At 42.8% G+C, this 83,666-nt stretch carries 87 protein-coding genes, 1 other RNA gene and 2 pseudogenes; 47 read left to right on the top strand and 43 right to left on the bottom strand.

The genetic code is table 11. The features are described 5' to 3' along the window. Window positions 1-290: 290 nt before the first annotated feature. Window positions 291-1,184 (bottom strand): LysR family transcriptional regulator, encoded by an 894-nt coding sequence (locus tag AC4IFO_RS08240; RefSeq protein WP_219244544.1) that lies wholly within the window; start codon window positions 1,182-1,184, stop codon window positions 291-293. A gap of 121 nt (window positions 1,185-1,305) precedes the next feature. Here AC4IFO_RS08240 and AC4IFO_RS08245 point away from each other — a divergent pair, with 121 nt between their 5' ends. From AC4IFO_RS08245 to dagF, 10 genes are all read left to right on the top strand, one after another. Continuing rightward, complete coding sequence (locus tag AC4IFO_RS08245) at window positions 1,306-2,013, top strand: pirin family protein (protein WP_490733401.1); 708 nt, start codon at window positions 1,306-1,308, stop codon at window positions 2,011-2,013. A 166-nt stretch (window positions 2,014-2,179) separates the two neighbouring features. After that, entirely contained in the window at window positions 2,180-4,159 is a 1,980-nt protein-coding gene (locus tag AC4IFO_RS08250; protein ID WP_490733523.1) for a BglG family transcription antiterminator, read from the top strand. A 483-nt stretch (window positions 4,160-4,642) separates the two neighbouring features. Then, window positions 4,643-4,981 (top strand): transcriptional antiterminator, encoded by a 339-nt coding sequence (locus AC4IFO_RS08255; protein ID WP_206083581.1) that lies wholly within the window; start codon window positions 4,643-4,645, stop codon window positions 4,979-4,981. Window positions 4,982-5,012: 31 nt separating this feature from the next. After that, a complete protein-coding gene (locus AC4IFO_RS08260) occupies window positions 5,013-5,378 on the top strand; it encodes an SFCGS family glycine-rich protein (protein WP_206083580.1) in 366 nt (121 codons plus the stop codon). Next, window positions 5,378-5,674 carry a DUF4312 family protein gene (locus AC4IFO_RS08265; protein WP_047756106.1) on the top strand — a complete coding sequence of 99 codons (297 nt, stop codon included), beginning with the start codon at window positions 5,378-5,380 and terminating at the stop codon, window positions 5,672-5,674. The genes AC4IFO_RS08260 and AC4IFO_RS08265 overlap by 1 nt, the downstream gene beginning before the upstream one ends. Window positions 5,675-5,700: 26 nt before the next feature. After that, window positions 5,701-6,492: a DUF4311 domain-containing protein gene (locus tag AC4IFO_RS08270; protein WP_206083579.1), complete on the top strand. Its 792-nt coding sequence runs from the start codon at window positions 5,701-5,703 to the stop codon at window positions 6,490-6,492. A gap of 2 nt (window positions 6,493-6,494) precedes the next feature. Next, window positions 6,495-7,145: a DUF4310 family protein gene (locus AC4IFO_RS08275; protein ID WP_219244547.1), complete on the top strand. Its 651-nt coding sequence runs from the start codon at window positions 6,495-6,497 to the stop codon at window positions 7,143-7,145. A gap of 375 nt (window positions 7,146-7,520) precedes the next feature. Then, a complete protein-coding gene (locus tag AC4IFO_RS08280; RefSeq protein ID WP_490733403.1) occupies window positions 7,521-8,660 on the top strand; it encodes an amidohydrolase/deacetylase family metallohydrolase in 1,140 nt (379 codons plus the stop codon). Further along, a complete protein-coding gene (locus AC4IFO_RS08285) occupies window positions 8,644-9,756 on the top strand; it encodes a DgaE family pyridoxal phosphate-dependent ammonia lyase (protein ID WP_490733405.1) in 1,113 nt (370 codons plus the stop codon). Before AC4IFO_RS08280 ends, AC4IFO_RS08285 begins: the two co-directional genes overlap by 17 nt. 1 nt (window position 9,757) lies before the next feature. After that, entirely contained in the window at window positions 9,758-10,498 is a 741-nt protein-coding gene (gene dagF / locus AC4IFO_RS08290) for a 2-dehydro-3-deoxy-phosphogluconate aldolase (protein WP_490733407.1), read from the top strand. A gap of 134 nt (window positions 10,499-10,632) precedes the next feature. Here dagF and AC4IFO_RS08295 read toward each other — a convergent pair whose 3' ends face one another. From AC4IFO_RS08295 to rsmI, 3 genes are all read right to left on the bottom strand, one after another. Next, window positions 10,633-11,703: a 4Fe-4S binding protein gene (locus AC4IFO_RS08295; RefSeq protein ID WP_490733409.1), complete on the bottom strand. Its 1,071-nt coding sequence runs from the start codon at window positions 11,701-11,703 to the stop codon at window positions 10,633-10,635. A 610-nt stretch (window positions 11,704-12,313) separates the two neighbouring features. Further along, an RNA gene (gene rnpB / locus AC4IFO_RS08300) (RNase P RNA component class A) lies at window positions 12,314-12,687 on the bottom strand. 93 nt (window positions 12,688-12,780) lie between these two features. After that, a complete protein-coding gene (gene rsmI, locus AC4IFO_RS08305; protein ID WP_490733411.1) occupies window positions 12,781-13,653 on the bottom strand; it encodes a 16S rRNA (cytidine(1402)-2'-O)-methyltransferase in 873 nt (290 codons plus the stop codon). A gap of 61 nt (window positions 13,654-13,714) precedes the next feature. Between rsmI and AC4IFO_RS08310 the strand changes: the two genes are divergently transcribed. From AC4IFO_RS08310 to dolP, 4 genes are all read left to right on the top strand, one after another. Next, entirely contained in the window at window positions 13,715-15,391 is a 1,677-nt protein-coding gene (locus AC4IFO_RS08310; RefSeq protein WP_490733413.1) for a penicillin-binding protein activator, read from the top strand. Window positions 15,392-15,439: 48 nt separating this feature from the next. Then, window positions 15,440-15,814, top strand: coding sequence for a YraN family protein (locus AC4IFO_RS08315; protein WP_490733414.1), 375 nt, complete (start codon window positions 15,440-15,442; stop codon window positions 15,812-15,814). A 223-nt stretch (window positions 15,815-16,037) separates the two neighbouring features. Further along, entirely contained in the window at window positions 16,038-16,628 is a 591-nt protein-coding gene (diaA, locus tag AC4IFO_RS08320; RefSeq protein WP_004908326.1) for a DnaA initiator-associating protein DiaA, read from the top strand. A gap of 9 nt (window positions 16,629-16,637) precedes the next feature. Next, window positions 16,638-17,213 carry a division/outer membrane stress-associated lipid-binding lipoprotein gene (gene dolP, locus AC4IFO_RS08325; RefSeq protein WP_047756668.1) on the top strand — a complete coding sequence of 192 codons (576 nt, stop codon included), beginning with the start codon at window positions 16,638-16,640 and terminating at the stop codon, window positions 17,211-17,213. Window positions 17,214-17,276: 63 nt separating this feature from the next. Here the strand turns inward: dolP and mtgA are convergent, their stop codons facing one another. From mtgA to arcB, 3 genes are all read right to left on the bottom strand, one after another. Then, entirely contained in the window at window positions 17,277-17,999 is a 723-nt protein-coding gene (mtgA, locus tag AC4IFO_RS08330) for a monofunctional biosynthetic peptidoglycan transglycosylase (RefSeq protein ID WP_490733417.1), read from the bottom strand. Window positions 18,000-18,007: 8 nt separating this feature from the next. Then, window positions 18,008-18,658 (bottom strand): isoprenoid biosynthesis glyoxalase ElbB, encoded by a 651-nt coding sequence (gene elbB, locus AC4IFO_RS08335; protein WP_490733419.1) that lies wholly within the window; start codon window positions 18,656-18,658, stop codon window positions 18,008-18,010. A gap of 232 nt (window positions 18,659-18,890) precedes the next feature. After that, window positions 18,891-21,236, bottom strand: coding sequence for an aerobic respiration two-component sensor histidine kinase ArcB (arcB, locus tag AC4IFO_RS08340; RefSeq protein WP_490733421.1), 2,346 nt, complete (start codon window positions 21,234-21,236; stop codon window positions 18,891-18,893). A gap of 300 nt (window positions 21,237-21,536) precedes the next feature. Between arcB and AC4IFO_RS08345 the strand changes: the two genes are divergently transcribed. Further along, window positions 21,537-22,943 (top strand): FAD-dependent oxidoreductase, encoded by a 1,407-nt coding sequence (locus tag AC4IFO_RS08345; RefSeq protein WP_490733423.1) that lies wholly within the window; start codon window positions 21,537-21,539, stop codon window positions 22,941-22,943. Window positions 22,944-23,015: 72 nt separating this feature from the next. Here AC4IFO_RS08345 and sspB read toward each other — a convergent pair whose 3' ends face one another. From sspB to zapE, 5 genes are all read right to left on the bottom strand, one after another. Further along, on the bottom strand, window positions 23,016-23,510 hold the full coding sequence (gene sspB / locus AC4IFO_RS08350; protein ID WP_490733525.1) for a ClpXP protease specificity-enhancing factor: 495 nt from the start codon (window positions 23,508-23,510) through the stop codon (window positions 23,016-23,018). A gap of 6 nt (window positions 23,511-23,516) precedes the next feature. After that, complete coding sequence (sspA, locus tag AC4IFO_RS08355; RefSeq protein WP_490733425.1) at window positions 23,517-24,158, bottom strand: stringent starvation protein SspA; 642 nt, start codon at window positions 24,156-24,158, stop codon at window positions 23,517-23,519. A gap of 524 nt (window positions 24,159-24,682) precedes the next feature. Next, a complete protein-coding gene (gene rpsI, locus AC4IFO_RS08360) occupies window positions 24,683-25,075 on the bottom strand; it encodes a 30S ribosomal protein S9 (protein ID WP_004258235.1) in 393 nt (130 codons plus the stop codon). A 14-nt stretch (window positions 25,076-25,089) separates the two neighbouring features. Next, window positions 25,090-25,518 (bottom strand): 50S ribosomal protein L13, encoded by a 429-nt coding sequence (rplM, locus tag AC4IFO_RS08365; RefSeq protein WP_006814213.1) that lies wholly within the window; start codon window positions 25,516-25,518, stop codon window positions 25,090-25,092. A gap of 306 nt (window positions 25,519-25,824) precedes the next feature. Further along, window positions 25,825-26,949 carry a cell division protein ZapE gene (gene zapE, locus AC4IFO_RS08370; protein ID WP_490733428.1) on the bottom strand — a complete coding sequence of 375 codons (1,125 nt, stop codon included), beginning with the start codon at window positions 26,947-26,949 and terminating at the stop codon, window positions 25,825-25,827. A gap of 329 nt (window positions 26,950-27,278) precedes the next feature. On the opposite strand from zapE, the gene zapG reads away from it, so the two are divergent. From zapG to degS, 3 genes are all read left to right on the top strand, one after another. Continuing rightward, the gene (gene zapG / locus AC4IFO_RS08375) at window positions 27,279-27,683 is read left to right on the top strand and encodes a Z-ring associated protein ZapG (protein WP_004908297.1); all 405 of its coding nucleotides are present in this window, start codon (window positions 27,279-27,281) and stop codon (window positions 27,681-27,683) included. Between the two features lie 373 nt (window positions 27,684-28,056). Next, window positions 28,057-29,451, top strand: a complete 1,395-nt coding sequence (locus AC4IFO_RS08380; protein WP_490733430.1) for a Do family serine endopeptidase — start codon at window positions 28,057-28,059, stop codon at window positions 29,449-29,451. A gap of 114 nt (window positions 29,452-29,565) precedes the next feature. Beyond that, window positions 29,566-30,630 carry an outer membrane-stress sensor serine endopeptidase DegS gene (gene degS, locus AC4IFO_RS08385; RefSeq protein ID WP_490733432.1) on the top strand — a complete coding sequence of 355 codons (1,065 nt, stop codon included), beginning with the start codon at window positions 29,566-29,568 and terminating at the stop codon, window positions 30,628-30,630. A 79-nt stretch (window positions 30,631-30,709) separates the two neighbouring features. Here the strand turns inward: degS and murA are convergent, their stop codons facing one another. The 7 genes from murA to mlaF all read right to left on the bottom strand — a co-directional run bounded on the left by murA (window position 30,710) and on the right by mlaF (window position 35,547). Beyond that, window positions 30,710-31,972 (bottom strand): UDP-N-acetylglucosamine 1-carboxyvinyltransferase, encoded by a 1,263-nt coding sequence (gene murA / locus AC4IFO_RS08390; RefSeq protein WP_490733434.1) that lies wholly within the window; start codon window positions 31,970-31,972, stop codon window positions 30,710-30,712. 52 nt (window positions 31,973-32,024) lie between these two features. Next, complete coding sequence (gene ibaG, locus AC4IFO_RS08395) at window positions 32,025-32,279, bottom strand: BolA family iron metabolism protein IbaG (RefSeq protein ID WP_490733436.1); 255 nt, start codon at window positions 32,277-32,279, stop codon at window positions 32,025-32,027. Window positions 32,280-32,495: 216 nt separating this feature from the next. Further along, window positions 32,496-32,786 carry a lipid asymmetry maintenance protein MlaB gene (mlaB, locus tag AC4IFO_RS08400; RefSeq protein ID WP_490733438.1) on the bottom strand — a complete coding sequence of 97 codons (291 nt, stop codon included), beginning with the start codon at window positions 32,784-32,786 and terminating at the stop codon, window positions 32,496-32,498. Between the two features lies 1 nt (window position 32,787). Further along, window positions 32,788-33,417 (bottom strand): phospholipid-binding protein MlaC, encoded by a 630-nt coding sequence (gene mlaC / locus AC4IFO_RS08405; RefSeq protein ID WP_219244565.1) that lies wholly within the window; start codon window positions 33,415-33,417, stop codon window positions 32,788-32,790. 36 nt (window positions 33,418-33,453) lie between these two features. Next, on the bottom strand, window positions 33,454-33,951 hold the full coding sequence (mlaD, locus tag AC4IFO_RS08410; protein WP_273826740.1) for an outer membrane lipid asymmetry maintenance protein MlaD: 498 nt from the start codon (window positions 33,949-33,951) through the stop codon (window positions 33,454-33,456). A gap of 3 nt (window positions 33,952-33,954) precedes the next feature. Beyond that, on the bottom strand, window positions 33,955-34,737 hold the full coding sequence (mlaE, locus tag AC4IFO_RS08415; protein ID WP_047756206.1) for a lipid asymmetry maintenance ABC transporter permease subunit MlaE: 783 nt from the start codon (window positions 34,735-34,737) through the stop codon (window positions 33,955-33,957). A 6-nt stretch (window positions 34,738-34,743) separates the two neighbouring features. Then, window positions 34,744-35,547: a phospholipid ABC transporter ATP-binding protein MlaF gene (mlaF, locus tag AC4IFO_RS08420; RefSeq protein ID WP_490733441.1), complete on the bottom strand. Its 804-nt coding sequence runs from the start codon at window positions 35,545-35,547 to the stop codon at window positions 34,744-34,746. A gap of 481 nt (window positions 35,548-36,028) precedes the next feature. Between mlaF and kdsD the strand changes: the two genes are divergently transcribed. From kdsD to rnk, 11 genes are all read left to right on the top strand, one after another. After that, the gene (gene kdsD, locus AC4IFO_RS08425) at window positions 36,029-36,997 is read left to right on the top strand and encodes an arabinose-5-phosphate isomerase KdsD (RefSeq protein ID WP_490733443.1); all 969 of its coding nucleotides are present in this window, start codon (window positions 36,029-36,031) and stop codon (window positions 36,995-36,997) included. A 14-nt stretch (window positions 36,998-37,011) separates the two neighbouring features. Beyond that, a complete protein-coding gene (gene kdsC, locus AC4IFO_RS08430) occupies window positions 37,012-37,572 on the top strand; it encodes a 3-deoxy-manno-octulosonate-8-phosphatase KdsC (RefSeq protein WP_219244569.1) in 561 nt (186 codons plus the stop codon). Window positions 37,573-37,588: 16 nt separating this feature from the next. Continuing rightward, the gene (gene lptC / locus AC4IFO_RS08435; RefSeq protein WP_219244570.1) at window positions 37,589-38,182 is read left to right on the top strand and encodes an LPS export ABC transporter periplasmic protein LptC; all 594 of its coding nucleotides are present in this window, start codon (window positions 37,589-37,591) and stop codon (window positions 38,180-38,182) included. Continuing rightward, complete coding sequence (lptA, locus tag AC4IFO_RS08440) at window positions 38,166-38,729, top strand: lipopolysaccharide ABC transporter substrate-binding protein LptA (RefSeq protein WP_219244571.1); 564 nt, start codon at window positions 38,166-38,168, stop codon at window positions 38,727-38,729. Before lptC ends, lptA begins: the two co-directional genes overlap by 17 nt. Window positions 38,730-38,734: 5 nt before the next feature. Further along, window positions 38,735-39,460: an LPS export ABC transporter ATP-binding protein gene (lptB, locus tag AC4IFO_RS08445; protein ID WP_219244572.1), complete on the top strand. Its 726-nt coding sequence runs from the start codon at window positions 38,735-38,737 to the stop codon at window positions 39,458-39,460. Between the two features lie 44 nt (window positions 39,461-39,504). Next, window positions 39,505-40,947 carry an RNA polymerase factor sigma-54 gene (gene rpoN / locus AC4IFO_RS08450; protein WP_490733446.1) on the top strand — a complete coding sequence of 481 codons (1,443 nt, stop codon included), beginning with the start codon at window positions 39,505-39,507 and terminating at the stop codon, window positions 40,945-40,947. A gap of 22 nt (window positions 40,948-40,969) precedes the next feature. Next, window positions 40,970-41,257 carry a ribosome hibernation promoting factor gene (gene hpf, locus AC4IFO_RS08455; protein ID WP_219244574.1) on the top strand — a complete coding sequence of 96 codons (288 nt, stop codon included), beginning with the start codon at window positions 40,970-40,972 and terminating at the stop codon, window positions 41,255-41,257. Window positions 41,258-41,351: 94 nt separating this feature from the next. Beyond that, entirely contained in the window at window positions 41,352-41,819 is a 468-nt protein-coding gene (ptsN, locus tag AC4IFO_RS08460) for a PTS IIA-like nitrogen regulatory protein PtsN (RefSeq protein ID WP_353243663.1), read from the top strand. Between the two features lie 118 nt (window positions 41,820-41,937). Next, a complete protein-coding gene (rapZ, locus tag AC4IFO_RS08465; protein WP_206083546.1) occupies window positions 41,938-42,789 on the top strand; it encodes an RNase adapter RapZ in 852 nt (283 codons plus the stop codon). Between the two features lie 5 nt (window positions 42,790-42,794). Further along, on the top strand, window positions 42,795-43,085 hold the full coding sequence (gene npr / locus AC4IFO_RS08470) for a PTS phosphocarrier protein NPr (RefSeq protein WP_490733449.1): 291 nt from the start codon (window positions 42,795-42,797) through the stop codon (window positions 43,083-43,085). A gap of 190 nt (window positions 43,086-43,275) precedes the next feature. Continuing rightward, on the top strand, window positions 43,276-43,686 hold the full coding sequence (rnk, locus tag AC4IFO_RS08475; protein WP_219244577.1) for a nucleoside diphosphate kinase regulator: 411 nt from the start codon (window positions 43,276-43,278) through the stop codon (window positions 43,684-43,686). A gap of 128 nt (window positions 43,687-43,814) precedes the next feature. On the opposite strand, the gene AC4IFO_RS08480 is transcribed toward rnk, so the two are convergent. Together AC4IFO_RS08480 and pmbA are read right to left on the bottom strand one after the other, a co-directional pair. Then, complete coding sequence (locus tag AC4IFO_RS08480; RefSeq protein ID WP_490733451.1) at window positions 43,815-44,282, bottom strand: helix-turn-helix domain-containing protein; 468 nt, start codon at window positions 44,280-44,282, stop codon at window positions 43,815-43,817. Between the two features lie 200 nt (window positions 44,283-44,482). Next, the gene (gene pmbA / locus AC4IFO_RS08485; protein WP_206083542.1) at window positions 44,483-45,823 is read right to left on the bottom strand and encodes a metalloprotease PmbA; all 1,341 of its coding nucleotides are present in this window, start codon (window positions 45,821-45,823) and stop codon (window positions 44,483-44,485) included. A 179-nt stretch (window positions 45,824-46,002) separates the two neighbouring features. Here pmbA and yjgA point away from each other — a divergent pair, with 179 nt between their 5' ends. From yjgA to AC4IFO_RS08505, 4 genes are all read left to right on the top strand, one after another. After that, window positions 46,003-46,548, top strand: a complete 546-nt coding sequence (gene yjgA, locus AC4IFO_RS08490; RefSeq protein WP_219244580.1) for a ribosome biogenesis factor YjgA — start codon at window positions 46,003-46,005, stop codon at window positions 46,546-46,548. Window positions 46,549-46,706: 158 nt separating this feature from the next. Beyond that, a complete protein-coding gene (locus AC4IFO_RS08495; RefSeq protein ID WP_353243667.1) occupies window positions 46,707-46,940 on the top strand; it encodes a hypothetical protein in 234 nt (77 codons plus the stop codon). Further along, a complete protein-coding gene (locus AC4IFO_RS08500; protein ID WP_490733454.1) occupies window positions 46,937-47,260 on the top strand; it encodes a low molecular weight protein tyrosine phosphatase family protein in 324 nt (107 codons plus the stop codon). The genes AC4IFO_RS08495 and AC4IFO_RS08500 overlap by 4 nt, the downstream gene beginning before the upstream one ends. Before the next feature lie 91 nt (window positions 47,261-47,351). Then, window positions 47,352-48,938, top strand: coding sequence for a hypothetical protein (locus tag AC4IFO_RS08505; protein ID WP_490733456.1), 1,587 nt, complete (start codon window positions 47,352-47,354; stop codon window positions 48,936-48,938). A gap of 41 nt (window positions 48,939-48,979) precedes the next feature. On the opposite strand, the gene AC4IFO_RS08510 is transcribed toward AC4IFO_RS08505, so the two are convergent. The 11 genes from AC4IFO_RS08510 to AC4IFO_RS08560 all read right to left on the bottom strand — a co-directional run bounded on the left by AC4IFO_RS08510 (window position 48,980) and on the right by AC4IFO_RS08560 (window position 61,324). Next, the gene (locus AC4IFO_RS08510) at window positions 48,980-49,567 is read right to left on the bottom strand and encodes an RBBP9/YdeN family alpha/beta hydrolase (RefSeq protein WP_490733458.1); all 588 of its coding nucleotides are present in this window, start codon (window positions 49,565-49,567) and stop codon (window positions 48,980-48,982) included. A gap of 59 nt (window positions 49,568-49,626) precedes the next feature. After that, window positions 49,627-49,914 (bottom strand): barstar family protein, encoded by a 288-nt coding sequence (locus AC4IFO_RS08515; protein ID WP_490733460.1) that lies wholly within the window; start codon window positions 49,912-49,914, stop codon window positions 49,627-49,629. Between the two features lie 13 nt (window positions 49,915-49,927). After that, entirely contained in the window at window positions 49,928-50,413 is a 486-nt protein-coding gene (locus tag AC4IFO_RS08520; RefSeq protein ID WP_490733462.1) for a ribonuclease domain-containing protein, read from the bottom strand. An 86-nt stretch (window positions 50,414-50,499) separates the two neighbouring features. After that, entirely contained in the window at window positions 50,500-51,945 is a 1,446-nt protein-coding gene (tldD, locus tag AC4IFO_RS08525; RefSeq protein WP_490733464.1) for a metalloprotease TldD, read from the bottom strand. Between the two features lie 5 nt (window positions 51,946-51,950). Then, entirely contained in the window at window positions 51,951-52,805 is an 855-nt protein-coding gene (nit1, locus tag AC4IFO_RS08530; RefSeq protein ID WP_490733466.1) for a deaminated glutathione amidase, read from the bottom strand. Continuing rightward, window positions 52,805-56,587 carry an AsmA2 domain-containing protein YhdP gene (yhdP, locus tag AC4IFO_RS08535; protein ID WP_490733468.1) on the bottom strand — a complete coding sequence of 1,261 codons (3,783 nt, stop codon included), beginning with the start codon at window positions 56,585-56,587 and terminating at the stop codon, window positions 52,805-52,807. Before yhdP ends, nit1 begins: the two co-directional genes overlap by 1 nt. A gap of 23 nt (window positions 56,588-56,610) precedes the next feature. Next, window positions 56,611-58,080 carry a ribonuclease G gene (rng, locus tag AC4IFO_RS08540; RefSeq protein WP_353243674.1) on the bottom strand — a complete coding sequence of 490 codons (1,470 nt, stop codon included), beginning with the start codon at window positions 58,078-58,080 and terminating at the stop codon, window positions 56,611-56,613. After that, window positions 58,077-58,664, bottom strand: a complete 588-nt coding sequence (locus AC4IFO_RS08545) for a Maf family protein (RefSeq protein WP_490733470.1) — start codon at window positions 58,662-58,664, stop codon at window positions 58,077-58,079. The genes rng and AC4IFO_RS08545 overlap by 4 nt, the downstream gene beginning before the upstream one ends. A 36-nt stretch (window positions 58,665-58,700) precedes the next feature. Continuing rightward, the gene (mreD, locus tag AC4IFO_RS08550) at window positions 58,701-59,189 is read right to left on the bottom strand and encodes a rod shape-determining protein MreD (RefSeq protein ID WP_219244591.1); all 489 of its coding nucleotides are present in this window, start codon (window positions 59,187-59,189) and stop codon (window positions 58,701-58,703) included. Between the two features lie 45 nt (window positions 59,190-59,234). After that, window positions 59,235-60,197 carry a rod shape-determining protein MreC gene (gene mreC, locus AC4IFO_RS08555; protein ID WP_490733473.1) on the bottom strand — a complete coding sequence of 321 codons (963 nt, stop codon included), beginning with the start codon at window positions 60,195-60,197 and terminating at the stop codon, window positions 59,235-59,237. An 83-nt stretch (window positions 60,198-60,280) separates the two neighbouring features. Next, a complete protein-coding gene (locus tag AC4IFO_RS08560; RefSeq protein ID WP_047756254.1) occupies window positions 60,281-61,324 on the bottom strand; it encodes a rod shape-determining protein in 1,044 nt (347 codons plus the stop codon). Between the two features lie 607 nt (window positions 61,325-61,931). Between AC4IFO_RS08560 and acuI the strand changes: the two genes are divergently transcribed. The 9 genes from acuI (at window position 61,932) to fis (ending at window position 69,911) form a co-directional block, all read left to right on the top strand. Then, window positions 61,932-62,915, top strand: a complete 984-nt coding sequence (acuI, locus tag AC4IFO_RS08565; RefSeq protein ID WP_490733475.1) for an acrylyl-CoA reductase (NADPH) — start codon at window positions 61,932-61,934, stop codon at window positions 62,913-62,915. 231 nt (window positions 62,916-63,146) lie between these two features. After that, window positions 63,147-63,611: a type II 3-dehydroquinate dehydratase gene (gene aroQ / locus AC4IFO_RS08570; protein ID WP_219244594.1), complete on the top strand. Its 465-nt coding sequence runs from the start codon at window positions 63,147-63,149 to the stop codon at window positions 63,609-63,611. Window positions 63,612-63,629: 18 nt separating this feature from the next. Next, window positions 63,630-64,100 (top strand): acetyl-CoA carboxylase biotin carboxyl carrier protein, encoded by a 471-nt coding sequence (gene accB, locus AC4IFO_RS08575; RefSeq protein ID WP_273802911.1) that lies wholly within the window; start codon window positions 63,630-63,632, stop codon window positions 64,098-64,100. 12 nt (window positions 64,101-64,112) lie between these two features. Continuing rightward, complete coding sequence (gene accC, locus AC4IFO_RS08580; protein ID WP_490733478.1) at window positions 64,113-65,459, top strand: acetyl-CoA carboxylase biotin carboxylase subunit; 1,347 nt, start codon at window positions 64,113-64,115, stop codon at window positions 65,457-65,459. Between the two features lie 175 nt (window positions 65,460-65,634). Next, window positions 65,635-65,877, top strand: coding sequence for a YhdT family protein (locus tag AC4IFO_RS08585; protein ID WP_225818540.1), 243 nt, complete (start codon window positions 65,635-65,637; stop codon window positions 65,875-65,877). Further along, a complete protein-coding gene (panF, locus tag AC4IFO_RS08590) occupies window positions 65,867-67,306 on the top strand; it encodes a sodium/pantothenate symporter (RefSeq protein WP_490733480.1) in 1,440 nt (479 codons plus the stop codon). Before AC4IFO_RS08585 ends, panF begins: the two co-directional genes overlap by 11 nt. 116 nt (window positions 67,307-67,422) lie before the next feature. Then, complete coding sequence (gene prmA, locus AC4IFO_RS08595) at window positions 67,423-68,307, top strand: 50S ribosomal protein L11 methyltransferase (RefSeq protein ID WP_490733482.1); 885 nt, start codon at window positions 67,423-67,425, stop codon at window positions 68,305-68,307. 316 nt (window positions 68,308-68,623) lie between these two features. Then, a complete protein-coding gene (gene dusB, locus AC4IFO_RS08600) occupies window positions 68,624-69,607 on the top strand; it encodes a tRNA dihydrouridine synthase DusB (RefSeq protein ID WP_490733484.1) in 984 nt (327 codons plus the stop codon). 7 nt (window positions 69,608-69,614) lie between these two features. After that, window positions 69,615-69,911: a DNA-binding transcriptional regulator Fis gene (fis, locus tag AC4IFO_RS08605; protein WP_004258438.1), complete on the top strand. Its 297-nt coding sequence runs from the start codon at window positions 69,615-69,617 to the stop codon at window positions 69,909-69,911. Between the two features lie 242 nt (window positions 69,912-70,153). Here the strand turns inward: fis and AC4IFO_RS08610 are convergent, their stop codons facing one another. Both AC4IFO_RS08610 and AC4IFO_RS08615 read right to left on the bottom strand, forming a co-directional pair. Then, window positions 70,154-70,435 (bottom strand): hypothetical protein, encoded by a 282-nt coding sequence (locus tag AC4IFO_RS08610; RefSeq protein ID WP_490733486.1) that lies wholly within the window; start codon window positions 70,433-70,435, stop codon window positions 70,154-70,156. Window positions 70,436-71,055: 620 nt separating this feature from the next. Then, the gene (locus tag AC4IFO_RS08615; protein WP_490733488.1) at window positions 71,056-71,469 is read right to left on the bottom strand and encodes a hypothetical protein; all 414 of its coding nucleotides are present in this window, start codon (window positions 71,467-71,469) and stop codon (window positions 71,056-71,058) included. Window positions 71,470-72,450: 981 nt separating this feature from the next. On the opposite strand from AC4IFO_RS08615, the gene AC4IFO_RS08620 reads away from it, so the two are divergent. The 5 genes and pseudogenes from AC4IFO_RS08620 (at window position 72,451) to AC4IFO_RS08640 (ending at window position 76,637) form a co-directional block, all read left to right on the top strand. Next, window positions 72,451-72,930, top strand: coding sequence for an Hcp family type VI secretion system effector (locus AC4IFO_RS08620; protein ID WP_490733490.1), 480 nt, complete (start codon window positions 72,451-72,453; stop codon window positions 72,928-72,930). A gap of 2 nt (window positions 72,931-72,932) precedes the next feature. Beyond that, the gene (locus tag AC4IFO_RS08625; protein ID WP_490733492.1) at window positions 72,933-73,490 is read left to right on the top strand and encodes a hypothetical protein; all 558 of its coding nucleotides are present in this window, start codon (window positions 72,933-72,935) and stop codon (window positions 73,488-73,490) included. Continuing rightward, on the top strand, window positions 73,477-73,968 hold the full coding sequence (locus AC4IFO_RS08630) for a hypothetical protein (RefSeq protein ID WP_490733494.1): 492 nt from the start codon (window positions 73,477-73,479) through the stop codon (window positions 73,966-73,968). The genes AC4IFO_RS08625 and AC4IFO_RS08630 overlap by 14 nt, the downstream gene beginning before the upstream one ends. A gap of 150 nt (window positions 73,969-74,118) precedes the next feature. Beyond that, window positions 74,119-75,151, top strand: a pseudogene (locus AC4IFO_RS08635) (IS110 family RNA-guided transposase). A 305-nt stretch (window positions 75,152-75,456) separates the two neighbouring features. After that, a protein-coding gene (locus AC4IFO_RS08640) for an IS3 family transposase (protein ID WP_490733496.1) occupies window positions 75,457-76,637 on the top strand; the annotation gives its coding sequence in 2 pieces (ribosomal slippage) (window positions 75,457-75,712 and window positions 75,712-76,637; 1,182 coding nt in all). Window positions 76,638-76,777: 140 nt separating this feature from the next. Here the strand turns inward: AC4IFO_RS08640 and AC4IFO_RS08645 are convergent. The 9 genes and pseudogenes from AC4IFO_RS08645 to AC4IFO_RS08685 all read right to left on the bottom strand — a co-directional run bounded on the left by AC4IFO_RS08645 (window position 76,778) and on the right by AC4IFO_RS08685 (window position 83,644). After that, entirely contained in the window at window positions 76,778-77,134 is a 357-nt protein-coding gene (locus AC4IFO_RS08645) for a hypothetical protein (RefSeq protein ID WP_490733498.1), read from the bottom strand. A gap of 67 nt (window positions 77,135-77,201) precedes the next feature. After that, window positions 77,202-77,780 carry a YcxB family protein gene (locus AC4IFO_RS08650; RefSeq protein WP_490733500.1) on the bottom strand — a complete coding sequence of 193 codons (579 nt, stop codon included), beginning with the start codon at window positions 77,778-77,780 and terminating at the stop codon, window positions 77,202-77,204. 77 nt (window positions 77,781-77,857) lie between these two features. Continuing rightward, window positions 77,858-78,310, bottom strand: a complete 453-nt coding sequence (locus AC4IFO_RS08655) for a ProQ/FINO family protein (protein WP_490733502.1) — start codon at window positions 78,308-78,310, stop codon at window positions 77,858-77,860. Window positions 78,311-78,736: 426 nt separating this feature from the next. After that, window positions 78,737-80,062 (bottom strand): annotated as a pseudogene (locus AC4IFO_RS08660) (DUF927 domain-containing protein); the annotation flags it as partial. Beyond that, on the bottom strand, window positions 79,954-80,721 hold the full coding sequence (locus tag AC4IFO_RS08665) for an antA/AntB antirepressor family protein (RefSeq protein WP_490733504.1): 768 nt from the start codon (window positions 80,719-80,721) through the stop codon (window positions 79,954-79,956). The gene AC4IFO_RS08665 and the pseudogene AC4IFO_RS08660, both read right to left, overlap by 109 nt. Before the next feature lie 128 nt (window positions 80,722-80,849). Then, entirely contained in the window at window positions 80,850-81,128 is a 279-nt protein-coding gene (locus AC4IFO_RS08670) for a helix-turn-helix transcriptional regulator (RefSeq protein WP_490733506.1), read from the bottom strand. 682 nt (window positions 81,129-81,810) lie between these two features. Then, window positions 81,811-82,056, bottom strand: a complete 246-nt coding sequence (locus tag AC4IFO_RS08675; RefSeq protein WP_490733508.1) for a hypothetical protein — start codon at window positions 82,054-82,056, stop codon at window positions 81,811-81,813. A 52-nt stretch (window positions 82,057-82,108) separates the two neighbouring features. Beyond that, window positions 82,109-82,357 (bottom strand): hypothetical protein, encoded by a 249-nt coding sequence (locus AC4IFO_RS08680; RefSeq protein ID WP_490733510.1) that lies wholly within the window; start codon window positions 82,355-82,357, stop codon window positions 82,109-82,111. Between the two features lie 111 nt (window positions 82,358-82,468). Continuing rightward, window positions 82,469-83,644 (bottom strand): tyrosine-type recombinase/integrase, encoded by a 1,176-nt coding sequence (locus AC4IFO_RS08685; protein ID WP_490733527.1) that lies wholly within the window; start codon window positions 83,642-83,644, stop codon window positions 82,469-82,471. Between the last annotated feature and the right edge of the window lie 22 nt (window positions 83,645-83,666).

Raw genomic sequence — 83,666 nt, forward strand, 5'->3', positions numbered from 1 at the left:
AGGTAAAAATCATGTAGGAAAGCCTTATTTATTCTTTTAGTTTATGAGCCAAGTCTAAATATCAGGCTGAGATTGTTTTACTTTTTTGAATCATAGCTAGTTAACTGCACTCGTAGACTCTAAATAGTTTGAATTGTCGGCAATAATGGGGTTCTAAAACTGCTATTAACGTCTAAATAATTCGTGCTGTAGCAAGGCGGCAAGCTTGCTAATCCCTAGGGGCATACTTGAGTATGTGACTAGGGTTAGGGAACGATGCCAACAAAGCTACAGTGCGAAGTATGACGACGTTATGAACGAAATAATTTGGGGATCTCACGCAAACACCACGACTTCGCCTCCCCCATACTATCCCTCCGCCACGCCATAATAATCGTCGTCTCATGGCTAAATTCCGCGCCAACAACTTTCAAACGCCCTTCACGAATATCTTGCTCCACCAGCGGATACGGCATCGTCGCCACGCCAAGCCCTGCCAACAGTGCATTACGCTTATCTTCGATACTTGATACCGTTAAACGCTGCTGCTTATCCAGCAACTGTACGGTGATCACCGGGCGTTCACGGGCAGTATCCGCAACCGCTATCCCACGGTATTTCACTCGTGTTGCATCAGAAAGTGGCTCTGGTTCTTGGTGAATCGGATGATCAGGGCTTGCTACATAAATATGGTTAATGGTGTATAACGGTTTTGAGTTAATCTCTGATGACGAACGAAAATGCATATCGGGTGCAATCACAATGTCCGCCTTACCACTTTCGAGGCGCTCCCATGCCCCTGCCAGCACTTCCGTAATCAATGATAGCTGCGTTTCTGACTTTTCAGCCAAACGTTCCACCAGCGGAAATAATGACTGTGCGGGTACCAATGCCTCACAAATAATCGTTAAATGTGTTTCCCAACCTTTAGCAAGCGCTTCCGCATCTGACGTCAGCTTATCCGCCGCCTCGAGTAAAATACGGCCTCTATCCAACAACATTCTACCGACATTGGTAAATTTGGTTCTATGTCCTGAACGGTCAAACAAAATTACATCGAGCTCTTCTTCTAACTTTTGCATGGTATAGCTTAGCGCGGATGGCACTCGACCTAACTCCTCTGCTGCCGCTGCAAAACTGCCACGTCGGTCGATTGCATCCATCACCCTTAATGATTCAAGCGTTAATGCTCTCTCTTTACTCATGATGTATCTCTTTCAGGAAATTTGAACAAGGGAAACAGATTAACTGGCTAACAATTCAACGTCCAGCTATTTATTATAACAATAGATTATTAACTTATTATTTGGATGAGGGTTAACCATTATGATGACATTGAGACCCGTTAACCATTGCGGAAAAGCAGACTATGGTTGGCTACAAGCTCGCTATGCTTTTTCTTTCGGCCACTATTTTGACCCTGATTTTATGGGATTCAAAACACTAAGAGTGCTGAATCAAGAGGTTATAGCGCCGCAAAACTCATTACAGCCAAGAATGTATCCCCATGTCGATATCTTAAATATCGTCCTAAAAGGACATGCACAATACCGCGATAGTTTAGGGAATACCGTTGATGCAAATGAAGGTGATTGCGTACGCTTTTCACCTCGCCCAGACTTGAGTTATAGCGAGCAAAATGTCTGCCCACAAACGCCATTAACACGTTTGCAGCTCTGGCTAAATGCTTGCCCACAGCAAGAGTCATTACCGTTGCAAAAAGTGACAATTTCTGAAGATGAAAATTGCCTTGTGGCATCGCCAGATGGCGAAAAAAACAGCATTCAGCTACGTCAACAAATTTGGATAAACCAAATTCACTTAGCGCCAAAGTCATCATCAACGATGTCTATAAAAGGCCGAAATGCCTTTTTGCAGTCAATACATGGCGGCGCGACTTTGCGTAATAAACACGGTGAAACGTTAACCATGAGCTGTAATGATGGGGTCTTTTTGCAAAACGAAGACGAGTTTGAAATTACCGCTAATAAAGATTTTCGCGGTTTATTGATTGACCTCGGCGAACAAAACTAAGTTTACTGCCAATTTTCTACCGCCTAAAATCAAAATCCCTCGTATTTTATCGAGTACGAGGGAAAATTTGCGAACCGATTCGCAAATTTAATCATTTACATATCCTATATATTGACAAGCCTGTGATAGAGTCCAGCCATTAGTGAGTGAAAGATTTAACCATTTTTTGCTCAATGGCTTTTTTCGTTTTGATTTTAAAGGTGTTTTCGTGGCGCTATTCACTCAACAACGGCACAACCAAATTTTTGCCCAAATTCTCAATGAGGTCGTTCCTCAAGATGAACTTGCCAAGCGTTTTTCCGTTTCAACGCGGACAATCCGTTCTGATATCAATGAAATCAATGAGTTGATTGAAGAATATCACGCGCACATCGTGTATGAACGAGGGCGAGGCTATCGTTTAAAAGTTGAAGATGAAACCCTGTTTGCTACTTTTACACAACGCAGCGAAGAAGACAGCGCCATCCCCCGCACCAGCAAAGAGCGTATTGATGCGTTGCTATTGAAATTATTAATGTTATCCCTGCCGGTCAAGCTTGATGACATCGCAGAAGAGTGGTTTGTGAGCCGCGGTACCCTGCAACAAGATATGGGCGCAGTCAGGGAACAACTGCAAAAATACCAAATCGCACTGGAAAGTATTCCCCACCAAGGCATTCGCCTCAATGGCAGTGAATGGGCAATTCGCGCTTGTATGACGGAAACCTTATGGCGCCGTTATTCAGAGCAAATCACCCCTGATTTAACCACCTTCCACCCAGATAGCTTAGATAATTTGGATTTGACCTATATTGATAAAGTGCTTCATAACAGTATGAATCGCTTTGATATTCGTATCAGTAATGAAGGGCATCTCTACCTCGTTTTTAACTGTGCTGTGACCATTTTACGCATCACTCGAGGCCATGAACTCACCACTTCCGTCAAAAATGATGAAACGGAAGAGGTGATCCGCAAAGCTTGTGATGAAATCTCAAAAGGGCTAATTTACTTTTTAGGCAATGACCTTTCTAATGCAGAACTGAGTTACTTGCATGATCAAATTATTGCTCAGCGCATTAGCCACCAAGACTCTTCCACACAAAAAAGTGGCAGTCACAATGCGCTTTCAGAGCATATATTGAACTATATTAATGAGTTATATAATTATGACTTACGAAATGATGAAAAACTCAAAAAAGATCTCAACACGCATCTTGCTGCATTGATCACCCGCTTGCAGTACCATATTTCCACGCCAAACCCACTATTATCGGATATAAAACAATACTATCCGTTCGCCTATGATGTCACGCTCAGTGCGTTAACCAGTGCGAGTAAGCAATTACTTCCTCACCCCATCAGTGAAGATGAACTGGGCTACCTTGCGGTTCATATTGGTGTGAGCCTTGAGCGTAACTATGGTGCTGGCTCAGTACGCCAAACTGAGGTGCTGGTTGTTACCGATGCGGGGAACTCAACGTTCCGTGTGGTTGAGTCCAAAATTATGCGCGAATTTCCACAATTGAAATTTAGCCGCGGGCTCACCTTGCAAGAATATGAATCGCTGAGTGAAGTGAGTGAGGATTTTGTGATCACAACGGTACGAATTTCTGAGAAAAATAAACCGGTTATCAAAATTGCGCCCTTCCCAACACCTTACCAGTTAGAACAAGTTGGGCGGCTCGCGATGGTGGATCAAACTCGCCCTTACATTATCGAACGCTTTTTTGACGAGCGATTTTTTATGGTGATTAACGAAAAAATCAGCCAAGAAGAGCTATTCCAAACCGTTTGCCATAAATTACAGCAAGAAGGCTACGTCACGCCTGAATTTTACCCGTCTTTGCAAGAGCGCGAGTCCATTGTTTCCACCCTATTGGGTGAAGGTATCGCCCTCCCCCATTCGTTAGGTTTATTGGCAAACAAGACAGTTGTTGCTACGGTTGTTGCCCCCAAAGGCATTGAATGGAATAAAGAAACCAAAGAGAATGCCTATGTCATTTTCCTGCTCGCCATCAGTAAAACTGACTATGAAGAAGCGATGGCAATTTACGACTTATTCGTCACCTTTGTGAAGGAAAAAACCACCCGACGTCTGGTCAGCGTAAAAAACTTCAATGAATTCCAAATGATCGCCAAAGACAGCTTAGCAAGGGTGCTATAGCCCTCATGCAACTTCCACTTCAAGGTGGAAAAGTGGGAGTTGCTGCCTTTTACGTGATCCTAACCACAACTCTACGAAATCTTTTTCCCTTTATACTCGCTTGTTTTACGTGCTAAATGGCTAAGTGGAAACCATAATCGTCAGAAGTCACCTACGCTAATTTTTCATTTCCACTTTAATTTCCAATTATATTTTCCATTTCCAGTTATCACCCATAAAATATACTCGATTGATTTTATTAAAATTAATTCAAACCCCTCACCAATCCAATCATTTACCGATGATTGATTCATGTCAATTTTTCCACTTAACTTCCAAATAGGTTAAATAACAAACCAATTTCACTTAATTTAATTTCCAAATTATTTCCACTTCTAAGTGGAAATTCACTGCCTGCAAAAATTGCCAATAAGCGTCTAATGTATAAGACATGAAGGAACAGAGTAGTTTAACTAGCAATATTACTTTGGATTTTAAATAGTTATGAGTGAATCAGTTGTCGTTTTTCAAATGTTAGAGCACGACCTTGATATTGATGAGGTCACACAAAAACTGCTGGCAGTGATTACTGACTGGCTCAAGCAAGAGGACTGCTACACCACCGATGTACAACAACAAATGTTGGAGTCTCATCTGCGTGCCATGGTAGCGAGAGCGAAAACTGGCGAGGCATTACCGGAGGTTGATATCAGTCTATTCGATGAGATTTCTCAACATTCGATTGCATTAGCTCAGCGGGTTGTCGATACGCTCCCCGGCTTAGCACCAGAAGAGACATATTTGCTTTCTGTTCACTTTGAAGTCGTTCGTTCAAATGATTAATTTTTAAGTTGTAGGATTGGAGAATATTTATATGAAACAGATCGTTATTGTGATCGGAGACCGTTTAGGTAAAGGGCAAAAAGTTGCTGCAGGCGTTGAAGCAGCTGGTGGTAAAGCGATTGTTGTACCGGGTGTGGCAGCCGATATGAAACTCGGTGATGTCATGAACGCAGAGCAAGCCGACCTTGGGATTTCATTTTGTGGCAGTGGCGGCGCAGGTGCTATCACCGCTCAAACCAAATATGGCTATAAAGCTCGTTATGGGATGCGCTCTATCGAAGAGGGAGAAACCGCCATTGCGGAAGGTTGCAATGTATTAGGTTTCGGTTTTATGGACAAGGAAGAGTTAGGCGAGCGCTTAGTTAAAGCATTTAATAAAAAATACGGCAACGCTTAATGAAAAAATCGATCGAAACGACGGTACGGGTGACAGGGCAAGGCGACACCAAGCAAAAAGCCATTGCGGACGCCTTAAATTCGATTCAAAAAACCGTACTGAAAAACAGCACAGACATCATCCTGCGGATAGAACCAAAGGATGTTGAGGTTGTTAGTGCTCACTCGCACTCGCGGACAGAAAAATTTCTATTCATCTTTTTGCCACGCAAACGTGAACATTTCCGTGTTGTACTCGACGTTTCGCTGGATGTTACCTTACTTTCTGTCAACGAAATACCATTTACAGAACAATAATAGCAATCAGGTCTGGAGTTAATTCCATGAGTGAAACTGCATCTTTTTTAGAAATATTGGGCATGTCCCTCATTATCGGTGGGCTCTGCGGCTTCGGTTTAGGCGCAGGCGCGGCACGTATGTTCCACGCACCAACCGTGCAAGGGATGGGGGCATTTCGTACATTGGGCGAACTTAACGCATGTGAAGGCGACCCAGCATCTCACTTCTCTTTCGGCTTAGGGTTCTTCTTTAACGCATGGGCATCGTCTGTTGCAGCGGGTGCGTTCACCCAAGACGTTGACCACCGTATCATTCCAAACTGGGGTGCCGCGGCACTGCTAACCAAAAACCGTAACGTAGCAGAAACCCTGCATAACCCGAAAAAAATGGCGATTGCCTGTGCCATCATCGGGGCATTCGTAGTGGCATTCTTAAATACTACCGCATCTGCGGTTCCTGCGGCACTGCAAACCACGGCAATTAACGTTCTTGTTCCTGCGGCAAACCTGCTGGTAAATACCGTGATGCCAGTTATTTTCTGGTTAGCGGCAATGGATGCAGGCCGTCGTTCTGGTTTCTGGGCAACACTGTTCGGTGGTTGTGCTCAGTTAATCATGGGTAACGCTATCCCAGGTTTAGTATTAGGTATCTTGATTGGTAAAGGCGTTGATGACAACGGCTGGAACCGCATCACACGCACCATGATGATCACTGTCGTTCTGTTGTTCGTTCTGAGTGGCTTCTTCCGTGAATTTGACCTGAAGATGATCACCTCTTTCAACCTAGACAAACCATTGTGGCTTGAATACGTCCACGGACTGCTGAGCGGGAAATAATCATGACAACTGAAATTAATAAAGACGATTTTTGGTACGCAGAATGGTCATTCCCCATCTTTGTTGGGCTGCTATCAGCAGGGATCTTCGCGGGTACCCATATGTACGTGGTTTACGGGTTCGGCGCATTTAACGAAGTGGCGTTTGTCGCCATGTTACGTGCAGGGCTCGACACTGGGGTTTATGGTGCCGTCGCGGCATTCGGTGCGAGTTTCTTATTCGCTCGAATTATCGAAGGCTCACTGGTGGGGATTTTGGATATCGGTGGCGCACTACAAACCGGTATTGGCCTAGGTGTCCCTGCGCTGTTCCTCGCAGCAGGTTGGGATATATTAGTCACTAACTTCTGGATTTCATTACTGACAGGGTTATTCCTTGGCGTGCTAATCGGCTTACTGATTGTGTTTGCGCGTAAGTTCACCATTGCTCAAGCCAACTCAACCTTTGGTGCTGACGTCATGATGGGTGCGGGTAATACTTCAGGTCGATTCTTAGGCCCGTTAATTATCTTAGCCGCAATGGCCGCTTCCATTCCAATCGGGATAGGTTCACTGATTGGCGCCCTGATCTTTTACGTCTGGCAAAAACCGGTTGCCGGTGGGGCAATTTTAGGCGCGATGTTATTCGGTTATTTCTTCCCTATCGCTGCTTAACACGTATTTTCCCGGGGCATATGCCCCGGGTCACAAAATAGCATGACGTAAAAACGGGGTCAGATACAACAGCACTGCGGTTTGCATCATTTAGAACACACTTTTAAGCATGGTCTAAATAATTCAAATTGCGACTAGGCGGCAAATGAACACATACATCAGTATGTGATTAGGACTCTAAAAACTGCAATTCGCATCATTTAGAACACGCATTTAAGCATACTCTAAATAATTCAAATTGCGGCTAGGCGGCAAACGACGATATCCCTATGAGCATACACCAGTATGTGACTAGGGTAGCGCAAGAGCAGCCAACAACGCTGCGGTTTGAAGTATGACGAGTATGACGAGCACCGAAAATAAAGAAGGCAACTTATGTACACACTCATCATCAAACACGGTAAACGTATCGATGGCACGATTATCGATATTCTGATTAAAGACGGAAAAATCGAGGCGGCAGGTCCTGAGTTAGCCTGTAACCAACAAGCTGACAAAGTCATTGACCTGAAAGGGAAAACCTATGTCAGCGCGGGATGGATTGATTCTCATGCACACTGTTTTGCCGAGTCACCTATCTACTTTGATGACCCCGATTTAGCAGGCGCTGCGGGCGGTGTGACCTCACTGGTTGATGCTGGGAGTGTCGGTGCTGACGATATTGATAAATTTCACCAATTAACCAAAAAGTCCAAAACCAACGTCTTTTCTTTGTTGAATATTTCACGCATTGGCATCATCGCACAAAATGAATTGTCCGATATGAACAACATCAACGAAGCGTGTTTCCAAGAAGCTATCGAACGCCACCAAGGCTTTGTGGTGGGAATGAAAGCGCGTATGAGTAAAAGCGTTGTGGGTGAGAATGGCATTGCGCCGCTCGTTAAAGCCAAAGAGATGCAGAAAAAACACCATCTTCCATTGATGGTGCATATCGGCAATAACCCACCAGATATTGATGAAGTGGCTGACTTACTAACACGAGGCGACATCATCACTCACTGCTTTAATGGCAAACCAAACAAAATTTTAGGCGATGATGGCTACCTTAAACCCTCCATTGCCCGGGCACTGGCACGAGGCGTCATTTTAGATGTTGGTCATGGCGGTGAAAGCTTTAGCTTTAAAGTGGCCGAGCAAGCCATGCGCATCGGTACATACCCAGACATTATCAGCTCCGATATTTACCATCGTAATCGCGTGAATGGCCCCGTTTACAGCCTTGCATTTGTGATGACTAAATTCCTGTGCATGGGCTTTAGCGCTGAGCAAATTTTACGTTGTGTGACTGAAAAAGCCGCTAGCTTCTTATCGCTCCCAGCTAAAGGGTATTTAAGACCCGGTTTCGATGCAGACATTACGTTGTTTGATCTGAAAGAAGAACAAACTGAACTCACTGACGCAGAAGGCGAACACCGTGTAGGTACACACCGCTTTGTACCTATTGCCGCTATCGTTGGTGGTAAACATATTATTCATGCACAAGGCGAATCTGAACATGCAATCGATTTATGAGAAGTATCAGTTAAAACACGTTATCAACGCATCTGGCCGCATGACCATACTCGGCGTATCAACACCGACGCCTGAAGTTGTTGAGCGTGTTGCTTACGGGCTTAATAATTACTTTGAAATTAAAGACTTAGTTAATAAAACAGGTGAATACATCGCCAATTTGCTGAACGTCGAAGCCGCTGTCGTGGTGTCTTGCGCCTCCGCAGGTATTGCCCAAGCGGTTGCGGGTGTGATTGTGCAGGACGATGATGATTTATTGCTGAACCTGCATTCCTCGGAAAAAGTTGTTCCACGTGAAATTATTTTACCCAAAGGGCATAACGTCAACTTTGGTGCACCTGTCGACACAATGGTGTCTTTAGGGGGCGGAAAGGTGATTGAAGCTGGCTTTGCAAACGAATGCAGCGCCGCGCAATTAGCCGCAAAAATCACCCCAAATACGGCTGCGATTCTGTATATCAAATCCCATCATACTGTACAAAAAAGCATGTTAACCGTCGAACAAGCGGCCAAAGTGGCACATGACCACCAGCTGCCATTGATTGTTGATGCAGCCGCAGAAGAAGAGTTAACCGCGTATTACCAAGCGGGTGGCGATATTGTGATTTACAGTGGCGCAAAAGCCATTGAAGGGCCAACCAGTGGCTTAGTTGTTGGTAAAAAACAGTATGTTGAGTGGGTAAAACGCCAAAGCCAAGGTATTGGCCGTGCGATGAAAGTCGGCAAAGAAGGCATTTTGGGCTTAACCCTTGCTATCGAACAATACTTAACTGCGCAAAAAGAAACGGGTGCGGAAATGGTCACGCGAATGACGAAGTTTATCAGTGACCTCAATGCCATTAAGGGCATTTCAGCCCAAGTCGTCTGGGACGCCGCAGGCCGTGACATCGCCCGTACCGAAATCAGCTTCGATGAGAAAGTGATTGGCAAAACAACCTACCAAATTATGGCTGACTTAAAACAAGGCGATACCGCTATTTACTTCCGTGAATATAAAGCCAACGAAGGGAAAGTTGAAGCGGATATCCGCAGTGTCAGTACTGAACAACTTGATGTTATTGCAAAGAATATTCGTTTGTTAGTAGAAGGAATTTAAGATGAAATTGTCACCGAATTTTTACCGTGACCGCGTTTGTTTAAATGTGTTGGCAGGTAGCCACCAAAATGCCAAAGATATCTATGCCGCCGCAGAAACCTTTGTTGTTGTCGGTGTGTTATCGAAAAACTACCCTGACTTAGACAGTGCTATCGCCGATATGCGCATTTATGCCAAAGAAACCGATAATGCATTATCTGTGGGCTTAGGTGCAGGTGACCCGAACCAATCCACAATGGTCTCCTTGATTTCAAAAGAAATTCAACCGCAACACGTCAACCAAGTGTTTACAGGAGCACCAATCAGCCGTGCTTTACTCGGCCAAAATGAAACGTTTGTAAATGCGCTGATTTCCCCAACAGGCACAATTGGAATGGTCAAAATTTCCACAGGCCCGCTTAGCTCTAAAGCCCCTGATGGCATCGTTCCTATTGAAACTGCAATTATGATGCTAAAAGATATGGGCGCAGATTCTGTTAAATTCTTCAATATGAAAGGGTTAACCTATATTGAAGAATATAAAGCCATCGCCAAAGCCTGTGCAAAATTTGATTTTTCTTTAGAGCCGACTGGGGGGATTGATTTAGATAATTTTGCCGAAATTTTGCAAATCGCCCTCGATGCAGGCGTGAAGAAAATCATTCCTCATATTTATAGTTCTATTATTGATAAAGATACGGGTGATACGCGCCCAGAAGATGTGCGTCAATTATTGCAGATGGTTAAGCAAGCGGTTAATTGATGTGTTAAAAGCAGTAAAAAGCAGTCAGAAAATAAATATAAGCGAGACGTTACAAACAGAGTCATTGTGACAAAATGACCAAAACAACAAATGCCCCACTCATCCAGTATGTGTGGGGCTTTTTTCATTCTCTATTAATGACCTATGCTTCGTGCATTCGGTATAATATGAAACCAATAATTATCTGGCACAGGGCTATCCCATACCCCAAAGAAAGCAGCAATACCAATCATGATAAATAAGATTGCCAAGGTCAAAGCCGCCATGACAATCCCCGATAACGGAAATTGGCGTTTTTGCGTGGGTATTTGCAGCGAAAAATCCAGCGTAGACGCAACAGGGCAAGACTCCACACAGGTCATACACCCCGTGCACTCTACCGTTCTTACCTTGATAAGCTTATCCACCGGAATGCGCGATGGGCAGTTTTTCGCACATTTTCCACAATCAATGCAACTTTCTACATTACGGCGAATTTTAACGGGTGAAAGTAGTGAAAATAGCCCCAACAGCGCGCCATAAGGGCAGAGATAACGGCACCAAGCATTACGAATAAATAAGCTTAGCACCACCAAAACTACCACGCTAATCAATGCAAAGTCGCTAATATGGCGAAAAAAATCCAACATTTTGACGTCAATAATGATCCCATAAGGCGACATCATAAAGTATTGGATCATCTGTGCTGACATAGAAAATGCAATATAAAGAAAAAAGCTTAACAGCACATACTTTAGGCCTCGTAGGGGAATATCGAGCCATTTAGGGAGATTGATTTGATAACGAAACAGCTTCTGTCCTAATTTCCCTGTATATTCCGATATCGTTCCTATTGGGCACATCCATGAACAAAAGGATTTTTTCAACAGTAAACTAATAAGAATAAACGCCACTAACAGAAACATCGACGCCCCATGAATCGACGGAAAGCTTCCTGTTTCTAATGTGTATTTGACATTCATTAACCCTGCGATAGGCAGCCAGCCTTCAATCCCTCCCGGGCGTGGCAGATACAGCGTTTCGCCCCCAGTTTCAAAATAACGTACCCAGTAATAGAAGGTAATACCGATATAAAGGTTTATCGCCAACAGGATAATTTGGACTATTTTTCGCCACATCGAGGCATTTCGCCAGTCATTCCAAGGGAGCTTACCGCCCACTGTACCGGGACGTCGCATGTAGCGAATATGAGGTTTCTTTGCCATCTAGCCTATCTCTTTAACATGCATTTTAAATACCATTATTGTATTTACATATTTAAAGAGCGTATTGATTTGCATCAGGGGCTGATGACGTTAATAGTTTGACTCAACAAAATAATGAAGGCAGACCAAAAAAGAAAAAGAAAAAGAAAAATATTACAGTTTTTTCTAAATAATTCGAGTTGTGCCAAGGCGGCAAAATGAGGAAATCCCTAGGAGCATACACCAGTATGTGACTAGGGTTAACGAATGAAGCTAACACAGGCACAGCTTGAAGTATGAAGAAAAAAGGAGCATACACCAGTATGTGACTAGGGTTGACGAATGAAGCCAACACAGGCACAGCTTGAAGTATGAAGAAAAAAAGGAGCATACACCAGTATGTGACTAGCGTTGCTGAATGAAGCTAACGCCGTAACAGCACTAAATATGACGAAAAATTCAAAACGCACTTTTCTTTTAAGCTCGGATTTTTTCTAAATAGTTAGTGCTGTAACAAGGCAGCAAAATGAAGACATCACGGGGAGCATACAAAAGTATGTGACCCGTGTGGCTGAATGAAGCTAACGCTGTGACAGCGCTAAATATGACGAAAAAAGAAGTATGACGAAAAAATGGGAGTTGGCCGATAAGCCGGGTTCTGTCGTGGACAACCATTCATCTAGGCCAGCACTTGCGCACTGGCTCCAGCAACCTACCCGAGTTCAATGCGGGCCGCACCATATGAACCCCTATTTGGTCTTGCTCCGGGTGGAGTTTACCGTGCCACGAACTGTTGCCAGTCGCGCGGTGCGCTCTTACCGCACCCTTTCACCCTTACCTGATCCTGTAAACAGGCCATCGGCGGTTTGCTCTCTGTTGCACTAGTCGTAGGCTTGCGCCTCCCAGACGTTATCTGGCACCCTGCCCTATGGAGCCCGGACTTTCCTCCCCTCTACCCGTCTCCCGAAGGGACTACGATAAAGCAGCGGTTGTCTGGCCAACTCCGCGGCGAATTATAGGCACTTTGCTACGGCTTGTACAGACTTTCAGGCAGGCAATTGACGACTTAAGCCCTTGATAGCGCTATTTGCTTAAAAATCATTCATCACCTTGATTATCTAACATCAATTTATACAGCATATTTTTCTTTAAGCCGTAAATTTCTGCGGTGATCGCCGCGGCTTTTTTCGGTGGCAGCTCTTTTTGCAGCAAATTAAGTGTGCGGATAGCATCTGGTGAAATCGCTGAATCATCTTCAGGCTTCTTATAACCCTCAACAATTAATACCATTTCCCCGCGATGACGGTTTTCATCTTCTTTCACCCAAGCCAATAACTCACCCACAGGGCGCCCTTCAATAGACTCCCATGTTTTGGTGATTTCACGGGCTAAAACAACATGGCGATCTGGCCCCCAGACTTCCACCATATCTGCTAAACTGTCTAGTAGACGGTGGGTTGATTCATAAAAAATCAGCGTGCGTGGTTCTTGTTCAAGTGATTGCAAGACATCTTTCCGACCTTTTGTTTTTGCAGGCAAAAAGCCTTCATAACAAAAACGGTCTGATGGTAAACCCGCGGCTGATAGTGCAGTAATTGCCGCGCAAGCTCCGGGTAAAGGTACGACTCGAATACCAGCTTCACGGCAACGATTGACCAAATGATAACCCGGATCATTAATTAAAGGTGTACCTGCATCTGAGACTAATGCGATACTATCACCTTGATGAAGTCTGCTAATTAATTGATCTGCCTTTTGCTGTTCATTATGATCATGCAGAGCAAACAGTCGTGCATTTATCGCGAAATTTTGCAATAAAATGCCTGAGTGCCGAGTGTCCTCTGCCGCAATTAGGTCAACATGTTTAAGAACATCCAACGCGCGCTGCGTGATGTCGCCCATATTCCCAATCGGTGTTGGGACGATATACAGCGTGGATGCCATAACCACAGCTTGATTAGGTTGGTTCATTGTTTCATCCGAATAGCCGGTTTAAAATTAAGCAATTGAAAAATACACCATTGGATACAGTATGCGTCCTTCAATTTTTTTGCATTTGAAAAAAGGGTTAATCTGCACAGCAATGCTGTCCACATTTGCACTCTCTGGGTGCCAAATTGTCTCAGATTATTTCCCTTCCACCCAAAAAACACCTGAGCAAAGTACGTCCGATGCCAACAGCTACCAAGCTATCATTGATGCGGCTCAAGGCAAACCTTCTCTGGAAGCACTTCGTGCTTACATTAACCAAGAACCATTATTAACGACAGCAGCTGAGCGCCAAGCTAACATCGATGGATTATGGAAGATGTTAACACAATTGATGCCAGATCAGATTCACGGAATTGGCGCAGAGGAAAATAATCTTCAAGGCTGGGTTGATCTTCTCGATATTTATCAAAATAACCAAGATGACCCTGATGCCCTTCGTGCTGGCTTTAATGACTGGAAAATGCGTTACTCAAGCAACCCAGGGGCGACTTTAGCTCCGACTCAGCTTATCCAAGCGATGCTACCTCGCGTTGGTGGCAGCCCGAAAATTGCCTTATTCCTGCCAATGAGTGGTCAAGGCAAAGTGTTTGGTCAAGCCATCATGCAAGGGTTTATGGATGCACAAAAAGGTATCCCCCAAGGTGCAGCGACACCAGCAAGAACAGCGCCACAACCAAGTAGTGGCAACGATGTCCTAGACCAAATTTACGCAGAAGTTGCGAATACGGCTGGTGGCACATCGACTGATACAGATATCGTCACATCCAGCCTACGCATTGATGCTACCCCTGTTAACACCCAAACCATCAAAGTGTTTGATACAACAGGCAAACAAATGCCTCAATTACTCGAACAAGCGAAGAACGAAGGTTTCAACCTTGTTGTCGGCCCATTATTGAAAAACGACGTGCAAACTATTGCACAAATGGGTGCTCCCGTTAGCGTATTGGCATTGAACGAATTAGATACCAATCAATTGCAACCACGTCCAAATCTTTGCTACTTCTCGCTTTCCCCTGAAGATGAAGCGCAAAATGCGGCGGCGTATATGAAAGCACAAGGCAAACAAATGCCATTGGTTTTAGTGCCTGCTAATGCGTTTGGGGATAGGGTAGCCAAAGCCTTCGCTCAAGGGTGGCAGTCAAAAGGTGGAGGAGCCGTATTAATGCAAACCTTCGGTTCAGTACCTTCTTTAAAAGAATCCATTAATCGTGGTGCTGGGATCCGCATGGCGGGAACCCCCGTTAATACAGGCAACCAGTTAGACGGTGCGAATGGCGCAATTGATTCTGTTTATATCGTTGCAACACGCGATGAACTCACGCTGATTAAACCAATGATAGAAATGGCAATCAGCTCTCGTTCTCGCCCTGCACTATACACGAGCTCTCGCAGCAACCAAGCAGGTTCAGGCGCAGACTACCGTTTTGAAATGGATGGCGTAAAATTCAGTGAGATCCCGCTGCTTGCAGGTGCAAATAATAACCTACGTAAGCAAGCGCAACAAAAACTGAGCAATGATTATTCATTATTCCGTTTATATGCGATGGGGATTGATGCATGGTCATTAGCGAATAATTACGACAAACTGCAACAAGCAGGGCAAGTGAGGATCAACGGCGCCTCGGGAACATTGAGTACACAGGCTAACTGCGTGGTATTTCGTGAATTGCCATGGCTACAGTTTAAACAAGGGCAAGTTGTCCCTGCTCAGTAAAATTAAAGATAAGCCATCAGGATGATGGCTTTTTCAGACAAGGACGTCATGAAAGCAATTCAAAAACCCTTAAGATGGCTAACAGGCCGATATTACGAAAATCAGGCTCTCTCCTTCCTGAAAAAACAGGGGCTAACTTTTATTGAACGCAATGCCAGAAATCGAGGTGGGGAAATTGACCTCATTATGCGTGATAAAACAGGTTGGGTATTTGTTGAAGTGCGATTTCGCAAAAATTGTGATTACGGTGATGCACTTTTATCAGTAAACTGGCATAAACGTAGAAAATTATTAGCCGCAGCCAAGGTTTGGCTCGCACAACGGCAAGAGAGTTTCGAAACCAGTGCCTGTCGATTTGATATTTGTGCCATTACGGGCAATCAATTCGAATGGATACAAAACGCCTTTAATGAAGAGAGTTAATATTCGTCAGCGAGCTATTGTATCCTTTACCAATAGCGATTGCAGTCAACACCGCGACAGTACGGACATGACGGGTTTACCCTAAATAATTCGTGCTGTCGCAAGGCGACAAATGAGCTAATCCTATGAGCATACAAAAAAAAGTATGTGATTAGGATGAGCGTTGCAGTCAACACAGCGACAGTGCGAAGAATGACGGGTAAATTTTTACAGGAAAAAACCAGTGCTAGATAGAATAAAAGTCTGCTTCACCGAAAGCATTCAAACTCAAATTGCAGCCGCCGAGGCGCTGCCCGATGCGATTTCAAGAGCCGCAATGATGATGGTTCAGTCTTTACTTAATGGCAACAAAATTTTATGTTGTGGTAATGGTGCATCAGCGGCTACTGCACAACGTTTTGCTGCTAGCATGATCCATCGGTTTGAAACCGAACGCCCCAGCCTTCCTGCTCTTGCGCTCAATACGGATAATGCCGTGCTTACTGCTATTTCTGGAAGTAAACAGCCTTCTGAAATTTACGCGAAGCAAGTTAGAGCACTAGGGCAACATGGTGATGTTTTAATGGCTATTTCTACCCATGGTAATAGTAGCGATATTATTAAAGCGGTTGAAGCAGCTGTCACTCGAGATATGACCATTGTCGCCCTTACTGGCTACGATGGTGGAGAGCTTGCGGGGCTACTTGGCCCACAAGATGTTGAAATTCGTATTCCTTCTCAGCGCAGTGTTCGAATTCAAGAAGTTCATCTTCTTACTGTAAATTGTCTATGTGATCTTATAGATAATACTCTTTTCCCCCATCAGGATGATTAAGGAGACAAAATGCGATTAATACCCATTTTTGCCATAGTAATCAGTACGATCCTTTTACAAGGCTGTATTGGTGCCGCTGTTGTTGGTTCCGCAGCGGTTGCCACTAAGAGTGCTTCTGACCCACGAACTGTTGGTCAACAGGTTGATGATGGCACACTCGAAGCTCGTGTCAGTGGGCAGCTTAATAAAGACAAAGAAATCACAGGTAAGGCTCGTATTATTGCCACTGCTTATAAAGGTAATGTGCTATTAACTGGACAGAGCCCTGATATGTCATGGGCTGAACGTGCTAAGCAAATTGCCTCTAATGTTGATGGCACTGTATCAGTTTATAATGAGGTACGTAGCGGTGAGCCTGTCGATTTAGGCACTGCCTCAAAAGATACGTGGCTAACAACTAAAGTAAAATCCAAAATTTTGGCCAGTGACAGTGTCAAATCAGGCAGTGTAAAAGTCATCACTGAAAATGGAGAGGTTTTTTTACTTGGCGTATTAACAAGACAAGAAGGTGATGCTGCGGCTAAAATCGCCAGCGAGACAGATGGCGTCCGTCGAGTAACGACTGCTTTCACTTATCTTAATTAATCATAAACAATAATATATCCGAATAAGAATAAGAGCCATCAGTGAAAAACTATGGCTTTTTTCTTATTCAGACAAAACATCGTTTACTTTCAGAAAATTCTTACCACCCAAAAGGTGCATCTGGTTCAGTATCCACGCCTGCCGCTTCAAGACATAAGAAGATGGTGTTTTTACACTATAGCGATGTGGATTTGGAAGAACTGCCGCTAAAAGTGCAGCTTCACTCATCGAAAGCTTACTAGCAGGTTTATTGAAGAATTTATTTGAAGCTTCTTCAACACCAAAAACCCCCTCACCAAACTCCGCAATATTTAGATAAACAGTCAATATCCTCTGTTTAGACCACATAAGTTCCATTACTGGTGTTATTAATGTCTCTAAGCCTTTTCTAATCCAGCTTCTTCCATCCCATAACCATAAGTTTTTAACGGTCTGCTGAGAGATTGTTGAAGCCCCTCTAATTGATTGTTTATTGTTCGCATTATGCTTGTAAGCGCGTTCAATTGCATCAAGATCAAAACCCCAATGATGTGGAAAATTTTGATCTTCTGATGCGATAACCGCTAAATAAATATACGGAGAGATCTGATTTTCATTTGCCCAAGTAGAGTTTGAAACATAAGAAAAGTTTAAGCTTAACCACGCACTTATTTGCCGTTCGGCCATGACCGCAGAGAATGGCACGGGTACATATTTAAAAATGATGACAGTACAAAACCACACCACAAGTAATGAAAATGTGATCTTCTTTAACCCATGCCACAACCTAGAAACAATAGTTAGCATTCAAATAATCACGCCATTTCCAATACTTTCTCAACAAGCTTATTAATCCCTATATTTGCTTCAGAAATTGATTGTGCCAGCATATAAGCAGGGGTTGTGACAACTCGGTTAACTTCATCAACAACAATGTCATCAACAGGACATTTGATGTGTTTTCCCCCCATACTTTCTATTTGGGCAATCGTTTCACTATCATCACCAATAGTTAATTCTACTGATGTATTTAACATTTTTGGCAGCATTACAGGTGCAATACACATCAGTCCTAGCGGCTTTTTCTGTTGGTGCATTTGGCGAACTAAACTTAATAGTTCTTTATTAATTTCACAGTCACTGCCTTTGACAGCAAAATTACATAAATTTTTTGCAGCGCCAAAACCACCAGGAATGATGAGCGCATCAAGCTTAGAGGCATCAGCAGAGGATAAAGGGGATATTTTTCCACGTGTAATACGCGCAGACTCTTCTAATTGATTGCGTTTTTCTGTTTTTTCATTTCCATTTACATGATTTATAACAGTAGGTTGCAATTCATCAGGTGCAAAAAAATGAACCTCAGCATTATTTTGATTCAAAGCTAACATAGTCAATACTGACTCATGAACCTCGCTTCCATCAAATACACCACAGCCACTTAAAATAACCGCAATTGATTTCATATCTTGCTCCATTTGTAGTAAATTATCTCTCAAGCGATAAAGCAGGCAAACATCAATCTTCATCACAGATTTTAATGAATCTTGTAACAGATTCGCTAAATTTTGGTATCTTGATGTTATTGTTTACCGCGATCTACCTAATTTAATGATTTGCCTAGAATGAAAACCACATGCAAATCAACGATTTCCCTGGTGTTGGCGCAGTATTCGCGCACCCCAACTTCGGTTGGGGTTATTTTTTTGTGCGCTCATTAACCCAGTTTCTTAAAGTTTCTATATCGCCTTTCCAATCCTGTTTTAGTTCATCCACCCACTCTTGGACATTATCCCACCAAGCAGGTAAATCAGGGGATTGGATTTGCTGAGCAATTTTCTGTAAGTTCCTTAAGCCAACAGAACCCGCTGCGCCTTTAATCTTATGAGCCTCTTCTACGATGCCCTTTTGATCCTTTGCAACCATATTTGAGTCGAGAATAGCTAAGTAACCTGGTAGCATTTTTTCAAATACTTCTAACCCGTCATAAATTAATTTAGGGCCAACCAATTCAATATATTGCTCCAACATTTCACAATCTAATCTTGACTCATCGACTGGTGACTCCTGAGATTCACGTTGAGCTCCTTCAGAATATGAAGCCTGTTCACCCCAGAATTGCTCAATAATTTGGGTCAGTGCCGGCACAGATAATGGTTTACTTAAAACACCATCCATCCCCGCATCAAAGTATTCTTTTTTATCTTTAAGCACATTTGCTGTCAGTGCGATAAGTGGTGGTAAGTCCTCTTTACCATATTGCTGTTTCAGTTGCCTTGAAATATCCAGCCCTGTCATATCTGGTAACTGAATATCTAATAGAACTAAATCATATTCACCAGGTGAGAACATGGATAATGCCTCTTTACCTGTCATTGCGACATCAACCGTATTCCCCAAGTTTTCTAATACAGAGCGCGCCACAACGACGTTTAGCTCGATATCTTCCACTAAAAGAATATGTAACGCGGGTAGCGGGTAGTCATCTTCACTTTCTTCAAATTCAATGACATCTTCTTCAACGACTGGAGCGATAATTGACAAGGTAAATGTTGAACCTTCACCAATTTGGCTTTCAACTTGAATATCACCCCCCATATTTTGTGCTAGTCGTCGGGATACAGAAAGTCCAATCCCCGTTCCTGTTGCAGGTTTACCACCAGCAGAATCTGTTACTTGGTAGTACATCGCAAAAATTTTATCTAGCTCATCTTGAGGGATCCCAATTCCACTATCTTGGACTCTAAAAAACAATTTATTTTCAGATTCTTGCCAGATACTTAGTTTCACTTCACCTTTTTGGGTGAATTTGACCGCATTACCAATTAAATTCCACAATATTTGACGTAGACGCGTTCCATCCGTAAGCACTTTTTTAGGCAACGCAGGGGCAACATCCATGACAAATTTTAAGCCTTTAGGCTGGACTAATAAGCCACTTAAATTTTCAAGATCATTCACAAACTCAGATAATGCGATTGGCTGGTTATCCAACTGAACTTTACGGCGTTCAATTTTATCCATCTCAATGACATCATTAAAAATATTTCCTAAAGTCACAGCACTGACATGAATTGTTTTTAAATAGCTAGATTGTTCCGAAGTGAGATCGGTGTCTAATAGAATTCGGCTTAAACCTACAATGCCGTTAAGGGGAGTACGAAGCTCATGGCTGATCGTTGAAATAAATGTGGTCTTCTCCCTGCTTGCGTTCTCTAACGCTTCCTGGTAGCGCTTACGCTCGGTTATATCACGCCCAAAGCCCATAAGGCCGTGTCTTTTACCCACGCGATCATAAAATGGCACTTTTCGTAGTTCAAAACAGGCTTTTCGCCCATCGGGATAAACCAGCCATTGTTCGTAAGTCAGTGAAACATTGTGGCGGAATACTTTTTCATCGGTTTCCATCACTTTGGAGGCAATTTCCACATCATAAATATCTAGCGGAGTCAGCCCAACTAAGTGTTTTTCACTTTTCCCCGTTAGCAGTTCCATTGCCCTATTACAGCCCGAAAATTCGTTATTTTCATTGCGGTAATAAACCAAGTCAGGGGAGGCATCAAGGAATGAGCGTAACAACACAGATTGTTGCTCAAGTTCAATTTGAGTGAGTTCACGGTATTTCATTTCTTGCTTGAGTTGCTCAAGTAGCTCTAAATGTGCGCGTTCCGCTTTTTCACGTTCAAGTATTTCAAGGTTGAGTTGCTCTATATTCCCTTGTAACTGCGTATTTAATTCAGCATCACGCTTACGCATGACCTCGAGTTTATCGACCATACGTGATAATCGTTGTCGCGACTCTTCAAGTTGTTCGACCACAACGGAAAGAAAATAGACCGCAAGCGGGGTGATAATAAGCCCAAAGAAAATAGAACCTACCATATCCAAGCTATCGACGTGCCCACGCAAGAATATTGTGACTGCCATTTGCATGATCATGGCCAAGACAACAAGTGCAGAAGCCAGTAACAGCGAAAACCGTACCAACCCGAGTTTCATCATCAAATCGACATAGTATTGCGCAAGGCCGCGAAGTACTTTCATAACCACCCCTTAGTAAAATTCTCTTTGAATCATATATCAAACAGGGCAGATTCGGATGTTTATTAATGCAAAATGTCGATCCTGCTCATTCAATAGCCATTTTTTATCATTAATGATAAATAACAATCAGGTATTTTCTTTGTTTTAGCTCGGATAAAAATATGCCTTGGCTACTTTTTCGTCATAATTAATTGAAAAACAAATCAATAATGTGACTTATACTTATTTAGCAGTGCTAAACTTCAAGTTTGAAAGATCGCTATACGCCCCAAATTCAGACTAAGTTCAGTAAGGAATACCATGAACTCAAAAATTATTGGTCTCCCGCGAAATGAACCACAAAAAAAAGCGGAAGGGATTCGAAAAATAAATTTCGTTGAAATTTATGAGCCCGATGATGCCAAACAAATTCAGCAACAAGCGAGTCGTTGCCTTTCCTGTGGAAGCCCATTTTGTGAATGGAAATGCCCTTTGCATAATGCCATCCCTAAATGGCTAAAATTAGCAGAGGAAGGACGTATTATAGAAGCGGCTGAATTATCGCATCATACCAATAGCTTGCCAGAAATTTGCGGTCGAATTTGTCCTCAAGATAAACTGTGTGAAATGGCTTGTGTCCTGAACGACACCTTCGGCGCTGTCACCATCGGTCACATAGAACGTTATATCAATGACACAGCTTTTTCGCTTGGATGGCGCCCTGATCTCTCTCGCGTCTCACCAGTCGATCGCCATGTTGCAATTGTTGGGGCAGGTCCTGCGGGGCTTGCTTGCGCTGATGTTTTAGCCCGCAATGGCGTGCAAGTTACTGTCTTTGATAAACACCCAGAAATCGGCGGTTTATTAACCTTCGGAATACCTGCATTTAAATTAGAAAAGCAGGTCATGGTACAACGGCGCGAAATCTTTACCGAAATGGGGATTCAATTTCAACTTAACATCGATATTGGTCAGGATATACACCTAAATACGCTTGAGACGGATTATGACGCGATTTTCCTCGCTACAGGTGCTTACAGTGCAATTAAAGGTGAACTGCGCAGAAATGGCGCTCATGGCTGTTATGATGCCCTTCCTTATTTAATCGCAAATACACGCCATTTACTGCAACTTCCCCAATCACTAGTTGAACCTTATATCAATTTACGCGGAAAAAATGTGGTGGTGTTAGGTGGTGGCGATACCGCGATGGATTGCGTACGTAGCGCTATTCGGCAAGGGGCGGCCCATGTCAGCTGTGTTTATCGACGTGACAAGCAAAGTATGCCTGCTTCATTAAAAGAGATAAATCATGCAATTGAAGAAGGGGCAGAATTTCATTTTAATTTACAAGCCACTGAGATCCTGTTGGATGCCTGTCAACAAGCCAACGGAATTTCTGTCGTTCGCACGCAAAATGGCGAATTCAAAGAGGGTCGCTACGCTGTAGAAACTATCAAAAATTCAGATTTTACGATTAAAGCAGATGCCGTCATTGTTGCTTTTGGTTTTCGCCCACACAAACAACCTTGGATAGAAGACAGCTCGGTACAACTTGACTCTCAGGGGCATATTTGTGCAAGTCGCAACAGCTCGTTTCCTTTCCAAACCTCCTATAAAAAAATATTTGCAGGGGGTGATGCTGTCCGAGGTTCAGATCTTGTCGTCAATGCGATTGCCGATGGACGCAGTGCCGCTGAGGGTATTTTGCTTTTTTTAGCGGTTTAGTGAATTGTAAAAAATAGACATAAAAAAACAGAGGGGAACCCCTCTGTTCATTAATCTAAATAAAATGAATTGTTACTTAACGACTCTTAACGCAGGTCTGCCTTTCGGCGGTCTTGGTGGCTCGTCATCTGAAGGTTCATCGTTGTTGTTCTCAACTGACTCACTTTCTTGAACCAATGAGATGTTCTCTTCATGTAGCTCATCGACTTCAGCAAAATCAGATGACAACTCTGCATCATATGCAGCTTCAGGTTCGAACATCATCCCTGCACCGTTTTCACGTGCATACACCGCCATAATTGCAGCCATTGGGACATACACTTGACGTGGAACCCCACCAAAACGCGCATTGAAACGCACTTCTTCGTTTGTAATTTCGAAATTACCCACGGCGCGAGGCGCAACATTCAATACAATTTGCCCATCCCGAGCAAACTCCATTGGAACATTCACGGCAGGAATGGTGACATCAACCACCAAATGCGGGGTCATATCGTTATCGAGCAACCATTCATAATGAGCACGTAACAGATAAGGGCGGCGTGGAGACATTGCTGCCATTTCCATCATAGCTTAGCCTCTTGCTGACAAACGCATTTCGCGTTCTAATTCAGTCAACGATGCTAAGAATGCATCACGCTCAAACACGCGTTGCATGTACATTTGCAAATGTTTGCTGTTATTCAGTTTTAATTCAATACCAAGGACAGGTAAACGCCATAACAGTGGGGCTAAATAGCAATCCACTAAGCTAAACTCGTCACTCATAAAGAATGGCATTTCAGCAAATACAGGAGAAACGGCAATTAGTTCTTCCGCTAATTGGCGACGAGCACTATCTGCTTCTTGTGCGTTGCCTTTCTCAACTTTATGCATTAATGAGTACCAGTCTTTTTCAATTCGGTGCATTAATTGACGGCTAGTTCCGCGCGCAACTGGGTACACTGGCATTAATGGTGGATGAGGAAAACGCTCATCAAGGTATTCCATGATAATCAGTGGATCATATAACGTCAGTTCACGGTCAACCAGTGTCGGGACGCTTTGGTACGGGTTGAGATCAATGAGATCTTGAGGTGGATGACCGGGTTCAACATGTTCAATTTCGACGCTAACCCCTTTTTCTGCCAGTACGATACGTACCTGATGGCTAAAAATGTCAGTTGGGCCTGAGAACAATGTCATTACCGAACGTTTGTTAGGAGCGACAGCCATTAAAACCTCCAAATTACAAAAATGGACGAAATGTAATTAATTTTTTAATTACCCATTACCCATTTTAAAATCCCCTGTGTTCCGCTTTTATTTATCCATACTAAAAGCCAACACAACCCTCCCGCACAGAAAGGCGAGAAATGATGAAATAAAAAAACAGGCGCATATTCTAACAGATTTTGTACAGCTTAGGGGGGTGCAGTAGGGAAAATCATAGATTTATTTTCTTAATAGCCAATAAGCAAAGAAGAAACAGGGGAATACGTCGATTAAATCAAAATTAACAGGCAATAAACCTTGGAGTTAACTTCATGGCTATTACATTAATATGCTTAAAAAATGTCATTTATATTCGCATGAGTTGATAATTTTAAATTCTAGACTAATTAATTATCTTTTTCTGCTTATTATATTTACTTCTTTTTTATATTATCTTTTTTTGCCTGCTTACAGATTTTTAGGCAATAAAAAACCCGCCATAAAGACGGGTTTTTTCATCAATTTTATGCCTAAAAGGCAATAAATTAACGTTTGGAGAACTGTGGACGACGACGTGCTTTACGCAGACCCACTTTCTTACGTTCAACAGAACGCGCATCACGGGTAACGAAACCAGCTTTACGCAGATCAGAACGAAGAGTCTCATCATAAGCCATCAGTGCACGAGTAATACCGTGACGGATTGCGCCTGCTTGACCTGAAATACCACCACCTTTAACAGTGATGTACAGATCCAGTTTTTCCAACATTTCAACCAATTCTAACGGCTGACGAACGACCATGCGCGCAGTTTCGCGACCAAAGTACTGTTCCAGCGTACGCTGATTGATTGTGATGTTACCGCTACCCGGCTTAATAAAGACACGAGCAGATGAGCTTTTGCGGCGACCAGTGCCGTAGTATTGATTTTCAGCCATTGCTATAATCCCGATTAAATGTCAAGAACTTGCGGTTGTTGAGCCGCGTGGTTGTGCTCATTACCTGCGTAAACTTTCAGTTTACGGTACATTGCACGACCCAGAGGTCCTTTTGGCAACATGCCTTTAACCGCGATTTCAAGCACACGCTCAGGACTGCGAGCAATCATTTCTTCGAAAGTTGCTTGCTTGATTCCACCTACATGGCCAGTGTGGCGATAGTAGATTTTGTCTTCGCGTTTTTTGCCGGTAACAGCAATTTTTTCTGCATTCAGAACGATGATGTAATCACCAGTATCCACGTGCGGAGTGTATTCCGCTTTATGCTTACCGCGCAGACGGCTAGCAATTTCTGTTGCAAGACGGCCTAAAGTTTTGCCATCTGCATCAACAACGTACCAGTCGCGTTTTACGGTCTCTGGTTTAGCTGTAAAAGTTTTCATTAAAACTTACCCAATATTGAAGTTACACGTTGGTGAACACTCATGTTCATAAGCTTTCTGAGGTTCACACGACTCTTTGTCCAGTAAACCTACCCCTTCGAGCAGCCTAACTGGCATTATGCGTTATTTTTTGGGAAATAAAAAATAGCGCTGTAACGTGGGGTCGCAAGATTATAGAGAAGTCGGAAACAAAAATCGACCCCAAATGCATTTTTTTTACGTTTGTGTGAATATCCAACGCCATTTGTACTTAATTTGAACGTTTTGGCTTATTTCAGCGCTAAAACTCACATGCGCTCGAAAAACTTAAGCCAAATGCGGGATTTTTAAATACTCTTCGCTTTGCATTTCTTGTAAGCGTGATAAGCAACGTTGGTATTCAAAAGCTAAAAGCTGCCCCTGATAAAGGGATTCCATCGGGACTTCCGCATTAATCACGAGTTTCACTTTACGCTCGTAAAACTCATCCACCAGCGCAAGAAAACGCCGTGCAGGGTTTTCGTCTTTTGTCCCCATCACAGGTACATCGTACAATAAAACTGTGTGATAACAGTTTGATAAATAAATATAGTCATTTTGACTTCGCGGCTCTTCACACAGCACTTTAAACTCAACGGCTAAAACACCTTCAGACGAACGAAGTACCTGCATTTTCCGGTGATTGACTTCTAAAACTGGGTTTATCGCCCCCTGTTTCCCCGCCAATTTGACAAAAACATCATCCAAGTGCTGGCGATTTTGTGCATTTATCGGAGATAAAAAGAGGTGGGCTTGCGTCAATGTGCGCAAGCGATAATCAATCCCTGCATCAACATTCATAACATCGCAATATTTTTTGATTTGCTCAATGGCTGGCAAAAAGCGCGCGCGCTGTAACCCATTACGATATAAGTTATCGGGGATAATATTGGACGTGGCGACCAGTGTGATCCCGCGAGCAAACAAGCCTTCCAGCAAGGTACCTAAAATCATTGCATCCGTAATATCAGAGACAAAAAACTCATCGAAACACAATACATCCGTTTGTTTTTTAAACTCATCAGCAATGATATCCAGCGGATTTTCTTGCCCCTGTAATGCCATCAAATCTTCCTGCACTTTCTTCATAAAACGATGAAAATGCAGCCGCAGTTTACGATCACCCGGCAAACTCTCATAAAACATGTCCATTAGCCATGTTTTCCCGCGCCCCACGCCGCCCCACATATATAAGCCTTGGACAGGCTCTATTGATTTATTGGACGCGTTTTTTCCTAATAAACGGCTAAAAAAACCGCTTGGTTTTTCATTCGGTGTGACTAATGTGGAATTAGTAAGCTGATGATAAATTTTATCTAAACGTTCTACGGCAAGCTTCTGTACGTCATCAGGCTGATAATTGCCATCCGCGAGCGCTTGTTGATAACGCATTGTAGGGGTCATCGGTGACATTAACTGAGTAATCCTTAAAAAATTTTCGGTTTTTTTACCGTTATTTGATATACACTGCCTTTATTATAACCAGATTCAGTTATCATTTAACTTTCGGTTAACGAATCATCATAGAGTAAGGAAATTCACCTTAAGATTCCACTCTTAAAGTTGTTAACTGTTTATAATAACTCGATTCAAGCGTTGTGGGTTTTCTCATCACTTAACCGCTAAATTACAATATGTTGAGATGCTTTACTTGACGCCTACATGCAACTTGAATTATTTAAGGTATAGTAACGGTAACGACGCTTAATTTCTGCGAACATTGAAGTAATGAAGGAGTCAGCATGACCTGGGAGTATGCATTAATCGGATTGATTGTCGGTTTTATCATCGGTGCATTAGTTGTCCGCTATGGTAATCCAAAACTTCGCCAACAAAAAACAGCGCAAGCTGAGCTAGACAAAAAAAGTACTGAGCTAGAAGAGTACCGTAAAGAATTAGTCAGCCACTTTGCTCGTAGCGCAGAATTATTGGATAAAATGGCGCGTGACTACCGTCAGCTTTATCAACATATGGCACAAAGTTCATCTGAATTAATGCCAGATATGCCAGCACAAGATAACCCATTTAACTATCGCTTGACCGAATCCGAAGCGGATAACGATCAAGCGCCAGTGAAAATGCCACCAAGAGATTACTCTGACGGTGCATCGGGCTTATTCCGCCCGATTGAAGAGAAAGAAAAATAGTTTCTGATTGTATATCACCAGTAAGTCCCGCTTACTGGTGATTTCTTATTGTATTCGCTTTAATCCCCAACTCTATTCGCATCATCTACTGCAAAGTATTCATTTAATAATCCTGAACAACATTTCCATCTAAATTAAATTTAATGATTTATTTAGCAACCGTATAGAAGTTAAAGTTTTACTTAAGTTGCATGTAAATAGATGTAAAAGAGTGGTTAATTGCTATCTGTAAGTGGAACTTTTGCGCATAATCTGTGGTCATAGTCATCAGTAAAATTGAATCTTATACCAACCAAATAGAAGCTCATTGTGTTTGCCAAACGAAAGGCTCACAGTGAATTAAACCTTTATTCTTGAGAGAATTGACTGAATTATGAAAAGAAAAAACTTTTTTCTTACCGCTGTAGCAATGAGTTTAGGCTTATCTTTGGCCACTATTCCCACTGTAAGTAGTGCTGCACTCCCTGCGACACTGCCAGCAACGGCGCAAAGCCAAAACATGCCGAGCCTTGCACCAATGCTGGAAAAAGTATTGCCAGCGGTGGTGAATATTCACGTATCGGGAACTCGCGTACAAAACCAACAAATCCCTGAAGAATTAAAATTCTTCTTTGGCCCTAATGCACCTTCACAACAACAAAGCGTGCGCCCATTTGAAGGCCTTGGTTCAGGGGTTATTATCGATGCCCAGCAAGGTTATATTTTAACCAACAACCATGTTATTGATGGCGCAGATAAAATTCAAATTCAATTAAATGATGGCCGTGAAATTGCCGTCAAATTGATTGGTAAAGACCCGCAAACCGATATCGCGTTACTGAAAATCTCAAATGATAAAGATATCAAAAATTTAACCGCCGTCAGTATTGCTGATTCCGATAAATTGCGTGTGGGTGATTTTGCTGTCGCGGTTGGTAACCCATTCGGATTAGGCCAAACAGCTACTTCGGGGATTATTTCTGCATTAGGTCGTAGTGGCTTGAATCTTGAGGGCTTAGAAAACTTTATTCAAACCGATGCATCCATCAACCGTGGTAACTCTGGTGGTGCCTTAGTGAACTTAAACGGTGAGCTGATTGGTATCAACACCGCTATTTTAGCCCCTGGTGGTGGTAATATCGGTATCGGTTTTGCTATCCCAAGCAATATGGCGAAAAACCTCAGTGAGCAGCTAATTAAGCACGGCGAAGTTAAGCGCGGTATCTTAGGTATTAAAGGGACTGAGATGAACTCAGACATCGCAAAAGCCTTCAATATTGATGCTCAGCGCGGTGCGTTTGTCAGTGAAGTTCTGCCGAAATCATCTGCTGCAAAAGCAGGTATTAAATCAGGTGACGTTCTAGTCTCTGTCGATGGTAAGCGCATTAACAGTTTTGCGGAATTAAGAGCTAAAATTGGTACTAGCCAAATCGGAAAAGAAATCACTATTGGCCTTATCCGTTCAGGCAAACCAATGGATGTAAAAGTTGTTCTTGAAAATGATGAAGGCTCAGCAACACGCGCAGAGAAATTAACTGAATCATTATTAGGCGCAACGATTTCGAATGCGACTATTAGCAATACACGTGGTGTTCAAGTGGACAGCGTCGCACCTAAATCCCCTGCTGCAGCTATTGGCTTAGTCAAAGGTGACTTAATCTTTGGCGTGAACGATCAACGCGTTGAAACTATTGAGCAATTCCGCAAAATCATCGATGGTAAGCCTCCAGTACTGGCAATGAAAGTCTTACGTGATGGTGAAACCTTATATTTATTAATGCGCAATTAATTAATAAACGTAGGTCTTAAAATCAATAAAACAGGTACAGTATCACTCTGCTGTACCTGTTTTTTTATGTTATGCTCACTGCATGTTTAAAAATAACTGAATCTCCAATATCTTATGGTAAAGAAGCTAACCATCTCTGTCCTGCTTGGCCTATTGACTGCATTGATTATCATCATTGCGGTACCTTCTTTGCGCCCACAAGGTTTAGCGGATTTACTGTATGGCAGAACAAATAGCGAGCCTATCAGTTATAACAAAGCTGTGCGTCGTGCAGCTCCAGCCGTGGTTTATGTTTACAGTAGCTCGAAAGGCAGTTTTTCCCAGTCTGGACGTGAACTAAAATCGTTAGGCTCAGGTGTGATTATGAGCCCGAATGGCTATATCATTACCAATAAGCATGTGGTTGATAACCCAGATCAAATCTTAGTAGCACTGCAAGACGGCGCCATTTTTGATGCCTTACTGGTAGGTTCTGATTCACTGACAGACCTTGCTATACTTAAGATTGATGCGGATAACCTCCCTGTAATCCCCATTAATACTCAACGTGTCACCCATGTGGGGGATGTCGTCTTAGCTATTGGCAATCCCTACAATATTGGTCAAACCGTCACCCAAGGCATTATTAGTGCGACAGGCCGTGTGGGTCTAAGCTCGACACGTCGGCAAAACTTCTTACAAACTGATGCTTCAATTAATTCAGGTAACTCTGGTGGAGCCCTAATTAATACCGAAGGTGAGTTAGTCGGGATTAACACCCTTTCTTTCACTGCGGGACAAGGAATTACGTCAGAAGGCCTCAGTTTTGCCATTCCGACTGCGCTTGCAACTAAAATTATGGATAAACTGATCCGTGATGGCCGAGTGATCCGTGGCTATATTGGCATTACCGCGCGTGAGCTTCCACAAATCAGATCAAACAATAATAATATCAACCAGATACAAGGGCTACGTATTTTCCAAGTTGCGCCAAATGGCCCAGCGGCTAAATCGGGTATTGTTCAAGGAGATATCATTTTATCTGTTGATGGAAAACCCGCAATTTCTGCTGCTGAAACTATGGATTTCGTGGCTGAAATTCGCCCCGGCAGTAAAGCCTCTGTGCAAATTTTGCGAGACGGCGAAACGAAAACTATCGATGTCGTTATTGAAGAAAATCCTGAAGGACAAGCTGGTTAATTGCAGGCAAATAAATTTGACGATAAAAAATGCCGTTCAATTGAACGGCATTTTTGTTTCAATTCAATAAACGAGAACGTTAGTCGTCTGAATGAACACGCTGAATATCTGCCCCTAAACCACGTAGCTTGTCTTCAATATGCTCATAACCACGGTCAATGTGGTAAATACGGTCAACCGTTGTAGTGCCTTCTGCAATACAACCTGCAATAACAAGGCTTGCAGATGCACGTAAATCTGTTGCCATCACTTGTGCACTGGTTAGCTTCTCAACGCCATGGCACAACACCGTATTACTTTCGATTTCCGCATGCGCACCCATACGGATAAGCTCAGGGATATGCATAAAACGGTTTTCAAAAATTGTCTCAGTGATAAGCCCTGCACCTTCAGCGATTAAGTTTAGTAAGCTGAACTGTGCTTGCATGTCTGTTGGGAACCCCGGATGTGGTGCCGTACGGATAGTCACCGCTTTAGGGCGTTTACCTTCCATATCTAAGCTAATCCAGTCATCACCGATTTCAATCGTTGCCCCTGCTTCGCGCAATTTTGCTAATACTGCATCCAGTGTATCTGGGCGTGCATTACGGCAAATCACTTTACCGCGAGAAACTGCCGCCGCGATTAAGAATGTGCCTGTTTCAATACGGTCAGGCAGAACTTGGTATGTACCACCACCTAAACGCTCAACCCCTTCAATCACAATACGGTCAGTGCCTGCACCGGTAATTTTTGCACCAAGGGTGTTTAAGAAATTAGCCGTGTCTTCAATTTCTGGTTCACGCGCCGCATTTTCGATGGTTGTTGTGCCTTCCGCTAATGTGGCAGCTGTCATAATAGAGACCGTTGCCCCTACGCTAACTTTATCCATCACGATGCAGGCCCCTTTCAGGCGACCATCAACGGTGGCTTTCACATAACCATCTTCCAGAACAATATTTGCACCTAACTGTTCTAAACCAGAAATATGTAAATCAACAGGACGAGCACCAATAGCACAACCACCCGGCAGAGAAACTTCGCCATGACCAAAACGTGCCACTAAAGGTGCCAGCGCCCAGATAGAAGCACGCATGGTTTTCACGAGGTCATAAGGGGCGCAGTAAGTGCTTACTGTGCTCGCATCAACAAATACTGAACCATTACGTTTCACTTTCGTGCCAAGCTGATTCAATAATTTAATGGTGGTGTCGATATCCCTCAAATGAGGAACATTCTGTATTTCTACAGGCTCTTCAGCCAATAGAGCAGCGAACAGGATTGGCAGCGCAGCATTTTTCGCGCCAGAAATAGTAACCTCGCCCGATAAACGGGTTGGTCCTTTAACTAAAAACTTATCCATTCAAGTATTCTCGTATGTCGAATTGTACAGGCTGTTCGCTTAGGCTTTGAAATCAAAGGCCACTAAGTTTACGATCGCGCTCCCATTGCGCAGGGGTGTACGCTTTAATTGATAGAGCATGGATGCGGTTATCCGCAATATATTCCATCAATGGCGCATAAATTGCTTGCTGTTGCTTAACAAGGCTCATACCGTCAAACATGTCACCGACAGCGATAACCTGAAAGTGGCTACCATCACCTGTAACAATAGCCTCATCCAGAGACAACTTTTCCATCAATACTTGTTTTATTTCGTTGGTTTCCATAGTGACTCTATTATGATTATTTGTGGTTTTTCAATTTTACTCTGACTAATTCTAGTTGAATGTGCCCAATTAGTCACAACTCGAATTGAAAGAGCATAAACGTCTATCCTAAAGGATTAAGCCTAACACTTAAACCAAAGAAAACGCCCCTAACGCACAAATGCACGTAGAGGCGCTTATTTTTACATAACTTGACCGAATTTAGGACTCATCGCCTTAATCCAGAATGATGGTTTTCACCCCATACAACTCAATAAGTGTATTCAAGTTATCACTGGCACCAATAATCTTCAGCGGCAGTTTTTTGGTTTGAAACTCGCCTTTTAAGCGAACTAACATTGCCAGCCCTGTTGAATCCACATGGGTTAAGCCTGAAACATCTATTTTTTCAATCTGTTCCAGCAATGGGGATTTTTTATCCCAAAACGACATCAACGAGTCACGGTCTAATGAGCCCGTCAAATGCAGTGTTGATTGCGTTTTTTCCCATGCCAATGCGTGGCTCATATTAGTTTTTCTCTTCTAACGTAATTGGCGCTTTTGCACTGATTTCTAACTGTTTTGTTAAGCCATCAATGCCTTGTTTACGTAAAATATCGCCCCACTCATTTTGCTTGGTGGTGATCATGCTTACGCCTTCAGCGATCATATCATACGCTTGCCAATAACCCGTTTTGCTGTTTTTACGCCATTGGAAATCTAAGCGTACCGGCGGACGGCCATTGGTGTCGGTGATTGTGACACGAATAGCAACGATATTTTTATCGCCAACAGGTTGTTCTGGCGCAATTTGGTAAGTTTGACCATGGTACATTGCCAGTGCTTGGCCATAAACCTGCTCAAGGTAGTCTTCGAATGCCGCAAAGTAAGCATCACGCTGTGCAGGGGTTGCACCTTTATAGTAAGTCCCTAAAACCAGCGCACCTGCATATTTAATTTGCACATAAGGCAGTAATTCTTCACGAACAATCGTTCTTAGGTATTCAGGATCTTGTTTAATCTTCGGCTGTTCAGATTTCAACCGATTAAAAGTTTTTGCTGCCGCCTCATCCATTAATTTATACGGATTCGTTTGGTCTACCGCCATCGCAAATGGCGCAATAGCCAACATGGCAACCATCATTAAACGTTTAAACATAATTCATTCCTTTAACTATTTTGAGGGAGCTGCGGATTATTTAGATGCAGGCTCAGCACCTTGACTATCGCCACTCTTATACAAGAACTGCCCGATTAAATCTTCCAACACCATTGCAGGTTTAGTGTCTTCAAGGCGTCCACCATTTTTCAAGATAGCAGTCCCTAACTCTTCATCATCAGGACCAATATTCATAGCAATATACTGTTCGCCCAGTAAACCTGATGTCCGAATGGATAAAGAACTTGAATCTGGAATATTGTCATATTCACTTAGTAAATCGATTTTTACTTCAGGTACATAGTTCTTTTTATCGAGGGTGATGCTGGCAACACGGCCAACAACCACACCACCAACTTTGATTGGAGAACCTTCTTTCAAGCCACCAATATTTTCAAATGACGCTGAAATTTGATAGGTGGATTGGCTACCAATCGATTTCAAATCGGCGACTTTTAAACATAAAAAGATAATGGCGGCGATCGCCAACAACATAAAACAGCCAACCCATATTTCACTTTTTTTACTTTGCATGACTTAGTTCCCAAACATCAGTGCGGTAAGTACGAAATCCAGTCCTAAAACAGACAATGACGCATGAACAACGGTTCTCGTTGTTGCTTGGCTGATCCCTTCCGAGGTTGGAATTGCATCATAGCCATTAAACAGTGCGATCCATGTTACGGTGAACGCAAACACTAAGCTTTTGATAACACAGTTAACCAGATCTAATCGCCAATCGATTGAAGATTGCATTGATGCCCAGAAAAAGCCTTCATCAATCCCCTTCCAATCCACACCAACCAATGCACCGCCTAAAATACCGACAGCCACAAAAATCAGTGATAACAACGGCATACTAATAAAACCAGCCCAGAAGCGTGGTGCAATAACCCGTCTTAATGGGTCTACCGCCATCATTTCTAAACTCGAAATTTGCTCAGTGGCTTTCATTAAACCAATTTCAGCTGTCAATGCCGAACCCGCACGCCCTGCAAATAACAAGGCCGTCACAACAGGACCAAGCTCCCTTAATAGAGAAAGTGCCACCATCATGCCTAGGCTCGCTTCTGCACTGAATGTGGTGAGGACAAGGTAGCCTTGTAGCCCCAACACCATGCCAATAAATAAGCCCGATACTGCCACAATCAATAAAGACTGTACGCCTACCGCATACAGTTGCTTCATTAGAAGCGGCCACTGTTTGCCAAATTCAGGTTTACCTAATAAGGCGCGAAACAGCATGTAGCCTGCTCGCCCAAAAGCAGAAAAAATATCAATCCATCGACGTCCGAAGGCTGCTATCGCCTTTATTATCATCTTATTTTACCCTAATAAATCGGCCAGATAATCATTGGCAGGAAAACGGAACGGCACAGGACCATCAGCAATACCATCAAGAAATTGGCGCACGCGAGGATCTTGGTTATCACGCAGCGCTTCACCCGTTCCCTGAGCAATCACATGCTGCTGGGCAACAATATACGCATTATCTGCAATGCTCAAGACCTCTGGCACATCATGAGAAACCACCACACATGTTACGCCAAGCGCTTGATTTAATTCATCAATAAGTTTAACCAAAACCCCCATCGTAATCGGGTCTTGCCCTACAAAAGGCTCATCAAACATGATCAAATCTGGGTCAAGGGCAATGGCGCGTGCTAAAGCTGCGCGGCGTGCCATTCCGCCAGAAAGCTCAGATGGCATCAATGCAGCCGCCCCGCGTAACCCGACCGCCTCTAATTTCATCATCACGGTCGTGCGAATTAAAGACTCGGGTAAATTTGTATGTTCACGCAGTGGAAACGCTACGTTATTAAACACATCCATATCAGTGAACAACGCCCCTGATTGGAACAACATGCTCATTTTTTTACGTGCTTGATATAATTTGGAACGTGATAATGACGGGATATTGTCGCCATCAAACCAAATTTCACCTTCATTTGGGCGTAATTGCCCACCAATCAAGCGCAGCAATGTGGTTTTACCAATCCCAGATGGCCCCATTATTGCCGTAATTTTACCACGAGGAACAGTCAGGTTAATATTTTCAAATATTTTCCGATTGCCTCGAGTAAAGGACATGTTCCGTACTTCGATTAAGTTGTCTGTCTGTGCTTGCATTGTTAAATAACTCGTTATACATCATGCCTGAATATCATGTTTACCCGCTCAGATATTACCGAAAGATAAACTGAAAATCGTCTAATATCACAACGAAATAGAATTTATAGTATTATAGCGCCGAAAATGTGACTTTTAGTGTTACAACTGTATTTTTGTATAAACAACACCAACCAAAACTGATTAAATTAATTTATAGTCAGTAAAAATTGCCTGCAATAACAGCAGATAGCTCTTAGAATGTGGCGTTTAATTAATGGTGAGGATACGCGAATTTACCCGCCTATTTTTGGTTCAAGATGCTAAAGAAAGCAGATTTTACCTCTCCAATTGTACTTTGGATCACCGTAAAATAACAATTAGGTGCGAAACTATCATTAAAGATAGCTTAACAGACAAAATACTTACTGATACTAAGTATTCGTTATACAATTCATTTTTGCTTATCCGATTCACTTAAAAGCTACGCATGGAACGAGAAATGTCAAACTTCGATTTTCAGAAAGTAGGTAAAGAAGTTCTCCATATCGAACACGAAGGCTTAAAAAACCTAGAACAATATATTAATGCTGACTTTAACCGCGCTTGCCAATTGATTTTTGGTTGTGAAGGTAAAGTTGTCGTGATGGGAATGGGAAAATCTGGGCACATCGGCCGTAAAATTGCAGCGACATTAGCCAGTACGGGTACCCCCTCCTTTTTTGTTCACCCAGGCGAAGCTAGCCATGGTGATTTAGGGATGATAACGAATAAAGATGTGGTACTCGCCATTTCAAACTCAGGGGAGTCTGGTGAAATTTTAGCGTTACTGCCTGTTTTAAAGCGTATAAAGGTTCCCTTAATCTGTATGACAAACAACCCTGATAGTAATATGGGGAAATATGCAGATGTCCATTTATGCATTAAGGTGCCACAGGAAGCCTGCCCATTAGGGCTCGCACCAACAACCAGTACCACGGCAACCTTAGTGATGGGCGATGCCTTAGCTATTGCATTGTTAACTGCTCGTGGGTTTACTGCGGATGATTTCGCACTTTCTCACCCAGGCGGCGCACTTGGGCGCAAACTTTTACTCTTAGTTCGTGATTTAATGAATACGGGTGAGGATATCCCCCATATTCCTAAAAGCGCGTCTTTGCGTGAAGCTTTAGTCGAAATTACCCGTAAAAAGCTGGGTATGACTGTGGTTTGTGATGACGAGATGAATATTGAGGGTATCTTCACGGATGGTGATTTACGCCGTATCTTTGATATGGGAATTGACCTGAATAACGCGAAAATTGCGGATCTCATGACCCCTGGTGGCATTCGAGTCTCCCCAAGTATGTTAGCCGTTGAAGCGCTCAATTTAATGCAATCAAAACACGTAACCTCATTGTTAGTTGCACAAGACAATAAATTAGTGGGTGTTTTACACATGCACGACCTGCTCCAAGCAGGTGTTGTATAATATAAGGAAATACCATGAGTTCTCAAAACTTGAACACCTGCTACGGCCCCGTTGCCACTTCCGTCATCGAAAAAGCCGCTAAAATTAAGCTGCTCATTTGCGATGTCGATGGCGTGATGTCCGATGGTTTGGTGTATATGGGGAATAATGGTGAAGAGCTCAAAGCCTTTAATGTGCGTGATGGATATGGTATTCGTTGCCTATTAACGTCCGATATTGAAGTCGCCATTATTACTGGCAGAAAAGCCAAGCTCCTCGAAGATAGAGCGCAAACTTTAGGCATTACATATCTTTACCAAGGCCAAAGCGATAAGCTTTTGGCGTATCGTGAACTGTTAGATACACTACAACTAGCAGAAGACGAAGTGGCTTATATTGGCGACGACCTCATCGACTGGCCTGTTATGGCACGAGTCGGGTTATCTGTCGCTGTTGCGGATGCGCATCCGCTGCTCCTACCGAAGGCAAACTACGTAACACGCATCGGTGGTGGTAAGGGCGCAGTACGTGAACTTTGTGACCTGATCCTTCTTTCCCAAGGTAAATTGGAAGAAGCGAAAGGCTTATCGATATAACGAATAGATTGAATTCATGAGCAATGCGAAGAAGTGGTTAATCATTATTTTGTCCTTGGTTGCGTTAGGGCTTATTGGCTGGAATTTAGCAGGCAATGACGCATCTGACTCACAGGAGAAAGTAATCAATGATGGGCAACCTAATTATCAAACTGATGATTCAGTGACTTACGTCTATAACCCAACAGGAAATCTAGCGTATAAACTCGTTTCAGATAAAATTGATAATTATACTGAAGGGAAAATCACGTGGTTTTCGAAACCCGTTTTAACTACTTATAACGAAGCTGGCGTGCCTACATGGACAGTCACAGCCTTCAAAGCAAGGTTAACAAACGACAGGGTGCTTTACCTGTACAGTGATGTCCAAGTCGATAGTTTAACAAAAGAGTCGCAGATACAACGAATTACAACTGAAAGTGCAGTTGTCAATTTGACAACACAAGACGTTTCATCCGACGATAAAGTGACCATTATTGGGCACGGTCTTAATTCTACTGGTTTGAAAATGAAGGGAAATCTTCGTACTAGAACCGCAGAATTAATCGAGGATGTGAAAACTCATTATGTGTTACAACCGGAAGAGCATCAAAATGAATCAAGTAACTAAGAAGCGTTTTATTCAAGGAGCGGTTGCCAGTGCAATTTTGGCTCTTAGCCTCCCAGCGATGGCATTAAAAAGTGACACCCAGCAGCCGATGACGATTAACTCGGTCAAACAATCTCTTGATTTAGAAAAGAACGTCACCACATTTACCGATGACGTTGTGATTAAACAAGGCTCTATTGATATTCGTGCTAACAAAGTGGTTGTAACACGTCCAAGCAGCGACTCGGATAAAATTGTGATCGAAGCTTTCGGTAATCCTGTGACGTTTTACCAGTTGCAAGATGACGGTAAGCCAATCAAAGGCCATGCAAACAAAGCGCGCTATGAAGTGGATAAACAGCTTGTCACTTTAACGGGCGGTGCGTATTTAGAGCAGCTAGACAGCAATATCAAAGGCGACAAAATCACCTATGTTGTACCAACACAGCAAATGGAAGCCTTTAGTGATAAAGGCAAGCGCGTGACTACCGTGATTTTGCCTGCGCAATTGCAAGAAAAAGGCCCAGCAGCAAACAATTCATCAGCAACTACGGGTAAGAGTAAATAATCGTTATGGCGACACTAACCGCAGAGAATCTGGCTAAATCCTATAAAAAACGCAAGGTTGTTGAAGATGTCAGCCTTGAAGTTAAATCAGGCGAAATTGTTGGCCTGTTAGGGCCAAATGGTGCCGGTAAAACCACCACCTTTTATATGGTTGTGGGTATTGTTCAGCGGGATGCGGGCAAAATTTTAATTGATGGTGAAGATATCAGCTTACTGCCACTGCATGAACGTGCACGTCGCGGTATTGGCTACCTACCTCAAGAAGCCTCTATTTTCCGTCGCCTTAGCGTTTATGATAACCTGATGGCGGTACTTGAAATCCGCGAAGATTTAACGTCTCAACAACGTAAAGAACGTGCTGAAGAGTTAATGGAAGAGTTTAGCATCACACATCTTCGCGACAGCATGGGGCAATCCCTTTCAGGTGGTGAACGCCGCCGTGTTGAGATTGCTAGAGCGCTGGCCGCTAATCCAAAATTCATTTTATTAGATGAACCCTTTGCGGGGGTTGACCCAATCTCTGTCTTGGATATTAAAAAAATCATCCAGCATTTACGTGACTATGGCCTTGGCGTGTTGATTACCGACCATAATGTTCGTGAGACGCTAGATGTGTGTGAAAGAGCCTATATTGTGAGCCAAGGCCACCTTATCGCCCATGGCACACCAACGATGATCTTGGAAAATGAACAAGTGAAACGTGTATACTTAGGTGAAGGTTTCCGGTTATAAACCGTGATATCGAGTTTCGTTGTTAGGGAGAAAAAAACACTTTCATGAAGCAAAGTTTGCAGCTCAGAGTCAGTCAACAACTTGCAATGACCCCTCAATTGCAGCAGGCAATCCGTCTGTTGCAACTTTCTACACTTGAGCTTCAACAAGAAATTCAACTTGCGTTGGAAACCAACCCGCTTCTTGAACAAGAAGAACTCGGTTCTGAAAGTGACTCAATTGATTCTCTCGATACCACTGACAGCAGCGAACTCGATACAAAAGATGCTTTAGAAAACAATGATATGCCTGAGGAACTTCCTCTTGATGCCGATTGGGATGAAATCTACACGGCAGGAACACCATCAGGCACCAGCAATGATTACAGCTTCGATGAGCTGCCTGTTTACCAAGGTGAAACCACACAAACGCTGCAAGATTATCTAACGTGGCAATCCGATCTCACCCCGTTTACAGATACAGACCGTGCGATTGCCACCGCAATTATTGATTCTATAGATGATTCCGGCTATCTCACTACATCAATCTCTGATATACATGAAGGGATTGATAACCCTGAAATTACCCTAGAAGAAGTCATTGCAGTGCTAAAGCGTATTCAGCACTTTGACCCGCTTGGTGTTGCTGCACAAGATTTAAAAGAATGTTTATTGATTCAGCTTTCGCTCTACCCAAAAGAAACGGGTGGGTTACAAGAAGCTAAGATAATCATCAGCAACCACATTGATTTGCTTGCTAATCGTGATTTTAGGCAGCTCGGCAAATTAACGCGCTTAAAGGAAGATGCACTGAAAACGGCTATCGATTTGATTTTAACCTTAAATCCAAAGCCAGGGCAGTCTATCAATACAGGCGAATCGGAATATGTTATTCCAGATGTTTTAGTGAAAAAGATAGCTGGACACTGGCAAGTTGAGCTAAATACAGATAGCATTCCTAAACTAAGTATTAACAATCATTATGCTTCGATGGCAAATAGTTCAGCTAGCGATGATGATACACAATACATTCGTAGCCACCTGCAAGATGCAAAATGGTTGATTAAAAGCTTAGAAAGCCGCCATGAAACGCTGTTAAAAGTGGCAACCTGTATCGTTGAACAGCAACAAGAATTCTTTGAGTTAGGTGAGGAGTACATGAAACCGATGATATTGGCAGATATTGCCTATCAAGTGGACATGCATGAATCCACCATCTCTCGAGTGACAACTCAAAAGTTTCTCCACAGCCCACGAGGCATTTTTGAGTTGAAGTATTTTTTCTCAAGCCATGTAAGCACGGACACAGGCGGCGAAGCCTCATCCACTGCAATTCGGGCCTTGGTGAAAAAACTGGTTGCTGCTGAAAACCCAGCAAAACCATTGAGTGACAGTAAATTGACGAGTATGCTGGAAGAACAAGGTATTCAAGTGGCTCGTCGTACTGTTGCTAAGTATCGTGAATCGTTATCTATTCCGCCCTCAAACCAGCGTAAACAACTGGTTTAATTGATAAAATAAGGAAGGTTGTATGGAATTTCAGATTACTGGACACAATATTGAAGTTACTCCAGCACTGCGTGAAACTGTTGAGAAAAAGCTCAGTAAATTAGGGCAATTGTTCGACCGTATTAACAGTATCCAAGTCGTCCTGAAAGTTGAAAAAGTTCAGCAAATTGCTGAAGCAACCGTGCAAGTTAATGGAGCGGAGCTCCATGCATCAGCGGAAGAAAATGACATGTATGCCGCTATCGATTTACTGGTAGACAAACTGTCACGCCAATTAACCAAACATAAAGAAAAACTGAGACAACATTAATACATTGATGCGGCTTACTCGTTAAGCCAATGAATGTTTCAAACCAGATGGTGGCATACACCATCTGGTTTTGTAGTCCTAAGTGAACAATAAAATGAATAGTGATATAGAAATCCAGTTAAACGACGTTTTATCATCAGCCTGTACACGTAATAATATTGTGTGCACCAGTAAAAAAAGAGCCCTAGAAATTATTAGTGAGCTGGCTGCCGTTGAATTGGAATTACCTGAAAATACGGTATTTGAAGCGTTATTAACCAGAGAAAAAGTCGGTACTACAGGCATTGGCGGTGGAATTGCAATTCCTCATGGCAAGCTCGATGAAAGCGAAAGTTCTCGCGCAGTCGGCGTGTTTTTGCATTTAGAAGAACCTATTGCCTTTGATGCGATTGATAATCAGCCTGTTGACCTGCTTTTTGCATTACTCGTGCCATCAGACCAATGTAAAACGCACTTACACACGTTGTCGCTTATCGCCAAAAAACTGGCTGATAAAACATTCTGTAAGCGTCTACGCTGCGCGCAAAGCGATGATGAGCTCTATCGTATTATTACAGAGTAAGTGATAATTTATGTGTCTTGCTATAGCCTAATGATATTGTTATGGTTTCTATCGTTAGAAATAACAAAACACAGTTTATTAAGACATACATCATTAGGAAACGAAAGGGAGTAAGCTCATGGTGCTGATGATTGTCAGCGGCCGTTCCGGTTCGGGGAAATCCGTTGCCTTACGTGCGCTGGAAGATATGGGTTTCTATTGCGTGGATAACCTGCCGGTTGTGTTATTACCGGAGTTAGCAAATTCACTCGCTGATCGTAATATCTCAGCAGCGGTGAGCATTGACGTGCGTAATATGCCCGACAATCCAGAAGTGTTTGAAGAAGCAATTGATAAACTACCTGCAAGCTTCTCTCCGCAGCTCTTATTTCTGGATGCCGATCGCAACACTCTGATCCGCCGCTACAGTGATACTCGTAGGTTACACCCGCTTTCAAGTAAGAACCTTTCTCTTGAAAGTGCCATTGATGAAGAAAATGAGCTTCTTGAGCCACTACGCTCACGGGCAGACTTAGTCATCGATACCTCTGAAATGTCTGTTCATGAGCTAGCAGAAATGCTCAGAACCCGTTTAATGGGTAAACGCGAACGTGAACTGACTATGGTGTTTGAGTCCTTCGGCTTCAAACACGGTATTCCTATTGATGCAGACTATGTTTTTGATGTGCGCTTTTTACCCAATCCACACTGGGACCCAAAACTGCGCCCAATGACAGGCCTTGATCGCCCTGTCGCTGCATTCTTGGATAGGCATACTGAAGTTCATAACTTTATCTACCAAACCCGTAGCTATTTAGAGTTATGGCTGCCGATGTTAGAAACCAACAACCGTAGCTACTTAACTGTCGCAATTGGCTGTACTGGGGGTAAACACCGTTCTGTCTATGTTGCCGAACAACTTGCTGACTATTTCCGTTCCCGTGGCAAAAACGTGCAATCGCGCCACCGGACGCTCGAAAAACGCAAGTAGCTGAAATGACGGTAAAAGCCACAATAACACTGAAAAATCGCCTTGGTATGCATGCCAGACCGGCCATGTTACTTTATGATTTAGTTCAACAATTTAACTCTAAGGTTATTTTGCGCAATAATAGCCAAATTGAGGCTGAGGCTGATAGCGTTATTGCAATGTTGATGTTAGACTCGGAACAAGGCAGTAAAATTGATATTGAGGTTAGTGGCACAGATGAAAATCAGGCATTAGCCGCCATTGTTAACCTGTTCGAGAGTGGGTTTGATGAGCTTGATGAGCTCAAAAAAGAATAACCTACTTCAGCCTAACAATAAAAATATCAATATGCGTATTTTTACAAAGGCAGGCTTGGAGATCGTGATCCTGATCTCTTCCCTTTAAAGCGCATAGCGCCTAATATTTTAATCAAATTTTATTTATAGCGACACCCCCTACCTTCTGGGTGGGGGGTGTTTGCTTTGTACGTCTCTATTGGAGTGTGGTATGACAAAGCCAACAATTATTATCAATGATTTAGATGCTGAACGCTTAGATGCACTGATGGAACAGCCGGCTTACGCAGGTACCCCCGTTGCCGAAGCGCTCAATGATGAACTTGACCGTGCAGACATTCTTAGCCCACAAGAAATCCCTGCTGATGTGGTCACAATGAACAGTACCGTCCGCTTTTTAGACCTCATTAGCAACGAAGAGCGCACGCGTACACTCGTTTACCCTGCTTCGCTAAAAGATAGCGCAGAACAGTTATCTGTTATGGCGCCTATCGGTGCAGCGCTATTAGGCATGCACACGGGTGACGAAATTAGTTGGGAACTGCCAAACGGTGTACAAACACGTGTTCGTGTTCTTGAAATCGTCTATCAGCCAGAAGCGGCTGGCGAATTTCACCGTTAATTTCGACTTGCTGAATTAAGGATGGCTTAGCGAAAAAAGTTTTCTTGAGAAACTCAGGCAAGTCTTCTGGCATATTCAGGCACTCATTGAGTGCCTTTTTTGTACCTAGTTATCTTGATAGAATGAAGCTACGGTTTTTTCGTTATACGCAATAGCCTTTTGTGTTGCCACTGACGAAAAAATTTATCCAATAAAAAGAGCCTAATCGCCTTTATCGCTAATAACCCACCCCAAATAGACATCACCCAAATTGGCCAATGACGTTCTGGGGTATAAACAAAGTTAACGATATACAATACAGAGCACACCGCAATCGCAATGATGATGTTTTTGAGTAGCTTAGCCTCATCATTAACCCGCTTTTTCGCCTCTTCTATGCGGCTATCCAGCTCACTACTTTCGAGTAAAGGCTCAGAAGTTAGCTCTGATGCACTCACATTAAAAACGGATGCGAGCGCACTCAGTGTTTCTAAACTTGGCACTTCATTATTTTCAATGCGTTGAATCGTTCTTGTACTTAGGGATGACAATTGAGCAAGTTGTTCTTGCGACCAAGCCCTTGCCAATCTGAGCTGCTTAACTTTGTTTTCCATCATAACCTACCTTAGACCTCGCAATCTTCGTGTATGGCTATACTGTCAACTCAATAGAATTTTGACCACGACGCCTTAGCGACAGAGGGACGACAATAATATGACAGTTTATAAATCAATAAATTAGATAATATTATCATCAAGTAAAAACGCCTAATAAAATATATTAGGCGCTTAAAGTTGTTCGTTTGACAGGTAAAGCGTTACTCCCCCGCAATACTCATTTCAGGGATCAACACAGACCCACACTGAATATTACTACGAGTTTCAATATCATCAGCAATAGTGACCATATTGGCCCACATATCTTTTAGATTGCCTGCGATAGTAATTTCGCTAACAGGGTATTGGATTTCGCCATTTTCAACCCAAAAGCCTGATGCGCCACGAGAGTAATCCCCCGTAATACCGCTTACACCTTGGCCCATTAACTCAGTAACCACTAAGCCAGTTCCCATTTGTTTGAGCAATGCATCAAAAGAAAGCCCTTGCCCAGCGATACGCCAGTTATGAATTCCCCCCGCGTGGCCTGTGCTCTGTAAGCCCAGCTTGCGAGCAGAATAGCTGGTCATTAGCCACGTTTGCAGAACGCCATCTTCTACGATATTACGCTCAGTTGTCCGTACACCTTCACTATCGAAAGGAGAAGAGGCTAAACCGCCGATTAAATGCGGCTGCTCATTAATGGTTAACCAGCTTGGTAAAATTTGTTTGCCGAGGCTGTCTAATAAAAATGACGATTTACGGTAAATGCTGCTGCCGCTGATCGCCCCAACAAGGTGGCCAAACAGCCCTGTCGCCACCTCTGAGGCAAAAATCACAGGGGCTTTCATGGTTGGCAGTTTTCTTGGGGATAAACGCGCTAGCGTACGGCGTGCACATTCTTGACCAACCCACTCAGGGGATTTCAATGCATCCACACTGCGACCAATGGTGTAAGCGTAGTCACGCTCCATATCGCCATTGTGTTCCGCAATCACGCAGCTCGACATAGAATAACGGCTTGAGCAATAGCTTTGCAGCATGCCATGGGAGTTACCAAACACACGCACGCCGTAGTGGCCATTAAAGCTACCGCCTTCGGTGTTTACAATACGCGAGTCCGCATTTAACGCTGACATTTCAGCAATAGACGCTAAGCGAATGGCTTCTTCAGGGGACAGCGCTGTGGCTTGGAATAATTTAAGATCAGGCGCTTCAAACGCCAGTAATGATTTTTCCGCAGGGCCCGCACACGGGTCTTCAGAGGTATAATTCGCAATATCGATAGCAGCTTGAACAGTGCGCTCAATGGCTTCTGGGCTTAAATCTGTTGAAGATGCGCTACCTTTACGCTGTTGGTGGTAAACAGTGATACCTAACGCGCCATCACTGTTAAATTCCACATTTTCAACTTCACCTTGACGGGTGCTGACGCTGATCCCCGTGCTTTTATTCACCGCCACTTCCGCGGCATCACAACGTGATTTGGCAAATTCTAATGCGTGCGCAACTGCATCTTCGAGTTTTTTACGTTGTTCTGTGACTTGTTCGGTTACACTCATGCATTCAATCCAATAATGTGGGGAAAATGTTTTTCTGCCCTAACATGCAAATGCTAGGTAGTCATAAAGGGGTTTTCCCAGTTACAATAGATAATAGTCAAATGTTAACACTCACAACGCAGTAAATCATATTAATTACGCGTAATTTCACTACTGTGTTTGGAAAAAGGAAAATCGATATGGCCAAACAGCCTGATGACTGGCTGGATGACATCCCAGCGCCGCAAGACGAAGAAGACGAGGAGATCATTTGGGTCAGCAAAAGCGAAATTAAACGCGATGCTGAGATCCTCAAAAAACTGGGGGCTGAACTCGTTGATTTAAGTAAAAGCGAGCTTGAACGTATTCCATTGGATACTCAACTACTTGAGGCCATTGAGCTTGCTCAGAAAATCAAACGTGAAGGTCGCCGTCGACAATTACAGCTTATCGGTAAATTATTGCGTTCACGTGAAGTGGAACCGATTACCGAAGCCCTTGATAAACTGAAAAACCGCCATAACCAGCAAATCGTCATTCTGCATAAATTGGAAGATTTACGCACCCGTTTACTGGAAGGGGGTGATGATGTGATTGAAGAAGTGGTTACGTTGTTCCCAACAACAGACAGACAACAGCTGCGCGCCCTTGTGCGTAATGCGAAAAAAGAACGTGAAGGCAACAAGCCGCCAAAAGCGTATCGTCAAATATTCCAATATTTGAAAGACCAGTCTGAAATCGCTTAATCGTTTTCCCCTACGCCTATTTTGGGGCGCTAGGGGAAAATCCTAAAAAGCATCCCTTCCATTGATACCCCGTGTAAAGCGGCGTACTATTCGCCTGTTAGTCATACTCTGACCCGTATTATCGCGGCTGCTGAACCCCGATAAATTATGAGGAAGATATGGATAATACTCGAAATAGAGCATGGCGCAGAGCCCAAGCTCGTACCAATAAATCACGTGATCAATTGAACGCTCGCCTTGTCGACTGTTATGCGCCAGAAAAAAACTGGAAGCAAATGTATGGGCGCAGTGAAAAAATGATCCGCGCTGCCCAACTTGGCATGGCCTACCCACAAGTAAGCAGTGCCAAATTGGTACGCAATAGCCTTGATGAGATACAAAACGATCAGTGAATATTTTATTCATTTGCAGTAAAAATCAATGGCGTAGCCCAACCGCTGAACAGATCTGGCGCAATCATGCAAGCTGGGTCACCCGTTCAGCGGGAACAAGCCGCCACGCGAAACGCCCCATCAATGCCGATTTAATCCGTTGGGCGGATGTGATTTTTGTGATGGAACAAAAACATAAAAACCGCCTTAAAGCCGATTTTTCACGGCTACTAGAGCACAAACCCCTTCATGTTTTGGACATTCCTGATGATTATCAGTATATGGACCCAGAACTGATCGCCCTATTGGAAGATAGTGTTCCTGGTTATCTTTCTCTTTGAGAAAAATTCAAACATGACGCTAAAACGCTAAGTGGTTTAATCTATATTTCATCCCTTTAGAAATAATAAAAGCAAAAGGATAGTAACAAAAATGAAAAAATGGTTATCCTCAATCTTTGGACAGAAACAATCTGGTTACCCAGTTGTATGGGATGCAAGTAAAATATCGATTTACCAACAGTTAAACTCATGGCAAGAAGAACTGACTCCATTGCCCGAATCACTCTCAGAGCTCCCAGATTCAACAGACAGTGATGATACTGAAATTCGTTGGGCGAATGGCGCAGAAGATGGAGTATTAGGACATCATGGTTCAGGGCAAAGTGAAACGGATATTGACACGCTATACTTGCTTTTGAAACCTGCGGTTGAAAAAGGGGATAAAACCTCTGTTCTCCAGTTTTATCAGTATGCGGCACAAAATACGCCTATTTCATATATTGATGATTTTCTTGAACTGATTGTTAAACAACAAGATATCTCAGCCATAAAATTAGCCGAGTTTACTGATTGGTTGCTGTGCCATAGCCCTGACCGAAATATCGTAAAACTCGCAATGGCATTAACGATTTTCTTCCCAAGCCTCGAACGGTTAAATACCTTGTACTGCCTCGCCGCCCACGATGAGTTGACGCTTTATGCCATTTTCCCTGTACATGCCATGATTGAATCACCAGATGAATATGAAGCTATGTGGCTAAAAATGGCGAAACGAGTTGAAGGTTGGGGGCGTGTGCAGCTCATAGAGCGGATGCCAACCCCCTTAAACGAAGAAACCCGTCAGTGGATGCTTTTAACAGGCTATAAAAATGACGTAATGCCAGAGTACACCGCTTGGAACTGTGCAACCCATGCTCACCTTAGTGATGCACTTGAAATGCGAGTAGATAGCACATTATTAGCCGCAGCAACCGATATTCTTCAAGCACTGCTAAATGGAGGTCCTGCACGTGATATTCATGACTACGAGGATGCATCTCGTTGCTGCTTTAACTATTTGAAGCAAGTATCGCAGCACGACTATTTATTAGCTTATTACTTTACTGTGCAGCATATACATGAGTTTTTCAGCGAAAACCAAGAACACTATGATAATAGTAATGAGATTATTGCATTGTCTAAATCTATTCTCGATAGTCCCGATTGGAAAAACCTCATCAAACAAGGCCTAGATAGCTCAGATTGTGCCGTTTTTCGCGAAGCTATTTATGTTGCGAAATCACGAGGGCAAGAGGTGTTTTCATTTCTCTATGAAAAACAATTAGCCAATGTAGAAAGTGATTTATGGTTTGAGTTGATGAAGACCGAGGATAACGAGCAAGCCGAGCGAGTCATTAAACTTGCTGAACAGCAATTAGATTTAAATAAAATATCATCTGGTCCAGAAGATATTCTTGGTATTGGTCCTAAGTATCAACAACATGGCAAACTGGATTTTCTACTCCAAGAATTACACCGATTCCCCGGACAAGGCTTACCACTCATTCAATGTGCATTGCAAAGCCCTGTTGTACGTAACCGTAATATGGCACTAAAAGCACTATTTAGCTGGGAACGAAAGACTTGGCCTATTGATTTAGAAGCATTTTTAACTTGTTGCCACGATAATGAGCCGAATAAGGAAACTAAACAATTATTCGATTCATTATTAAAAGGCCAACCATTCGATAATAATTAATGAGATAATTGGGCAGGCGTCCCCAACCTGCCCTCACATCCTTAACCAAACTGCTGTTTAATTACCTCAAGCAAGGTGGGAAACGCCGTATAGCCTTCTCTGTCGAGGAAATGCCCTGCATTCTCTTCTAAAATAACCTGCGTATTTAACGCTTCTGCCAGCGCTTTTGATGACGATGGTGAGACAATCTCATCATTGGTGGATATGATTGAAATACGCTTATCGGCGATGTCAATTAATGCAGTATGGTCGAGTGGACTTAAGGTATGACTACGCAGCTCAGGTAGCGTCTGTTGCTCTTCATCAAAACCAGACACTAAAATATACCCCTTAACAGCTTGCTGCTTATTTTGTAAAAAACGCAATGCGGTAACGCAGCCAAGACTATGACCAATCAGAACGGACTCTTCATCAATATCAAAAGGAAGCTGTTGCAAGCGCTGCTGCCATTTTTCTGGATCTGGGGATAAAGCATCTGGCATTTCTGGCACGTCCACTTGCGCACCAAGGGCTTCAAGCTGGCTTTTTAGCCACGGAAACCAGTTTTTTTCGGGAGAAGCTGTATAGCCATGGATAATAACGAATTTTTGATTTTTTAGTGGCTGTAACGCCGAAGTGAGGTGGCTCATCCTAGAATTCCTATCAACTCAGTTGTCTTGCTTAGACTGTACCATGAGTGATAGGGTGATCAGTTAGAGCTTTTTGTTATATCTAACGCAAAAACAAATTCTTCTTCCCACATGTCTTGTGCATCATTCATCACATCAATAACATTGGCAAATTCGATGCGTTGTTCTGCACTCATATGGCTAAAAATAATGGTTACGGGAAGCTCAATGCCTGCGGAAACCATGTCCCACAAAGCATCGAGATTATGGCCAAACCAATCTGGAAGCGAAAATTGCTGAGCAAATTGCTGATAAAAATCATTCAATGTGTTTATCTGGCGAAAATCAAAGATCACCTGTTTGCTCATCGCTACGTTTCCTTTAATTGACTTGTTTAAAGCTCTTATAATGGTCGTGAGTTACAAAAATCATCCCATCTGAAGAGTATAGCAAACGATCGGCCCCACGGTGCCCACAACGGTAGTTGATATCCGCTTCAAACCATTGGCGATTATCTGCGATAGGCAACGATTTTTCACGATTCGAAAAACGATCGCCCCCAATAGCCCGCTTTGGTAACACATCGCAAAGGTTGCCTTTTTTGGCATCCCAACCGGCTTGCCTCGCCTCTTTTTTCGTTATGTAAAATGCAGGAAGTTTTTGGTATTTCTGCATATAACTAACGACATTCTGTTGCTCAGTCAGTTGGTCAATGGTTTTTGACTGGGCATTTTCTTGAGTGATTGTTTGTTCAGAAGCCGCAGGTTTGTCTGCCTGTGGTTTATCTTGAACATCGCCACCGCGAAAATACAGGCTCAGCACAATCAAAATAGCCATCAATACTAGTGATATGACTCTTTTATTCATTTAGTACCTTCATTATGACAATAACGGCAACCCATGCTTTCGCAAAGGCTGCCGTTTAACTCGCTATTGCGTGGAAGATCGCAAAATTATGCAGTACCGCCTACCGTCATTTTGTCCAATTTCAACGTTGGCTGACCAACGCCTACAGGCACGCTTTGGCCTTCTTTACCACATACACCCACGCCTTTGTCTAATGCAAGGTCATTACCCACCATGGAAATTTGCTGCATCGCCTCAACACCAGAGCCAATCAGTGTTGCCCCTTTCACTGGCGATGTGATTTTCCCATTTTCAATCAAGTAGGCTTCAGAGGTTGAAAATACAAATTTACCCGAGGTGATATCAACCTGACCACCACCAAAGTTTGGTGCGTAAATGCCTTTATCGACGCTAGCAATGATTTCTTCTGGTGTTGAAGAGCCTGCAAGCATGTAAGTGTTCGTCATACGCGGCATTGGCAGGTGCGCATAAGATTCACGACGTGCATTACCTGTCGGGGAAACTCCCATCAGGCGTGCATTCAGTTTATCTTGAATATAATTACGCAAAATACCATTTTCTATTAGAACGTTATATTGCCCCGGTACCCCTTCATCATCGACAGCAAGGGAGCCACGACGACCTGCGATCGTCCCATCATCCACCACGGTACACAGTGGTGAAGCTACCTGCTCGCCCATTTGCCCAGAGAATACAGATGTACCACGGCGGTTGAAATCACCTTCAAGGCCATGACCAACGGCTTCGTGCAACAATACGCCCGGCCAACCCGCGCCTAATACCACCGGCATCATACCCGCAGGGGCAGCAATGGCAGATAAATTCACCAGCGCCATACGTACAGCTTCGCGGGCATACTGCTCAGCCACGATTTGACCTTGGTGAATTTCTAAGAAATATTCATAACCATAACGACCACCGCCGCCACTGGCACCGCGTTCACGTTTGCCGTCATGTTCAACTAATACACTCACAGAAAGGCGTACTAATGGGCGAATATCTGCTGCTAATGTGCCGTCGGTTGCAGCAACTAGCACTTGCTCGTAAACCCCCGTTAAACTTGCGTTCACTTCGATAACACGCGGGTCTTCGGCGCGCGCGACTTGGTCGACACGGTGCAATAAATCAATTTTCTGTTCGCGAGATAAGCTCTGTAACGGGTCGGCTACAGAATACAATTTTTTGTACTCAACATTGCTTAAGACACGTGATTTACCAGAGCCTTGTTCGTTCACAATGCTTCGTGCTGCGGTCGCGCTTTGCACTAGCGCTTGCAGTGAAATTTGGTCTGCATAAGCAAACCCTGTTTTTTCACCACATACCGCTCTTACACCAACACCTTGGTCAATATTGTAAGAGCCATCTTTGATTATTCTATCTTCAAGCACCCAAGATTCATGGAAACTTGATTGGAAAAACAGATCCGCGTAATCCAGATGGCGCTCAGATAATAACCCTAAAATGTCATACAGATTTTCTTGCCCAAGGCGGTTGGCGGCCAGCAAATGTTCGCTGACAGAAGCTAAACTCATATTCGTTACTCTTTGGTTGCGTCTTTTTTAATCAGAGAGGTCAGTTGCGGTCTGAAGCGGTTATGTTTTACCACTCGAATTTGCTCACGCATGACACTCAAGCTGTCTGTTTTGATATTCAATACTGTCGATGCCACTGCATCCACATTCTTTTTCATCACTTTACCCCAGCCATCAACAGCAAGGCTATGGCCCCACGTGCGGCGGGTTCCATGCACACCCACTTGAGCAGGTGCCAAAATATAGCATTGGTTTTCAATCGCACGGGCACGCAGTAATGGCTCCCAGTGCGCCTGACCAGTGTAGCGGGTAAATGCGGCTGGAACAGAGATAATTTCTGCGCCTTGTTCTCTCAGTGCTTGGAATAAGCCAGGAAAACGCAAATCATAGCAAATCGTCATCCCTAAGCGACCAACTGGGGTATCCACCACAGTGATATGTTCACCACGTTGATAAATGACTGATTCGTTATAATTTCCTTGCTCGTCTTCAATATTCACATCAAACATATGAATTTTATCATAGCGAGCTTTGATATTACCTTCGGAATCAAATAATAAGCTGCTGCTTGTAATACGTTCAGGATCTTCACGGCTGATCATCGGCATCGACCCAACGAGGATCCACACATTATACCGTTTCGCCATAGCGCTAATAGCGTCTTGCAGAGGGCCTTTCCCTTGGGTCTCAGCTTGTTTACGGTAAGTCGCCGCATCGGCAAAGAGCAATGCATTTTCAGGTGTCAAAACTAACTGAACAGTCTCTGGCAACTGTTTGATTTGCTGCTCTATTTGCGCCAAATTGTGCTTAGTATTATTTCCGCTACATAACTGCAAAAGTGCAACGTTACCATTTTTCATTACTCTTGAGTCTCCTTTAGTTGACGTAATACTTCATCAATTTTTGGCTCGTCCAAGCTACCTGTTACGCGATAACGAATCACAGAAACTTTACTCCATAATGGACCGAGCACTTTTGTTGCCGCGAATACCGCAGCACCAGCAAATGGGTTGACGACAAACGCGGTTGCTACTCCTACTGTAGCAGAAATTTCAGGTGTAATGACCGCTTCTAAGTTAATTTGACGTTTAACAAGGTCAACCTCACCATTTAAAGCAATATCCGCAACTAAGCCGTCCACAACCGTGTTTTTAGATGTCATCACACCGTTATGCAAAGTCGCATCACCTTTAATTGAGTCAAAATCGAAATCGTTGTTAAATGTATCGCGAAAATCGAACTGTAGCTTACGCAACAAGGCATCGAAACTGACTAAGCGCAGGATCTGCCCTGCACGCCCACCGCCCATTTTTGCGATGGCCCCTTTACCCAGTTTCGCCGATAGCTTGCCGTTTAATGAAGCAATGTCTGGTGACCAAGGTAGATTGGCCCAGTCTAAATTAAATTCTATCGTATACGGGGACTCAATAATGGGCACCAACATACCGAAATAAGCCGCGCTTTCATCGAAAGCTTCCCCCGTTAAGGAACCCGCCACTTCAGTTTTATTGCCGTTACCACTGTGCCAGATAGCATCCAACTTTAGCTGCATGGCACTATTGTTTAACGTGCCGTCGATCAGTTGCAGTGAGTCGCCTTTCGGAATGATATTAGCGCTAATCTCACCCAGTTTTTGTCCTGCAATCCAACACTCTTTACAGGTTATATTTAATTGCGGCCATTGGCTGAAGTCAACGCGCTCAGAGCCTGTTGTACTGTCCGCCGTTGAACTTGGGTTGTAATACAAGTAATCAACCGCCACTTTCCAAGGCTGTTTTGCATAGATTTGTAGCGAGCCTTTTAGGTTTTCGCTATCCACACTAACCACTTGCTCATCACGTTGTAAATCATAGGAAAAGTTTAAATCTTTCCAGTACTGCCCGCCCAAATAAATGGAGGCGAGTTTAACCTCAAGCACTTCAGGAAGGCGAATATTGGCTCCACCTTGGCGGCTATTTGATGAAACGAGCAACCCTGCGAGTTTGTCCCAATCCATGGCCTTAACGGGAGGAAGTGAAACAACCATCGCGGCATTTTTCGGTAATTCTGGAACTTGATTTTGCCATGGGGCAACATGCGCTTTAAGTAACCTTAATGGTTTATCGCTTAAGTTCCATTGGGTATTAAAGCCAAGGCGCTTGCCAATATCACCACCGATAGTCAGTTGCTCAGTATCGCCTTTCGCTTGAACGTTAATTTGCCCCAACTCTGCTAACAATTCACTGTTTAGGGCTGGTAACTGGCTTTTTAGCTGCTTAAGGCCTGCGGTAACATCAATTTGTAAGCCCACTTTTGCTTTCGCTGAGTCAGGTAAGTTAATCGAGACATGGCCTTTCCAATCACTGGTACCCGATACTTTCTGTTTGATTTCATCGGGGAGCATCGCCAGTTTATTCAGCGCCCAATTTCCTGCGATATTCACATCAACCTGATAATCTTTCGAACCAGTCAGCGTCGTAAAATCAACCGAGATAGGTTGCCCAAACCACTGCCCCTGCAACTTATCACCGACCAAGTCGCCATTATTAAAGCTAAAGCTGCCCGTTAAAGACGAGATAGTGCTATCAATTGGCTGAATAAATAAATCATTTTTATTAAGGTTAACCTTCCCTTTTGCGACAACATCTTTCCCCGCACTTAACGGAATAGATAAACCAAGCTGCCCATTCACGGTGCCGCCAATTTGTAGCTCTTCCAAGGTGTCACCGATGGAATGCTTCATCGGTGTGTGTACAAAATATTGCTGAATTTGCTTTCCTGTGCCACTAATATCCGCATCGATATACAGCATCTCCTCGGTGTAATCACGGATAATCGCATCAAGGTTGGTTGCCGTGGCATCAGCCAGTTTGACCATTGGTGCATGCATGTACAGGCCTGCCCGCCGAAAATCTAAATCCATGTCCAAGTTGAGTAACGCCGGCCATTCGCTGTCATATTCGAAAGTGGCATCTTGCAGTGGCACATACACTTGGAATTGGCCATCATTATGGTCATACGGGAAATTGGCAGGGTCGCCTTTATACACCAATGTAGCGTTGTCAACTTTCCCTGCAATAATCGCTTTTGTCAGGTAGTCAGCAACATCTTGGCCCATTAATTTTTGCGGAAAATAACGCCATGCATCCCCAGCATTATCCAGTCGAATACCTGCCAAAATGGCTAAATCGGCATAGTTGCCTTTTTTGGCTTTGGCATAGCGAAATTCACCGTTCGCCCATAGAGATGTGGCTTGCACATCTAAGGCAGGGCTCCAAAGTTTAAATTCACTGTCGTTATCCGCCCAATACAGCTGCCCTTTTGCAGTGGAAATATTAAACGGCGCTTTAAATTCATCACGATAGTCAACTTTGCTGTCTTGCAGGTTGAAAGAGATACCACCACTTTGCATTCCCCCAATTAATACACCAGAGAAATGATCCACAGAAGGGAGCTCCTTCCATTTTTGCCAACTGACATCTTGCCAATCGACGCTAACTTGGAGAGATTCAGGCTTATTTTGTGTCGCATCTAGGGCAAATTCACTCACCACACCCGTGGGCTTGCGATGCTGCCAATCTTGCACCATATCTGGCGTAAGAAATGAAAATGTCGGCAAGACTTCACTTAAGCGCTCAAGCTCGATATTTTTTGCTCGAACACGCCAATGGTCGTTATCTTGGTATTTTTTCGATGCAGGCAGATACAGCACCGATACACTACCTTGCGGCCAAATAAATTCATTGGTTTTTAATGTATCAAGTTCAGGAATATTAAATAGCCAGCCATTTCCCTGCCTTTTCATGCGTAGCAGTAAATCATTAACTTGCAGATTTTGGGTTAGCTCGCCCTCCCCCCAGTTAGCTTCCCCTTGGCGCAACTGGATCAACCCACTTTCAATACGATTGTCTTTTAAACTGATCCATGAGGACAAACTAAAGTTAGCATCACGCAATGAGGTGTTGTCACGTAGCCAGCGGCTTAGCCAAGGCTGCATATCAATATTGTCCGCTTGAAGGTAAAAAATACCATCACTCAGCACACCATTTTTATCTGACACATCCAGTTTAACTTGCAGATAGCCATGCTGTTTATTGATGGTTTCAAGGCTAACAAACCCTTGCGCACGGTGACGTTCATTTTCATTTAGCCAAGAAAGTTCTGGCAGAATTAACGTGGTTTTTTGCTCTGAGGGGGTTAGGAAAGTCAGTTGACTATCTTTTAACGTAAAATGGTCAAATTGACGTAAAAACAAATCTTCAACGCCATCTAATGACTCACCTTCGCCAGAGCCTTCAAACGAAAAAGGGACTTTGTAATCAACATTCAGCTGGTAGAAAGTCAGGTCGCGAAAGCGCCAGCGTAGGGAAAACAATGAGTTCCAGATATCGAGTTCAAGATGAATTTGCTTAGCGCTAACATCCGTTGTGTCACTTTGCAACGTGACATCGGATAGCGTAAGAACGGGGCCAAAATAGCGCCATGCCCCTTCCATCTCGCCTATCTGAACCGAAACATCTGCCTTTTTTTCGATATAAGCAATAAGATCGGGGCGATAGCTATCAATATTCGGTAGAAGGAAACGCAGCCCTGTCAGCACCAGCGCGCACAGCAATAAAATAACCGCAGTGGTCACCAGTACTACACGTGGCAGTCGTTTCACTCACTTCTCCTTTAAGCAAACAGCTACATCATCACAACATCAAAGCGTTCTTGGCTGTATAACGGCTCAGTCTGGACTTTCACTTGCTTCCCAACGAAGATTTCCACTTCCGCCAGTGCATGTGATTCATCCCCTTTAAGCACATCTACCACGGCTTGGGATGCGTACACCAAGAAGCGATCAGCGTCGATCGTGCGGTGAACTCTCACGATTTCACGTAAAATTTCATAACATACCGTTTCCACTGATTTCACCGTACCACGGCCTTGGCAAGTTGGGCAGTCATCACACAGTACGTGTTCAAGGCTTTCCCTTGTCCGCTTACGGGTCATTTCCACTAAGCCAAGCTGTGAAAAACCATTAATCGTGGTTTTGACTTTATCTTTGCTAAGTGCTTGTTCCAATGAGGCTAATACACGGCGACGGTGCTCAGCATCAGTCATATCAATAAAGTCGATGATGATGATCCCGCCTAAATTGCGCAAACGTAGCTGGCGTGCAATCGCTTGAGTTGCTTCAATATTGGTATTGAAAATAGTTTCTTCTAGATTACGATGGCCAACAAACGCCCCCGTATTGATGTCGATGGTGGTCATGGCTTCAGTTTGGTCGATAATCAGGTAGCCACCTGATTTTAATTCAACTTTTCTGTCCATCGCCCGTTGAATTTCATTTTCAACATCAAATAAATCGAAAATTGGCTGGTTGCCTTGGTATAACTCCAGTTTTGCCGTCATTTCCGGCACATACTCTTCGATAAATTCTTGTAATTGAGTATAGGTCAAACGGGAGTCAACGCGAATTCTGTCGAGATGAGCGCCTGCAAAATCACGGATAATGCGAAAAGCGAGCGCTAATTCACCATAAATTTTAGTGCGAGTCACATTACGTTTTTTCCGTTCAATGACTTTCGCCCAAAGACGTTTTAAGAAAGCAGCATCTTGCTTAACGTCATCTTCACCCACACCTTCCGCTGCGGTACGAATAATAAAGCCACCGTTTTCGTCACAATATTGGGCAACACACTGTTTTAAGCGTTCACGTTCTTCTTCACTTTCAATACGTTGAGAAACTCCGACATGGGAAGCCCCCGGCATGAAAACTAAATAACGTGAAGGTAGCGTAATGTCTGTCGTCAAACGAGCACCTTTGGTACCCAGCGGGTCTTTCACCACTTGCACAATCAGGTCTTGACCCTGTTTAACCAGCTCAGCAATGTCCCTAACGTGGAAATTTTTTTGCTCATCACCCGCAATGCATTCGGTGTGCGGCATGATATCTGATGCATGCAAAAAGGCGGCTTTATCCAGACCAATATCAACAAAGGCCGCCTGCATTCCGGGTAGAACGCGGCTCACGCGGCCTTTGTAAATATTCCCTACGAGTCCTCTTTTTGCTTCTCGCTCAACATGTATTTCTTGTAAGATCCCACCATCAATATAAGCTACGCGCGTTTCAGATGGTGTAATGTTCACTAATAGTTCCGCTGTCATGACTTCCCCTTACCATCACCTAACGCTAAAAATCGTTGAATTAATTCATTTGTTTCGACCAAAGGCAAACCCACTACGCCGTGGTAACTGCCATTAATTTTCCGAATAAAACGCCCACCAAGACCTTGAATTGCATAGGCACCTGCTTTATCCATGGGTTCACCTGACTGTATATAATCCTGTATTTCAAGTAAAGATAACCCGCTGAATGTCACATCTGTCACAATCAATTCGTGTAATGTCTGTTGGCGATTAGAAAGGGCAATAGCAGTCATCACTTGATGAGTTTTACCCGCTAGCGCACTGAGCATCTCTTGGGCATGTTGATTATCACGGGGTTTTTCAAGGATCCGCCCTTCCAGAACGACAATCGTATCCGCCCCTAAGACAGGCTTATCTTCGGGTGCCATGGCAACACCAGCTAAGGATTTATCACGCGCAAGACGCTGCACATAGCCTTCAGGCGTCTCACCCGGTTGCCACTGTTCCTCTACCTCTGGACGTAAAATTTCAAAAGAGTAGTCAAGATATTGCACCAATTCGCGTCGACGAGGTGAGCCTGATGCCAGATAGATTAAATTCATAAAACATATTTCCCGTCAGAAACGACAGCTAAACCCTTAACACACTGAAAACTGTCGACGAATTTTTCGTAAAAGCAAAAATAACCATGGCCACAGGATACCATTGACGAGGCTATTCCAGAATACTTGCGGATGGAATAATACCTGAGATGATAAAAATTCAGCCCAGAATACCGCCAAATCTTGAATAACGGTCAATAACATAATCACCAGCGCTTGCTGCCATAGCGCCATATTACGTAATAATTGGTGTTTATAGGCGACGAGATAACAAATAATACTGAAAGAAAGAGCATGAACGCCCAGAGCTGAGCCTTGAATGGAATCAACAATAATACCTAAAATAAAGCTGGTGCCGACGCTCACGCGATGTGGCAGCGCCATCACCCAATACGCTAAAATCAGCAGCAGCCATGATGGCCGATAAAAGTTAAGCTGTTCCGGCCACGGCATGACTTGCAAAATCAGCGCAATAATAAAGGACAGCCAAATAATCGCTCGCCCATTACCACGGTATTCATCCATTTAATTCATTCCTCCTACCCATAACCATAATAACGTTTCCTTTACCTATGGTTGCGGTGCCATTGATGGTGGCAGTGGTGGCCCTTGAATTTCACTTGGATTCGGTAAAACTTGCGGGAGCACTTTCATTAAGCGTTCATTCGCTGCACGGTAAACTTCTGAAGGCTGTAATGGTGTTTTCGGATCGCTATCATTACCCCACAAAAGAAGCAGATAACGTAAACGTTGCAGCTCCGCGCTTGGTCTCGCACTGATAATGGTATACGCACGCTGTGTATCATGTTTAACCGCTGAGACGACCCCAACAGGGTAACCTTCAGGGAAGCGTCCACCGAGGCCAGAGGTAACGAGCACATCCCCAACACGGATATCCGTATTTTCAGGCAATGGTTCAAGCTGTAAATCATCCGCACACCCAGAGCCTGCAGCAATCACACGCACATCATTGCGCAGCACCTGCACAGGAAGGGCATGGGTAGTATCACAAATGAGTAACACGCGACTATTAAAATTGCTCACACCCACCACTTGGCCGACAACGCCTTTATCACTAATAACGGGTTGCCCTTCATAAACGCCTTCGTTACTGCCTTTATCAATCACAACTTGGTCACGATAAGGCGTGTTCGCACCTGAGATAACTTGCGTCACCATCATGTGTTCATCTTGGCGTAACGGAGAGCCGAGCAGTTCCCTTAAGCGTGCATTTTCTTGCTTAAGCTGCTCCAGTAACAGGTTATCGGCTTTTTTCAGTAACAACTCTTGGCGCAATGCTTTGTTTTCAAATTGCAGCTGTTCCCGAGAAGAGAAACTTTCTGAAATGTTATCCAGAAACTGGCGTGGACCATTAGCTAAAAAATAGAATGGGCTGACCGCCGTGTCTAAATAGTTACGGATTTTATTGAAGGGCTCGAATCGATGGTCAATCACCACCAGCACAAGTGCAATGATTACCGCAAAGAAGATGCGTAACTGTAGGGATGGACCTCGCCTAAAAATGGGCTTCATGTGCGGCTATGTTTCGCTAATGTCAGAGGATCAAAAATAGTCAAAGCAGCTAGGTATCGACCTAACTGCTTATAGTTGGCCATTTAGTCTTCGCTAAACAGGTCACCACCGTGCATATCAATCATTTCTAACGCTTTACCGCCACCACGGGCGACGCAGGTTAGTGGATCTTCTGCAACGATAACTGGAATACCAGTCTCTTCCATTAATAAGCGATCTAAATTACGAAGAAGTGCACCACCACCCGTTAAGACCATTCCGCGTTCTGAAATGTCAGACGCTAATTCAGGCGGACACTGTTCCAGCGCAAGCATAACCGCGCTAACGATACCCGTTAACGGCTCTTGTAATGCTTCTAAGATTTCATTGGAATTCATTTTGAAACCACGTGGAACCCCTTCAGCAAGGTTACGACCACGGACTTCAATTTCAAACACTTCATCAGTAGGGAATGCAGAACCAATACCGTGTTTAATACGCTCAGCCGTTGCTTCACCAATCAGTGAACCATAATTACGACGAACATAGTTAATGATGGATTCATCAAAACGGTCACCACCGATACGAACAGAGGATGAATACACGACACCGTTTAATGAGATAACAGCAACTTCAGTTGTACCACCACCGATATCAACCACCATCGAACCGGTTGCTTCAGATACAGGGAGGCCTGCACCGATAGCGGCAGCCATAGGCTCTTCAATTAAGAAGACTTCACGCGCACCTGCACTTAAGGCAGATTCACGAATGGCTTTACGTTCAACTTGCGTTGCACCGACTGGCACACAAACCAACACACGCGGGCTTGGACGCAAGAAGCTGTTGCTATGAACTTGTTTAATGAAGTGTTGTAACATTTTTTCAGTCAAGAAAAAGTCAGCGATTACGCCGTCTTTCATTGGTCTGATTGCAGAAATATTACCTGGTGTACGTCCCAGCATCTGTTTAGCTTCACCACCGACTGCTGCCACGCTTTTCGGCGAACCTGCGCGGTCTTGACGGATGGCTACTACAGAGGGTTCATTTAATTTGACGCCCTGTCCTTTGACATAAATGAGGGTATTGGCCGTACCCAAGTCAATAGACAAGTCATTAGAAAACATGCCACGAAATTTTTTAAACATAACGAAAGAGTTATCCTGCAAGCTGGGGACGAATGTAAACCCGTCTACTCTACCAACCACTTGAAGCGGTCTCAAGACGTTAATGAGCTGCTTCTATAAATATGGTCAATTCATCTATTTTTCACGTACCGTACTGTACATGCTTCTTATCTAAACGAAGCAGATAAAAACCTCAAAAATAGATATTAATTTCACTTTTTCCATCACTAGATAGAATTACGTAAAAATAACCCCTACTCTTTGGCTGTTATATACTCCATTGTTTGTATTCCCAGTGTGACAAGTAATTGTGACTACAAGTTCAAATAATATTTATATCTTTTTATTATTGCTACGCACTGGTTATTTTCACTACAAATCAGATGAATTTCACGAGTGTTCGCTCTACTATCTACCAAAAATGAGGCAAATTTGTATTAGTACGCAAAATGAATTCGTCGCGATGCGTTATTTTGCATGATAAAAGCCTATTTATGCCAGAAAAAAATGATTTTTTACAAAATAATTACATTATTAATAGCTTAAGAACCCTCATTACGTCAATGAAATACCCTTAATTTTTCGGCATTTTAAATGACATATTTAATCATTTCACTAGGAGTGAACGATGAAAGCTCTCGTCCTAAACAAATCCGATGAAAAAATCACCGCTGATATCCAATCTCTGACAACGGAAATGCTACCTGCCGGGGATATTATAGTCGATATTCACTGGTCCACACTAAATTATAAAGATGCCCTCGCCATCAACGGAAAAGCGGGTGTTGTCAGACAATATCCGATGGTTCCAGGGATTGATTTTTCTGGGGTTATTCACCACAGTGAAGACCCGCGTTTTCAAGTTGGGCAACATGTATTATTGACGGGATGGGGGGTTGGTGAAACCCATTGGGGCGGCTTAGCATCCCAAGCCCGTGTTCCCGCGAATTATTTAACCCCACTTCCTGAACAGCTCTCTTTAAAACAGGCGATGGTTATCGGTACGGCAGGTTTTACCGCCATGCTCTGTGTGAATGCTCTAGAGGATGCAGGCATTACGCCTGATAAAGGTGAAATTGTTGTCAGCGGAGCAAGTGGTGGTGTCGGAAGTACCGCGGTTCAATTGCTATCTATATTAGGCTATGACGTAGTCGCGATTTCGGGTCGCGAAGAAAATAACGCCTATTTGCAGAAGTTAGGCGCAAAACGCGTCCTACCGCGCAGTGATTTTACTCATCCGGCAAAACCTTTAGACAAACAGCTTTGGGCAGGTGCTATCGATACCGTTGGCGGGGAGTTGCTCGCAAACTTGCTGGCACAAACTCATTATAACGGCGCTGTCGCCGCGTGCGGATTAGCGGGTGGCTTTAACTTACCGACCAGTGTGATGCCATTCATTTTACGTAATGTGCGCCTACAAGGGGTCGACTCTGTCTATTTCCCTGCGGCAAAACGCGCAAAAGTGTGGGAACGCCTTGCACAATTGCTGCCAGCGTCTTTCTATGAGCAAGTGTGCTCTGAAATTAAATTGGAAGATGCCGCTGAATATGCAAGAAAACTATTAAAAAATGAGGTCACTGGGCGTACCCTAGTTAATCTTTGCGAAAAATGACCGAATATGTGCGGCCATCTGTTAAAAATACGGATTACCGCACATTTCACAAAATAAATTCGGGTAATTTCTCTGATAAGACCAGTATTTTGCTGCTATATGCCACGAAATAATTATAATAGCGTCCTTTGTCAGTAGAAATTCCATTTATTTTTATGATAAAAGATGACAAACGCGCAACATCGCGTTATGTTGTCGGACTATTGATATATCGTCGGAGTTAGCAGCATAATGGCAGAAGATATTCACATTTTACTCTTGAACGGGCCGAACCTAAACCTGCTAGGTACACGGGAGCCAGACAAGTACGGCAACCAAACTCTTGCTGATATCGTCGCCAAATTAGGCGTTGAAGCGGGCCAGTTAGGTGTAAAATTGAGTCATTTTCAATCAAATGCGGAACATGAACTCATCGATAGAATTCATGCTGCACGCCATGATGTTGATTTTATTCTCATTAATCCGGCTGCATTCACACATACTAGCGTAGCTCTACGTGATGCATTACTGGCTGTGTGTCTCCCGTTTATCGAGATCCACCTGTCGAATGTGCATGCGAGAGAACCATTTCGCCAACATTCTTATTTCTCCGATATGGCTGTCGGTGTAATTTGTGGTCTAGGCGCTGACGGCTACAGCTTTGCTTTACAAGCTGCAGTTAACCGTGTGCGTCTAATTAATTCAATCCAAATATAAGAGTACGGAATCATATCCATGGATATTCGTAAAATTAAAAAGTTGATCGAGCTAGTCGAAGAGTCTGGCATTTCTGAACTGGAAATTTCTGAAGGTGAAGAGTCAGTACGTATTAGCCGTGTCGCTCCTGCTTCTCAGGTTATGGCTGCACCTCAACAATTTTACTCAGCACCTGTTGCACAACAACCTGCACTGGCAAACGCTGTTGCACCATCTGAAGCGATGGCTACACCAGCGGCTCCTGCAACCGTTGCAGGGCACCAAGTTCGCTCACCAATGGTAGGAACCTTCTACCGCGCACCAAGCCCAGAAGCGAAATCATTCGTTGAAGTTGGCCAAACTGTTAGCGTTGGTGACCCACTTTGCATCGTTGAAGCGATGAAAATGATGAACCAAATCGAAGCAGACAAAGCAGGCGTTGTTAAAGCCATTCTGTTGCAAAACGGTGATGCAGTAGAATTTGACGAGCCATTAGTTGTCATCGAATAACGAGGCGTCTCCATGCTGGAAAAAATTGTCATCGCAAACCGCGGAGAAATCGCACTACGTATCTTGCGTGCCTGTAAAGAATTAGGCATTAAAGCTGTAGCGGTTCACTCCACGGCTGATAGCGATCTAAAACACGTGTTGCTGGCTGATGAAACCATTTGTATCGGCCCAGCAGCCTCTGCAAAAAGCTACTTAAATATCCCTGCGATTATCTCCGCAGCTGAAATTTCAGGCGCACAAGCGATTCACCCAGGATATGGTTTCTTGGCTGAAAACGCTGATTTTGCAGAACAAGTTGAAAACTCAGGCTTTATTTTTATCGGTCCAAAAGCTGAAACCATCCGCCTAATGGGTGACAAGGTTTCTGCGATTAGTGCGATGAAAAAAGCGGGAGTTCCGTGCGTTCCGGGTTCTGATGGCCCATTAGGTAACGACACTGAAAAAAATAAAACCATCGCAAAACGTATCGGTTTCCCTGTGATCATCAAAGCCTCTGGTGGTGGCGGTGGTCGTGGTATGCGTGTGGTTCGCAACGAAAAAGATTTGGAATCTTCCATTAATCTGACGCGTGCAGAAGCGAAAGCGGCTTTCAATAACGATATGGTTTACATGGAGAAATACCTTGAAAACCCACGTCATATTGAAATCCAAGTCATGGCTGATGGCCAAGGCAACGCGGTTTATTTAGCAGAACGTGACTGTTCAATGCAACGTCGCCACCAAAAAGTGGTTGAAGAAGCACCAGCACCGGGGATCACCCCTGAAATTCGCCGTAACATCGGTGAACGCTGTGCCAATGCCTGTATTGAAATCGGTTACCGTGGTGCGGGTACCTTTGAATTCCTGTTCGAAAACGGTGAATTCTACTTTATCGAAATGAATACTCGTATTCAGGTTGAGCATCCAGTGACTGAAATGATCACTGGTGTTGACTTAATCAAAGAGCAATTACGCATTGCCTCTGGTTTACCATTATCTGTGAAACAGGAAGATATCGTGGTTCACGGTCACGCTGTTGAGTGTCGTATCAACGCAGAAGATCCGAAAACCTTTATTCCTAGCCCAGGTAAAATCACACGTTTCCACTCTCCGGGTGGCTTCGGTGTGCGTTGGGAATCTCATATCTACGCAGGCTACACTGTACCTCCGTACTATGACTCAATGATTGGTAAGCTGATCACCTATGGTGAAACTCGTGAAATTGCGATCTCTCGTATGAAAAACGCATTGAATGAGTTAATCGTTGATGGCATCAAAACCAACATCGAGCTGCACCAAATGATCATGAACGATGAAAACTTCCAAAAAGGTGGAACTAACATCCACTATTTAGAGAAAAAACTGGGCATTTCTGAGTAGTCTTGAAATTGTCTGTTTGACTCATCGTCAATAAATGCCGCAACGCCCTGCTTTGCGGCATTTTTTTGTACTAAACACCTTTTCTCTCACTTTTCTTATGCCTTTTCTTACACTCTACCTACGGATTATCGTACAATCCCTGATTATTTTTTATGTGAGTGAGGAGGAATAACGGATGGACAAACGTTTTCTTCAATCCAATAAGGAAGCGCGATGGTCTCTCTATTTGACCATCGCCTACATGATAGGCTGGATAATTAGTGCCTATCTACCTGATAATACGCGAGGTATCACTGGCCTACCATTATGGTTTGAGTGGTCATGCCTTATTGTACCCGTCATCTTTATTTTGCTCTGCATTATGATGGTTAAAATCATTTTTAAAGATATTCCTCTGGAGGAGAAGGATGCAGATTGAAGTTCTTCTACCTTTAATTGGTTACCTAGCGCTGGTTTTTCTGTTATCCGTCTACGCATACAAGAAACGGACGAAAGGGGAATTCCTCAATGAATACTTTTTAGGTAACCGTTCAATGGGCGGGTTCGTCCTTGCCATGACCATTACTGCAACCTACATCAGTGCAAGTTCATTTATTGGTGGGCCCGGTGCTGCATATAAATATGGCCTAGGCTGGGTGCTACTTGCCATGATCCAGCTGCCTGCTATTTGGCTGTCTCTGGGAGTATTAGGCAAAAAATTCGCTATCTTGGCGCGCCGCTATAATGCGGTGACCCTCAACGATATGCTGTATGCTCGCTACCAGAGTCGGTTTTTAGTGTGGTTCGCCAGTGTTAGCCTACTTATCGCCTTCTTTGGCGCGATGACCGTGCAATTCATTGGCGGGGCAAGACTGCTCGAAACCGCTGCGGGTATACCCTATACGTATGGGCTAATTATCTTCGGTGTCTCCATCGCACTGTATACCGCAATTGGCGGGTTTAGAGCGAGTGTCCTAAACGATGCCTTGCAAGGGCTGGTCATGCTGCTAGGAACAGTGATTTTACTCGTTGCCATTATTTATCACGCCGGTGGTTTACCCACTGCAATTGAAAAAATGCAGGCCATTGACCCGAAATTAGTCTCCCCTGAAGGCGCTGACGACATCCTAAGTGGGCCATTCTTAGCCTCATTCTGGATTTTGGTCTGTTTTGGTGTGATTGGTTTACCGCACACTGCGGTACGTTGTATTTCCTACAAAGACAGTAAAGCAGTTCACCGCGGTATCATTTTAGGCACCATCGTGATGGCTGTATTGATGTTTGGAATGCATTTCGCAGGCGCATTGGGCCGAGCAATCTTACCTGACCTAACCATCCCTGACCAAGTTATCCCTACCTTGATGGTACAAGTGCTACCACCTTTTGCCGCTGGCATTTTCTTGGCGGCACCTATGGCAGCAATTATGTCCACTATCAATGCTCAGTTACTGCAATCTTCAGCGACCATCGTCAAAGATATTTACCTGAATGCGGCACCTGAACAAATAAAAAATGAGAAGAAGCTCGCACGAATTTCTAGCTTTTCTACCCTGATCCTAGGTGCATTACTTCTTATTGCCGCGTGGAACCCGCCACAAATGATCATCTGGCTAAATCTACTCGCCTTCGGAGGATTAGAAGCGGTTTTCTTGTGGCCATTAGTACTTGGTCTGTACTGGGAAAAAGCCAATGGAACGGGCGCGATAAGTGGCATGGTTGTCGGGGGAGTTTGCTATGCAATCTTAGCAAGCTTCAAAATCGAAATTATGGATTTCCACGCCATCGTGCCATCACTGATTTTTAGCTTAATTGCGTTTCTTGTTGGTAATCTTTTTGGCAAAAATCCAGTACAATTGGCGACAAATTAATTTAGAGACCTATTTTTGATATTGTCTCGCAACATGACATTCATGCCCTGAATAACTTGGGTTATCTGCCACTACAATGGGATAACCCAAACTATAACGAGCATTTAAGGAACACTATGCCTTGGATCCAAATCAAAATTAACTCCACAGCTCAACACGCAGAAGCACTGGGTGATGAATTGATCGAAACGGGAGCTGTCTCTGTGACATTTCAAGACAGCCACGATACCCCTGTTTTCGAGCCCTTACCGGGGGAAACACGCCTGTGGGGTGATACCGATGTGATTGGCTTATTTGACGCAGAAACGGAGATGAAATTCGTTGTTGCTCAATTAGAAAATAGCCCTCTGCTGGGTGCTGGTTTTGCCCATAAAATCGAACAGTTAGAAGATAAGGATTGGGAAAGAGAGTGGATGGACAACTTCCATCCAATGCGCTTTGGTGAGCGCCTATGGATCTGCCCAAGCTGGCGAGATGTTCCCGATCCAACTGCGGTTAACGTGATGCTGGATCCGGGCTTAGCATTTGGGACGGGTACACACCCAACGACGTCACTGTGCTTACAATGGCTTGATGGCCTTGATTTAGAAGGTAAAACCGTGATCGACTTTGGTTGTGGATCTGGGATTTTAGCGATCGCCGCTCTCAAACTCGGTGCCGCTCATGCCATTGGGATCGATATTGATCCTCAAGCGATTACGGCAAGCCGCGATAATGCAGAGCGTAACGGGGTTTCAGAGCGTTTATCCCTCTACTTATCGAAAGACCAACCTCAAGACCTCCAAGCCGATGTGGTTGTTGCTAACATCCTTGCTGGGCCATTGCGTGAATTAGCGCCAATGATTAGCGTACTGCCACGTGCAGGTGGATTACTCGGACTTTCAGGTGTTCTCGCAACACAAGCAGAAGGTGTCGCTGATGCTTACCGCGAATCCTTTGAAATCGACCCAGTTGCTGAGAAAGAAGAATGGTGCCGCATCACAGGTGTCAAGCATTTTTAGCAGAAATATTATAAAAATCAGAGAATAATTTCTTTGAAAATAACGCCAGAATAGATTATCTTATAGCTCAAATATTGCTCAATTGCTGGCGATAATCTGTTCTGCACGAGATTTGAACAGCGCAACAGTTATTTTAATAAATAGTTACGTAACCACTTTAACTATTTGTTAAATATAACTAATTTTAAAATTGCAAAAATGCAAGATAAAAAAATTAGTGATAAATAACCGTTTGCTCAAAGTTTGTCCTTTCATATCTCGTAAAAAATGCGTAATATACGCGCCCTTGCAGTCACAGTATGGCCCCCATTTAGATATGCGAATCGGACAATATCAGTTGAGAAACTGTCTTATTGCTGCCCCCATGGCAGGCATTACAGATAAACCGTTTAGGTCGCTCTGTTATGACATGGGTGCTGGAATGACAGTATCGGAGATGCTTTCTTCTAATCCTCAAGTTTGGAAGACTGACAAATCTAGACTCAGAATGGTTCATCGCGATGAACTTGGGGTTCGTTCTGTTCAAATAGCTGGCAATGATCCCGATGAAATGGCTGCCGCGGCTCAAATCAACGTTGAGAGTGGCGCTCAAATCATCGATATCAACATGGGCTGTCCAGCTAAAAAAGTGAATCGTAAGCTTGCAGGTTCGGCACTGTTACGTTATCCAGACATCGTGAAATCGATTCTTGAAGGCGTTGTTAAAGCAGTGGATGTTCCCGTTACTCTTAAGATCCGCACAGGCTGGTCACCTGAAGAGCGAAACTGCATAGAGATTGCCAAATTGGCCGAAGATTGTGGCATTCAAGCCCTCACTATTCACGGCAGAACTAGAGCCTGTCTGTTTAATGGGGAAGCTGAATATGACAACATTCGGGCAGTTAAGCAGACTGTTACCATTCCGGTTATTGCCAATGGCGACATTACTGACCCGCTTAAAGCCAGAGCAGTTCTAGACTACACAGGGGCGGATGCCTTGATGGTAGGCAGAGCGGCTCAGGGAAGACCCTGGATCTTTCGGGAAATCCAGCATTATCTGGACACAGGTGAGATTTTGCCACCAATGCCTATGGCAGAGGTACAACGCATTATGCTCGCGCACGTACAGGAATTGCACGACTTTTATGGTCAAGGCAAAGGAGCCCGTATCGCGCGCAAACATGTTTCTTGGTACTTAAAAGAACATGCACCTGATGACCAGTTTCGGCGCTCATTCAACGCCATTGAGGATGCCAGCGAACAGCTGGAGGTGTTGGAAGCATTTTTTGAAAATTTTTGCGTAAATAAAGATAAGAGCTGACAGAACTATGTTCGAACAACGCGTAAATTCTGACGTACTAACCGTTGCTACTGTAAATTCACAAGATCAAGTAACTCAAAAACCGTTACGTGACTCAGTTAAGCAAGCACTGAAGAACTATTTTGCTCAATTAAACAATCAAGATGTTAATGATTTATATGAGCTGGTATTGGCTGAAGTAGAACAGCCTTTGTTGGACATGGTTATGCAATATACCCGTGGAAACCAGACCCGTGCAGCCCTGATGATGGGTATCAACCGCGGAACTCTGCGTAAGAAACTGAAAAAATACGGCATGAACTAATCCTAGTCGGTTAATGCAGTGTTTTTAAAGGCACTTTCTACATTTTAGGGAGTGCTTTTTTCTTATGATTACCCCACCATGCACCCCACGTATAATTTTTTACTTAAAAACTCCTGTAAAAATTAGCTAATCTGTACAATAAATACACTGGAATATTTTCCTAAATAGGTAACCTATGAAATTTTCATTGTTTAAATAACAATCAAAAATTTAACATGCGCCCTTTGGTTACCCTCACGGAATTAAAGTGTAAGTATATTGTTGACTACTAGCTGATATCCCCGCCAGTAGGAAGATCTTCCCGCAATCGTCACCTCTTGCCCCTTTCTGCATAGCATTAGATTTAATGCCTGCTCATCAAAGCCTGTTATCTTCATCGGATAGTTACTACGCTGCTCGCTTTGTACTTCAACCATCATTGAAGCAATTACTTTGCCGGTGGCTGTAGCGACTCGCTGAGGGCTTTTAGTGACTATTCCGGTAATAGTGGCTACTGGGTTCGACTTTGCTTTTTTCTTGCGCATGATTTCTCTCTCTGGCTGGAGGTGGGCTGTTCATATGAGTGGCGATGGGCTTATTGCCCAAGTTTGGACATTAATGTTTTATAAGGAGTTTATTGGTCTCCTTGAGATTAAGGAGTCCTATTTTTGATGTCTGTACGTTAAACGTTCTAACCTGTTGATACTCTCGGTAAACGCCAGTGGCGGCTTCCGAAGAAATTCGTCGTAACCTCTCAACTATCTCGATAACTGATTGATAACTCCACAAATATGATTTTCTCAATAGTTCAGAGGACATTTTTGTCCTCTGGGAAACCAGAGCACTCATAAATGCTTTAGAATAAAATCAAACTGTTGTGATATCGCAACAACTGTAAAGGTATGGTGATTTGCACCACACCCATAACTATCATGATTTTCGTGACAGTTAAGATGAACCAAATTTGGGTCATAATAAAAATCAATGCGTTACTTAACTGCGAACGTATAACGTACTCAGTCGCGATTACCCCATGCTGTCTGCTGTAGTGATTTGCACCACCATTAAAGCCTGGGGATAATGTTTATTCCTTGCTGCTGGGATGCCGCAGATTTGCGTCATGATAAAAATCAATAGATTACTCTCATGCCGTTGCACAATCGGTTTATCCTTTAAAATGTCGCATATAAATTTCATAGACTGCGCTTAGGTGATTTCTGATATCCACCTCATCAACTAAGAAATAGTTTTGCCCTAATGAATCCCCAGCTCTAGCAATACCCGCTCGCGCACCAGATATGATTTTGGTCTCTGGTGCTGACTTTTTATAGAAATGTTTTGTGTTATTACACATCGAGCGAATGACCTTATATTCTGTAGAATTATCCAATTGCTGTAATGTTAATTCAGTCCTTTCATTTTTCTGGCCATCTTTTTCTATCCACTCCTTGAGGTGGGAACATGGGAACAAAACATCTAGCAATGTGGATGTGGACGGAGCACTTATAAATAATTGGTATTTTGCACTGAAATGATAAAACATATCTTCTGACGTTGTTACTTCAAATATTCCTGACATAAATTCACCTGTTTGGTTTTTATAATTGCTGAGTATGGGTCAGTATACGGCCTGAATTACCCCCGTAAAACTTGGGGTTCATTCGCAATTTTTTTGCGCAAATCTCAATAAAATCTTAGCAAATCTTAGCATTGTAATGCGCAAATTGCTGCGCACAAATTATGATAATACTTTGTATTACATATATTTTTATGAAATTCACACTTTGCGCAGATTTGTTCGCAATGTGCAGTTTTTTTTGCGCACGATGCGCAATCTATCTCAATAAATCTATATATCAAAATACAAGAATGCCAATGTAACTAATTGTTATAACTTGATTTCATTAAGGTTCTCACTCTGTAGAATGCGCAATTTTAAACGTGGTTTATCGTGGCAATGCGCAGTTGACCTCGACATTTCTATACATCCAAACCTGCGCACAACCCAGTCTAATCCTTGATACAACTGGCCTTGAGCAAGTTCACACTTTACGCACTCCACTCATAATTCGCAATTTGACCTTAACATTTATTAACATCCCAAATTGCGCACGGATCACCTCTAGAGCTTGGTGTATCTAGCGTTACAACGGTTCGCACTTTACGCACCTGTTCGCATTTATGCGCAGAATACCGATACATTCCGATACATGCGTGCGTAAAATGATTTATCGATTTTTTAAGGTGCGGAGGGAATCGTCGAATGGATTTACCTTATCAAACCTTATCATCCTGAACGTTAGCAAATGCTAGCATCCTGTTCGAGCAAAAACGCCAGATAGCGTTATCAAATGTTATCATTTACCGAATATATCCAAAGATTCAGTGCCGATAAACCTTAGGAAAACTTAGGATTGAGGTATCAGAAAAACGTTAAGATTTGTTAAAAAAAATGATTACATATCCGCCGTTTGTTTTTAAAAAAAAGGCAATTTCTTATAGATTTTGTTTCGAATAAATGCCCTAATTATACATAAGCTAAATTTTATGGAGGGAGTTTATGTCTGATATTATTTATTTAACATTAACGGGTAAAACCCAGGGATTAATGTCTTCAGGATGTTCTAGTTATGATTCTATAGGCAATCGTTATCAGCAAAATCATATCGATGAGATATTAGTCTATTCAACAAACTACGATGTTTCCCGCCAGCAAAATGCTTCTTATGCGCCATTTATATTCACTAAAGCCGATGATAAGTCTTCACCTCTCATACTTACTGCTTTAGCTAACAACGAAATACTAGAATGCGAATTTGATTATTATCGTGTTGATAAAAATGGGTCTCTGCTCCATTACAAAACAATAAAACTAACAAAAGCATCAATTGCTAGAATCGCCAATGAGCATCCGAATTCTCAGCTAAATAATGAGCTATCCCCTTTTGAAATGGTTTCTATGAAATACGAAAGTATTTCTATAAATCACCGTGCCGCTGGCACTTCAGGTTATGGCATATCTCAATGGGCTGGCAAATAACCATGGTTAGACCAATAGTAGATGTACACAATAATAATCATAACGTACCTGTTATTATTGCCTCCAATCCACTTTACACCGCTATGATAGTAGACCCCGTTCATATTTATATTATGGTCGATAATGACCTAACGGGGCATGTTGGATTAGTTGTGGGTGATGGTGATTCTGCTTTCTTGTATGACCCATCAGGCGGGTATATGGGGTGTGGCGAAAAATGTCTCGCAAATGAAATGGCTTACCGAGGATCGGGGGAGTTTCTTGAATATCCTGATTTTGATTGGGATACTTACCTTTCCTACCATCGTTGGGACAGTGACGATATTGTTGTTATTCAGTTTACGATACCGAGAGAACAAGCTGAGCGATTAAAAGATATAGTTTTTAATAATGATTATATGTTCTATTACCATTGCGCCACGAATGTCGCTAGGGTATTAAAAGAAAGTGGTGGAATATTTAAAGATTTAGAGGGGGGGTTTAGAACACCATGGGGAGTTAAATCGGAACTATTAGAAATGAAACCACCAGAGGTACTTTTCCCTAATGCTAAAAGATAAGTTTCTAGTTTTTACATCTGGTATATCAATGGTTATTGGTTCTCTAGCGTATTACATTATTGTCATTCGCCAGTCATTTTTCCGTGTGTATGGTCATTATGGAAATAACTACGATGCCTTAGTTAATTATTATTACGGTATTGGTGTTTTCTATTTGCTGTATTCTATTTTTGTTGTCAGCTTTTATTACTTTCATAAAGGCAAATCAACTTTTTGGAAATTAACATTAATATACTTCATCACACCTACATTAATTCCGATGATCGCATGGTTTTTCAATGCTTGCTTAAAAGAGTCCATATATAGGAAGGCTTGTCTTGGTGAAACGATGTATGATTTTATGATTAGAATATTAATTTCATTCGTTGGATCATATTCTATTATTTTTGTAATTTTTTCAGTGGGGAGCGGTTTTATAATTTGGGTCGGCAGGATAATTTATAGAAGCCGTAAGTTGAAACAGAATGCAAACCAGTAAAATGTGCAAAAATGTTGTAAAACCTACATATTTGACATAAATCTATGTAATAACTGGTAACTGTCAGATTGTAGTGATGTGATGGACGTCCCTCTATGTAAGTTTTGCCATACTTATGTTGAGCGATTTTATTCACAGAGGTACTACATCATGAACGAGATAAAAGTTATCGGTATCGATCTGGCAAAATCTGTCTTTCAGGTTTGCGTCTGGATGAGTGATGGGAATATTGCATCTAACCGCAAGGTTTCTCGGGCTAAATTGCTGGATACTATTCTTCAATTCCCTCCTGGGTCGATGATTGCAATGGAGGCTTGTGCTACTTCCCACTACTGGGGCGTACTTTTCAGTCAATCGGTTTTCAAGTCAGACTGATACCCACGCAACACGTAAAAGCATTAACACATCACCAGAAAAATGATGCAACGATGCTCTCGCTATTTGTGAGACAGCTTTTCGCCCAGGTATTCATTTTGTCGCTATAAAAACTGTTGAACAACAAGATATTAAAGCCCTCAGAGCTGCCCGCCAGTTGATGGTTGAACAACGCACTGCACTGGCAAATCAGGCCCGGTCACTGGCGGCAGAACAAGGTGTTGAGATCCCTGTCGGGATTCATATTTTACAGCAACGACTGCCCGATATTATTGAAGATGCAGAACAGTTAATTTCTCCCGTGCTGCGCCAGTTGCTGTTCTCATTGCTAGAAAATATTCATTCACTTAATGAACGTATTCTTACTGTAGAGCACAGTCTTGCGGCTCTTTGTCAGCAACAACCCAAATACAAAGTACTGATGACAATACCGGGTATCGGTCCACTTATTGCAGCTGCTTTTTTGAGTGAAGTTAACGCAGAGCAATTTACTAACGGACGACAATTATCAGCCTGGTGTGGTCTGGTTCCTAGGCAACACAGTTCTGGAGGAAAAAGCAGCCTTTCTGCGATGACCAAAAACGGCAATCGAGATCTCCGGACATTGATCATTCATGGTGCGCGGTCTGTTATGCACTGGGCTCATAAACGCGATGACGCACTGGGAATGTGGCTGAAACAGCTTATTGAACGAAGAGGAAAAATGAAAGCCACTGTTGCGCTGGCTAATAAGATGACACGCATTGTCTGGCGGTTACTGACAGAATCCACAAGTTTTAATATCGACAGGGCTTTTGCGATGAACTGACCGTAGTTGTATCCAGAGAAGAAGATTTATCCTGAGTTTACAGGTACTGATGAGAAAACGGTAAACCGACCCTGTAATAGCCTGAACTATGCCATGGTAGTGACATACCGATGTAGTGATAAGGAAACAGGGTGCGGATGACATCATGGCGCGGGTCATTAGATCCACTAACGACGCCGAATATATGGCAGCAAACCGTATCAACTCAGAGCTTGCACAACACGGGACGTCCATATATGGCATAGTTAATTTGGTCACCAACTCAGAGGTGATATCATCACCTCATAAACAGATAGGTGACAATTATGGTAAAACGTATAAGACGGCTTTTCAGCGCAGAATTCAAACTTGAAGCGGCTCAACTGGTGCTTGACCAAAACTATTCCGTGGTCGAGGCCGCCAACGCGATGGGCGTCGGTAAATCAACCATGGACAAATGGGTTCGGCAACTCAAGCTAGAACGCAAGGGCATTTCACCGAAAGCATCACCCATGACGCCTGAGCAGGTTGAAATCCGTGAATTAAAAAAGAAAATCGCGCAACTTGAAGAGCATAATGAGATCTTAAAAAAGGCTACAGCGCTGGTGATGTCGGACTCTCTGAACAATTCTCGCTGATCGAGAAACTCAGCCGGCGCTTTAGTATTAAACAACTGTGTAACGTGTTCAGTGTTCATCGCAGTAGCTATCAATACTGGCGTCACCGTGCAAAAACACCATCAGCGGAACAAATTCGCCTTCGGGCCCTTGTTCGAGAAGCTCATGAAAGCAGTCACGGTTCTGCGGGTGCTCGTACTATTGCTGATATTGTATCGAAGACAAAACAGGTTCCTTTAACGCGCTATCGTGCAACTCAGATTATGAAATCACTTGGCTTGGTGAGTTGCCAAATGCGGAAGCATCGATATACAAAATCAACTCAAGAGCACGTTGAAATACCGAATCATCTCGGGCGACAATTTGCGGTCACGGAGCCAAACCAAGTTTGGGTAGGTGACGTAACGTATATTTGGTCAGGTAATCGCTGGATATATCTTGCGGTTGTGATGGATTTATTTGCTCGAAAGCCCGTTGGTTGGGCGGTGTCATTTTCACCCGATAGCCAACTAACGGGAAAAGCATTATCAATGGCTTTTGAATCAAGAGGTAAGCCAAGAAATATGCTGTTTCATTCAGATCAAGGAAGTCATTATACAAGCCGTCAATATCGCCAATTACTATGGCGTTATCAGATAAAGCAAAGTTTATCTCGACGAGGTAATTGCTGGGATAATGCGCCGATGGAGCGATTTTTTCGAAGCTTAAAGACAGAATGGGTACCTATTTTAGGTTACCGTAATTTTATAGAAGCACAGCAAGAAATAACACGATATATCATTGGGTATTATAGTCAGATTAGACCGCATCAATATAACGGTGGCTTAACGCCCAATGAATCAGAACGATTATATTGGGAAAGCTCTAAAACGGTGACCAATTTTTGTTGACCACTTCAGATCAAGTCTGAGCTAGTACAGTTTAATATTTATTATTGTCGCTACCATCCTATATTTACAATCTTTCTAATGTGTCCGAAAATTCTCTACGATGTATATAAATCATCATTTTTAACGTACCGGAAAAATTTTTATTTATATTCTGCATTATAAACACGCTGTTCATCGTTAACGCATTCTAATGTAAAAACATCACGTAATTGCGCAGATCTAAATTTAAAATGCTTTTCTTTTTCGTTATCGATATCTATCACTACGGGAAACATACCTTTGGCGTTTTCTATTACTACATCAGCCCCCTTCCTACATTCTTTGAAAGGACTATCAAAACTATAAAATTTTGATAAAATAGGCGCTTTACTATCAGGGATTTTATTACCATCATGGATCATTTGTTCTAATTCTTCGAACGTATAATTCGATTTTGCCTCTGCGTTAACAGAAAACAAATTTAATGCAAAAACACTAACCATTATGATTTTTTTCATTTGGTGATCCCTTTAGTTGATAAGGCCAATTATACATAACTGCCTCGGACTATATCTTGACTGTGTGTTATTTGGGTTTATGACTCGCTATCTGCTCCATTACGAACTGATGTAGTTCTTGAAACTCCCCCTCGGATAGAACTCTTGCAGGGATAACTGTTCCTTCACCATCAGAAGCAAAAATAAACATGTATTCCTCCTTGATATAACATTCTTCTACATTCGGCCAAAATACTCTGACTAGAGTCTCTTTCGTAATACTGTCTATATATTTCCTGTTAATTTTAACCTTGACCAATCTATCAGGATTGCTTTGTTCTTTTTCCTCATTTTTTCTTATGTAACGTTGCTCTATGCGAAATATAATATACAAACATATCAATGAGGTTACCAAGATACAAAGAGACCAAAAACCAGAGCTTCTAAGCCTAGAAAATTCATCTAAAACTGAATAAGCCTGATAGCCAATTATTAATAATGTGCCCCCTGATACAATCGATATCATAGAAAATAAGTTCCATAGATTAGTGAATAATCTGTATGGCATTTTTTCTTTATCTATAACAATGGGCTGCTCTACTAGTTTTCTTATTTTCTCTGCTTCTAATCTCGATGCTGAAAATTGAATTTGATAACGGCTTTTCATTAACCTTAATCCCTTAATTAATCATTGAAAGTAAGTACCAGTACCGACAATATAATCTGGTGCTTAAACGCAATTTATTATTTATTGCTCCATTCCGCCAGCTTTTGTTCTGCTATGGCTTGCTGTTCTGGCGTGATTTCTCCGTTAGGTTGCCCGTGCATATCAAACCGATTGCCACCCAGAGTAAGGACTTTCAAATACGCCTTTCGGCTGATATATGAACGTAATCCCTGTTTAATGTGGATCTCTGGGATATCCAGCCCTTTATCGTTAACCTCAGCAATCATAGCTTCCTTGATGCCAATCATTAGCGGCTTGGCTTCTCGCTCACTAAATAGCGTCCAATGCTGCGCTATACGGTCGATACGGTGTTGTTTCTTCTTCGCGTGAACATCTGCCTTGTTTTTCTTCTTCGGTTGCTGTGGGGCTTCCTGTGGCATTTTAGCCTGTATGCTTTTTTGGGTGTTCGTTGCTGGTGGGTTTGTTACGCCATTGTTACATTTTCTTAATGTTAAAGTTGCTCGGCTCATTCTCTCTTTTTCCTCAAAAAAACTTTTCTATTAAATACGCGATCAGGTGTTGGTTCAGTCGGTTCAGTTGGTTCAATTTGTAAAGATGATTGTTTTTAAAGTATTTATTTAAAAATACTGAACCAACACAACCCCAATTTGAACCGACATTTTCCATGAATGAACCAACATTGAATTTAAAAATGCCATCCAGAGGAAAAACGCTCTAATTTTTTGTGTTGGTTCAAAATGACACTTTGTTGGTTCAAAACAGCCTCTTGTTGGTTCAGTGTTGGTTCAATAAATACTATTTTTTCCTTATAAATCAATAAAACTTATCTACTGAACCAACTGAACCAACTGAACCAACTGAACCAACACTAAAACAATAAAATTACACACATGAGAAAAATGAAAAGTTATTTCCTGACACTTTTTTGATGTTAACTATATGTTATCAATATCATCATTGGTCTCAGGGGCAAATTGCAAAACGTAAAAATTAAATTGCCGTCCGTCGATGCGTGGGCTTTTTCGTTGATAACCTCTCCCACTGGTGGGCGGTGTTAACATGCCAGCCATTTTTAACACATCAGCAAATTGCTTGTAGTTAAACCCTGCCGCGATTTCTTTCTCAAAGGCGGATGGGAAGGTATAAAAGATTATCGGGTCATCCTCGTTACTGCCTTTCTTTCTATATCCTGCAAGGTCTCTAATAGGTAGATCCCTAACATCATAAGGAATTGGGGCGAATCGACTTAATCCGTGAGCATTCAAGAACGCCTCGGCTTGTTCTTTGATTTGCTCATACTCTTTGTTTCCCGTGCCAAACTCTGCGACCCATACGTTAAATATTGCTTGAACTACATCCCTACAATCTTGTTCACTCCACCCCGTAATCACACGCCCCATAATCAAAGCCGCTTCAATCGTGGCGAATCGGTCGCTCGCTCGGTGTACCTGCTCACCATAGCTACTTGGAATTAACTTATTCCAGCGTTGCTGTGCGGCTCTGTAGGCTTCTTTAGCTTCGTCTTTATGATTTGATAGATACTCAATCCAATAACGTCCTGCTGCCCCGTAGCTATCACGACAATTCACCTTGATTAAATCTGCGTGGGCTTTCCCTGTTTCACATTCGTGTAGTTCCGTGGCGCGTTCAATGGGGATATTCAGCAATCGCACTAATTGCCCTGCGTTCACTTTCACACCTGAGCTTAATAAAAAAGTCTCAATGTCCTTTTCCCCTGTACTAATGGCTACCGTCCGCCAGCTTTGAACCTGCCTATTGCCGCCATCTTTCGCGCCTTGTATCTTGCCTTTGCCATTAAACAGCGTGTAAGCCGATTTATAGACGAGTTTAGGGTCTGCTCCTTGTCCGACTTCATCCAAATACAAAAGCCCGTCATTGTGCGCTACAGCCTCGTTAGTCATACCGTATTCAGTGCCATACCACGTTAAACGCTGTAAATCGGGATCACCGTATAAACTCACGGCCATATCTGCGGTGGTGCTTTTCCCTGCTGTCGATTGGGCGTAAATGTGAATACCAAAGCTGTCCGCCCCTGTGATACTTGTCATCGGTGCGGCTAAGGCTGCGCCAATTGAAAACATCATAAAACTGTTACCATTAGCCAATCGCGCAACATCATTCCGCCAGCTTTCTACCGTTCCGCTTGTCTGGTAGGCGGTAGCGGCTGCGCTTTGCCCGTTAAAAAATATCGGTTGCTCGGGTGTGCCAATAATTGAGCCGTCTGGCATGATGTACGCGCCTTTGTGCTCATGTTATCCCTGACTTCTTTAGATTTGATCCCTTTGTTTTTAGCCCACTTTATCGGGTCAATGCCTAACACTAGTTTATTGATGAAGCGCGATTCATTGCTATATGCAAAGCCTTTCTGGTTATCACCCGTGCGCTCAATATAGCCTTTCATAGCCTCAGCCATGTTTTTATGATCCTCACATGCTGTGACTCGGCTTTTACGCCAGTTTTGTATAGCTGCCTTATGTTCTTCTGGCGCGATCCTGCGTAGCCGCTCTTCACACTCAATGAAATACTGACGAGCTAATTTTCCTTGCTCATTCCGCTCAACCATAGATAACTCTTTACCCATGTTAAGGCTGGCAATGTAATCATGCTCAAGCTGTTGTCTGAATTTTGCGCTCCCCCGTTTTGGTGAGCTCAAATTTTCTACAATGATATAGTCCACGTTTTCAACAAAACCATATTGTTTAATTCTGCCTTTAATCCAACTCGTATAATCACGCCCTACTTTCAGAAATGAATGTAATTTACGGCTACTTACAGTTTGAATCTCTTTACCGTCAATATTGCTATTGGTAACAGGAATTAGATTGTCGAAAGTATTAGCTTGTTCATTTTCAGGGTGAGCGAATCCACCAGCGGTTAAGCTGCTATTTTTCGTTTTCATATATTTCTACTCTTTTTATTTAATTAATAAGAGCTGTCGCGACAACATATTTAGCTTGAATGAAATAAGTTGCAAAAGCTCGCAAATTCGTATTTTGATTAATTGCGTGCAATTGCGGCTTGTTTCTGTTAGTTCACTTTACGGCTATATGGGTTATTAATATTTTCCACCACTGGCGGGTTATGAACCCATAGCAACAAGTCACTAAGAAGCCTCGCACAAGAGTTACGCCCCAACGCTTTACGAGCAGGGAAACGTCCTTCCTTTTCGAGTGTGTAGGCTGTTGTGCGTGAAATAGATGTGATGCGCTGGCGTTCTTTCTCGCGGATAAGGCGATCGTACTGTTCGCCATACTCGGCAAGGATTGAACGGCGTGATTCTGGTGTTGGTGTTGAAAATTGCTTCATTGTGCAGACCTCACTGTTTCAATGTTGATGAGTACATTTTGGACTGTAAAAAAAACCATTTCCAGTGAGTTAAGAATCTTTTGAAATGTATATTATTTCTTGTAAAATAAAAATCTTTCTAGTGAGAAATAAATTTTCTATTAAAACGAATTCAGAAAAAATAAAATATAATTAACACTTTGATTTTTATCGCTTTAACAATATAAGCAATAGTCTACATTTTTAACTGATGGCATAAATAAGTATAAATAGACAAAAATAAGCCGCAATAAGTAAAAAACAATATTTCCATTATTATTCAGTAAATTAAAGATAACTCAATACTGTTTACATAAACAGGAATTTAAGTATTTATGGGATTAAATGATAAATTAAGAGGACTGCACATTACTATAAGCACATGATACCTTATGAAACCGTATGAACAGCTATGAACACATATGACTAACAATGGATGCTTATGGATTACTATAGATGCCTATAGGTGCTTATAGATACCTATAAGTGCTTATATATGTGCGTTAAATATACTAAAAGTAGAGGTTGGCTGAAGATGTCCTACGATGTCTAAACAAAACATTTTTCAAATACTGAGAACATTAAAATAGTAATTAATAAAAATAGTACAAAAAGCCTTTAGGCAACTGAAAGCGCCCTTAGGCGCTACTTGAATAAGCCGCCTTTAGTCATACCGTTCATAATCAAGAGTTCGTAATGCCTCTGATATTTTTTTATCTATAGTTGCCCTTGATAATCCATTATTAGAAATTTTAAGTTCTACAGATAATTTCATAATGGCATCTCTTATTGAAGATACCCTTGGTTTATTCCCATCACAATATGAACCGCCTACTTTTTTAGCTAACAAGCTTATAGCAAGCCCAAATAATTTATTAGTATTAATTTCCTCATCTTCTTTTCTATGCAATCCTCTTTTATTTTTACTAAATTCAATACCTATTAACTCTAACTCGCCCCCCCTAATTTTTTAATATTTCTTTTCCTTTTTGTTTTGAAGCTATTTGAGAAACAGCACTTAAACATCGTTCTTTAATAGGTTGAGGAGTTATCTCATCATCAACCAGTAAATGAGCAAGTGCAAACATATAGTCTGATTCTTGTTCTGTAGTTATCGTTCCAGAAAATAGTCCAGATGAGTTAAACCATTTTTTTATATGTCTATAATATATATCGTAATCAGCTTTTTTATCCTCTGGTATTTCATCCATTCTTAATTCAGGGTCTAGCCCACATAAAAGTAAAGATAATTGCTTACATTTATTGTTGGAGATTTCGCTTCTCGCTCAAATAACCCTAACTTTCTAAAGCTTGCCATATAATTAGTTCCTTGCCACTTTAAAAATCATCACATTCTCATGATTACCAGCCAATATATCTAACCGCTCACACCACTTATTCAAAGCGTCTAGTTTTTCAGGAAAATACTGACTTCTGTTATAGATTGCCATAATACCCGGTAATGAGTGCCCTAATAATTGCTCTACAATATGCGGAGCGATCCCCATATCATTTAACTTAGTTGCGAATGTTCGCCTTAGATCATGAAAAGTCCAAGATTCTGAGTGTTCAAATTTTTTCCACAATATGCGCCCGAATTGAGAAATAGTTTCTGGATTTTTTAATTCACCCAATAAATAACCTGTGTTTTTATTTAAACTATATAATTCATTAATAAACTCTCTGATAAAAACAGGAATAGGGCGAATTATTTTTTCATCTGTTTTTGTGTGTTCTCTTGGTACAGTCCAAAGCCAATTATCTAAATCCCATTCTTTCCACTCTGATAATCTGGCTTCATGCGAGCGGCAACCAAAAACAATTAATATTCTTATTAAATAATTGTAATACTGGATATGTTTTCCAGCGTTCACGGATTCCCATAATTCGCCTAATTCATTATCAGTTAATACCCGATCTCTCTTATTTTGTTTTTTACCAACATCAGGAATGGTTAAATCATCAAGTGCGCTGCTAACGGCATACCGCCTAACTCTGCAGAACTTCAAAGCCTGTTTACACATTTGAAAAATATAACCAGTAGCCACTGGGGACTCTTTTCTGGCACGGTCAAAACATGTCAACCAATAACGAGTTTCACAGTCACTTAGAGCCATTTCACCTATATAAGGGTAAATATGCTTTTCTAGCTGTGCTACATGTCGAACAACATTAGCTCGGTTGTCTTTAGCATAGTTCTCAATCCAGTATTCTAAAGCATCCCTAACGGTTACTGGCTTCAAAGAAGATTGAACATCAAGATTTAGCTGTAATTTCGGATCTTTACCCGATGCTAACCAGTTGCGGCATTTATCGCGGAGTTCCCTTGCTTCCTTTAGGCTCATATCAGGATAGCGCCCCAAAGTAATGACTGTCGCCTCCGTTTCTCTCCCACCAGTCCTGTATTTAAAAATCCAACTGACAGCCCCTTTTTTAGTGACTCTGACCCGTCCTGAATAAGGTTGACACTTTTTCAATTTAAAATTGGAGAGTGCAATGAAACCAATCACTAAACGAACT

The organism is Providencia sp. UF-224 (assembly GCF_058245955.1).

Excerpts from the sequence above, each read along its gene's own strand:
- AC4IFO_RS08315 (WP_490733414.1), top strand. The coding sequence starts at position 15,440 with ATGAAAGCAATTCAAAAACCCTTAAGATGGCTAACAGGCCGATATTAC.
- mlaE (WP_047756206.1), bottom strand. The coding sequence starts at position 34,737 with ATGATAATAAAGGCGATAGCAGCCTTCGGACGTCGATGGATTGATATT.
- AC4IFO_RS08240 (WP_219244544.1), bottom strand. The coding sequence starts at position 1,184 with ATGAGTAAAGAGAGAGCATTAACGCTTGAATCATTAAGGGTGATGGAT.
- ibaG (WP_490733436.1), bottom strand. The coding sequence starts at position 32,279 with ATGGAAACCAACGAAATAAAACAAGTATTGATGGAAAAGTTGTCTCTG.
- prmA (WP_490733482.1), top strand. The coding sequence starts at position 67,423 with ATGCCTTGGATCCAAATCAAAATTAACTCCACAGCTCAACACGCAGAA.
- hpf (WP_219244574.1), top strand. The coding sequence starts at position 40,970 with ATGGAATTTCAGATTACTGGACACAATATTGAAGTTACTCCAGCACTG.
- panF (WP_490733480.1), top strand. The coding sequence starts at position 65,867 with ATGCAGATTGAAGTTCTTCTACCTTTAATTGGTTACCTAGCGCTGGTT.
- AC4IFO_RS08275 (WP_219244547.1), top strand. The coding sequence starts at position 6,495 with ATGACAACTGAAATTAATAAAGACGATTTTTGGTACGCAGAATGGTCA.
- AC4IFO_RS08505 (WP_490733456.1), top strand. The coding sequence starts at position 47,352 with ATGAAAAAATGGTTATCCTCAATCTTTGGACAGAAACAATCTGGTTAC.
- arcB (WP_490733421.1), bottom strand. The coding sequence starts at position 21,236 with ATGAAAGTACTTCGCGGCCTTGCGCAATACTATGTCGATTTGATGATG.
- AC4IFO_RS08495 (WP_353243667.1), top strand. The coding sequence starts at position 46,707 with ATGGATAATACTCGAAATAGAGCATGGCGCAGAGCCCAAGCTCGTACC.
- AC4IFO_RS08585 (WP_225818540.1), top strand. The coding sequence starts at position 65,635 with ATGGACAAACGTTTTCTTCAATCCAATAAGGAAGCGCGATGGTCTCTC.
- dagF (WP_490733407.1), top strand. The coding sequence starts at position 9,758 with ATGAAATTGTCACCGAATTTTTACCGTGACCGCGTTTGTTTAAATGTG.
- rapZ (WP_206083546.1), top strand. The coding sequence starts at position 41,938 with ATGGTGCTGATGATTGTCAGCGGCCGTTCCGGTTCGGGGAAATCCGTT.
- AC4IFO_RS08665 (WP_490733504.1), bottom strand. The coding sequence starts at position 80,721 with ATGAAAACGAAAAATAGCAGCTTAACCGCTGGTGGATTCGCTCACCCT.
- rsmI (WP_490733411.1), bottom strand. The coding sequence starts at position 13,653 with ATGAACCAACCTAATCAAGCTGTGGTTATGGCATCCACGCTGTATATC.
- rpoN (WP_490733446.1), top strand. The coding sequence starts at position 39,505 with ATGAAGCAAAGTTTGCAGCTCAGAGTCAGTCAACAACTTGCAATGACC.
- tldD (WP_490733464.1), bottom strand. The coding sequence starts at position 51,945 with ATGAGTTTAGCTTCTGTCAGCGAACATTTGCTGGCCGCCAACCGCCTT.
- rnk (WP_219244577.1), top strand. The coding sequence starts at position 43,276 with ATGACAAAGCCAACAATTATTATCAATGATTTAGATGCTGAACGCTTA.
- fis (WP_004258438.1), top strand. The coding sequence starts at position 69,615 with ATGTTCGAACAACGCGTAAATTCTGACGTACTAACCGTTGCTACTGTA.
- mreC (WP_490733473.1), bottom strand. The coding sequence starts at position 60,197 with ATGAAGCCCATTTTTAGGCGAGGTCCATCCCTACAGTTACGCATCTTC.
- AC4IFO_RS08670 (WP_490733506.1), bottom strand. The coding sequence starts at position 81,128 with ATGAAGCAATTTTCAACACCAACACCAGAATCACGCCGTTCAATCCTT.
- AC4IFO_RS08260 (WP_206083580.1), top strand. The coding sequence starts at position 5,013 with ATGAAACAGATCGTTATTGTGATCGGAGACCGTTTAGGTAAAGGGCAA.
- sspB (WP_490733525.1), bottom strand. The coding sequence starts at position 23,510 with ATGGAAATGGCAGCAATGTCTCCACGCCGCCCTTATCTGTTACGTGCT.
- lptA (WP_219244571.1), top strand. The coding sequence starts at position 38,166 with ATGAATCAAGTAACTAAGAAGCGTTTTATTCAAGGAGCGGTTGCCAGT.
- yjgA (WP_219244580.1), top strand. The coding sequence starts at position 46,003 with ATGGCCAAACAGCCTGATGACTGGCTGGATGACATCCCAGCGCCGCAA.
- AC4IFO_RS08510 (WP_490733458.1), bottom strand. The coding sequence starts at position 49,567 with ATGAGCCACCTCACTTCGGCGTTACAGCCACTAAAAAATCAAAAATTC.
- AC4IFO_RS08615 (WP_490733488.1), bottom strand. The coding sequence starts at position 71,469 with ATGTCAGGAATATTTGAAGTAACAACGTCAGAAGATATGTTTTATCAT.
- kdsC (WP_219244569.1), top strand. The coding sequence starts at position 37,012 with ATGAGTTCTCAAAACTTGAACACCTGCTACGGCCCCGTTGCCACTTCC.
- AC4IFO_RS08245 (WP_490733401.1), top strand. The coding sequence starts at position 1,306 with ATGATGACATTGAGACCCGTTAACCATTGCGGAAAAGCAGACTATGGT.
- AC4IFO_RS08255 (WP_206083581.1), top strand. The coding sequence starts at position 4,643 with ATGAGTGAATCAGTTGTCGTTTTTCAAATGTTAGAGCACGACCTTGAT.
- zapG (WP_004908297.1), top strand. The coding sequence starts at position 27,279 with ATGACCTGGGAGTATGCATTAATCGGATTGATTGTCGGTTTTATCATC.
- aroQ (WP_219244594.1), top strand. The coding sequence starts at position 63,147 with ATGGCAGAAGATATTCACATTTTACTCTTGAACGGGCCGAACCTAAAC.
- mtgA (WP_490733417.1), bottom strand. The coding sequence starts at position 17,999 with ATGCTAACTATTGTTTCTAGGTTGTGGCATGGGTTAAAGAAGATCACA.
- AC4IFO_RS08650 (WP_490733500.1), bottom strand. The coding sequence starts at position 77,780 with ATGAAAAGCCGTTATCAAATTCAATTTTCAGCATCGAGATTAGAAGCA.
- AC4IFO_RS08680 (WP_490733510.1), bottom strand. The coding sequence starts at position 82,357 with ATGGATGAAATACCAGAGGATAAAAAAGCTGATTACGATATATATTAT.
- acuI (WP_490733475.1), top strand. The coding sequence starts at position 61,932 with ATGAAAGCTCTCGTCCTAAACAAATCCGATGAAAAAATCACCGCTGAT.
- mlaC (WP_219244565.1), bottom strand. The coding sequence starts at position 33,417 with ATGTTTAAACGTTTAATGATGGTTGCCATGTTGGCTATTGCGCCATTT.
- AC4IFO_RS08270 (WP_206083579.1), top strand. The coding sequence starts at position 5,701 with ATGAGTGAAACTGCATCTTTTTTAGAAATATTGGGCATGTCCCTCATT.
- kdsD (WP_490733443.1), top strand. The coding sequence starts at position 36,029 with ATGTCAAACTTCGATTTTCAGAAAGTAGGTAAAGAAGTTCTCCATATC.
- AC4IFO_RS08630 (WP_490733494.1), top strand. The coding sequence starts at position 73,477 with ATGCTAAAAGATAAGTTTCTAGTTTTTACATCTGGTATATCAATGGTT.
- dusB (WP_490733484.1), top strand. The coding sequence starts at position 68,624 with ATGCGAATCGGACAATATCAGTTGAGAAACTGTCTTATTGCTGCCCCC.
- AC4IFO_RS08265 (WP_047756106.1), top strand. The coding sequence starts at position 5,378 with ATGAAAAAATCGATCGAAACGACGGTACGGGTGACAGGGCAAGGCGAC.
- accB (WP_273802911.1), top strand. The coding sequence starts at position 63,630 with ATGGATATTCGTAAAATTAAAAAGTTGATCGAGCTAGTCGAAGAGTCT.
- AC4IFO_RS08285 (WP_490733405.1), top strand. The coding sequence starts at position 8,644 with ATGCAATCGATTTATGAGAAGTATCAGTTAAAACACGTTATCAACGCA.
- lptB (WP_219244572.1), top strand. The coding sequence starts at position 38,735 with ATGGCGACACTAACCGCAGAGAATCTGGCTAAATCCTATAAAAAACGC.
- degS (WP_490733432.1), top strand. The coding sequence starts at position 29,566 with ATGGTAAAGAAGCTAACCATCTCTGTCCTGCTTGGCCTATTGACTGCA.
- mlaB (WP_490733438.1), bottom strand. The coding sequence starts at position 32,786 with ATGAGCCACGCATTGGCATGGGAAAAAACGCAATCAACACTGCATTTG.
- AC4IFO_RS08610 (WP_490733486.1), bottom strand. The coding sequence starts at position 70,435 with ATGCGCAAGAAAAAAGCAAAGTCGAACCCAGTAGCCACTATTACCGGA.
- dolP (WP_047756668.1), top strand. The coding sequence starts at position 16,638 with ATGCGATTAATACCCATTTTTGCCATAGTAATCAGTACGATCCTTTTA.
- sspA (WP_490733425.1), bottom strand. The coding sequence starts at position 24,158 with ATGGCTGTCGCTCCTAACAAACGTTCGGTAATGACATTGTTCTCAGGC.
- AC4IFO_RS08560 (WP_047756254.1), bottom strand. The coding sequence starts at position 61,324 with ATGTTTAAAAAATTTCGTGGCATGTTTTCTAATGACTTGTCTATTGAC.
- ptsN (WP_353243663.1), top strand. The coding sequence starts at position 41,352 with ATGAATAGTGATATAGAAATCCAGTTAAACGACGTTTTATCATCAGCC.
- AC4IFO_RS08620 (WP_490733490.1), top strand. The coding sequence starts at position 72,451 with ATGTCTGATATTATTTATTTAACATTAACGGGTAAAACCCAGGGATTA.
- AC4IFO_RS08345 (WP_490733423.1), top strand. The coding sequence starts at position 21,537 with ATGAACTCAAAAATTATTGGTCTCCCGCGAAATGAACCACAAAAAAAA.
- nit1 (WP_490733466.1), bottom strand. The coding sequence starts at position 52,805 with ATGAAAAATGGTAACGTTGCACTTTTGCAGTTATGTAGCGGAAATAAT.
- AC4IFO_RS08655 (WP_490733502.1), bottom strand. The coding sequence starts at position 78,310 with ATGAGCCGAGCAACTTTAACATTAAGAAAATGTAACAATGGCGTAACA.
- AC4IFO_RS08645 (WP_490733498.1), bottom strand. The coding sequence starts at position 77,134 with ATGAAAAAAATCATAATGGTTAGTGTTTTTGCATTAAATTTGTTTTCT.
- AC4IFO_RS08520 (WP_490733462.1), bottom strand. The coding sequence starts at position 50,413 with ATGAATAAAAGAGTCATATCACTAGTATTGATGGCTATTTTGATTGTG.
- AC4IFO_RS08295 (WP_490733409.1), bottom strand. The coding sequence starts at position 11,703 with ATGGCAAAGAAACCTCATATTCGCTACATGCGACGTCCCGGTACAGTG.
- zapE (WP_490733428.1), bottom strand. The coding sequence starts at position 26,949 with ATGTCACCGATGACCCCTACAATGCGTTATCAACAAGCGCTCGCGGAT.
- AC4IFO_RS08280 (WP_490733403.1), top strand. The coding sequence starts at position 7,521 with ATGTACACACTCATCATCAAACACGGTAAACGTATCGATGGCACGATT.
- murA (WP_490733434.1), bottom strand. The coding sequence starts at position 31,972 with ATGGATAAGTTTTTAGTTAAAGGACCAACCCGTTTATCGGGCGAGGTT.
- npr (WP_490733449.1), top strand. The coding sequence starts at position 42,795 with ATGACGGTAAAAGCCACAATAACACTGAAAAATCGCCTTGGTATGCAT.
- AC4IFO_RS08545 (WP_490733470.1), bottom strand. The coding sequence starts at position 58,664 with ATGAATTTAATCTATCTGGCATCAGGCTCACCTCGTCGACGCGAATTG.
- rplM (WP_006814213.1), bottom strand. The coding sequence starts at position 25,518 with ATGAAAACTTTTACAGCTAAACCAGAGACCGTAAAACGCGACTGGTAC.
- rng (WP_353243674.1), bottom strand. The coding sequence starts at position 58,080 with ATGACAGCGGAACTATTAGTGAACATTACACCATCTGAAACGCGCGTA.
- lptC (WP_219244570.1), top strand. The coding sequence starts at position 37,589 with ATGAGCAATGCGAAGAAGTGGTTAATCATTATTTTGTCCTTGGTTGCG.
- mlaF (WP_490733441.1), bottom strand. The coding sequence starts at position 35,547 with ATGCAAGCACAGACAGACAACTTAATCGAAGTACGGAACATGTCCTTT.
- pmbA (WP_206083542.1), bottom strand. The coding sequence starts at position 45,823 with ATGAGTGTAACCGAACAAGTCACAGAACAACGTAAAAAACTCGAAGAT.
- mreD (WP_219244591.1), bottom strand. The coding sequence starts at position 59,189 with ATGGATGAATACCGTGGTAATGGGCGAGCGATTATTTGGCTGTCCTTT.
- AC4IFO_RS08515 (WP_490733460.1), bottom strand. The coding sequence starts at position 49,914 with ATGAGCAAACAGGTGATCTTTGATTTTCGCCAGATAAACACATTGAAT.
- AC4IFO_RS08310 (WP_490733413.1), top strand. The coding sequence starts at position 13,715 with ATGCGTCCTTCAATTTTTTTGCATTTGAAAAAAGGGTTAATCTGCACA.
- AC4IFO_RS08480 (WP_490733451.1), bottom strand. The coding sequence starts at position 44,282 with ATGATGGAAAACAAAGTTAAGCAGCTCAGATTGGCAAGGGCTTGGTCG.
- elbB (WP_490733419.1), bottom strand. The coding sequence starts at position 18,658 with ATGAAATCAATTGCGGTTATTTTAAGTGGCTGTGGTGTATTTGATGGA.
- rpsI (WP_004258235.1), bottom strand. The coding sequence starts at position 25,075 with ATGGCTGAAAATCAATACTACGGCACTGGTCGCCGCAAAAGCTCATCT.
- AC4IFO_RS08380 (WP_490733430.1), top strand. The coding sequence starts at position 28,057 with ATGAAAAGAAAAAACTTTTTTCTTACCGCTGTAGCAATGAGTTTAGGC.
- accC (WP_490733478.1), top strand. The coding sequence starts at position 64,113 with ATGCTGGAAAAAATTGTCATCGCAAACCGCGGAGAAATCGCACTACGT.
- AC4IFO_RS08625 (WP_490733492.1), top strand. The coding sequence starts at position 72,933 with ATGGTTAGACCAATAGTAGATGTACACAATAATAATCATAACGTACCT.
- mlaD (WP_273826740.1), bottom strand. The coding sequence starts at position 33,951 with ATGCAAAGTAAAAAAAGTGAAATATGGGTTGGCTGTTTTATGTTGTTG.